General features: G+C 63.0%; 100 protein-coding genes, 1 tRNA gene and 2 pseudogenes (1 of these 103 only partly in view). 61 read left to right on the forward strand and 42 right to left on the reverse strand.

The annotated features are described in order from the left end of the window. Nucleotides 1–1280, forward strand: a 1280-nt coding sequence (locus tag JAB8_RS15615) for an ATP-binding protein (RefSeq protein ID WP_070290531.1), incomplete at its 5' end; no start/stop codon positions are given. A gap of 64 nt (nt 1281–1344) precedes the next feature. On the opposite strand, the gene JAB8_RS15620 is transcribed toward JAB8_RS15615, so the two are convergent. Next, entirely contained in the window at nt 1345–2481 is a 1137-nt protein-coding gene (locus JAB8_RS15620) for a S41 family peptidase (RefSeq protein WP_175445205.1), read from the reverse strand. A 311-nt stretch (nt 2482–2792) separates the two neighbouring features. Between JAB8_RS15620 and leuC the strand changes: the two genes are divergently transcribed. The 16 genes from leuC to JAB8_RS15695 all read left to right on the forward strand — a co-directional run bounded on the left by leuC (nt 2793) and on the right by JAB8_RS15695 (nt 20872). Then, nucleotides 2793–4196 (forward strand): 3-isopropylmalate dehydratase large subunit, encoded by a 1404-nt coding sequence (leuC, locus tag JAB8_RS15625; protein ID WP_070221120.1) that lies wholly within the window; start codon nt 2793–2795, stop codon nt 4194–4196. A 94-nt stretch (nt 4197–4290) separates the two neighbouring features. After that, complete coding sequence (locus JAB8_RS28215; RefSeq protein ID WP_010400408.1) at nt 4291–4413, forward strand: entericidin A/B family lipoprotein; 123 nt, start codon at nt 4291–4293, stop codon at nt 4411–4413. 51 nt (nt 4414–4464) lie between these two features. Next, nucleotides 4465–5112, forward strand: a complete 648-nt coding sequence (gene leuD / locus JAB8_RS15630) for a 3-isopropylmalate dehydratase small subunit (protein ID WP_070290533.1) — start codon at nt 4465–4467, stop codon at nt 5110–5112. An 11-nt stretch (nt 5113–5123) separates the two neighbouring features. After that, complete coding sequence (gene leuB, locus JAB8_RS15635) at nt 5124–6194, forward strand: 3-isopropylmalate dehydrogenase (protein WP_070221124.1); 1071 nt, start codon at nt 5124–5126, stop codon at nt 6192–6194. 45 nt (nt 6195–6239) lie between these two features. After that, a complete protein-coding gene (gene asd, locus JAB8_RS15640; protein WP_071654418.1) occupies nt 6240–7367 on the forward strand; it encodes an aspartate-semialdehyde dehydrogenase in 1128 nt (375 codons plus the stop codon). A 255-nt stretch (nt 7368–7622) separates the two neighbouring features. Beyond that, entirely contained in the window at nt 7623–10100 is a 2478-nt protein-coding gene (locus tag JAB8_RS15645; RefSeq protein WP_275528102.1) for a FimV/HubP family polar landmark protein, read from the forward strand. A 277-nt stretch (nt 10101–10377) separates the two neighbouring features. Continuing rightward, nucleotides 10378–11181 (forward strand): tRNA pseudouridine(38-40) synthase TruA, encoded by an 804-nt coding sequence (gene truA / locus JAB8_RS15650; protein ID WP_070221130.1) that lies wholly within the window; start codon nt 10378–10380, stop codon nt 11179–11181. Between the two features lie 22 nt (nt 11182–11203). Then, the gene (locus JAB8_RS15655; protein ID WP_070290536.1) at nt 11204–11887 is read left to right on the forward strand and encodes a phosphoribosylanthranilate isomerase; all 684 of its coding nucleotides are present in this window, start codon (nt 11204–11206) and stop codon (nt 11885–11887) included. Continuing rightward, nucleotides 11880–13130: a tryptophan synthase subunit beta gene (trpB, locus tag JAB8_RS15660; RefSeq protein ID WP_139143062.1), complete on the forward strand. Its 1251-nt coding sequence runs from the start codon at nt 11880–11882 to the stop codon at nt 13128–13130. The genes JAB8_RS15655 and trpB overlap by 8 nt, the downstream gene beginning before the upstream one ends. A 99-nt stretch (nt 13131–13229) precedes the next feature. Beyond that, nucleotides 13230–14027 (forward strand): tryptophan synthase subunit alpha, encoded by a 798-nt coding sequence (gene trpA, locus JAB8_RS15665; RefSeq protein WP_070221134.1) that lies wholly within the window; start codon nt 13230–13232, stop codon nt 14025–14027. Nucleotides 14028–14225: 198 nt separating this feature from the next. Continuing rightward, entirely contained in the window at nt 14226–15098 is an 873-nt protein-coding gene (gene accD / locus JAB8_RS15670) for an acetyl-CoA carboxylase, carboxyltransferase subunit beta (RefSeq protein ID WP_010400390.1), read from the forward strand. Between the two features lie 108 nt (nt 15099–15206). Then, entirely contained in the window at nt 15207–16505 is a 1299-nt protein-coding gene (gene folC, locus JAB8_RS15675; RefSeq protein ID WP_070290537.1) for a bifunctional tetrahydrofolate synthase/dihydrofolate synthase, read from the forward strand. A 24-nt stretch (nt 16506–16529) separates the two neighbouring features. Continuing rightward, nucleotides 16530–17516 (forward strand): SPOR domain-containing protein, encoded by a 987-nt coding sequence (locus JAB8_RS15680; RefSeq protein WP_070221138.1) that lies wholly within the window; start codon nt 16530–16532, stop codon nt 17514–17516. Between the two features lie 20 nt (nt 17517–17536). Beyond that, nucleotides 17537–18025: a CvpA family protein gene (locus tag JAB8_RS15685; RefSeq protein ID WP_070221159.1), complete on the forward strand. Its 489-nt coding sequence runs from the start codon at nt 17537–17539 to the stop codon at nt 18023–18025. 38 nt (nt 18026–18063) lie between these two features. Continuing rightward, nucleotides 18064–19587: an amidophosphoribosyltransferase gene (gene purF, locus JAB8_RS15690; RefSeq protein WP_034750508.1), complete on the forward strand. Its 1524-nt coding sequence runs from the start codon at nt 18064–18066 to the stop codon at nt 19585–19587. Between the two features lie 43 nt (nt 19588–19630). After that, complete coding sequence (locus tag JAB8_RS15695) at nt 19631–20872, forward strand: cystathionine gamma-synthase family protein (RefSeq protein WP_070290538.1); 1242 nt, start codon at nt 19631–19633, stop codon at nt 20870–20872. Nucleotides 20873–21089: 217 nt separating this feature from the next. On the opposite strand, the gene lexA is transcribed toward JAB8_RS15695, so the two are convergent. Continuing rightward, nucleotides 21090–21725 carry a transcriptional repressor LexA gene (lexA, locus tag JAB8_RS15700; RefSeq protein ID WP_034750502.1) on the reverse strand — a complete coding sequence of 212 codons (636 nt, stop codon included), beginning with the start codon at nt 21723–21725 and terminating at the stop codon, nt 21090–21092. A gap of 32 nt (nt 21726–21757) precedes the next feature. On the opposite strand from lexA, the gene JAB8_RS29105 reads away from it, so the two are divergent. The 8 genes from JAB8_RS29105 (at nt 21758) to JAB8_RS15735 (ending at nt 26803) form a co-directional block, all read left to right on the forward strand. Further along, on the forward strand, nt 21758–21958 hold the full coding sequence (locus JAB8_RS29105) for a hypothetical protein (protein WP_139143063.1): 201 nt from the start codon (nt 21758–21760) through the stop codon (nt 21956–21958). Nucleotides 21959–22000: 42 nt separating this feature from the next. Continuing rightward, nucleotides 22001–22390 (forward strand): 30S ribosomal protein S6, encoded by a 390-nt coding sequence (rpsF, locus tag JAB8_RS15705; protein WP_034750499.1) that lies wholly within the window; start codon nt 22001–22003, stop codon nt 22388–22390. 20 nt (nt 22391–22410) lie between these two features. Beyond that, complete coding sequence (priB, locus tag JAB8_RS15710; protein ID WP_034783455.1) at nt 22411–22710, forward strand: primosomal replication protein N; 300 nt, start codon at nt 22411–22413, stop codon at nt 22708–22710. Nucleotides 22711–22735: 25 nt separating this feature from the next. Then, complete coding sequence (gene rpsR / locus JAB8_RS15715; protein WP_010400024.1) at nt 22736–23026, forward strand: 30S ribosomal protein S18; 291 nt, start codon at nt 22736–22738, stop codon at nt 23024–23026. A gap of 27 nt (nt 23027–23053) precedes the next feature. Further along, complete coding sequence (rplI, locus tag JAB8_RS15720) at nt 23054–23509, forward strand: 50S ribosomal protein L9 (RefSeq protein ID WP_034783456.1); 456 nt, start codon at nt 23054–23056, stop codon at nt 23507–23509. 135 nt (nt 23510–23644) lie between these two features. Then, nucleotides 23645–25030 carry a replicative DNA helicase gene (locus tag JAB8_RS15725; protein ID WP_034750488.1) on the forward strand — a complete coding sequence of 462 codons (1386 nt, stop codon included), beginning with the start codon at nt 23645–23647 and terminating at the stop codon, nt 25028–25030. A gap of 93 nt (nt 25031–25123) precedes the next feature. Then, nucleotides 25124–25750 (forward strand): DUF47 domain-containing protein, encoded by a 627-nt coding sequence (locus JAB8_RS15730; RefSeq protein ID WP_010400015.1) that lies wholly within the window; start codon nt 25124–25126, stop codon nt 25748–25750. A gap of 39 nt (nt 25751–25789) precedes the next feature. Next, nucleotides 25790–26803 carry an inorganic phosphate transporter gene (locus JAB8_RS15735; protein WP_070221141.1) on the forward strand — a complete coding sequence of 338 codons (1014 nt, stop codon included), beginning with the start codon at nt 25790–25792 and terminating at the stop codon, nt 26801–26803. A 46-nt stretch (nt 26804–26849) separates the two neighbouring features. On the opposite strand, the gene JAB8_RS15740 is transcribed toward JAB8_RS15735, so the two are convergent. Then, entirely contained in the window at nt 26850–27746 is an 897-nt protein-coding gene (locus tag JAB8_RS15740; RefSeq protein ID WP_070290539.1) for an MBL fold metallo-hydrolase, read from the reverse strand. Between the two features lie 198 nt (nt 27747–27944). On the opposite strand from JAB8_RS15740, the gene JAB8_RS15745 reads away from it, so the two are divergent. From JAB8_RS15745 to JAB8_RS15780, 8 genes are all read left to right on the forward strand, one after another. Further along, nucleotides 27945–29567: an HD family phosphohydrolase gene (locus JAB8_RS15745; RefSeq protein ID WP_070290540.1), complete on the forward strand. Its 1623-nt coding sequence runs from the start codon at nt 27945–27947 to the stop codon at nt 29565–29567. Nucleotides 29568–29617: 50 nt separating this feature from the next. Then, on the forward strand, nt 29618–31819 hold the full coding sequence (locus tag JAB8_RS15750; RefSeq protein ID WP_070290600.1) for an adenylate/guanylate cyclase domain-containing protein: 2202 nt from the start codon (nt 29618–29620) through the stop codon (nt 31817–31819). Nucleotides 31820–32028: 209 nt separating this feature from the next. Further along, nucleotides 32029–33639: a ShlB/FhaC/HecB family hemolysin secretion/activation protein gene (locus JAB8_RS15755; RefSeq protein WP_070290541.1), complete on the forward strand. Its 1611-nt coding sequence runs from the start codon at nt 32029–32031 to the stop codon at nt 33637–33639. 16 nt (nt 33640–33655) lie between these two features. Next, nucleotides 33656–38755 (forward strand): filamentous hemagglutinin N-terminal domain-containing protein, encoded by a 5100-nt coding sequence (locus tag JAB8_RS15760; protein ID WP_070290542.1) that lies wholly within the window; start codon nt 33656–33658, stop codon nt 38753–38755. Next, nucleotides 38724–39488, forward strand: coding sequence for a FecR domain-containing protein (locus JAB8_RS15765; protein ID WP_070219124.1), 765 nt, complete (start codon nt 38724–38726; stop codon nt 39486–39488). The genes JAB8_RS15760 and JAB8_RS15765 overlap by 32 nt, the downstream gene beginning before the upstream one ends. A gap of 72 nt (nt 39489–39560) precedes the next feature. Beyond that, entirely contained in the window at nt 39561–41966 is a 2406-nt protein-coding gene (locus tag JAB8_RS15770) for a heavy metal translocating P-type ATPase (RefSeq protein ID WP_070290543.1), read from the forward strand. Between the two features lies 1 nt (nt 41967). Beyond that, nucleotides 41968–42387, forward strand: a complete 420-nt coding sequence (cueR, locus tag JAB8_RS15775) for a Cu(I)-responsive transcriptional regulator (RefSeq protein WP_070290544.1) — start codon at nt 41968–41970, stop codon at nt 42385–42387. A gap of 21 nt (nt 42388–42408) precedes the next feature. After that, the gene (locus JAB8_RS15780) at nt 42409–43137 is read left to right on the forward strand and encodes a glutathione S-transferase (RefSeq protein WP_070290545.1); all 729 of its coding nucleotides are present in this window, start codon (nt 42409–42411) and stop codon (nt 43135–43137) included. Nucleotides 43138–43184: 47 nt separating this feature from the next. On the opposite strand, the gene JAB8_RS15785 is transcribed toward JAB8_RS15780, so the two are convergent. From JAB8_RS15785 to yidD, 3 genes are all read right to left on the reverse strand, one after another. Beyond that, nucleotides 43185–43385, reverse strand: coding sequence for a heavy-metal-associated domain-containing protein (locus tag JAB8_RS15785; protein WP_070219128.1), 201 nt, complete (start codon nt 43383–43385; stop codon nt 43185–43187). Between the two features lie 82 nt (nt 43386–43467). Further along, nucleotides 43468–44409 (reverse strand): bestrophin family protein, encoded by a 942-nt coding sequence (locus JAB8_RS15790; RefSeq protein ID WP_070290546.1) that lies wholly within the window; start codon nt 44407–44409, stop codon nt 43468–43470. Nucleotides 44410–44664: 255 nt separating this feature from the next. After that, nucleotides 44665–45333, reverse strand: coding sequence for a membrane protein insertion efficiency factor YidD (yidD, locus tag JAB8_RS15795; RefSeq protein ID WP_083287751.1), 669 nt, complete (start codon nt 45331–45333; stop codon nt 44665–44667). Nucleotides 45334–45384: 51 nt separating this feature from the next. On the opposite strand from yidD, the gene JAB8_RS15800 reads away from it, so the two are divergent. Then, on the forward strand, nt 45385–46752 hold the full coding sequence (locus JAB8_RS15800) for an NAD-dependent succinate-semialdehyde dehydrogenase (protein ID WP_070290548.1): 1368 nt from the start codon (nt 45385–45387) through the stop codon (nt 46750–46752). Nucleotides 46753–46776: 24 nt separating this feature from the next. On the opposite strand, the gene JAB8_RS15805 is transcribed toward JAB8_RS15800, so the two are convergent. Further along, the gene (locus JAB8_RS15805; RefSeq protein ID WP_139143065.1) at nt 46777–47409 is read right to left on the reverse strand and encodes a site-2 protease family protein; all 633 of its coding nucleotides are present in this window, start codon (nt 47407–47409) and stop codon (nt 46777–46779) included. On the opposite strand from JAB8_RS15805, the gene JAB8_RS29535 reads away from it, so the two are divergent. Next, nucleotides 47408–47572: a hypothetical protein gene (locus JAB8_RS29535; RefSeq protein WP_175445206.1), complete on the forward strand. Its 165-nt coding sequence runs from the start codon at nt 47408–47410 to the stop codon at nt 47570–47572. The genes JAB8_RS15805 and JAB8_RS29535 overlap by 2 nt on opposite strands. Nucleotides 47573–47588: 16 nt before the next feature. Here JAB8_RS29535 and JAB8_RS15810 read toward each other — a convergent pair whose 3' ends face one another. From JAB8_RS15810 to JAB8_RS15850, 9 genes are all read right to left on the reverse strand, one after another. Continuing rightward, nucleotides 47589–49400 carry a PhoH family protein gene (locus JAB8_RS15810; RefSeq protein ID WP_070219133.1) on the reverse strand — a complete coding sequence of 604 codons (1812 nt, stop codon included), beginning with the start codon at nt 49398–49400 and terminating at the stop codon, nt 47589–47591. 289 nt (nt 49401–49689) lie between these two features. After that, on the reverse strand, nt 49690–50160 hold the full coding sequence (locus tag JAB8_RS15815) for a peroxiredoxin (protein WP_034750445.1): 471 nt from the start codon (nt 50158–50160) through the stop codon (nt 49690–49692). Between the two features lie 75 nt (nt 50161–50235). After that, nucleotides 50236–51195, reverse strand: a complete 960-nt coding sequence (locus tag JAB8_RS15820) for a polysaccharide deacetylase family protein (RefSeq protein ID WP_070219135.1) — start codon at nt 51193–51195, stop codon at nt 50236–50238. Beyond that, nucleotides 51195–52247 (reverse strand): bifunctional UDP-4-keto-pentose/UDP-xylose synthase, encoded by a 1053-nt coding sequence (locus JAB8_RS28610; protein WP_070290550.1) that lies wholly within the window; start codon nt 52245–52247, stop codon nt 51195–51197. The genes JAB8_RS15820 and JAB8_RS28610 overlap by 1 nt, the downstream gene beginning before the upstream one ends. A gap of 21 nt (nt 52248–52268) precedes the next feature. After that, nucleotides 52269–53186: a formyltransferase gene (locus JAB8_RS28615; RefSeq protein ID WP_070290551.1), complete on the reverse strand. Its 918-nt coding sequence runs from the start codon at nt 53184–53186 to the stop codon at nt 52269–52271. Next, nucleotides 53186–54181 carry a glycosyltransferase gene (locus tag JAB8_RS15835; RefSeq protein ID WP_070290601.1) on the reverse strand — a complete coding sequence of 332 codons (996 nt, stop codon included), beginning with the start codon at nt 54179–54181 and terminating at the stop codon, nt 53186–53188. The genes JAB8_RS28615 and JAB8_RS15835 overlap by 1 nt, the downstream gene beginning before the upstream one ends. 11 nt (nt 54182–54192) lie before the next feature. Beyond that, nucleotides 54193–55329 carry a DegT/DnrJ/EryC1/StrS aminotransferase family protein gene (locus tag JAB8_RS15840; protein ID WP_070290552.1) on the reverse strand — a complete coding sequence of 379 codons (1137 nt, stop codon included), beginning with the start codon at nt 55327–55329 and terminating at the stop codon, nt 54193–54195. Nucleotides 55330–55535: 206 nt separating this feature from the next. Next, nucleotides 55536–57209, reverse strand: coding sequence for a glycosyltransferase family 39 protein (locus JAB8_RS15845; RefSeq protein ID WP_070219139.1), 1674 nt, complete (start codon nt 57207–57209; stop codon nt 55536–55538). Further along, entirely contained in the window at nt 57206–57598 is a 393-nt protein-coding gene (locus JAB8_RS15850; RefSeq protein ID WP_070290553.1) for an Mth938-like domain-containing protein, read from the reverse strand. Before JAB8_RS15850 ends, JAB8_RS15845 begins: the two co-directional genes overlap by 4 nt. A gap of 423 nt (nt 57599–58021) precedes the next feature. Between JAB8_RS15850 and JAB8_RS15855 the strand changes: the two genes are divergently transcribed. Beyond that, nucleotides 58022–59251: a pyridoxal phosphate-dependent aminotransferase gene (locus JAB8_RS15855; RefSeq protein WP_034750427.1), complete on the forward strand. Its 1230-nt coding sequence runs from the start codon at nt 58022–58024 to the stop codon at nt 59249–59251. Nucleotides 59252–59325: 74 nt separating this feature from the next. Next, nucleotides 59326–60648 (forward strand): homoserine dehydrogenase, encoded by a 1323-nt coding sequence (locus JAB8_RS15860; protein ID WP_070219142.1) that lies wholly within the window; start codon nt 59326–59328, stop codon nt 60646–60648. Nucleotides 60649–60714: 66 nt separating this feature from the next. On the opposite strand, the gene JAB8_RS15865 is transcribed toward JAB8_RS15860, so the two are convergent. From JAB8_RS15865 to JAB8_RS15880, 4 genes are all read right to left on the reverse strand, one after another. Next, on the reverse strand, nt 60715–61068 hold the full coding sequence (locus tag JAB8_RS15865; RefSeq protein ID WP_083287753.1) for a ribonuclease E inhibitor RraB: 354 nt from the start codon (nt 61066–61068) through the stop codon (nt 60715–60717). Between the two features lie 143 nt (nt 61069–61211). Further along, nucleotides 61212–61772 (reverse strand): outer membrane beta-barrel protein, encoded by a 561-nt coding sequence (locus JAB8_RS15870; RefSeq protein ID WP_070290554.1) that lies wholly within the window; start codon nt 61770–61772, stop codon nt 61212–61214. Between the two features lie 168 nt (nt 61773–61940). Then, on the reverse strand, nt 61941–63434 hold the full coding sequence (locus JAB8_RS15875) for a sensor histidine kinase (RefSeq protein ID WP_070290555.1): 1494 nt from the start codon (nt 63432–63434) through the stop codon (nt 61941–61943). Next, entirely contained in the window at nt 63431–64153 is a 723-nt protein-coding gene (locus JAB8_RS15880; RefSeq protein WP_070290603.1) for a response regulator, read from the reverse strand. The genes JAB8_RS15875 and JAB8_RS15880 overlap by 4 nt, the downstream gene beginning before the upstream one ends. 214 nt (nt 64154–64367) lie before the next feature. Between JAB8_RS15880 and JAB8_RS15885 the strand changes: the two genes are divergently transcribed. The 6 genes from JAB8_RS15885 (at nt 64368) to JAB8_RS15910 (ending at nt 71581) form a co-directional block, all read left to right on the forward strand. Further along, complete coding sequence (locus tag JAB8_RS15885) at nt 64368–65429, forward strand: porin (protein WP_070290556.1); 1062 nt, start codon at nt 64368–64370, stop codon at nt 65427–65429. A gap of 3 nt (nt 65430–65432) precedes the next feature. Continuing rightward, a complete protein-coding gene (locus JAB8_RS15890) occupies nt 65433–66428 on the forward strand; it encodes a tripartite tricarboxylate transporter substrate-binding protein (RefSeq protein ID WP_070290557.1) in 996 nt (331 codons plus the stop codon). A gap of 43 nt (nt 66429–66471) precedes the next feature. Further along, the gene (locus tag JAB8_RS15895; RefSeq protein WP_070219147.1) at nt 66472–67569 is read left to right on the forward strand and encodes an ABC transporter substrate-binding protein; all 1098 of its coding nucleotides are present in this window, start codon (nt 66472–66474) and stop codon (nt 67567–67569) included. Between the two features lie 78 nt (nt 67570–67647). Beyond that, nucleotides 67648–69438, forward strand: coding sequence for an iron ABC transporter permease (locus tag JAB8_RS15900; RefSeq protein WP_070290558.1), 1791 nt, complete (start codon nt 67648–67650; stop codon nt 69436–69438). 20 nt (nt 69439–69458) lie between these two features. Next, nucleotides 69459–70532: an ABC transporter ATP-binding protein gene (locus tag JAB8_RS15905; RefSeq protein WP_070219149.1), complete on the forward strand. Its 1074-nt coding sequence runs from the start codon at nt 69459–69461 to the stop codon at nt 70530–70532. Between the two features lie 2 nt (nt 70533–70534). Beyond that, the gene (locus tag JAB8_RS15910) at nt 70535–71581 is read left to right on the forward strand and encodes an AbrB family transcriptional regulator (protein WP_070290559.1); all 1047 of its coding nucleotides are present in this window, start codon (nt 70535–70537) and stop codon (nt 71579–71581) included. Here the strand turns inward: JAB8_RS15910 and JAB8_RS15915 are convergent. From JAB8_RS15915 to JAB8_RS15925, 3 genes are read right to left on the reverse strand one after another with little or no spacing between them, the layout of a single operon-like run. Beyond that, nucleotides 71578–72360: a DUF2145 domain-containing protein gene (locus tag JAB8_RS15915; protein ID WP_070290560.1), complete on the reverse strand. Its 783-nt coding sequence runs from the start codon at nt 72358–72360 to the stop codon at nt 71578–71580. The genes JAB8_RS15910 and JAB8_RS15915 overlap by 4 nt on opposite strands. A 5-nt stretch (nt 72361–72365) precedes the next feature. Then, complete coding sequence (locus JAB8_RS15920; RefSeq protein WP_139143066.1) at nt 72366–72779, reverse strand: hypothetical protein; 414 nt, start codon at nt 72777–72779, stop codon at nt 72366–72368. A 19-nt stretch (nt 72780–72798) separates the two neighbouring features. Then, nucleotides 72799–73221, reverse strand: coding sequence for a hypothetical protein (locus tag JAB8_RS15925; RefSeq protein WP_070290562.1), 423 nt, complete (start codon nt 73219–73221; stop codon nt 72799–72801). A gap of 160 nt (nt 73222–73381) precedes the next feature. Between JAB8_RS15925 and JAB8_RS15930 the strand changes: the two genes are divergently transcribed. Next, nucleotides 73382–74125 (forward strand): helix-turn-helix transcriptional regulator, encoded by a 744-nt coding sequence (locus tag JAB8_RS15930; RefSeq protein WP_070219154.1) that lies wholly within the window; start codon nt 73382–73384, stop codon nt 74123–74125. A 24-nt stretch (nt 74126–74149) separates the two neighbouring features. Here the strand turns inward: JAB8_RS15930 and JAB8_RS15935 are convergent, their stop codons facing one another. Further along, nucleotides 74150–75604 carry a DUF3999 family protein gene (locus JAB8_RS15935; RefSeq protein WP_070290563.1) on the reverse strand — a complete coding sequence of 485 codons (1455 nt, stop codon included), beginning with the start codon at nt 75602–75604 and terminating at the stop codon, nt 74150–74152. After that, nucleotides 75601–78783, reverse strand: coding sequence for a DUF2339 domain-containing protein (locus JAB8_RS15940; protein WP_070290564.1), 3183 nt, complete (start codon nt 78781–78783; stop codon nt 75601–75603). Before JAB8_RS15940 ends, JAB8_RS15935 begins: the two co-directional genes overlap by 4 nt. 246 nt (nt 78784–79029) lie before the next feature. On the opposite strand from JAB8_RS15940, the gene JAB8_RS15945 reads away from it, so the two are divergent. Next, nucleotides 79030–80916 carry an MFS transporter gene (locus JAB8_RS15945; protein ID WP_070219157.1) on the forward strand — a complete coding sequence of 629 codons (1887 nt, stop codon included), beginning with the start codon at nt 79030–79032 and terminating at the stop codon, nt 80914–80916. 3 nt (nt 80917–80919) lie between these two features. On the opposite strand, the gene JAB8_RS15950 is transcribed toward JAB8_RS15945, so the two are convergent. Together JAB8_RS15950 and JAB8_RS15955 are read right to left on the reverse strand one after the other, a co-directional pair. After that, nucleotides 80920–82461, reverse strand: coding sequence for an ATP-binding protein (locus tag JAB8_RS15950; RefSeq protein WP_070219158.1), 1542 nt, complete (start codon nt 82459–82461; stop codon nt 80920–80922). 7 nt (nt 82462–82468) lie between these two features. Beyond that, nucleotides 82469–83983 carry an ATPase domain-containing protein gene (locus JAB8_RS15955; RefSeq protein WP_083286944.1) on the reverse strand — a complete coding sequence of 505 codons (1515 nt, stop codon included), beginning with the start codon at nt 83981–83983 and terminating at the stop codon, nt 82469–82471. 421 nt (nt 83984–84404) lie between these two features. Between JAB8_RS15955 and JAB8_RS15960 the strand changes: the two genes are divergently transcribed. From JAB8_RS15960 to JAB8_RS15990, 8 genes are all read left to right on the forward strand, one after another. Then, nucleotides 84405–85625 (forward strand): efflux RND transporter periplasmic adaptor subunit, encoded by a 1221-nt coding sequence (locus JAB8_RS15960; protein ID WP_070290565.1) that lies wholly within the window; start codon nt 84405–84407, stop codon nt 85623–85625. 15 nt (nt 85626–85640) lie between these two features. Then, nucleotides 85641–88805 carry an efflux RND transporter permease subunit gene (locus JAB8_RS15965; protein WP_070219160.1) on the forward strand — a complete coding sequence of 1055 codons (3165 nt, stop codon included), beginning with the start codon at nt 85641–85643 and terminating at the stop codon, nt 88803–88805. 1 nt (nt 88806) lies between these two features. Beyond that, the gene (gene adeC, locus JAB8_RS15970) at nt 88807–90255 is read left to right on the forward strand and encodes an AdeC/AdeK/OprM family multidrug efflux complex outer membrane factor (protein ID WP_070290566.1); all 1449 of its coding nucleotides are present in this window, start codon (nt 88807–88809) and stop codon (nt 90253–90255) included. A 63-nt stretch (nt 90256–90318) separates the two neighbouring features. Continuing rightward, the gene (locus JAB8_RS15975; RefSeq protein ID WP_070219162.1) at nt 90319–90933 is read left to right on the forward strand and encodes a TetR/AcrR family transcriptional regulator; all 615 of its coding nucleotides are present in this window, start codon (nt 90319–90321) and stop codon (nt 90931–90933) included. A gap of 103 nt (nt 90934–91036) precedes the next feature. After that, nucleotides 91037–91113 (forward strand) — tRNA-Pro (locus JAB8_RS15980). 126 nt (nt 91114–91239) lie between these two features. Beyond that, complete coding sequence (locus JAB8_RS15985; protein WP_070290567.1) at nt 91240–91548, forward strand: hypothetical protein; 309 nt, start codon at nt 91240–91242, stop codon at nt 91546–91548. Between the two features lie 259 nt (nt 91549–91807). Beyond that, complete coding sequence (locus tag JAB8_RS29540) at nt 91808–91945, forward strand: hypothetical protein (RefSeq protein WP_162995750.1); 138 nt, start codon at nt 91808–91810, stop codon at nt 91943–91945. A 250-nt stretch (nt 91946–92195) separates the two neighbouring features. After that, a complete protein-coding gene (locus JAB8_RS15990) occupies nt 92196–92636 on the forward strand; it encodes a hypothetical protein (RefSeq protein ID WP_070290568.1) in 441 nt (146 codons plus the stop codon). Between the two features lie 236 nt (nt 92637–92872). Here the strand turns inward: JAB8_RS15990 and JAB8_RS29950 are convergent. Both JAB8_RS29950 and JAB8_RS15995 read right to left on the reverse strand, forming a co-directional pair. Continuing rightward, nucleotides 92873–93061 (reverse strand): annotated as a pseudogene (locus JAB8_RS29950) (integrase core domain-containing protein); the annotation flags it as partial. Between the two features lie 17 nt (nt 93062–93078). Further along, nucleotides 93079–94074 (reverse strand): AraC family transcriptional regulator, encoded by a 996-nt coding sequence (locus JAB8_RS15995; protein ID WP_070290569.1) that lies wholly within the window; start codon nt 94072–94074, stop codon nt 93079–93081. Nucleotides 94075–94133: 59 nt separating this feature from the next. Here JAB8_RS15995 and JAB8_RS16000 point away from each other — a divergent pair, with 59 nt between their 5' ends. The 3 genes from JAB8_RS16000 to JAB8_RS16010 all read left to right on the forward strand — a co-directional run bounded on the left by JAB8_RS16000 (nt 94134) and on the right by JAB8_RS16010 (nt 98697). Beyond that, nucleotides 94134–95384: an MFS transporter gene (locus JAB8_RS16000; RefSeq protein WP_070290570.1), complete on the forward strand. Its 1251-nt coding sequence runs from the start codon at nt 94134–94136 to the stop codon at nt 95382–95384. A gap of 204 nt (nt 95385–95588) precedes the next feature. After that, on the forward strand, nt 95589–97598 hold the full coding sequence (locus JAB8_RS16005; protein WP_070290571.1) for a S9 family peptidase: 2010 nt from the start codon (nt 95589–95591) through the stop codon (nt 97596–97598). A gap of 49 nt (nt 97599–97647) precedes the next feature. Next, entirely contained in the window at nt 97648–98697 is a 1050-nt protein-coding gene (locus JAB8_RS16010; RefSeq protein ID WP_139143067.1) for a hypothetical protein, read from the forward strand. A 4-nt stretch (nt 98698–98701) separates the two neighbouring features. Here the strand turns inward: JAB8_RS16010 and JAB8_RS16015 are convergent, their stop codons facing one another. The 10 genes and pseudogenes from JAB8_RS16015 to JAB8_RS16055 all read right to left on the reverse strand — a co-directional run bounded on the left by JAB8_RS16015 (nt 98702) and on the right by JAB8_RS16055 (nt 107438). Next, on the reverse strand, nt 98702–99442 hold the full coding sequence (locus tag JAB8_RS16015; RefSeq protein WP_070290573.1) for a glycosyltransferase family 2 protein: 741 nt from the start codon (nt 99440–99442) through the stop codon (nt 98702–98704). After that, nucleotides 99439–100083 (reverse strand): class I SAM-dependent methyltransferase, encoded by a 645-nt coding sequence (locus JAB8_RS16020; protein WP_070219170.1) that lies wholly within the window; start codon nt 100081–100083, stop codon nt 99439–99441. Before JAB8_RS16020 ends, JAB8_RS16015 begins: the two co-directional genes overlap by 4 nt. Continuing rightward, a complete protein-coding gene (locus JAB8_RS16025; RefSeq protein ID WP_070290574.1) occupies nt 100080–100850 on the reverse strand; it encodes a PIG-L family deacetylase in 771 nt (256 codons plus the stop codon). Before JAB8_RS16025 ends, JAB8_RS16020 begins: the two co-directional genes overlap by 4 nt. Nucleotide 100851: 1 nt before the next feature. Then, nucleotides 100852–101880 (reverse strand): acyl-CoA dehydrogenase, encoded by a 1029-nt coding sequence (locus JAB8_RS16030; protein WP_070290575.1) that lies wholly within the window; start codon nt 101878–101880, stop codon nt 100852–100854. A 170-nt stretch (nt 101881–102050) separates the two neighbouring features. Next, a pseudogene (locus JAB8_RS29110) lies at nt 102051–102197 on the reverse strand (IS1595 family transposase); the annotation flags it as partial. Between the two features lie 80 nt (nt 102198–102277). Next, complete coding sequence (locus tag JAB8_RS16035) at nt 102278–102892, reverse strand: hypothetical protein (protein ID WP_121670141.1); 615 nt, start codon at nt 102890–102892, stop codon at nt 102278–102280. A gap of 141 nt (nt 102893–103033) precedes the next feature. Beyond that, nucleotides 103034–105124 carry a methyl-accepting chemotaxis protein gene (locus JAB8_RS16040; protein ID WP_070290577.1) on the reverse strand — a complete coding sequence of 697 codons (2091 nt, stop codon included), beginning with the start codon at nt 105122–105124 and terminating at the stop codon, nt 103034–103036. A gap of 57 nt (nt 105125–105181) precedes the next feature. Next, a complete protein-coding gene (locus JAB8_RS16045) occupies nt 105182–105940 on the reverse strand; it encodes a TorF family putative porin (protein WP_083287755.1) in 759 nt (252 codons plus the stop codon). 287 nt (nt 105941–106227) lie between these two features. Continuing rightward, complete coding sequence (locus JAB8_RS16050; RefSeq protein WP_070219176.1) at nt 106228–106641, reverse strand: hypothetical protein; 414 nt, start codon at nt 106639–106641, stop codon at nt 106228–106230. A gap of 83 nt (nt 106642–106724) precedes the next feature. Further along, nucleotides 106725–107438, reverse strand: a complete 714-nt coding sequence (locus tag JAB8_RS16055; RefSeq protein ID WP_070219177.1) for a FadR/GntR family transcriptional regulator — start codon at nt 107436–107438, stop codon at nt 106725–106727. Nucleotides 107439–107577: 139 nt separating this feature from the next. On the opposite strand from JAB8_RS16055, the gene JAB8_RS16060 reads away from it, so the two are divergent. From JAB8_RS16060 to JAB8_RS16075, 4 genes are all read left to right on the forward strand, one after another. Continuing rightward, the gene (locus JAB8_RS16060; RefSeq protein WP_070219178.1) at nt 107578–108375 is read left to right on the forward strand and encodes a (Fe-S)-binding protein; all 798 of its coding nucleotides are present in this window, start codon (nt 107578–107580) and stop codon (nt 108373–108375) included. Continuing rightward, nucleotides 108372–109088, forward strand: coding sequence for an LUD domain-containing protein (locus JAB8_RS16065; protein WP_070290579.1), 717 nt, complete (start codon nt 108372–108374; stop codon nt 109086–109088). The genes JAB8_RS16060 and JAB8_RS16065 overlap by 4 nt, the downstream gene beginning before the upstream one ends. Next, nucleotides 109085–110530, forward strand: coding sequence for a LutB/LldF family L-lactate oxidation iron-sulfur protein (locus JAB8_RS16070; RefSeq protein ID WP_070290580.1), 1446 nt, complete (start codon nt 109085–109087; stop codon nt 110528–110530). The genes JAB8_RS16065 and JAB8_RS16070 overlap by 4 nt, the downstream gene beginning before the upstream one ends. A gap of 92 nt (nt 110531–110622) precedes the next feature. Then, nucleotides 110623–112329: a lactate permease LctP family transporter gene (locus JAB8_RS16075; protein ID WP_070290581.1), complete on the forward strand. Its 1707-nt coding sequence runs from the start codon at nt 110623–110625 to the stop codon at nt 112327–112329. 58 nt (nt 112330–112387) lie between these two features. On the opposite strand, the gene JAB8_RS16080 is transcribed toward JAB8_RS16075, so the two are convergent. The 3 genes from JAB8_RS16080 to JAB8_RS29115 all read right to left on the reverse strand — a co-directional run bounded on the left by JAB8_RS16080 (nt 112388) and on the right by JAB8_RS29115 (nt 113590). Then, nucleotides 112388–112915, reverse strand: a complete 528-nt coding sequence (locus JAB8_RS16080; protein WP_070290604.1) for an NADPH-dependent FMN reductase — start codon at nt 112913–112915, stop codon at nt 112388–112390. A gap of 111 nt (nt 112916–113026) precedes the next feature. Further along, nucleotides 113027–113260: a DUF3563 family protein gene (locus JAB8_RS16085; protein WP_080698581.1), complete on the reverse strand. Its 234-nt coding sequence runs from the start codon at nt 113258–113260 to the stop codon at nt 113027–113029. Nucleotides 113261–113359: 99 nt separating this feature from the next. Beyond that, the gene (locus JAB8_RS29115) at nt 113360–113590 is read right to left on the reverse strand and encodes a hypothetical protein (protein ID WP_139143068.1); all 231 of its coding nucleotides are present in this window, start codon (nt 113588–113590) and stop codon (nt 113360–113362) included. A gap of 105 nt (nt 113591–113695) precedes the next feature. Between JAB8_RS29115 and fucP the strand changes: the two genes are divergently transcribed. Then, on the forward strand, nt 113696–114948 hold the 5' portion of the coding sequence (fucP, locus tag JAB8_RS16090) for an L-fucose:H+ symporter permease (RefSeq protein ID WP_070290605.1). Its footprint extends 49 nt past the window's final position; 1253 of the gene's 1302 nt are visible here — the first part of the coding sequence; it begins with the start codon at nt 113696–113698; its stop codon lies off the right edge, out of view.

A 114948-nucleotide genomic window follows, 5' to 3' on the forward strand; every position in this document is an offset into this window, starting at 1 on the left:
CCGTCGCCGCTGCCGCTGCCGCCAAGCCGGCCGCCAAGGCCTGGGATGGCGCCGAACGACGCGAAGAGCGTCCGGAAGTGCGCCATGCCGCGCCCGTCAAGGAAGACAGCATCCGCGTCGACGCCGTCAAGCTCGACGCGCTGCTGGAAGTGGCGGGCGAATCCGTGCAGGCCGCCAACCAGGCCGCCGTGCTGCTCGAACGCTTGCTGCAATTCAAATTCGAAGGCCAGGCCGCCACCTTGATGGCGACCCTGGCGGAAACCCTGGAGCGCGCCTCGCGTTACTCGACCGAACTGCAGCGGGCCACCCTGGCCACGCGCATGCAGCCTGTCGGCCGCCTGTTCCAGAAATTCCCGCGCCTGGTGCGCGAGCTGGCGAAAGACCTGGGCAAGGATGTCGAGCTGACCATCGAAGGCGCGGAAACGGAAGTCGACCGCGTCGTCGTGGACAGCCTGTACGATCCGCTCGTGCACATGCTGCGCAACTCGCTCGACCATGGCGTCGAATCGCCGGAAGCGCGCCTGGCCGCCGGCAAGCCCGCCAAGTCGTATATTTCGCTGAAAGCCTGGCAAGAGGCCAACAGCGTCATGATCGTGCTGCAGGATGACGGCAAGGGCATGGATCCGGTCTTCCTGCGCAGCAAGGCCCAGCAAAAGGGCTTGATCAGCGAAAACGCGCAGTTGAGCAACGACGAATGCTTCCAGCTGGTGTTCCTGCCGGGCTTCTCGACCAAGGAAGTGGCGTCCAGCGTCTCCGGCCGCGGCGTGGGCATGGACGTGGTGAAAACGGCCGTGGAGAAAAACCGCGGCGCCATCCACATCGAGTCGACGCTGGGCAAGGGCACGAAGTTCGCCATCCGCCTGCCGATCGAACTGTCGATCGTGCCGACCATGCTCGTGTCGACCTCGGGCGCCGCGCTGGCGCTGCCGATGGCGGTGGTGCAGCGCGTCGTCGAATTGCCGGAAACCTTCATGGAAGTGGGCGGCGCGCCCGTGCTGAAAGACCAGGGCCGTCCATTGCCCGTACGGTCGCTGGCCGGTGCCCTGGGCTATGAATCGTGCAGCGAACGCGTCGGCATCGTCGTCGCCGCGCCACAGCCGTACATTCTTGCCGTGGAAGCCGTCGACGGCACGGCCGACCTGGTGATCAAGCCGATGACGGCCATCACCGTGGAAGGCATTACCGGTACGGCCCGCTCGGCCGAAGGCGAGCTGGTGCTGGTCGTGGGCCTGTCGTTCCTGATGGACGGCTGCCGGGGAAGCGTTCGTCTAGCTGCCTGAGTCTTGCTTCAATCGTTAGAAAGCCCGCTAGGCATAGCGGGCTTTTTTTATGGCGCCAGCGGTGTCAGATGTTGTTAGGGCGTAAGGTGCCGCCTTCCAGCCAGCGCTGCACGCGCACGATTTCCTGGGCGCGCTCCGCCTCGTCCTTCGGCGGCGGCAGGTAGATGTCGGGCATGATGCCGTCGAGATCGACCTGCAGATCTGGCAGGCGGGCCGAGCGCGAGGTGGCGTAGGCCAGCTGGCGCCGTCCCGAGGGCAGGGGGTGCATGCGCAGATTCGAATAATCGAGCGCGCCTCCGCTGTTGCGTCCGATTAGCTTGACGCGAAAGCTTTGCCGCGCTTCCAGCAGAAACTGTTCGCAGGAACTGCCGCAATCGCGGTCGACCAGCACCGCCACCCTGGACGGCTGTACTGCCTGGCCAGACACACTCGCATAGCTGACAGGCCCGTTGGTGCTTTGCGCCACGAACTGGCCGGGCTGCACGCTGCGCATGCGGGTGACGGCCAGTGCCATATATTTCGTGCAGGTGGCGTCGCCGGGAGCGTACAGCGCGCAGATGTTTTCCTGGCTGGCGATATTGGCCGGCGTGGACAGCCATTCGCCACCGATATTGACGCTCTCGCCTGAAGCTAGCCATGGCAGCAAGGGCGCATATGTGCTGTCGCTGCCGCCGTTGTTGCGCCGCACATCGATAATCCAGTTTCGACGGCTGGCCAGTTCGTCGCGCTTGCTTTCCAGTAAATCATTGATGAGCCCGGCGTACCCGGGGAAAAAACTCGGTAAGGTCAGCAGCGCCGTGTGCGGCGACAGCAGCTGCAGCGATGGCGCCCTGTCATCGATGGTGGCCGTTGGCGCGGCGGTTGAGGATGGTGCTGCAGCTGGTGTCTCATGTTTCAGCGCACCGGTCGGCATGATCTGCAGGTGGCCTTTGCGCCACTGGCTCAGGTAACCGGACAGTACCGTATTGCAGGCAGCCTCATCGTTCACCCTGGCCGCCGCGGTGCTGGCGCTGGCCAATGCCTGATCGAAATACGCTTGACCTTTTTGTGCCAGATGCTGGCGCGCGCCAGTATCGTTTTCCAGCAAAAAGGCGGGAAGGACGCGCAAGTCCTGCAGGCAGGTCTCGCCCGGCGTGGCCGCTTGCGTATGGCTGACTGTCAAAGTAGTCAGGAGCGTGGCGGCAAAAGAACACAGTCTCATCAATACAGTCTTTCCTGAAATTGTTGTCGAATACAATACACGAAAGATTAAAGAAAAAGTATCGATTTCTGGCCGCGCCGTGGCTCGTTCGGCGGCCTGCCCGCAGATGGGGCCGTCATGTCGCCGATATGCCGATATCGGCAATTTCCAGCTCATATCCAACAATGCGGCCAAACTTTGTATCGCCAATCCCACGCTTTTGCCTGTTTCGGTTCTGTGTCGCGCAATATATGGCATAATCCTTGTGGATCACCGTATGACCTGGTATCACTTGATCACTTACTACAGGCTGTGGCAACGCTGCATAAATCATGATGAAGACGCTTTACGACAAACTCTGGGAATCCCACGTTGTTCGGGCCGAAGATGATGGCACGACAATTTTGTACATCGACCGGCACTTGCTGCACGAAGTCACCAGCCCGCAAGCCTTCGATGGCCTCAGTGTGGCGGGCCGCCAGCCGTGGCGCATTTCCGCCAACCTGGCCGTGGCCGACCATAACGTGCCCACCACCAGCCGGGTCGACGGCATTGCCGATCCCGTCTCGCGCCTGCAGGTGGAAACCTTGGACAAGAACGCCAAGCACTACGGCTTGACCTACTTCAACATGAACGACAAGCGCCAGGGTATCGTGCACGTGATCGGCCCCGAACAGGGCGCGACCCTGCCCGGCATGACGGTGGTCTGCGGCGATTCGCACACGTCCACGCACGGCGCGTTCGGCGCGCTGGCGCACGGGATCGGCACGTCGGAAGTGGAACACGTGCTGGCCACGCAAACCTTGCTGCAAAAGAAATCCAAGTCCATGCTGGTGCAGGTCGACGGCGCTCTGCCGGCCGGCGTGACGGCGAAAGATATCGTGCTGGCCATCATCGGCAAGATCGGCACGGCCGGCGGCACCGGTTACTGTATCGAGTTCGGCGGCTCGGCCATCCGCGCCCTGTCGATGGAAGGCCGCATGACGGTGTGCAACATGGCCATCGAGGCGGGCGCGCGCGCCGGCATCATCGGCGTGGACGATACCACCATCAATTACGTCAAGGGCCGTCCGTTTTCGCCGGCCGGTCCGCACTGGGAACGCGCCGTGGCCTACTGGCGCACGCTGCATTCGGACCCGGGCGCCCGTTTCGACCTCGTCGTCACGCTCAACGCGCAAGAGATCGAACCGCAAGTGACGTGGGGCACCTCGCCCGAGATGGTGGTTGGCATCGATGGCCGCGTACCGGATCCGGACAATGAGAAAGACAGCGTCAAGCGCGACGCCATCGAAAAGGCGCTCGTCTACATGGCGCTGAAGCCGAACACGCCGATCTCGGACATCCGCATCGACAAGGTCTTCATCGGTTCCTGCACCAATTCGCGCATCGAAGATTTGCGCGCGGCCGCCGCCGTGGTACGCGGCAAGTACCGCGCCTCGAACGTCACCCTGGCGCTGGTCGTGCCCGGTTCCGGCCTGGTGAAAGATCAGGCCGAGCGCGAAGGACTCGACCGCATCTTCAAGGATGCCGGCTTCGAGTGGCGCGAGCCGGGCTGTTCCATGTGCCTGGCCATGAATGCGGACCGTCTGGAACCGGGCGAACGCTGCGCCTCGACCTCGAACCGCAACTTCGAGGGCCGGCAAGGGCAGGGCGGTCGTACCCACCTGGTGTCGCCCGCGATGGCGGCGGCGGCGGGCATCGCCGGCCATTTTGTCGACGTGCGGGGATTGCGATGAATTTGGGGTCAGACCCGTTGGGTCTGACCCCAGCATTTGCCGGTGGTTTACACTAACGGGATTTGCAACCATTAGCACATAGACTGAAATCATCATGAAAAAACTCTTCGCCCTCCTTATCGCCACCGTCATCTTGTCCGGCTGCAACACCGTCTCGGGCATCGGCCGCGATGTGCAGAAAGTCGGCCAGGTCGTCACTGGCGCCGGCGGAAAATAAACCGTGACGTGGCGGCGCCCCGCGCCGCGCGTCTTACCGAGTAGAAACAGCATGGATAAATTTACGATTTACGAAGGCCTGGTCGCCCCGCTGGACCGCGCCAACGTCGACACCGACGCGATTATTCCGAAGCAATTTCTGAAATCGATCCACCGCAGCGGCTTCGGCCCCAACCTGTTCGACGAATGGCGCTATCTCGACCATGGCGAACCGGGCCAGGACAACAGCCGCCGCCCGCTGAACCCCGAGTTCGTGCTCAACGAGCCGCGCTACCAGGGCGCCTCGATCTTACTCACGCGCAAGAACTTCGGCTGCGGCTCCTCGCGCGAACACGCGCCGTGGGCGCTCGATCAATATGGCTTCCGCGCCATCATCGCGGCCTCGTTTGCCGACATCTTCTTCAACAACTGCTACAAGAACGGCTTGCTGCCCATCGTGCTGTCGGAAAGCCAGGTCGAGCACCTGTTCAATGAAGTCAAGGCTTTCCCCGGCTTCAAGCTGGTGGTGGACCTGGAGCAGCAATGCGTGCGCACCAGCAACGGTTCCGTCTCGTACCCGTTCGAGATCGATGCCTTCCGCAAATATTGCCTGATGAATGGGCTCGACGATATCGGCCTGACCCTGCGCCACGCCGACGACATCCGCGCCTTCGAAGAACGCCATCTTTCTGCTCAGCCCTGGCTGGCCAACGTCATTTAAACGATTAAAATATGAAAATTGCAATCTTACCCGGCGACGGCATCGGTCCTGAAATCGTCGCGCAAGCCGTCAAGGTCTTGAATGTGCTGGGCGAATCGTTTGAGCTGGAAACGGCGCCCGTGGGCGGCGCCGGCTACGCGGCCCATGGCCACCCTTTGCCGGAAGGCACGCTGGCCCTGGCGAAGGCGGCTGATGCCGTGCTGTTCGGCGCCGTGGGCGACTACCAATACGACAACCTCGAGCGCCAGTTCCGCCCGGAACAGGCGATTCTGGGCTTGCGCAAGAACCTGGGCCTGTTCGCCAACCTGCGTCCGGCCATTTTGTATCCGGAACTGGCGGGCGCCTCGACCCTGAAGCCGGAAGTGGTGTCGGGCTTGGATATCCTGATCATCCGCGAATTGACGGGCGATATTTATTTCGGCCAGCCCCGCGGCGTGCGCGAGTGCCCGGACGGTCCGTTCAAGGGCCAGCGCGAAGGCTTCGACACCATGCGCTATGCGGAAGGCGAAATCCGCCGCATCGCCCACGTGGCATTCCAGGCTGCGCAAAAGCGCGACAAGCGCCTCACCAGCGTGGACAAGGCGAACGTGCTGGAAACCTTCCAGTTCTGGAAAGACATCGTCACCGATGTGCACAAGGAATACCCGGACGTGGCGCTCGACCATATGTATGTCGATAACGCGGCCATGCAGCTGGTGCGGGCGCCGAAGAAATTCGACGTCATGGTGACTGGCAATATGTTCGGCGATATCTTGTCGGACGCGGCCGCCATGCTGACTGGCTCGATCGGCATGTTGCCGTCCGCTTCGCTCGATGCCAACAACAAGGGCTTGTACGAGCCGTCGCATGGTTCGGCGCCCGATATCGCGGGCAAGGGCATCGCCAATCCGCTGGCGACGATCCTGTCGGCCGCCATGATGCTGCGCTATTCGCTGAATCGCGAAGAGCAGGCAAACCGCATCGAAGGCGCCGTCAAGCAGGTGCTGGCGCAGGGGCTGCGCACGGCCGACATCCACGAAGCGGGCACGACTTTGGTCGGTACCGAGGCCATGGGTGATGCCGTAGTGCGTGCATTAGGATAAAATATTTCAATGATGGCAGTCGCCGTCTCATCTTGAGGAATGGTAATGAAATTAGTTGGCTTGGTAGGTTGGCGCGGTATGGTCGGTTCGGTCCTGATGCAGCGCATGCAGGAAGAGGGCGATTTCGCCCACATTGAACCGGTGTTTTTCACCACCTCGAACACGGGCGGCGCGGCGCCGGCCATGGCGAAGAATGAAACCATCCTCAAGGATGCCAACAACATCGCCGAACTGTCCAAGTGCGACATCATCATTTCCTGCCAGGGCGGCGACTACACGAGCTTTGTGTTCCCGCAGCTGCGCGCTAGCGGCTGGAACGGTTACTGGATCGATGCGGCCTCGACCTTGCGCATGGAAAAAGACGCCGTCATCGTGCTCGACCCCGTCAACCTGCACGTCATCAAGGATGCGCTGGGCAAGGGCGTCAAGAACTATATCGGCGGCAATTGCACCGTGTCGTGCATGATGATGGGCCTGGGCGGCCTGTTCCAGCACGACCTGATCGACTGGATGACGTCGATGACGTACCAGGCGGCATCGGGCGGCGGCGCGCAGCACATGCGCGAACTGCTGACGCAATTTGGCACCATCAACAGCTCCGTCAAGGCGCTGCTGGAAAACCCGGCGTCCGCCATCCTGGAAATCGACCGCCAGGTGCTGGCCACCCAGCACGGCTATTCGCCGGATGAAATCAAGCAATTCGGCGCGCCGCTGGCCGGCAACCTGATCCCGTGGATCGACAAGGACCTGGGCAACGGCCAGTCGAAAGAAGAGTGGAAGGCGGGCGCGGAAACGAACAAGATCCTCGGCCGCGGCATCGATTTCGGCACCAAGGAAATTCCCGTCGACGGCCTGTGCGTGCGCATCGGCGCCATGCGCTGCCATTCGCAGGCGCTGACCATCAAGCTGAAGAAAGACGTGCCGCTCGATGAAATCAATGACATCATCGCCAGCAACAATCAATGGGTGAAATTCGTGCCGAACACGCGCGAAGCGTCCGTGCGCGACCTGTCGCCGGCAGCCGTCACGGGCAGCCTGACGATTCCCGTCGGCCGCGTGCGCAAGATGAGCATGGGCGGCGAATACCTGTCCGCATTCACCGTGGGCGACCAGTTGCTGTGGGGCGCGGCCGAGCCGCTGCGCCGCATGCTGCGTATTTTGCTGGATGCGTAACAGCAATAAATCAGCAATTAATTGCTGATGCGGATCAAGCCGGGGCTGTTTTCCCGGCTTTTTTTTCGCCCTGAGCCCGTCAATGCTCAACCATGCGGAGCTTGCATAGCTCTGGGCATGATGATATGTTGATACCTCTGGAAAAGTAACTGTTTTCCCATGTCAACTAAGATGCCGCCAACTATGCCTGTACACACTCGTCCCCGGGTCGCCTCCCTTGCCATTAAAACACTCAGCAGCGCTGTCGCCTGTGCGGTGTTATTGTCACCGGCGGCATCCGCAGCCGAGCTGGGCAAGATCACGGTGCTGTCCGCCGCCGGCCAGCCGCTGCGCGCCGAGGTCGAATTATCGGCCATCAAGCCAGGCGAGGCAGCCAGCCTGCTGGCCAAGCTGGCGCCGCCGGAGGCCTATCGCCAGGCCAACGTGGAATTCAATCCCGCATTGAACGCTTTGACGTTTGCCGTGGAAAACCGCAATGGCAAGCCCTTCATCCGCATCAGCTCGGCGCAACCGGTGGCCGAGCCCATGGTGGATCTCTTGCTGGAACTGAGCGGCAAGAGCGGTCGCCAGGTGCGCGAATATGCGTTCGTGCTCGACACGCCGGAAGCGCGCCAGACGCGCGGCGCGCAAGTGACGGCGCCGGCCGAACCGGGCAAAGGCAAGGCGGCGGCCGATGCTGCGCCAGCTGCGGCGAAAAAGCCGGCCGGGGAATACAAGGTCAAGACGGGCGACACCCTGAGCCGCATCGCCAGCGAACTGAAGCCTTCGGGCGTGTCGCTCGACATGATGCTCGTCGCCCTGTACCGCGCCAATCCCGACGCCTTCAAGGGCGAGAACATGAACCGCATGCAGGCCGGGCGCATCCTGGCCGTGCCTGGCGCGGACGCCGTGCGCGCTACCGGTGCGGCTGAAGCGAAGGGCATCGTGACGGCGCACGCCATCGATTTCGAGGCCTACCGCAACAAGCTGGCAGGTCAGGTGTCGCAAAGTAAGCCGGCCAAGGCCGCGCAAGCGACGCAAAGCACGGCCGGCAAGATCGGTGCGACCAAGGTGCAGGAAAAGCCGACGGCCCTGAGCGAGTCGCAAGACAAGCTGAAACTGTCGAAGGCGGAGCCGGCGGCCAAGTCGGCCGGCAAGAGCGCCGTCGCCAGCGAGGAAGACAAGATCGCCAAGGCGAAACAGGTCGATGAAGCCGCTGCACGCGTCAAGGAGCTGGAAAAGAACGTCAGCGACCTGGAAAAGTTGATGGCGGTCAAGAGCAAGGCCATGGCCGACAAGAGCGCCCCCGCACCCGCCAAACCGGCCGAGGCCGCTGCCAGCGCACCCGCCAGCGCGCCGGCCGAGGCGCAGCCGCCCGCACCTCAGCCTGCCGCACCGAAGGTCAAACCGGTGCCGCTGGTAAAAAAACCATCGCCGCTGGAGCCGACGATTACCGACAAGATCAATGACCACCTGGGCGCCATCGGCATCGGCATCGCCGCGCTGCTGGCGGCCGTGGCCGCACTGGTGGTCGCGCGGCGCCGCAAGGAGACGCCGCCGCCAGCCCAGGGCGATATCGCCCCCGTGGTCGAGCCGGAACCGGAAGCGCCCGTGACGCCGCCGTCCGGCCTGGCGCCGGAAGACCAGCAGTCCGAAGCGAGCAATCACCTGTTCGGTACGGGCGCGGCCGCTGCCGGCGTGGCCGCCGCGGCGGGCGCGAGCATGCTCGATGCGAATGAAACGGACCCCGTCGCCGAAGCGGACGTGTATATCGCTTACGGCCGCGATGGTCAGGCGGAAGACATCCTCAAGGAAGCCTTGCGCATCCACCCGGAACGCCATGCGGCCCGCCTGAAGCTGCTGGAAATCTATTCGGCCCGCAACGACGTGCGCGCGTTTGAAGACCAGGCCAGCGAGCTCTACAGTCTGACTCGTGGCCAGGGCGAGGAGTGGCCGCAGGCGGCCGCGCTGGGACTGGCGCTCGATCCCACCAATCCCCTGTATGGCGATACGGAAGACGACGCCGTGGTCAGCCTGAGCAAGGCAGCCGGCGACGACGTGCATGGCCAGAGCATGGACTTGCCCGACGAGCCGCCCGCGCCGCTGGCCGACCTGGCGCCGGCCGAGCCGGTCTCCTCCGTGACGGCCCGCGATGCGCGCGCCCCCCTCGACTTTGACCTCGACAGCCTCGATTTCGAACCTGTTTCCACCAGCGAGCCGATCGTCATGCCGGGGCCGGACAGCAAGCCGGTCCCTGCCGCGCACGATGCGCAGTATGACGCCAGCATGGATTTCGGCCTGGACCTGGAGCCGCCTGCCGGCCCCGTCAATGGCGTGGGCGCCGGTTTGACGCCATTGCCTGATCCGTTGAAGGATGTCGACCTGGCCCACTTCGACCTCGACGAACCCGTGGCGCCGGCTGCCGCGCCCGTCGCGGCGGCCGAGCCTTCCCTCGACAGCCTGTTCGACGATGCGCAAGCGCCGGCGAGCTTGCCGGAAGCGATACCGCCCGCACAGGAATTCGACCTGTCCGGCATCGACCTGGACCTCAACGATGGCAAGACGGCCAGCGTGGGCGTGGACGACCCGTTGTCGGCTATCCACATGGAAATGGATACCAAGCTGGACCTGGCGATCGCATACCAGGAAATCGGCGACAAGGAAGGCGCGCGCGAGCTGATCGATGAGGTCATCAAGGGTGGCAGCGAAGAGCAGGTCGCCAAGGCGAATACCATGAGAGCTTTGCTGAGCTAAGCACCAGATACGACGTCCATGGCTGCGTTGCACGGTCTCGCCGTACTATTCGTACTGTCTTCGACCATGCGCCTGGCCCTGAACGCCGTCTCGTTCGCTTTCCAGCACCAGATACGACGTCCATGGCTGCGTTGCACGGCCTCGCCGTACTATTCGTACTGTCTTCGACCATGCGCCTGGCCCTGAACGCCGTCTCAGGCGCTGGTGTCGTCGGGAGGCGGGGCCGCCTTTGCGCCGGTATAATGCTTCGATGCAAAATATTACGACAGCAACGCCATTGAAGCGTATCGTCCTCGGCCTGCAGTACGACGGCACGGCCTGGCATGGATACCAGAAACAGGAAGACGGGCAGACGGTGCAGGACCAGCTGGAAAACGCGCTGGAGCAGTTTGCCCGCGTGCGCCTGGCCACCACCTGCGCCGGCCGCACGGATACGGGCGTGCATGCGCTTGAGCAAGTCGTGCATTTCGATACGGAACTGAATCGTGACGTGCACTCGTGGGTGCGCGGCGTCAACGCCTTCCTGCCCAAATCGATCGCCGTGCGCTGGGCCAAGGAACTCGACGGCGATCCGACGGTCAATGACTACTTCCACGCCCGTTTCAGCGCCCGCGCGCGCACCTATCATTATGTGTTGTACAACAACGCCACCCGTTCGCCGCTGGTGGAGGGGCGCGCCGGTTTCTTTTTCCGTCCGCTGGACGTGGAACTGATGCGCCAGGCCGTGCAGCCGCTCTTGGGCTGGCACGATTTCACGGCCTTCCGCGCCGCGCAATGCCAGGCCAAGTCGCCCGTCAAGCTGATGCACGACATCCGCATCGAGCGGCGCGGCGATTGCGTCATTTTTACGATTACGGCCAATGCCTTCCTGCACCACATGGTGCGCAACCTGGTCGGTTCGCTCGTCTACATCGGCACGGGGCGCGAAAAGCCGGAGTGGCTCGGGCATTTGCTGGAAAGCAAGGACCGCCACGCGGCGGCGCCCACCTTCATGCCGGACGGCCTGTACCTGGCACAGATCGATTACGATCCGAAATGGGCCTTGCCGCAAGACAGCAGCAGCGCCTTGCCCTGGTTTTGATCTGCATCAATAAAGGATAGCCATGCCACGCACACGCATCAAGATCTGCGGCCTGACCCGCGTCGAAGACATCCAGGCTGTCGTGGCGGCGGGCGTCGACGCCATCGGTTTCGTGTTTTATCCGAAAAGCCCCCGTTACGTGACGCCCGGGCAGGCAGCGGACCTGATCGCGGCCATGCCCCCCTACGTGACGACGGTGGGCCTGTTCGTCAATGCCACGGTGGACGAGGTGCGGGCCACCAGGGCCGTGGCGCCTTTATCTCTGCTGCAATTTCATGGCGACGAGACGCCCGAACACAGCGCGGTGCTCGCCGGTGCCGTGAATACGCCGTTTACGCAAGTGTTCCGCGTCAAACCCGACACCCGCTTTGAAGATTTGCTAGAATACGAACAGCGCTATCGCGCCGCCAGCCCCTTGTTCTCGAGCCTCTTGCTCGATACCTATGTGGATGCCTACGGCGGTGCAGGAAAGGTATTCGATTGGTCCCTCATTCCAGAAGAACTCGCGCCTCGGGTCGTTTTAAGTGGTGGCTTGAGCGTACAAAACGCGACTGACGCAGTGGTGCGCGTGCGCCCTTACGCCGTCGACATCAGCAGTGGTGTCGAAGCGTCCAAGGGCATCAAGGACGCATCCCGAGTCCGCGCGTTCATCGCCGCGGTGGGGGATGCCGATGCCATCATTGCCAGAGGAAACCACCATGAATGACCACACCAACTCGCCCGGCGCAGCCGCCGCATTGTTCCACGCTACCGATTACCCGTTTCCCGACCTGCGCGGCCACTTCGGCCCGTACGGCGGCTCCTTCGTTGCCGAAACGCTCACGCATGCACTGGCCGAACTGAAAGACGCCTATGCGCGCTACAGCGCGGACCCGGAATTCCTCGAAGAATTCCGCTACGAGCTGAAACACTTCGTCGGCCGTCCCTCGCCCATCTACCACGCCAAGCGCTGGTCCGAGATGGCCGGCGGCGCGCAAATCTATTTCAAGCGCGAAGACTTGAACCACACGGGCGCGCACAAGATCAACAACGTGATCGGCCAGGCCCTGCTGGCCAAGCGCATGGGCAAGCCGCGCATCATCGCCGAGACGGGCGCGGGCCAGCATGGCGTGGCCACGGCCACCATCTGCGCGCGCTTCGGCCTCGAATGCGTGGTCTACATGGGCAGCGAAGACGTCAAGCGCCAGGCGCAGAACGTGTACCGCATGAAATTGCTGGGCGCGACCGTCGTGCCCGTCGAATCCGGTTCGAAGACACTCAAGGATGCGCTGAACGAAGCCATGCGCGACTGGGTCACCAACATTGAAAACACCTTTTATATCATCGGCACCGTGGCCGGCCCCCATCCTTACCCGATGATGGTGCGCGACTTCCAGTCCGTGATCGGCGAGGAATGCCTGGTGCAGATGCCGGAAATGACGGGCCGCCAGCCCGACTACGTGCTGGCCTGCATCGGCGGCGGCTCGAATGCCATGGGCATCTTTTACCCGTACATCGACCAGAAGGATGTCAAACTGATCGGCGTGGAAGCGGCTGGTGAGGGATTGGACACAGGCAAGCATTCGGCTTCGCTGACGGCCGGCTTCCCGGGCGTGCTGCATGGCAACCGCACCTATCTGCTGCAGGATGACAACGGCCAGATCATCGAGACGCATTCCGTCTCGGCCGGCCTCGACTATCCGGGCGTGGGGCCGGAACACGCTTGGCTGAAAGATTCGGGCCGCGCGCAATACGTGTCGATCACCGATGACGAGGCGCTGCAGGCTTTCCACGACTGTTGCCATATCGAAGGCATCATCCCGGCCCTGGAGTCGTCGCACGCGCTGGCCTACGCGGCCAAGCTGGCGGCCACCTTGCCGAAAGACCAGATCGTGCTGGCCAACCTGTCGGGCCGTGGCGACAAGGACATGCATACCGTGGCGGAGCGCATGGGACTCAATTTCTCCTGAGACCCCAATAACGGCTGGGGTCGGACCCTCAGGGGCCGACCCCGGTCTTTGCTCCTGGGTTGAAATTACTTCCTCTATCCATCACCACGAAAGCTCACCATGTCCCGTATCGCCACTACCTTCGCCCAATTAAAATCCAAGAACAAGACCGCCCTGGTCACCTTCATCACCGCCGGCGACCCCGGCCCTGACGCCACCGTGCCGCTGATGCACGCGCTCGTCGAGGGCGGCGCCGACATCCTGGAGCTGGGCGTGCCGTTTTCCGACCCCATGGCCGAAGGCCCCGTCATCCAGCGCGCCTGCGAACGGGCCTTGAAATTCAATGTCGGCATCCACGACGTGTTCGGCTACGTGCGCCAGTTCCGTGAAACGAACCAGACGACGCCCGTGGTGCTGATGGGGTACGCCAATCCCATCGAGCGCATCGGCAGCGCCGCCTTCATTGCAGCAGCGCAAGCGGCCGGCGCCGATGGCGCCATCGTCGTCGACTATCCGCCGGAAGAGTGCGAGGAGTTCGGCGCCGCCATGCGCGCAGCGGGCCTCGACCTGATTTTCCTGCTGGCGCCCACTTCGACCGAAGAGCGCATCGCGCAAGTGGCCAAGGTTGGCGGCGGTTTCAGCTATTACGTGTCGCTCAAGGGCGTCACGGGTGCCGGCAACATTGATACGGAACAGGTGGCGGAACGCCTCGCGGCCATCCGCCAGCATGTAAAATTACCCATCGGCGTGGGCTTCGGCATCCGCGATGGCGCCACGGCCAAGGCCGTGGCCAAGGTGGCCGACGCCGTCGTGATCGGCAGCCGCATCATCCAGGAGATTGAAAATGCCCCGGAAGGGGGCGCCGTCGACGCCGTGCGCAGCTTTACGGCAGGCATCCGCGCCGCACTGGACGCCTGAGCAAGCTTGCCGTTTACGCAAGATGCGTTGGCGGCAAAGTTCGACAGCCCGGCGATAAACGGCTACACTTCGGCCACTGATTTGCCTGTTATTGTGCAATAGATAAAATTTTTGGTGGCGCCCCGCGGGGCGTCACCGTTGACCGTCTGCCGGGGGGCGTCCACCGACGCTACCCCTACAAGGGCCCAAGGAGAAAATATGAGTTGGTTGGAAAAACTGCTGCCACCGCGCATCCAGCGTTCTGATGCGGCCGCGCGCAAGACCATGCCGGAAGGCCTGTGGGTCAAGTGCCCGTCGTGCGAAGCCGTGCTGTACCGTACGGACCTGGAATCGAATTTGCACGTGTGCCCGAAATGCGACCACCACATGCGCATCCGCGCGCGTGAACGCCTCGACAGCCTGCTCGACGCGGGCGGCCGCTATGAAATCGGCCAGGAAATCCTGCCCGTCGATACCCTGAAGTTCAAAGACAGCAAGAAATACCCGGACCGCCTGAAGTCCGCCATGGAAGCGACGGGCGAGACGGATGCGATGGTCGTCATGGGCGGCGCCATCATGAGCCTGCCAGTAGTCGTGGCGTGCTTCGAATTCGAATTCATGGGCGGCTCCATGGGCTCGGTCGTGGGCGAGCGCTTCGTGCGCGGCGCGCAGATCGCGCTGGAGCAGAAAGTGCCGTTCATTTGCATCACCGCCACCGGTGGCGCGCGCATGCAGGAAGGCTTGCTGTCGCTGATGCAGATGGCGAAAACCACGGCCATGCTGACCAAGCTGTCGGAAAAGAAATTGCCATTCATCAGCGTGCTGACCGACCCGACCATGGGCGGCGTGTCCGCCTCGTTCGCCTTCATGGGCGACGTGGTCATTGCCGAACCGAAAGCGCTGATCGGCTTTGCCGGCCCGCGCGTGATTGAAAACACCGTGCGCGAAAAACTACCGGAAGGCTTCCAGCGCGCCGAGTTCCTCGTCACCAAGGGCGCCGTCGACATGATCGTCGACCGCCGCAAGATGCGCGAAGAAATTGCCCGTCTGCTGGCCTTGTTGCAAAACCAGGCTGTTGAAGTGCTGGCTTAATTTACCGCTGGCGTCGGGTTACGGCCTTTGGCCTAACCCGACCTACATCGTCCTGCCTCGTTATATCTCTTCTGCGCCTTGCGCATCGCATCCTTCAAGAAGTCTCCCATGCAAAACCTCCCTACGTCATTGCCGGACTGGCTCGCCATGCTGGAAACCCGCCATTCGGAAACCCAGATCAACATGGGCCTGGACCGCGTGCAAGCCGTCAAGGCGCGCATGCAGCTCGCTTTTACTTGCCCCGTGATCATGGTGGCGGGCACGAATGGCAAGGGCTCCACCTGCGCCATGCTGGAATCCGTGTTGTTGCGTGCCGGCTACAAAGTGGGCTTGTACATCAAGCCGCATTTCCTCGATTTTAACGAGCGCGCGCGCGTGCTGGGCGAGATGGCCAGCGACGAGCAGCTCGTCGCCAGCTTCCAGGCCGTCGAAGCCGTGCGCGGCGATACGCCGCTCACCTATTTCGAATTCACCACCTTGGCGATTTTGCATCTGCTGTCGCAAGCCAACCTGGACGTGGCCATCCTGGAAGTGGGCCTGGGCGGGCGCCTGGATGCCGTCAACGTGATCGACGCGGACGTGGCCATCGTCACCAGCGTCGATATCGACCACACGGATTACCTGGGCGACACGCGCGAAGCGATCGGCTTTGAAAAGGCGGGCATCTTCCGTCCGGGCAAGGCGGCCATCTGCAGCGACCCCGTGCCGCCGCAATCGTTGATCGACCATGCCGAGGCCATCGGCGCCGACCTGTGGCTGATGGGCCGCGATTTCAACTATTCGGGCGACAAGCAGCAGTGGAACTACGGCGGGCGCGAGCAGCGCCGCAATTCGCTGGCCTACCCGAGCTTGCGCGGCGCCAACCAGATCCTCAATGCGACGGCCGTGCTGGCCGCGCTGGAAGTGCTGAAGCTGAAACTGCCCGTGGGCGCGCAGGAAGTGCGCACTGGCCTCGTGACGGTGGAACTGCCGGGCCGCTTCCAGGTCTTGCCTGGTCGCCCCAGCGTGATCCTCGACGTGGCGCACAACCCCCACGCTGCGTCGGCGCTGAACCAGAACCTCGGTAATATGGGTTTCCACCCGTACACCTATGCCGTATTCGGTTCCATGCACGACAAGGATATCGATGGCGTGCTGGCCGCGATGAGTGAACACGTTGACCACTGGTGCCTGACGGGCCTGCCTTCGCCGCGCGCGGCCACGGCTTCCGAGCTGGCCGCCAAGGTGCAGATCATGCTCGAAGATAAGCCCGACAGCAGCGAACATACTGTGTCTATTTTCGATGATCCGGCACAAGCTTTTGCAAATGCAATGAGCCGGGCCGGTGAGAATGATAGAATTGTGGTCTTTGGTTCTTTCCTCACCGTTGCAGGCGTGATGAAGGCCCGAAAATCCTCACTTCACTGAAACGCACTCGACTGAAAATCACGCATGGGCTTGTTCTCGAAACTGTTTAAAAACAAGCAAGAATCCTCTGGCGAAGACAGCGGCTTTTATGTCCCTGGCGAAGCACAGTCGCCGACCCGCAAGCGCGCCGCCAACACCTCGGGTGGCGGCGGATCGCGCCGTGGCGGCAAGGAAGCACCGGATCCGGTCTTGCCTGAAAAAAAGCGCGCACGCCGCCGCCTGGTCGGGGCCGTCGCCCTGGCCCTGGGCGTCGCCGTCGGCTTGCCGATGCTGCTCGATTCGGAGCCGAAAGCACCGTTCAACGATATCGCCATCGACATTCCGTCGAAGGAAAAGGCGGCGCCTGCACCGGCGCCTGTGCCGGCCGTTCCGGTCCAGGCCGCATCGAATGGCCTGGACCAGTCCGAGGAAATCGTCGACGCGCCGCTGCCGCCTGCGGCCAAGCCGACGCCGGCCCCCGTGCTGGCCGCCGCCCAGCCTGTACCGGTCAAGCCGGCCTATGTGGAGCCGAAACCCGAACCCAAGCCCGAACCGAAGCCTGTCAAGGTGGAGCCGAAACCGGAACCGAAGCCCGAGCCGAAGCATGAAGCCAAGCCGGAGCCGAAACATGAGCCCAAGCCTGAACCGAAGCATGAAGTAAAGCCCGAAGCCAAGCCTGAGGCCAAGCCTGCCAAGCCGGCGCAATCGGCCGACGATGCCGCGCGCGCGCTGGCCATCCTGGAAGGCAAGCCGCAAGACAAGCCGCAAGAAAAAGCGCAAGACAAGGCCCACGACGCCGGCAGCGGCAAGTTCGTGGTGCAGGTGGCGGCGCTGGCGACGCAGGACAAGGTCGATGAATTGCAGGACAAGCTGCGCGAAGCGGGCATCAAGTCGTACACGCAGAAAGTCTCCAGTCCGGCGGGCGAGCGCATCCGCGTGCGCGTGGGACCGTTCGGCAGCCGCGAAGACGCGGAAAAGACGCGCGCCAAGTTGCAAAAGCTGGGCCTGGGCGGCTCTCTGGTGCCGGCGTGATGTTGCAAGGCTGAATGCGCGTGACGATCTTCGATTACCTGGTGCTGTTCGTGCTGGTGACTTCCGTGCTGATCAGCATGATGCGCGGCCTGGTCAAGGAAATACTGTCCCTGGTCAGCTGGATCGTGGCGTTCGTCATCGCCAATGCCTATGGCGCCACCCTGGCGAAATTTCTGCCGGAAGCCGTGCCGGGCGAAGCGATCCGTTTATTGCTGGCTTTCGTAGTGCTGTTCATCGGCGTGCGCATTTTGATGGGATTGCTGTCCATGACGGTTGACGCGCTCGTCAAGGTGACAGGCCTGAGTCTGGCCGACCGCACCCTGGGCAGCCTGTTCGGCGTGGCGCGGGGCCTTGTGATCGTGCTGACCGCCGTCATCTTGTGTGGCATGACTTCCATACCGCAGCAGCCATTCTGGAAAAACGCGCTGCTCAGTCCGCTCGCGGAACAGGGCGCGCGCGCCATCAAGCCTTATCTGCCTGCCGCTTACGCGCAGCATGTGAAATTTTGAATTTTTTTAAAATCAGTAGCACAGTTTAGGAGCACACCATGTGTGGCATCGTCGGCGTCGTTTCCCATCAACCTGTCAATCAATTGCTCTATGATGCATTGTTGCTCCTGCAACATCGCGGTCAGGACGCGGCAGGGATTGCGACCAATCACAGCAGTATGTTTTCCATGCACAAGGCCAACGGCCTCGTGCGAGACGTCTTCCGCACGCGCAACATGCGTTCGCTGCAAGGCACGACGGGCATCGGCCATTGCCGCTACCCGACGGCCGGTTCGTCGAGCGAAGAGGAAGCACAGCCGTTCTATGTGAATGCGCCGTTCGGCATCACCCTGGCGCACAATGGCAACCTGACCAACTGGGAACAGTTGAAGCTGGAAATGTTCAAGAACGACCGCCGCCACATCAATACCGATTCCGATTCGGAAGTGCTGCTCAACGTGCTGGCGCATGAAATCCAGGAAGCGACGACGGGCCTGAACCTGGACCCGGAAGCCATCTTCAAGGCCGTGACCGTGCTGAACCGTCGCGTCAAGGGCGGCTATGCCGCCGTCGCGCAAATCGCCGGCGTCGGCTTGCTGGCCTTCCGCGACCCGCACGGCATCCGCCCGCTGTGCCTGGGCATCAATGAAACGGAGCAGGGTCCCGAATACCTGATCGCTTCCGAATCCGTGGCCCTGGAAGGCATGGGCTTCCGCTTCGTGCGCGACATCGGTCCCGGCGAAGCCGTCTTCATCGATGCCGACAAGAAATTGCACAGCGCCCAGTGCGCCGACAATGCCAGCCTGAACCCCTGCGTGTTCGAATTCGTCTACCTGGCCCGTCCCGACTCCGTCATCGACGGCGCCTCCGTGTACGCCACGCGCCTGAAAATGGGCGAATACCTGGCCGAGAAGATCCGCGCCGAATTGCCAGGCGTGCATATCGACGTGGTCATGCCGATTCCCGATTCCTCGCGTCCGGCCGCCATCCAGCTGGCCATGGCGCTGAACATCGAATACCGCGAAGGCTTCATCAAGAACCGCTACATCGGCCGCACCTTTATCATGCCGGGCCAGGCGGCGCGCAAGAAATCCGTGCGCCAGAAGCTCAACGCGATCCCGTCCGAATTCAAGGATAAAGTGGTCTTGCTCGTCGACGATTCCATCGTGCGCGGCACCACCAGCCGTGAAATCGTGCAGATGGCGCGTGAAGCGGGCGCGACGAAAGTCATCTTCGCCTCGGCCGCGCCGCCCGTCATCTATCCGAACGTGTACGGCATCGACATGCCGACGCGCGACGAGCTGATCGCCTACGGCCGCACGACGGAAGAAGTGTGCCGCGAAATCACGGCCGATTACCTGGTCTACCAGGATATCGGCGCGCTCAAGCAGGCGATCGCCGACGTCAACCCGGCCCTGACCAACTTCGAGGCCTCGTGCTTCGACGGCGTCTACGTGACGGGCGACGTGTCGCAGGAATACCTGGACCGCCTGGAATATGCGCGCCACCATCCGAAGGCGGCAGCGCCCGAAGATACGCCGCGTTCCCAGCTGAACCTGAACCTGGCAACGACAGAAGCGTAATTATCTTGCCCGGCTAGCGCCGGGCTTTTTTTGCTCCGCGATCATGAACGATAAAAAAAACTACGGCTTTACCACCACCATCCTGCATAACGACCGCCGCAAGGGCATCGAGCATGGTTCGCTGCACAAGCCCGTGCACACCTCCGTCGCCTTCGGCTACGGCGATGCGCGCCAGCTCGCTTCCGTATTCCAGGGCAAGGAACCCGGTTTCCGCTATGGCCGCCAGGGCAACCCCACCGTGTCCGCGCTGGAAGACAAGGTCAACAAGATGGAAGACGGCGTGGCGACCTTGTGCTTCGCCACCGGCATGGGCGCCATCGGCGCCGTGGTGCAGTCGCTGCTGCGCGCGGGCGACCATGTCGTCTCGTCGGCCTTTTTGTTTGGCAACACCAACAGCCTGTGGCAAACGGTGACGGGGCAGGGCATCGCCGTATCCTTCGTCGACGCCACCGAGGTGGCCAACGTGGCGGCCGCCATCACGCCTGCCACGCGCATCGTGTTCGTGGAAACCATCGCCAATCCGCGCACGCAGATCGCCGACCTGAAAAAAATCGGTGACCTGTGCCGCGAAAAGGGCATCTTGTACATCGTCGACAACACGATGACGACGCCGTATTTGTTCCGCCCGAAAGCCGTGGGCGCGGGCCTCGTGGTCAATGCCTTGACGAAATCCATCGGCGGCCACGGCAATGCGCTGGGCGGCAGCTTGACGGACACGGGCGTGTTCGACTGGACGCAGTATCCGAATATTTTCGAGAATTACAAGAAGGCGGCGCCCGCGCAGTGGGGCATCGCGCAGATCCGTGCCAAGGCCTTGCGCGACTTCGGCGCCTCGCTGGGTCCGGAAGCTGCGCATCATATCGCCGTCGGCGCGGAAACCATGGCCTTGCGCATGGACCGCACCTGCTCGAACGCCCTGGCGCTGGCCACCATGTTGCAGGCCGACCCGAGAGTGGCGGCCGTGCACTACCCGGGCTTGCCGTCGCACCCGCAGCACGCCTTGGCGAGCGACCTGTTCCGCAGCTATGGTTCGCTGTTCAGCTTTGAATTGAAGGATGGCATCGATTGCTTCGATTTCCTCAATCGTTTGAATCTGGCTATTCCCGCGAGCAACCTGGGCGACACGCGTACCCTCGTCATTCCCGTCGCCCACACGATCTTCTATGAGATGGGCGCCGAGCGCCGCGCCAGCATGGGCATCGCCGAATCGCTGATCCGCGTCTCCGTCGGTATCGAGGATGAGGTGGATCTGCTTGAGGATTTCCGCCAAGCACTCGATGTATAAGTCGCCGGACAAATGAAAAGGGCCGCAACAGTCATGCTGTTGCGGCCCTTTGTTTTTCGCCGTTCAATGGTAATGTCTTCGTGCCTTCAGAAACCGTAGCGAGCAAGTCCAATATCGGGTTGAGTAGCGGAGCTGTACATTGTACGGGGGCGCCCAGCTAGCGAGCAACGGATGCCCGAGAGTGGGCTGCGCAGTAGGTTTATGAGGGCGCGCTCAATCAGTGCCAGCTGCGCATCAAGCCGACTGCTAAGCCTTCCAGGGCAAATTCATCTTCCGGCGACACGGTGATGACCTTGAAATCGGGGTTTTCCGGCAGCAATTCGATGACGGAACCCGTCTTCTTGTAGCGCTTGACCGTGACTTCGTCGCCGATGCGGGCCACGACGATCTGGCCATTCTTGGCGCTGTCGACCTTTTTGACGGCCAGTAAATCGCCATCCATGATGCCGGCGTCGCGCATGGACCAGCCGCGTACCTTCAGCAGGAAGTCGGGCTTGGCCGAAAACAGGGCGGGGTCCACGTTGTAGCTCGCTTCCAGGTTTTCCTGGGCAAGGATGGGCGAACCGGCGGCCACCCTGCCGATCAGGGGCAGCGACATCAGCAGTGCCGCCGGCACTTTCGATGGCGGCGCTTCGGCTGCCGCGCCGATCAGGCGGATGCCGCGCGAGGTGCCGGGCGAAATCTCGATCGCGCCCTTGCGGGCCAGGGCCTGCAAATGCTCCTCGGCCGCATTGGCCGATTTGAAACCCAGTTCATTGGCAATTTCGGCACGGGTGGGAGGAAAGCCCGTGTTTTCAATCGCGTCCTTGATCAGGTTCAGGATTTGTTCTTGTCGTGCTGTCAGCTTGATCATGAGCGGTGGGTGCATACTAAAATGCTGTCTATATGAACAGTCTGTATTTTTGTACAGTATCGCCCACTATGCAAGGGGATTTCCGTGTTTTCGGCGAATTTCGCAAGAAATACTTGTTCCCGGTCGAAAAGCACGGTGGTCCGCGGGCTTTTCGGGTGCTGGCGCAAGCAATGATTGAAACGTTTGCAAAAGGCGGTTATAATCTTCGGCTGACCTTCCCACACCCGTCTTGACGCCGGGGTGGGCGATTATCAATCCGACCTGAAGGAGTTTGCATGCGTCATTATGAAATAGTCTTTATCGTCCATCCGGACCAAAGCGAGCAAGTGCCCGCGATGATCGAACGCTACAAAGCCAGCGTAACCACCCGCGGCGGTTCGGTTCACCGCGTGGAAGATTGGGGCCGCCGTCAAATGGCTTACTCGATCCAAAAGCTGCCTAAAGCACACTACATCTGCCTGAACATCGAATGCGACAACGAGACCCTGGTCGAGTTGGAAACAGCATTCAAATTCAATGATGCCGTGTTGCGTCACCTGACCGTTAAAATGAAGAAAGCTGAAACAGCTCCTTCGCCGATGATGAAATCGGTACAACGCGAAGACGCGGCCAAAAGCCACCGCACCGAAGCACCAGCAGCCGCTCCAGCCGCAGCAGCAGCTTAATTCTTGACCAGGATCGTGCGCTGAACCAGCTACAAGTCACCGCCATCATTGCCGAGCGCGAAATATTGCGCTATACCCCGGCAGGGCTGCCGATTGTGAATGCAGTATTGCAACACAGTTCGCAGCAGATGGAAGCAGGGATTGCCCGTTTGACCGAGTTTGATGTTGCCGCGCTAGCCGCTGGCGAAATTTCAGGCCGGTTCAGTCAGGCAAGCTTGGGCGGGGTGTATCAGTTCACGGGTTTCCTGGCCAGGAAGAGCCGCAACAGCAAGAGTTTGGTGTTTCACATCATTGATTTTAGTGCAGTCAATTCTGACTAGCGCATTTTAGATACAGGAGCCTGACATGGCATTCGGTAAAAAGTTCGACAAAAATAAGCTCAAGCTTAAAGAAAAACGCAAACAGCAAAACCCTTTGTTCAAACGTAAGAAGTTCTGCCGCTTCACGGCAGCTCACGTTGAGCAAGTCGACTACAAAGACGTCGACACGCTGAAAGACTTCGTCCAGGAAAACGGCAAGATCATGCCAGCACGCCTGACCGGTACCAAAGCGCACTACCAGCGCCAAGTCGACACCGCAATCAAGCGCGCTCGCTTCCTCGCGCTGCTGCCATACACCGATCTGCACCACGCTTAATCGGTCAGATATTCCTGGAGAAGAACTATGCAAATCATTCTGTTAGAAAAAGTTGTAAACGTCGGTAACCTCGGCGAAGTCGTCAAAGTCAAAGACGGTTACGCACGTAACTTCCTGATCCCGCAACGCCTGGCACGTCGTGCTACGGCAACCGCTGTGGCTGAATTCGAAGTCAAGCGCGCCGAACTGGAAAAAGCTGCTGCCGCCAAACTGGCCGCATCGCAAGCCCAGGGCGAAAAACTGAGCGGCCTGACCGTTCAAGTTGCTCAAAAAGCTGGCGTCGATGGCCGTCTGTTCGGTTCCGTCACCAACTTCGACATCGCTGAAGCGCTGACCAAGCAAGGTTTTGCTGTTGAAAAAGCACAAATCCGCATGCCTACCGGCCCGCTGAAGATCGTTGGCGAGCACAACGTTTCGGTTGCTCTGCACACCGACGTGGTCGTGGAAGTTGTTATCGCTGTCGTTCCAGACGCGAACGCGTAATCGTCTGCGGGCCTGGCCCGCAAGCGCTGCCGCACTATGAAAAGCCGGGTTCGCCCGGCTTTTTTGTGGCCTTTTTTTCGCTCATTTTCAGCCCTTTATTTTTGCCGGCACGCCGAAGCGGGTATAATTCGCGCCATGAACGCCCCCTCTGATCCGCAACTGGATTCCCTCCGTATTCCGCCGCATTCGATCGAAGCAGAACAATCCGTTATCGGTGGTCTGCTGCGCGACAATGCCGCCTATGACCGCATCGCCGACTTCATGCATGCGGAGGATTTCTATCGCTATGACCATCGCATCATCTTCGAGCAAATCGTCAAGATGGTTAACGCTTCCAAGCCAGCCGATGTCATTACTGTTTTTGAAACCCTGACCCAGCTCGGCAAGGCCGATGACGTGGGCGGACTCGCTTACCTGAACGCCATGGCGCAAAACACGCCATCGGCCGCGAACATCCGGCGCTATGCCGAGATCGTGCGCGACCGCGGCGTGCTGCGCAAGCTCATTACCGTCGCCGACGATATCTCCGGCACGGCCTTCAGCCCGCAAGGCAAGGAAGTCAAGCAGATGCTTGACGAGGCCGAATCGAAGATTTTCGCCATCGCCGAAGAAGGCGCGCGCGGCGCCCAGGGCTGGACCGCCATCCAGCCCCTGCTGACGCAGGTGGTCGAGCGCATCGACGAACTGTACAGCCGCGACAACCAGAGTGAAATCACGGGCGTGCCCACCGGTTTCATCGACCTCGACCGCATGACCTCGGGTCTGCAGCCGGGCGACCTGGTGATCGTGGCGGGCCGTCCGTCGATGGGCAAGACGGCGTTTTCCGTCAACATCGGCGAAAACGTGGCCATCGACAGCGGCTTGCCCGTGGCCGTGTTCTCGATGGAGATGGGCGGCGCCCAGCTGGCCATGCGTATGCTCGGCTCCGTCGGACAGCTGGACCAGCACCGCCTGCGCACGGGCCGCCTGAACGACGAAGACTGGCCGCGCCTGACGAATGCAATCCAGAAGATGAACGACGCGCAGTTGTACATCGATGAAACGCCGGCGCTCAACTCGATCGAATTGCGCGCCCGTTCGCGCCGTTTGTCGCGCCAGTGCGGCAAGCTGGGCCTGATCATCGTCGATTACTTGCAGCTGATGTCGGCCAATACGCCGGGCGACAACCGCGCCACGGAGATTTCCGAGATTTCGCGTGGCTTGAAAGGCCTGGCGAAAGAACTCGGTTGCCCCGTGATCGCGCTGTCACAGTTGAACCGCTCGCTGGAACAACGCCCGAACAAGCGTCCCGTGATGTCCGACTTGCGCGAATCGGGCGCTATTGAGCAGGATGCCGACGTGATCCTGTTCATTTACCGCGACGAGGTGTATAACCCCGACTCGCCGGACAAGGGGACGGCCGAAATCATCATCGGCAAACAACGTAACGGTCCAATCGGCAGCATCCGCCTCACCTTCATGGGGCAGTACACCAAATTTGGCAATTACAGTGGTGGCCTGGCGCTTTACCAAGGCGACTAAGACTCAGCAGCACTGATATTCCATTGGCCGCCCCCTCATACGGGGCGGCTTTCTGTAGTAAATAACACGACTCAATGCTTAACGGAGAATGACATGTTTGGACGCTTGATGCCCACTGAGGGCAAGTTTTTTGAATTGTTTAACCAGCACGCGGAATTGTGCGTCAAGGGCGCGAAAGAGATGCTCGGCCTGATGACCAATTTCGACGACCTGGAAAACCGCGTGCATGCGATCGAAAGCATCGAGAAACAGGCGGACAAAGTCACCTACGCCACCGTGGAAATGCTGCACAAGACCTTCATCACGCCGATCGACCGCGACGACATCCATCAGCTGATCACGCGCCAGGACGATATCCTCGACCTGCTGGAAGATGCGGCGCAAACCGTTTCGCTGTACGACCTGAAGGCCGTCACGCCGGAAGCCAAGCGCCTGGCCGAACTGGTGCTGGCCTGTACCGAGAAAGTGCGCGACGCCGTCGCCATGCTGCACAATATGGACAACTCGCGCAAGATCGTCGCCATCTGCGAAGAGATCGACCGCCTGGAATCGGACGCCGACCACGTGATGCGCGCCGCCATGTCCAAGCTGTTCCGCGACGAACCGGATGTGCGCAACCTGATCAAGCTGAAAGCGATCTACGAAATTCTGGAAACCGTGACCGACCGTTGCGAAGATGTGTCCAATATTATCGAAGGCATCATCGTCGAAAACGCGTAAGCGTTGGGCCTGTCCTGAACCAGAATCAGAAAAGAAACTATAATGACCATACAAATCAGCATCTACGTGCTAGGCCTGTTGATCGTCCTCGCGCTGCTGTTTGACTTCATGAACGGCTTCCACGATGCCGCCAACGCGATTGCCACGGTGGTCTCGACGGGCGTATTGAAACCGCAGACCGCGGTTGCCATGGCCGCCACGTTCAACTTCGTCGCCATCTTCGTGTTCCACCAGCTGACCGTGGCCGCCACGGTGGGCAAGGGCACCATCGACCCGGCCGTGATCGACCAGTACGTGATCTTCGGCGCGCTGATGGGCGCCATCTTCTGGAATTTGTTTACCTGGTACTACGGCATTCCCTCGTCGTCCTCGCACGCCCTGATCGGCGGCCTGGTGGGCGCCGCTGTCGCCAAGTCCGGCACGGGCGCGCTGGTCGCGGCCGGCCTGTGGAAAACCGTGGCCTTTATCGTCATCGCCCCCGTGCTGGGCTTCGTGTTCGGCTCCATCATGATGCTGATCGTGTCGTGGATTTTTGTCCGTTCGACGCCGCGCAAGGTCGACAAGTGGTTCCGCCGTTTGCAACTGGCATCGGCAGCCGCCTACAGCCTGGGCCACGGCGGCAACGATGCGCAAAAAACCATCGGCATCATCTGGATGCTGCTGATCGCGGCCGGCTACTCGAACGTGAACGACCAGATGCCGCCGATGTGGGTCATCATCTCGTGCTACACGGCCATCAGCTTCGGCACCCTGTTCGGCGGCTGGCGCATCGTCAAGACCATGGGCCAGAAGATCACCAAGTTGAAACCCGTCGGCGGCTTCTGCGCCGAAACGGGCGGCGCCATCACCCTGTTCGTCTCGACGGCGCTGGGCATTCCCGTGTCGACCACGCACACGATCACGGGCGCCATCGTCGGCGTCGGCTCGGCGCAAAAAATGTCGGCCGTGCGCTGGGGCGTGGCGGGCAATATCGTCTGGGCCTGGATCTTCACGATTCCCGCATCGGCCTTCGTCGCCGCAGTCGCCTGGTGGATTGGCCACCACATCATGTAATGGATAGCCAACGCCAGTAAAAAGGGAGCCTTGCGGCTCCCTTTTTTTATGCGCCGGCCAGTTCCACCGTCAGCCCCTCGCTGGCGAGGAACACCTGCAGGCCGGCCAGGCGGCTCGCATAGCGGCCCATCACGTCGGCAAACACGGCTTCGAGCTGCTCGTCGCTGCGGGTCGGTTCGTGGTGGGTGCAGTACAGGTGCCGCGCGCCGCAGCGCAGGGCCAGGTCGAAGGCGGCGTCGAAGGTGCCGTGGCCCCAGCCCTGCTTGCCCGGGTATTCTTCGCGCGTGTACGAGCAATCCATGATCAGCGCATCGACGCCGGCCACCAGCGCATCGATGCCGGCCTGGCGCTGCGCATTGCGCGCCGCGCAGGCCGCATGCTCGGCGTGGCCGGGCGGATGCAGGTTGTAGAACGGTTCATGGTCGCCGCTGAAAAACAGCGAGGCGCCGCCGCAGTCGATGCGGTAGCCGAGGTTGACCACCGGATGGTTCATTTCCGCGCCGCGCACGCGCGCGCCGCCCACTTCGACGGCTTCGCCGGGCGCCAGGGTGCGGTACTCGATGCAGGCCGCCATGGCCGCTTCGCTGACGGGAAAATAACTGCCCTGCAGCTGCACCGCCATCACGTGCTCGATGCCGCGCCCGCTGTTGCCGTCCAGGGCGCCATGCAGGCGCATGCGGTTGCCGGCCACGAACAGGGGCGAGAACATGGGCAAGCCGTGGATGTGGTCCCAGTGGCTGTGCGTGATGAAGACGTGCGCGTCGACGGGCTGGCCCGGCGGCAGTTGCTGCGCCAGCGCGAAGATGCCGCTGCCGGCATCGAGAATGATCAGGCTGTCGTTGTCCGTGCGCACTTCGATGCACGTGGTGTTGCCGCCATAGCGCGCCGTGCGCGGGCCGGGGGAGGGGATGGAGCCGCGCACGCCCCTGAACGTGAATTTCATTCAGTACCTTGTTACAGTGTAATTATTGTTGATTCTATTCTAATTAATGAGATTGGCGGCAACATTTATGCGTGTTGCGTTACGGAAAGTAATTTCATTTTGTTGTGACTAAGTAATGTACAGTGCGCAGGGTCGCCGTTACACTGGCGCTTGCCGACGTCCCCTTTTTTGCTTGCCCATTACCTGATTGCCACCAATATGCCTCAGCTGCACCCTGAGAAAATCGCCCACAGACTGGAGCAATTGACCGAACTCAGCGTCGCGCTCGGCCACGGCCTGGGCGGTGAGGGGCGCGACATTGGCGCGCTGCTGCAGCGCATCGTGCTGCTGGCGAAAAGCATGAGCGGCGCCGACGGCGCCACCTTGTACCGGCCCGCGCTTGACGGGCGCCAGCTGGCGTTCGACATCAGCGTCAACGACAGCCTGGGCATCGCGCAGGGGGCGGACATGGGTTTGCCGGGCGTACCCCTGTTCGATGGCGCCGGCCAGCCCAACCTGGCGTCGGTGGCCGCGTATGCGGCGAACATGCGCCGCAGCGTGAATATCGCCGACGTCTACCGCGACGAGGTCTTCAATTTTTCCGGCATGCGCGATTTCGATCGCCACCACGGCTACCATACGCAATCGATCCTGACGGTGCCCATGAGCGATCACGAGGGCGACTTGATTGGCGTGCTGCAGCTGGTCAATGCCAAGGATGGCGAGACGGGCCAGGTGCGCGCCTTTTCCTCCACCGACCAGCGCTTCATCGAGGCGCTGGCCGCGCAGGCTGGGGTGGCACTGACCAATCAGCTGCTCATTTCGCAGCTGGAAGAGCTGCTCGAGTCGCTCGTTACCCTGATCAATATCGGCATCGATGAAAAGTCGCCGTACACGGGACGGCATTGCCAGTTCGTGCCCGAGCTGACGATGTTGCTGGCCGACGCCGCGCATGCGACGCAAACGGGGCCGCTGGCCGATTTCCGGCTCAGCGACAACGAGCGCAAGCAGCTGTGGCTGGCCGGCCTGCTGCACGATTGCGGCAAGATCACCACGCCCGTGCACGTGGTCGACAAGGCCACCAAGCTGGAAACGATTTTCGACCGCATCGCCCTGATCGACACGCGCTACGAAGTGCTGCTGCGCGACGCCGAGATCGAGGCCCTGCGTCTGCAAGCCGCGCAGCCGCAACAGAAGGACGCCATTGCCCGCGCGCTGGAGCAGGAGCAGGCGGCGCTGCGCGAAGAGCGCGATTTCATCCGCACGGTCAACATCGGCGGCGAGAGCATGGCGCAGGCCGACCAGGAAAGGGTGCGGCAGATCGCCCGGCGCCGCTGGCGCGCGGCCGACGGCGAACTGCGCGATTTTCTCGACGCCGACGAGACGGAGAACCTGACCATCCGCGCCGGCACCCTGACGGCGGCCGAGCGGGCCATCGTCAACAACCATATCAGCGTGTCGATCCGCATGCTCGAAGCGCTGCCGTGGCCCAAGCACCTGCAAAAGGTGCCCGAATATGCGGGCGGCCACCATGAGCGCATGGATGGCAAGGGTTATCCGCGCGGGCTGACGAAAGAGCAGATGTCGGTGCCGGCGCGGCTGATGGCGATTGCCGACATTTTCGAGGCGCTGACGGCGCGCGACCGGCCCTACAAAAAGGGCAAGTCGCTGTCCGAATCGCTGCGCATCCTCGGTAATTTCAGCCTGAACGGCCATATCGACCCGGAGCTGTTCGACGTTTTCATCCGCAGCAAGGTCTATCTGACCTTCGCTGAAAAGCACATGCATCCGAGCCAGATCGATGCCGTCGACGAGGCGGCCATTCCGGGCTATACCCCTTGAAGCTGCCGCAGTCCTGGCGCAAGCATGGGGCGCGGTCGCTGCTGGGCATAATGCTGACCGTGGCGGCGGCCGTGCTGTGCCTGGCCGGCAACGACACGATCGCGCGGCTTGACGCCATGCTGGGCGACTGGCGCATGCGCTTTGATGCGCCGCAGCTCGACCGCCGCATCGTCATCGTCGACATCGACGAGCAAAGCCTGGCCCGCGTGGGCCGTTTTCCCTGGAGCCGCGACGTGCAGGCGCGCCTGGTGCGCCAGCTCACCGGCCATTACGGGGTGGCCGCGCTGAGTTTCGATATCTCGTTTCCCGAAGCGGACACCAGTTCCGGTTACGCCGTGCTGCAAGGCCTGGCGCGCGGCGAACTGGCCGGCGTGGCCGGCTTGCCGGCGCAGCTGGAAAAGCTGCGCCCGGCCATGGACTACGACGGCCTGTTTGCCGAGGCCATGCGCGGCCAGCCCGTGGTGCTCGGCTACAGCGTCTCGGAGCAGCAAAGGAAGGGCGTGCTGCCCAGGCCCGCCTTTACCGTCGCCGATTTGAACGGGCGCACGGTCACGGCCTACGTGGCGCGCGGCTACGAAGCCAATATCGCACCCCTGCAGGCGGCCGCGCAGGGCGCCGGCATCTTCACGGCGCTGACCGATGCCGACGGCGTCGTGCGTTCCTCGATCCTGTTGCAGCGCATCGGCGACGGCTATTATCCTTCGCTGTCGCTGGCCACCGTCGCCGTCTACCTGCAGGCGCGCGCCATCGCTCCCCGTTTCACGGGCACGGCCGATACCCTGTCGGCGCGCGAACTGGCCAATGGCGGCCTCGAACACATCATGCTGTTCACGCCGCGCGGCGCGATGGCGATTCCTGTCGGCGAAGCCTTGACGACCACGGTGCAGTACCGCGGCGCGGGCGGCCCCGATGGCGGCGCCTTCCGCTACGTGTCGGCCGCCGACGTGCTGGCCGGCACGGTGCCGCCCGCGCTGCTCAAGGGCGCCATCGTGCTGGTGGGCACCACGGCGCCCGGCTTGAACGATATCCGCGCCACGCCCGTGAATGCCGAATATCCGGGGGTGGAGGTGCACGCCAACCTGATCAAGTCCATGCTCGACGGGCGTTTCAAGGCGCGGCCCGACTACGCGCTGGCGTTGGAACTGGTGCAGATCGTGCTGTTTGGCCTGCTGCTGGCGGGCGCCCTGGCCGTGCTGCCGCCGGCTGGCGTGATGCTGGCTACCGTGGCCGCGCTGGCCGCCGCCATCGGCATCAACCTGTACCTGTACGCCGTGCACGACCTGGTGCTGGGCGGTGCCGTGCTGTTGCTGCTGATCCTTGCGCTATTCATCGCCAACCTGGCGTGGGGTTATTTTTTCGAGGTGCGCAAGGGACGCGCGCTGGTGGCCCGTTTCGGCGAGTACGTGGCGCCCGAGCTGGTGGCCGAGATGGCCGACGATCCGCGCCGCTACACGATGGAGGGCGAGAACCGCGAACTGACGGTACTGTTTGCCGACGTGCGCGGTTTCACGGCCATTTCCGAGCAGCTGGCCCCGGCCGCGCTGCGCGAATACATCAACGCATACCTGACGGCCATGTCGGAAGATATCCGCGACAGCCATGGCGGCACCTTGGACAAATACATCGGCGACGCCGTGATGGCGTTCTGGGGCGCGCCCGTCGCCTTTGGCGATCACGCCAGCCGGGCCGTGGCCAGCGCCCTGCTGATGCAGGCAAGCGCGGCGCGGCTGAACCAGCAATTTTGCGCGCGCGGCTGGCCGGCGCTGCGCATCGGCATCGGCATCAATACGGGGCCCATGCATGTGGGCGACATGGGCTCGCGCATCCGCCGCGCCTATACCGTGATGGGCGACAGCGTCAACCTGGCCGCGCGCCTGGAAGGCGCCAGCAAGCTGTATGGCGTGGGCATCGTGGTGGGCGAGGCCACGCGCGCGGCCGCCCCGGATTTCCTGTACCGCGAGCTCGACCGGATCAGGGTGCTGGGCAAGCAGGAAGCGGTGGCCATCTTCGAGCCGCGCTGCCTGCTGGCCGGCGCCGCGACGGCCGAACTGGCGCAGCTCGAGCGCTGGCACGCGGTGCTGGACCGGCTGCGCGCGCGCGACTGGGCGCAGGCAGGTGCGCAGCTGGCCCATTTGCAGGCGGACTTTCCCGACGATGGCCTGTACCGGCTGTACGCGGCGCGCCTGGAGCAGTACCGCAACGCGCCACCGCCATGGGACTGGGATGGCGTGACAGCATTGCACAGCAAATAGCCCGCCATTCGCCGGAAAAGGCAAGCGATTGCGGCATTTTTTACCATGGCGTGCGCATTGTTTGTTGCATTGCGATAAAAAACAGGGGGAAATGTTAGAAATTTCTGACTGGAAACTAAAAGCCGTCTAAAATTTGTCTTCAATCCATTGCCGGACATGCTGGCGCCTGCGGGCCGCGCGCTTGTCCGGTTACACAAGAAATCCTTCACATGACATATCGTTTGGTGCACCTGCTTGCGGGTTCCGCGCTGCTGTTCGCCGTCGGCGCCGCCGGCGCCGCTGTTTCCATGGATGACGCCGCGCCTGCCACGCAGGGCGACGGCGTGCCGCGCTTCGAGATCCGCCGCTTCGACGTCCAGGGCAATACCCTGCTCACGCCCGCGCAAGTGCAGGCCCTGCTGGCGCCTTACACGGGAGCGCAGCGCGATTTTTCCGACATCGCGCGCGCCGTCGAGGCACTGGAGGGGGCTTACCGCGAGCGCGGTTACAGCGCCGTGCAGGTGCAATTGCCCGAGCAGGAACTGGAGCGCGGCGTGGTGCGCCTGAGCGTGCTGCAAACGCCGCTGGGCAAGCTTGCCATCGGCGGCAATACGCATGTGGACGAGGCCAACGTGCGACGCGCCTTGCCGTCTCTTCGCGAAGGCGAGACGCCGAACTTGCCGGCGCTGTCGCAAAGCCTGAGGCTGGCCAATGAAAACCCGGCGCGCAAGATCGAAGTGCGCCTGCAAGCCGATGAACCGGCGGGCGCCATCGACGCCATCGTCACGGTGGCCGACGAAAAGCCCTGGAAAGCCATGCTCAACGTGGACAATACGGGCAACGCGCAAACGGGCAAGACGCACGTGGGTGTGGTGCTGCAGCATGCGAATCTGTTCGGCCTCGATCATGTCGCCAGCCTGCAATACACGAGCAGCCTGGAAAAGCCGGACAAGGTGGGCGTGTATGGCGCCGGCTACCACTTGCCGCTGTATGCGCTGGGCGACTCGATGGATTTTTTTGCCAGCTATTCGAACGTCGATTCGGGCAGCGTCTCGGCCGGCATTTTCGACCTGGCCGTCAGCGGCCAGGGCAGCATGGCCGGCATCCGCTACAACCAGAACTTTGCCCGCAGCGGCGATTTCGAACCCAAGCTCGTGTACGGCATCGACTACAAGGCTTACCGCAACAGCGTGCAGCTGTTCGGCATGGAACTGGGCGCCGACGTCACCGTGCATCCGCTCAGCGTCAGCTATATCGGCAACTGGACCTTGCCCACGGGCGAGACCAGCGTGGCGGTCACCTTCGCGCACAATATCCCTGGCGGCAAGCACGGCGCGCAAGCCGATTTCGACCGCGTGCGCGCGCACGCCAAGGCGGCCTACAACACGGTGCGCCTGAGCGCCAGTGCGGGACGCGTGCTGGCCGGCGACTGGCAATGGCGCGCGCTCGCCAACGCGCAGATCACGCCCGATGCGCTGGTGCCGGGCGAGCAGTTCGGCGCCGGCGGCGCCGCGTCCGTGCGCGGCTTTGCCGAGCGCGAGGTATCGAACGATTCGGGCGTCAACCTGAACCTGGAACTGTACACGCCGAACTGGTGCGGCCAGGCGCTCGGCTACCAGTGCCGCGCGCTGGCGTTCTATGACACGGCCTGGCTGCGCCGCAACCATGCGCTGCCCGGCGAAAGCGCGTCGCAAGGCATCAGCAGCGGCGGCCTCGGCCTGCGTTTGCTGCTGAGCCGCTACGCCAATCTGCAACTCGATTACGCCCATGTCGTCAATGGCGGCGACACGGGACAGCGGGGCGCCAACCGCCTGCATTTCCGCCTCGCCTTGGCCTACTAGCATCAGGATGAACACCATGCACAACCACGTCCAGCACGCCTCCGCTTTCATCCTGACGCCCGCCTTTTCATTCCCGCTTGCGCCGCCCCTGCGCCGCACGGCGCTGGCACTGCTGCTGGCCGGCTGTTTCGGCGCCGCGCAGGCCAACCCCGCCTTGCCGCAGGTGGTCAACGGACAGGCCACGTTCAGCCAGCAGGGCAACATCTTTTCGATCACGAACACGCCCAACACCATCATCAACTGGCAGAGTTTTTCCATCCATGCGGGCGAAATCACGCGCTTCATCCAGCAAAGCGGCAATAGCGCCGTACTGAACCGCATTACGGGACAAGACCCCAGCAAGATCCTGGGCGCGCTCGAATCGAACGGCAAGGTCTTCCTGATCAACCCGAACGGCATCGTTTTCGGCCAGGGGGCGAAAGTGGACGTGAACGGGCTGGTCGCCTCCAGCCTGGGCATGACGAATGAGGATTTCCTGGCCGGCAAGCGCCAGTTCACGGCCGGCGGCGTGGCCGGCGGCGTCAGCAATGCGGGCATGATTAACGCGGACAAGGGCGGGCAAGTGCTGCTGATCGCGCCGAACGTGGAAAACACGGGCATCATCACGGCGCCCAATGGCGAAGTGATCCTGGCGGCCGGGCGCAGCGTGCAGCTGGCCGACCCCGGCAATCCGCAATTGCGCGTACTGGTCTCTGCGCCGGCCGACCAGGCGCTGAACCTGGGCCAGATCATCGCACAGGGCGGCAGCATCGGCATGGCCGGCGCGCTGGTCAGCCAGCGCGGCGTGCTCAACGCCAACAGCGCCGTCGTCGGCGAGAACGGCAGGATCGTGCTCAAGGCCAGCGGCAAGGCGCTGCTCGAAGCGGGTAGCGTCACCAGCGCCGCGGGGTCGGCCGGCACGGGCGGCCAGATTCAAGTGCTGGGCGAGCAAGTGGGTTTGCTGGGCAATGCAAAGGTCGACGCCAGCGGCGCGACGGGCGGCGGCACGGTCTTGCTGGGCGGTGATTACCAGGGCAAGAACGCGGCCGTGCACAATGCGCGGCAAGTACTCGTCGGCAAGGATGCCAGCGTCAATGCCGATGCGATTGTCAGCGGCAACGGCGGCAAGGTCATCGCCTGGGGCAATGAATCGGCCCAGGTGCACGGCAGCATTTCCGCGCGCGGCGGCGCGCAAGGCGGCGACGGCGGCTTCGTGGAAACGTCCGGCCATTACCTGGCCGTCGACGGCATCCGCGTCAATACCAGCGCGGCGCGCGGCAAGCGCGGCAACTGGCTGCTCGATCCGTATGATATCGACGTGGTGCAGGGACCGGGCGGCAACCTTGCCAATGTCGATCAGTTCAGCGACATGCCGTCGACCGGCAGCACCAGCATCGGCGCCGATACGATCTCCGGCGCCACCAGCGACGTCACCTTGCAAGCCCTGCATCGCATCAATTTCAGCAGTTCGGTGAACATGCTCAATTCCGGCGTCAGCCTGACCGCGCAGGCGGGCGAAACCATCAATGTCTACGCCGCCATCACCACCAACGGCGGCAATGTGACCCTGTCGGCGAATGACCCTGCTAGCACCAGCGGCAACTATGGCCCGGGATCGAACGTCAATCTGAACGCGGCCATTACCAGCAACGGCGGCAACATTTCGCTATCGGGCGCCAGCATCGAGGGCGCCGCCGCGGTCCATGTCGGCAACGGCAATCTGAGCTTGCGCGCGAATGACGCGCTGGGCGGCATCAATCTGTCGGGCGGCGCCGGCCAGCTTGCTGGCAACGGCATCGCCGGCCAGACGGTGACCCTGCAGGCCGACAATATCACCGTTGCCGGCGGCATCGACGTCGGCGGCACGGCGGGCGGCGCAAATGTCATCATCAAACCCCTGAGCAGTGCGCGCAGCATCGACCTGGGCACCAAATCGGGTACGGCCCTCAGTTTGAACGCGGTTGAGCTGGCCGGCATCTCTGCCGCGTCGCTGACCATCGGCGACGGCACGAACACGGGCGGCTTGCGGATATCGGATGCGCTTGCCAGGAGCGGCGATCTGCACCTCAATTCCGGTTCCGCCATCACGGCCACGGGCGCCGTGACGGTGGGTGGCAGCTTTGTGCTCGACGGCGGCGCCTGGGTGCAAAGCGCGGCGGCCCTGCCAGGATTTAGCGCCAGAAACTTCACCATCGGCAGCGGTGCCAGTTTCCTGCGCGTGGCCGGCGGCGACGGTGCCGCCACACCTTATCTGCTCGCCGATATCTATGGCTTGCAAGGCATCGCCAGCCTCGGTCTGGGCAACAGCTATCGCCTGGCCGGCAATATCGACGCCAGCGGCACGGCGAACTGGAACGATGGCCAGGGCTTTGTGCCGATCGCCGGCAGCGGCAGCGGTTTTTCCGGCGTGTTCGATGGCGGCGGATTTACGCTCAGCAATTTGAAAATCGACCGCAGCCTGGTGCCTGGTCAGGCGGCAGGCCTGTTTGGCACCGTGCAGGGCGGCACCTTGCGCAACCTGACCCTGAGCGGCGGCAGCGTCACCGGCAGGGCGAACGTGGGCGCGCTGGCGGGCGAGGTCGTCAGCGGCACTATATCCGGCGTGAACAGCAGCGTCGCCGTCAGCGGCCAGCGCAATGTCGGCGGCCTGGTGGGCAGCAACGGCGGCGCCATCACGCTGTCGGCCAGCAGCGGCGCCGTCACCGGCGTCAATGCCGACAACGGCGGCGCCATCGGCGGCCTGGCGGGATCGAATGCGTCCGGCGCCAGCATCGCGACTTCGTACGCCACCGGCGTGGTGACGGGCGCGCGCGAAATGATCGGCGGCCTGGTCGGCAACAACCAGGGCGCGCTGAGCCAGTCTTATGCCACTGGCAATGTCACTGGCGCGCGCAGCATCGGCGGCCTCGTGGGATTGAACGGCGGCAGCATCAACGATGCATATGCCAGCGGCGCCGTGGGCCGGGCCGTTACCGCCGATCCCATCCTGTCCATGGAAAACATGGGCGGGCTGGTCGGTGAAAGCACGGGCAGCGTCAGCCATGTCTTCAGCAGCGGCGCCGTGAGCGGCGACGGCTACGCGTCCGTGGGCGCGGTGGCCGGCCGCGTGTCCGCCGGTTCCCCGTTCAGCTATGGCTTTTTCAATTATGAAACATCGCTTGTGCAGACCGGTGGCGGCGGCTCCAGCGGCCGCAGCACGGCGCAGATGCGGCAGCAGGGCAGCTTCAGCGACTACAATTTCAGCAGCGTGTGGCGCATTTACGAAGGCTACACGACGCCGATGCTGAAGGCTTTCCTCAAGCCGCTGCAAGTGAACCTCGCGGGCAATGCCACGGGCAAGGTCTACGATGGCCAGCTGGCCGCCTTCCTCGGTTCGATCGCCTATGTGGGATTGATCGACGGCGACACGGGCGTGAATGGCAGCCTCGGCTACGGCAGCAACGCGCGCAACGTGGGCAGCTATGCGGCGACGGGCCTGTGGTCAACCAAGTACGACATCACCATGGGCGGCACGACGACCTTCGCCATCACGCCGCGCACCCTCAACGTGCAATTTAACGGCGTCAACAAGGTCTATGACGGCACGACGGGCGCCGCGCTGGGTTTCGGCGATGACCGGGTTGCCGGTGACCGCCTGGACCTGTCGGCCCTGGCCAGCTTCAGCGACAAGAATGCGGGCGCGGGCAAGACGGTATTCGTGACGAACCTGAGCCTGGGCGGCGCCGATGCGGGTAATTACCTGCTGACCTCGACGGGCGGCACGACGCAGGCGACGATTGCGCAAAAACAATTGTCGACCTGGGTAGGCAGCGGCAGCGGCTTATGGAGCGATGCGGCCAACTGGGACGGCGGCGTGGTGCCGGAAGGCGCGAACGTGCTGGCTGTCGACTTTAGCAACAGCAAGGGCATCGTGACCTACAGCGCGGCGGCCGGCAACACCATCCTGAAAAACCTGACGGCGTCCGCAGGCTTACTGCTGACGGGCGGCAGCCTGACCCTCGGTGACAAGGCGCCGGATAGTTCCCTGCTGGCCAGCCTGGAAGTCAACGGCGGCAACCTGTTGCTGAACGGCAGCCTGTCGGCGGATCGTTACGTGCAAGGCGGTGGCGTGTTGAGCGGCAATGGCAACTTGCTCGTCGCCAACAGCTTTAATCAGACTGCCGGCGCCATCCGGCTGGCGGGCCAGCTGGCCATCACGCAAGCGGCTGGCGACTTGCGCTTCGCCAGCCTGGCGGCCAACGATGTGCAGCTGAGCGCCTTGAACGGCGCCATCGGCCAGGACGGTGCGGTGCTCGCCAGCAGCCTGACCGCGCAGGCGCGCGACGGCATCGTGCTGAGTAATGCGGGCAATCAGGTCAGCAGTTTTAGCGCCAGCAATAGTGCGGGGGGCGGCATTGCGCTGAACAATACCTCGGCGCCGGGCATCTTGACCCTGGGAACACTGACCACTGGCGCGGGCAATATCGCCATCGACAACACGGGCGGCGTCATGGCTGGCAATATCGATGCGAATGGCGGCAACGTCAGCGTGACGGCGCACAGCCCCGTCACCGTCAACGGCAGGATCGCGGGCAATGACATCGCGCTCAATGCCAGCACCGACGTGGTGCTGGGCGATGGCGCGCAGCTGGCGGCGGCGCGTGACATCAGCCTGATGGCGGGACGCGACATCAGTATCAATGGCAACTCCCGCGTAGCCAGCGGCGGCAATTTTACCGCCAGCGCGGAAGGCAATGTGCTGTTTGCGGACACGGCAAGTTTCACTTTGCCGGCCGCTGCCAGCATGAGCGTGCTGGCGAAAACGGGCAGCATCTCGGGCACGCAGGGCGTGCGTATCAATCGCCAGCGCACCAGCGTCGGCTTGCAGGCGCCGAATGGCACGGTAAGCATGGCGGATGCCATCTTCCTGCCCGTCACGACCGTCGAACAGCCCGTGATCGACGCCGCCACGAGCGCGGCCATCAATGACGCCTTGCGCATTATTAAGCAGGCCGACTATTCCAACGTCCCGCTCGCTTCCAAACTGCCGGCCAAGCCTGCTGACAAGGTGCCGGACGACAAGGATGTTGCCGCCTCCGCAGGTAACTCAACAGGACCTACAAAAAATGAATCTGTTAAAAAAATGTACTGCAATTAAGGCCTTCTTGTGGCTGGCCCTGATGTGCGTGGGCGCGCATGCCTGGGCCGGCCAGGTGGCCGGCACCGTCATGCAATTGAGCGGTCCGCTGATGGCGAAAAAGGCCGATGGCAAGGTGAAATTACTGGCCATCAAGTCGGAAGTCGAGCAGGGCGACACCTTGCTGACGGAAAAGGAGACCTATGCCTTGATCAAGCTGATCGACAATAGCGAAATCACCTTGAAACCGAATACCAGTTTCGTGATCGAGCAATTCAGCTACACGGCCGAGCAGCCCGATGGCGACCACGCCGTCTTCAGCCTGCTCAAGGGGGGCTTGCGTTCCGTCACGGGGCTGCTGGGCAAGCGCAACAAGGAGCGCTTCGAGATGAAGACGCCGGCCGCTACCATCGGCATTCGCGGCACGACATTTATTGCCGAGTATATTGGCCCGTCGACGCCTGCACTGTTGACGCCTGTGCTGTCGGCGCCTGCATCGTCGATGCCTCGGGCTCCCGGCCTGTATGTGCAAGTGCTCGATGGCCTGATCAATTTGACCAATCCTGCCGACACACTCAATTTCAGCGCCGGCCAGTTCGGCTATACGCCGAATTTCCGGCAGCCGCCGGTGGTGCTGCCGGCCAATCCGGGCATAAAGTTTGCGCCGCCGCCCGTGTTCAATTCCAGCATGCCCCCGACCGCCAGCAGTACCACGCCCGGCAAGTCGAACAACGTCGACTGCGAAGTACGCTAAGTTTCGCTTGACCTTCCCATCATGGTAGGGACGATCCTGTAGACATCACCTCTTATCTACAGGATCAGCGCCATGCAGCCAGCTTCCCCTTATTTGCAATCGTTCACGGTCGAAGGCATGACCTGCGCCTCGTGCGTGGCCCGCGTTGAAAAGGCGCTGGCGGCCGTGCCGGGCGTGACCAGCGCCAGCATCAACCTGGCCACCGATACGGCCAGGGTGGCGTCCAGCCAGAACGTTCCGCTGGCCACCTTGCAGGCGGCCGTGGACAAGGCCGGCTATGCGGTGGCGCAGCGCGAGATCGACCTGAGCATCGCCGGCATGACGTGCGCCTCGTGCGTGGGCCGGGTGGAAAAAGCCCTGCTGAAAGTGCCCGGCGTGCTGGCCGCCAGCGTCAACCTGGCCACGGAAAGCGCGCGCGTCAAGGTGACGGGCGACGCCGATGCGGGCGTCCTGATCGCCGCCATCGACCAGGCCGGCTATGCCGCCACGGTGCCCGCCGCCAGCCACGCCAGCGCGCCCGCGGCGGCGCCCAACCGCGACGGCATGAAAGTGGCGTTCGCGGCCGTTCTGGCCTTGCCATTGATGCTGCCCATGCTGTTCGAGTGGGCCGGCATCCATTTGATGCTGCCCGGCTGGCTGCAATTCGCGCTGGCCACGCCCGTGCAGTTTTACTTTGGTGCGCGTTTCTACAAGGCGGGCTGGAAGGCGGCGCGCGCCGGCAGCGGCAATATGGATTTGCTGGTGGCGCTGGGCACGAGCGCCGCGTATGGCTTGTCCGTCTATCAATGGCTGACGGCGGGCGAGATGCTGCCGCACCTGTACTTTGAAGCGTCGGCCGTCGTCATCACGCTGGTGTTGCTGGGCAAATGGCTGGAAAGCCGCGCCAAGCGCCAGACGGCTTCGGCCATCCGCGCGCTGCAAGTCTTGCGCCCGGAGGCGGCCCGCGTGCGCCGCGACGGCGTCGAGCTCGATTTGCCCGTGGAACAGGTGAAAGTGGGCGACCTGGTGGTTATCCGCCCCGGTGAACGGGTGGCCGTCGATGGCGTGGTGGTGGAAGGCGCCAGCCAGGTCAACGAGTCGCTGATCACGGGCGAAAGCTTGCCGGTCGATAAGCATCCGGGCGACAAGGTGACGGGCGGCGCCATCAATGCCGATGGTTTGTTGCTGGTACGTACCCAGGCCGTGGGCGGCGAGACGACCTTGTCGCGCATCATCCGCCTGGTGGAAGACGCGCAGGCCGCCAAGGCGCCCATCCAGCATCTGGTCGACAAGGTCAGCGCGATTTTTGTTCCCGTGGTGCTGGTGCTGGCGCTGCTGACCATGCTGGGCTGGTGGTTCGCCACCGGCGAGCTGGAGAACGCCATCATCAATGCAGTGGCCGTGCTGGTCATCGCCTGCCCATGCGCGCTGGGCCTGGCCACGCCGACGGCCATCATGGCCGGCACGGGCGTGGCCGCCCGCTACGGCATCCTGATCAAGGATGCGGAAGCGCTGGAAGTGGCGCACGCCGTCAATACCGTCGTGTTCGACAAGACGGGCACCCTGACCATCGGTAAACCAGCGCTGGCGGCCCTGCATGCGCACGGCATCGACGATGCCCGGCTGTTGCAGCTGGCGGCCAGCATCCAGCGTGGCAGCGAACACAGCCTGGCTACTGCCGTGCTGGATGCGGCCAGCGCGCGCCACATCGAACCCTTGCCGGCCACGGCTCTGGCGGCCTTGCCGGGCCGCGGCCTGGCGGCGCATGTCGACGGCCTGGACCTGAAACTGGGCAGCACGCGCCTGATGCAGGAGTTAAACGTGGACATGGAACCGCTGGCGGCACAAGCCTTGTCCCTGGAAAACACGGGTAATACGATCTCGTGGCTGGCTTCGGGATCGGAGCTGCTGGGCCTGTTCGCCTTCAGCGACCAGGTCAAGCCGAATGCGCAGGCGGCTATTGCCCATTTGCACAGCCTGGGCATCCGCACGGTGATGTTGACCGGGGATAACCAGGGCAGCGCCGACGCCGTCGGCAAGCTGCTGGGCATCGACACGGTGGCGGCGAAAATGCTGCCGGCCGATAAAACCGCTAAAATTGTTGCGCTGAAAGGCGAGGGCGCGAAGGTGGCCATGGTGGGCGACGGCATCAACGATGCGCCCGCGCTGGCCGCTGCCGACGTGGGCATCGCCATGTCGACGGGCACGGACGTGGCCATGCATGCGGCCGGCATCACGCTGATGCGCGGCGATCCGGCCCTGGTGGCGGACGCCATCGATATCTCGCGCCGCACCTACAGCAAGATACGGCAGAATCTGTTCTGGGCCTTCATTTACAACCTGATCGGCATTCCGCTGGCCGCCTTCGGCTTGCTCAACCCCATGGTGGCGGGCGCGGCGATGGCCTTCAGTTCCGTCAGCGTGATCAGCAATGCCCTGTTGCTGCGCCGCTGGAAAGCCCGCAGTCATGCAGGCAGCGCGCATACCAAGGAGTCATAGGATGAATATCGGCCAGGCAGCCAGTGAAACGGGCGTATCGGCAAAAATGATACGCTACTACGAGAGTATTTCATTGTTAAAACCCAGCGCGCGCAGCGACGCCGGCTACCGCATCTACACGCCGAACGACTTGCACGCCTTGCGCTTCATCAAGCGCGGGCGGGGACTGGGTTTTTCGCTGGAACAGATCCGCGAACTGCTGTCGTTGTGGCAAAACGACCAGCGCGCCAGCGCGGACGTGAAAGGCATCGCCCTGGCCCACGTCGCCGAGCTCGACAAGCGCATCGCCGAACTGACGGAAATGCGCGACACGCTGGCTCACCTGGCGCAGTCGTGCCATGGCGATGACAAGCCCGATTGCCCCATCCTGCAAAGCCTGGGGCTGGCCGGTGAAACGGAAGCGAAGGCTTGCTGCCATTGAGTTAAATCAACGGAGGTGCGTATGGCGTATGAACTGTATTACTGGCCCACGATACAGGGACGCGGCGAATTCATCCGCCTGGCCCTGGAAGAGGCGGGCGCCGACTACCGCGACATCGCCCGTTTGCCTGAACGCAAGGGGCAAGGCGTTCCCGCCATGCTGGCCTGCCTCGATGGCGGTGCTACGCCACAGGCCGCCTACGCACCGCCCGTGCTGCGCGACGGCGACATGCTGATCGGCCAGACGACGAATATCCTCTTGTATCTGGGCCGGCGCCTGGCCCTGGCGCCGCGCGCGGAAAGCGGCCGTTTATGGCTGAACCAGCTGCAACTGACCATGGCCGACTGGCTGACGGAAGTGCACGACACGCACCATCCGCTGTCGATGAATCAATATTATGAGGAACAGAAACAGGCGGCCATGCTGCGCAGCGCGGATTTCCGCGAAACACGGCTGCCGAAATTCCTCGATTATTTTACCCAGGTCCTGCTGAATAATCGCAGCCGGGGCCAGTATCTGGTGGGCGCAAAGCTCACGTATGGCGACCTGTCGCTGTTCCAGATGCTGGCCGGCTTGCGTTATGCGTTTCCGCAAGCCATGGCGCGCCTGGCGCCCGAATATCCGTTCCTGTCCGAGCTGCACGATACGGTGGCGGCGCGGCCGAACATCGCCCGCTACCTGAAGTCGAAGCGCAGAATTGCATTCAATGAGGAAGGCATCTTCCGCCACTATCCCGAGCTGGACGGATAAAAAAACAGCCGGCGCAAAGGCCGGCTGTCGTAATGCTGTTGTGGCTGTTACTGCGCGCTGGTAACGGGGTAGCCCGCCTCCACGATGGCGGCGCTGATGGCGCCCAGTTCGGCGGGTGATTCCACCGTGACGCGCTTGCTGGCCAGGTCGATCTGCACCTGGGCTTGCGGATCGATGGCCTGCACCGCTTTCGTGACCGAGCCGACGCAATGGCCGCAGCTCATGTTTTCAACTTGTAACTGATACATGGCAAGCACTCCTTGAATGATTAGGTGAATCCACTGTAAGCCTTGCCCCGGTGGGAAGGTCAAGGGGAAGCTGGCGTGCGCATCAATTCAGCAGGAAATCGTCCGCTTGCATGGGCGGCGGCACGTTCTCGTCCTGCACGGATTCACGCAAGCTGATTTCGATGGCGCGGCACATGGCCGACAGCGGCAGGTCGTTGGCGTCTTCGCCGAACGGCTCCTCGATCTCGTCGCCCAGGGCATCGAGGCCAAAGAAAGTGTAGGCAACGATGGCGACGACGAACGGCGTCATGAAACCGAGCGAGTCGACGAGGCCGAACGGCAGCAGGAAGCAGTACAGATAGGCTGTGCGGTGCAGCAACAGCGAATACGAAAACGGAATCGGCGTGCTGCGGATGCGTTCGCATGAAGCGCCCGCCGCTACCATGGCCGAGACCGTGTTATCGATCTGTGCGGTGAGGATGCTGTCGATGCGGCCTTGCCGGACGCAGTCGGCCAGGTCGTGGCCCATCTGCAGCATCAGGTAGTCCGATGGATTCGATGCCTGGCAAGCCGCTTCCCATTCGGCCGGGCGCAGCAGCGGCTGCAAGTCGGCCGGTCCGCGCGTGTCGCGCAGCTGGTGGCGCAGGGCGTGGCAAAAGGCGATGGTGCGGTAAATCATGCGCACGCGCACATCTTCCAGGCCCAGCCTCGCGTGGGCCGGCGTGTTGCCGCGTATCATGGTCTGGCACTGGCGCGAGAAATTACGGCTGCGCAAGACCAGTTCGCCCCACAGCTTGCGCGCTTCCCAGTAGCGGTCATAGGCGGCCGTGTTGCGAAAGCCCAGGAAGATGGCCAGCGGCAAGCCGATCAGCGTAAACGGGATGGTGGTCAAGATCACCTTGTGGTCGAACAAGGTGCCGTGGCACCAGGTGACGAGGGTGGCGATCAGGGTATTGACGATGAGCGTGGTGCGGATGCGCGGCAGGACGGAGCCGCGCACGACGAGGAATAGCCGTAGGGCCGATGGGCGCTCGCGCACGATCATGCTGCGCTCCTTGCTGGGGGCTGGGCTGGCGGGGAACGGCGGGCCCGGTGATCGGTAAAAGAGGAAAGATGCAGTGGCAATGGCCGGGAACAAAAAGCCCGCGATGTATGCGGGCTGAGCAGGGTGTGCATGGGAAGCAGTGTAGGGGAGACGGTTTAAGTATAGGCCGCCGATCCGTTTCCAGCCAATTCACAGTGATAATGGGTATTATTCATTTCATGAATGAATATTTCATTTGTAATTTATTGTGTGAATTTAGCTATCCGATTCCTGTCGCTGCCTGATCTTCTTGCGGTGTTCTTCCTGCTGCCGTTTCAGTGCGGCACTGGCTGTATAGTCGTTGCGGAACCATGTCGTGTTCTTGCCGCGGCCCGGCCGGGAGCAATCAGCCAGGCTGGCCACGTCGGCGCAGTCGCAAGCGCAGTCCAGCAGAGGCACGTCGCAGTCGCAAAATCCCGCCTGCGCCTGGCGGCGCGCACTGCGCCGCGTCTGCGGATGCAGCGCCAGGTATCGGCGATGGCGTTCGCCGCAGGCGCGCAGGCGCCGTTGCAGCAGCGCCAGTCCGGCGCGCAAGCCGTGACGCGCGATGACCTTGTAGCCATAGGCGGAGCAGCTGTCGCGTCCCGTCAGCACGCGGTAGGCGCAGCGAAATCCTTTCCAGGGAGATAGATGGCGCTGGTAGACGCGGATCGCCCACAGGACCAGGTGCTTGCCGCAGGTGTCGAAGGTGAAAATATTGCTTCCTTTGCCGTTTGCCTTGCGGCACTGACTCGAGCATACGACAGGTCTGCAAAAAAGAATAGCGGCAAGCCCGCATGCATGGGACACGTGGCAAAGAGAGATAGGCCGGTGCTCGCCATGCCGCCTGCGGCCATTCGCCGCTATGTTCGCGTGCGTACTGTCGCGCGGCGCGTCCGCCAGCATACTGCCCAGCTACCCCACGCAGTCCCGGGGTGCCAAGACCAAGGAAACCAGATGAGCTATCAGACCACGAATCCCTACAGCGAACAGATCGAGCAGACCTTCACACCGCATAGCGATGCGCAAATGGAGAATATACTGGCCCAGGCAGCCACTGCTTTCGAGAGCGACTGGCGCCAGCGCAGCTTTGCCGAGCGCAAGGCAGTCGTCAAGAAAGCGGCCATGCTGCTGAAGGAACAAGGCGATGCCTTCGCCAAGCTGATCACCGTGGAAATGGGCAAGCTGTTCAAGGAAGCGCAGCAGGAAGTGTCGCTGTGCGTGAAAATCCTCGACTACTACGCGGATAATGCTGAGCAATTTCTCGCTCCCAAACAACTAGACGTCAAGCGCGGCGAGGCCAGCGTGGAAATCGCGCCGCTGGGCGTGATCTTCTGCGTCGAGCCGTGGAATTTCCCGTATTACCAGCTGGCCAGGGTCGCGGGTCCGAATTTGATGGCGGGCAATACCCTGGTAGTGAAACACGCGTCCAACGTGCCCCAGTGCGCACTGGCCTTTGAAAAACTGTTCCTTGACGCGGGCGCGCCGGCAGGCGCCTACAGCAACGCATTCTTGTCCAGCGAGCAAGTGGCCACCGCCATTGCCGACCCGCGCGTGCAGGGCGTGGCGCTGACGGGCAGCGAGCGTGCCGGCGCCTCCGTGGCGGCCACGGCCGGCAAGGCCCTGAAGAAAACCACGATGGAACTGGGCGGCAGCGACGCCTTCATCGTCCTGGACGACGCCGACATGGACCTGGCCGTCAAGCTGGCCGTCATCGGCCGCATCCAGAATGCGGGCCAGGTGTGCGACGGCTCGAAACGCTTTATCCTGCTCGACAGCATTGCCGATACCTTTGTCGAGCGCTTCCAGGCCGAACTGGCCAAGCTGCAGCCAGGCGACCCGATGGATCCCGCCACGACCCTGGCGCCGCTGTCGAGCAAATCGGCGCTGGAGCTGGCCGTCAAGCAAGTCGGCCAGGCCGTGGAAGGCGGCGCGAAAGTGCTGCTGGGCGGCAAGCGCATCGAGCGTGCCGGCTACTTCATGGCGCCGACCATTCTCACCGAAGTCACGCCTGGCAATCCCGTCTACTACCAGGAATTCTTTGCCCCCGTCGCCATGATTTTCCGCGTCAAGGATGACGACGCGGCGATCGCCCTGGCCAACGATTCTCCCTTCGGCCTCGGTGGCACCATCATCACGGCAGACGTCGCGCGCGGGAAACGCCTGGCCAGCCGCATCGACACGGGCATGGTATTCATCAACTCGCCCGCCGTCACGGCGCCTGAACTGCCATTTGGCGGCGTGAAACATTCGGGTTACGGCCGCGAATTGTCCGACCTGGGCATCATGGAATTCGTCAACCGCAAGCTGGTGCTGGTCGGCTGACCGGGCGACCTTGGGGGCGTTTCCTTACGCCCCCAGCGCCTGCCAGCCATAGCAGCCGAACGCCGCTGCCCACGCCAGCAAGATCGCCAGCCCCGGCAGCAACAGCCATTTTGCTGCCGTCTCTTCCCACGTCACATACGGCTTGCCGCCGCGCGCGATGGACAGCAGCGCCTGGCCCCCATTCAGACCGGCAAACGGCAGCAGATTAAAGGCGCACAGTTTCAGCGAGAACAGGGCGAACACCGGCGCAAAGCCATGCGTACGGGCAAATAGCTCCCCTGCACCCAGCAATTCCTGCGCCCTCGACAACGGCGCCAGCGCGCCAGCGACGATTTGCCCGAAGGCGGCGATAAAGCGCTCCCAGCCCGAGGCTCCCATGATCCCCAGCGACAAGGCCAGCAGCACGGCCACGCCACTCAAGGGCAGCAGGACCTGCTTCCACAGCGGCTGGAAGTTGTAGGCGTCAAGGCAGGGATCGTCGTCATACAAGGTTTCCTCACGCGTATCTTTCAGCACCAGATTGCCGGCCAGCGGCAGCAGCTTGACGCGCACTTTGCCCCAGGTCAGCAGGGTGGGACCGACGCCATAGCTGATGCTGCGCACCGTGATGCCGAACAGCCTGGCGCAGGCCGCCATGACGGAAATGTGGAGGAGCATGAAAACGATGAAGCAGAGCAGCAACTGCAGGGCGGGAGGCATCGGCAAGGTGTCCAGAAAGAAAGGAGCGGTATTAGAACATGCCGCAGGAAAAAGTTGCGCACATGAAAAAAGCCCCGCCTGCATCGCTGCAGCCGGGGCTTCGAATGACTGGGGCAGCTGACGCCGCCCGCTATAACTTACAGCACTTCGCTGGCGTGGTCGGCCAGGCGCGAACGCTCGCCGCGCGCCAGGGTGACGTGGCCGCTGTGGGTCCAGCCCTTGAAGCGGTCGACCACGTAGGTCAGGCCGCTCGAGCCTTCCGTCAGGTACGGTGTGTCGATCTGGGCGATGTTGCCCAGACACAGGATCTTCGTGCCGGGACCGGCGCGCGTGACCAGGGTCTTGACCTGTTTCGGCGTCAAGTTTTGCGCTTCATCGATGATGAGGAACTTGTTGACGAAGGTGCGGCCGCGCATGAAGTTGAGCGACTTGATCTTGATGCGCGAGCGGATCAGGTCTTGCGTTGCCGCACGGCCCCATTCGCCGCCATCGGAGTCGGACTTGTTCAGCACTTCCAAGTTGTCGTCGAAGGCGCCCATCCATGGCGACATCTTTTCTTCTTCCGTGCCTGGCAGGAAACCGATGTCTTCGCCGACGGGCACCGTCACGCGGGTGACGATGATTTCATTGTAGAGCTTGGTTTCCAGCACTTGCGCCAGGCCGGCGGCCAGGGCCAGCAGGGTCTTGCCGGTACCGGCCTGACCCAGCAGGGTGACGAAATCGCATTCCGGATTCATCAGCAGGTTCAGCGCGAAGTTCTGCTCGCGGTTGCGCGCCGTGACGCCCCACACATTGTTCTTCGTGTGGCTGAAGTCGCGCAGGGTTTGCAGCACGGCCGTCTTGCCGTTGATCTGCTTCACCTGGCCGTAGAACGGCGTTTCGCCGTTTTTCGGTTCCAGGTAGATGAACTGGTTGACCAGCAGCGATGGAATGAACGGGCCCGTCACGCGGTAGAAGGTGGAGCTGTAGCCGTTCTTGCTTTCCTGCCACGACTCCATGTCCTTGCCGTGCTTGTTCCAGAAGTCGTCCGGCAATTGCACGATGCCCGAGTACAGCAAGTCCGTGTCTTCCAGCACATGGTCGTTGAAGTAATCTTCGGCCGGCAAGCCCAGGGCGCGCGCCTTGATGCGCATGTTGATGTCTTTCGACACCAGCACGACGGGGCGGCCTTCCTGTTCCGACTCGAGCGAACGCACGACGGCCAGGATCTGGTTGTCGGCCTTGCCCACTGGTAAGCCTGCCGGCAGGTCGGCGCTTTGCAAACGTGTCTGGAAGAACAGACGGCCCTTGGCGTCCTTGTTGCCCAGCTTGGACAGCAGGATGCCGTGTTCGATGGCGTCGTCATCCGTGTTGCTGATCAGGGCATCGAGCGTGCGCGACACCTGGCGTGCATTGCGCGCCACTTCCGTCATGCCCTTTTTGTGGTTGTCCAGCTCTTCCAGGGTCATCATCGGCAGGTACACATCGTGTTCCTCGAAGCGGAACAGCGACGATGGATCGTGCATCAGCACGTTCGTGTCGAGCACGAACAGCTTGCTGATGCCGCGCTGATCGGCGGCGCGGCTGGCGGACGACTTGAGCTGCACTTCCACAGGCTTGTGCTTGGCCGGATGCGGCTGCTCTGCCTGCTTGACGGGCTTGATCGGCGTGACCTTGCCTTTGGCCGCCGGCTTGGCTTTCGCTGCAGGCGCGGCAACGGCGGCAGGCGCGGCCGCAACCGGCGCCGGGGCTGGCACTGGCTTGGCGACCATCAGGGCCGCCACTTGCTTGATCTTCGTGGCCGCATTGCGGACCGGCTTGGCAACTTCGGCGATCGCCGCTTCAATGATCGGTGCAGCCACTTTCTTGGCTGCTGGGGTTTTGGTGGCCGGGCGCGCTGCGCCTGCGGTTGGGTAATCTTGGGTGGCCAGGATGGTGGCTGGCTTGCTCGGTAATTTTGGCAGTGGCATCAGGATCTCAATCAAAAAATTTCTGGAATGAATCGCCCATGGGCAGCCAGCTTCTGGCGGCACTTCTCATGGGGTGGATGCGGGGGAACAACAATGCTACAGGACGAATAACTGCCGGGAGGCCGGCAGCATGGCCGGTCATGGACGCCATCGGCGGGCTGCAGGCCCGTCTGGCGGAGTGGATGGAGGCGCTTCGTTGACTCAAAATGGCGATAGGTACCGTGAACTGAACTGCGGTTGAACCAGGCTTGCTGGAAGCCGACAACGCGCATTGGATCAAAATGAACGATCAATTCAGATGCGCTACGAATTCCAGCACTTCTTCCACGTGAGTTGCGACCTTCACGCCTCTCCATTCTTTCACCAATCGGCCCTGGGCGTCAATCACAAACGTACTGCGCTCGACGCCGCGTACGGTCTTGCCGTACATCTGTTTCATCTTCATGACGTTAAACAGCAGGCAAACGGCTTCGTCCGGGTCGGAAATGAGCTCGAACGGCAGCTCCAGCTTGGCTTTGAAGCTTTCGTGCGAGCGCAGGGAATCGCGGCTGATGCCGTAGATTTCCACGCCGGCGGCGACAAATTGCGGATACGCGTCACGGAAGGCGATGTTTTCAGTGGTGCAGCCAGGGGTGTTGTCCTTCGGATAGAAAAACAGTACCGTGGCCTTGGCCGGGCGGCCCAGCAACTGAAAGGTCTTGCCGCTGGTCATGGCGGCACTAAAGTCGGGTATGCTAACGAGGGATTGGCTATCAGCCACAGGTTCTCTCCTGAACGGTGATCATCAGCGCTGGTTTTTAATCTGGCAACGCATCCAGGTGCAACAATACAGCATTCAGGCCGCTTTGCCCTGCACAATCAGGCGTCCCGAACGCCCGGGCAACTCATCCCAGGTGATGGGGCAAATTGGCAAGTCCGCATCTTTTATCTTTTCATAATAATCGCCCATCGCCGCAAACTGGTAGCCCTGGGCTTTCCAGCCAGTCAGCAGTTGTTCGAAAATGGGGGCGAGTTTCTGTCCTTCAAGTTCCGCATGCAAGGTATACACATGATCGCGCGGGTTGTCCGCCGTCAGTGACAGGATATGCGCGGCAACATTGCCGGTGGTGATCAGCTTGCCGTCGATTTCGCAGCCCAGCAGTTCGTCCAGGGTGGGCAGGGTGGTGGGCAATTGCACGCAGCGCAGGATGGTGTTGCCATTGCGCACGCGGTGCGGGCCATTGCCCGGATGCACCATTGCGCCGCGCGCGTCGAGCATGGCGCGGCCATCGGAGGCAAAGCGGTAGCCGGCCGTGTCGTGCTCGACAAAGGCGCTGACATTCATTTGCCAGCCGGCCGCGCCGTGCGTGTGCGGCTTGCTGCCGAACACCTGTTCGTAGCGGTTGGCGGCCTTGCGCATCATGGTAATGGTCCAGGCGGCGTTGCGCTTGGCCACATTGTCTTGCCACAGGGTGTGATCCCAGGTGTGGATGCCGCACTCGAAACCGGCATCGCGCACGGCGCGCAATTGCGCCGCGCACTGCTTGCCGATATCGGGTCCCGGCAGCAAGGTGCCGTACATCAATGTTTTCAAGCCGTAGTGCTCGACCACCGACGTGCGCGACACCTTGCTGAAAAAGCCGGGCCGCAAGGCGCGCCGCAGGGCCCAGCCCGTGTGGTCGGGGCCCAGCGAGAACAGAAAGGTGGCCTTGGCCTGGTGCGCGGCCAGCATGCGCACCAGATTGCCCATGCCTTCACGGGTGCCGCGATAGGTATCGACGTCGATTTTCAGGGTCAGGAACGGCTTGCTCAACATTAATCCATCAAGGCTTTGGCTTGGGCTACCTGGCTGCGGTAGGCGTCGAAAATATTGCGCAGGGAATCGGCCATGGTGGTGGTCGGCGCCCAGCCCAGCTCTTCGCAGGTATTCGTGATTTTCGGCACGCGGTTCTGCACGTCCTGGTAGCCGGCGCCGTAGTAGGCGCCCGAAGTCGTTTCCACGATTTTCACGTGTTTCGCGCCTTCGGCGTATTCCGGGTACTCGGCGGCCAGGGTCAGCATCATGCCGGCCAGGTCGCGGATCGAATAGTTATTGGTCGGATTGCCAATGTTGTAGATCTTGCCGCTGGCGATGCCGTTCTTGTTGGCGATGATGCGGATCAGCGCATCGATGCCGTCGTCGATATAGGTGAACGCGCGTTTCTGCGCGCCGCCGTCGACCAGCGAGATGTTTTCGCCGCGCACGATGTGGCCGAAGAATTGCGTCACCACGCGCGAGGAACCTTCTTTCGGCGTGTGGATCGAGTCCAGGCCCGCGCCGATCCAGTTGAATGGACGGAACAGGGTGAAGTTCAAGCCTTCCATGCCGTAGCCCCAGATCACGCGGTCCATCAGCTGCTTGGCGTTCGAATAGATCCAGCGCGGCTTGTTGATCGGGCCGCAGATCAGTTCCGAGTTTTCCGGGTCGAATTCCTCGTCATGGCACATGCCGTACACTTCCGACGTCGACGGGAAGACCAGGTGCTTGCCGTACTTGGCGGCCGAGCGCACGATAGGCAGGTTGGCTTCGAAGTCCAGTTCGAAGACGCGCAGCGGCTGCTTGACGTAGGTCGATGGCGTGGCGATGGCTACCAGCGGCAGGATCACGTCGCATTTCTTGACGTGGTACTCGACCCATTCCTTGTTGATCGTGATGTCGCCTTCGAAGAAGTGCATGCGCGACTTGTAGTTGTCATCTTCCAGCAATTCTGTGATGCGGTCCGTGTTCATGTCCATGCCGTAGACATGCCAGTCGGTGGTTTCCAGGATGCGCTTGGACAGGTGGTGGCCGATGAAGCCGTTGACGCCTAAGATGAGGACTTTTTTCATGTGAGATTCTCTTGAGTGATATCAGTGTGTGCTGACGCGGGCGGTCAGACTTGCTTGCAATTGCTGAGCCGAAATCGGCTCCCCGGCAGCCCTCAGCGCGGAAATGGCCAGCATGCGGCCGTCTCCGCAGGCGCCAAAGATGCAATTATCCACTACCGCCAAGCCCGGTGGCAAACTTCCTGCTGAATGCTTGCTTAAACGGGCTTTTTCGATGGTGTAAATGACATTGTTGACTTCGGTGAATGCGCCGGGATAGGGCGGCGCGACGGCCCGGTGCAGGTTGTACACCTGCTGCGCGGGTAACTTCCAGTCGATGCGGCCGTCTTCCGGCGTGCGGCCGCCAAAATAGCCGCCCTGGCGCAGATCGTTGAGCTGGCGCGGCGCCGTGCCGTCCAGCAAGGCTGGCAGCACGCCCCACAGCGTTTGCTCAGCAGCAACAGTTACCTTGCCAAACACTTCGAAGGCCGTGTCGTCGGGCAGGATGGGCACGGCCGTTTGCGCCACGATGGCGCCGGCGTCCGGCTTGACCGTCATTTCATGCAGGGTGGCGCCCGTCTGCGTGGCGCCGTGCAGCACGGCCCAGTTGACAGGTGCGCGGCCGCGGAACTGCGGCAGCAGCGAACCATGCATATTGTAGGCGGGAGCGACTTCCAAGATACTAGTGGGCAACATGTGGCGGTAGTAAAAGCTGAACAGCATGTCCGGCCTGGCCGCCTGCACCTGCGCCAGCAGCTCGGGCGCGCGCGCGTCCGCAGGCGTGATGTACGGGATGCCTTCGGCCTGGCACAGGCTGGCGACGGATTCGAACCACAGGTTTTCCGTGGGGCTGTCTTCGTGCGTGACGACGAGGGCGATATCGACGCCGCCGGCCAGCAGCACCTTGATGCAGCGCACGCCCACATTGTGGTAGCCGAAGACGACGGCGCGCGGGGCGCCCATCAGCGGCCCACCTGACGTTTTTCCAGGCGCACATACGATGGCGCCTCGGCTTCCGCCTGGGTCATGCCGTCCTGCAAGATGGTTTGCACCACGTAGCGGGGACGGGCGCGCACTTGCTGGAAGATGCGTCCCACGTATTCGCCCACCAGGCCGATGCCGAACAGGATCACGCCCATGAAGAAGAAGGCGATGGCAAACAGGGTAAACACGCCTTCGGCTTCAGCGCCCAGCAGGAAGCGGCGTATCAGCAGGAAGATGACCAGCAATGCCGAACCCAGCGACATTGCCATGCCCAGCATGGAAAAGATTTGCAGGGGAATCAGCGAAAAGCCCGTGACCAGGTCGAAATTGAGGCGGATCAGGCTGTACAGCGAATATTTCGACTCGCCGGCGGCCCGTTCCTCGTGCTCGACGGTGATTTCCGTCGGCTTGCGAGCAAACGTGTAGGCGAGCGCCGGCACGAAGGTGTTGACTTCGGCGCACTGATTGACCAGGTCGATCACATTGCGGCCGTAGGCGCGCAGCATGTTGCCCTGGTCCGTGATCTTGATGTTGGTGATGCGCTCGCGCAGGCGGTTCATCATCTTCGAGGCGAGGGTGCGCCAGGCGGAATCTTGCCGCTTGCGCCGGATCGAACCCACGTAATCGTAGCCTTCGCGCATCTTCGCCACCAGGTTGCCGATTTCTTCGGGCGGGTTCTGCAGGTCGGCGTCGAGCGTGACCATGATCTGCCCACGCGAGGCTTCGAAGCCGGCCAGGATGGCCATGTGCTGACCATAATTGCCGTTGAATAAGACGACGCGCGTGACGTCGGGGCGCTGGCGGAACTGTTCCGCCAGGATGGCCACCGAATTGTCGCGGCTGCCATCATTGATGAAGATGATCTCGTAGCTCGTCTGCAAGGCGTCGAGTGCCGGATACAGGCGTGCGAACAGGCTGGCCAGGCCATCCTGCTCGTTGTAGATCGGAATGATAATGGACAGTTCAGGTTTCATCGGCGCGCTGCTCACTTGATGAGAATGGATTTGACGGTGGCGACGGCGCGTTCCACGTCCTGTGTCGTCATGGCGTAGAACATCGGCAAGGTCACGGTCAGGCGGCCGATCTGTTCCGAGACGGGGAACATGCCCTCGGTAAAGCCGCGTTCGCGGTACATGGTAAACAGGTGGATCGGTGCGTAATGATAGCCCGTTCCCACGTTTTGCTGCGCCATGGCCTGCATGAACGCGGCGCGCGTGCCGGGGCCGTTGTCGGGCAGGATGATCTGGAACAGATGCCAGTTGCTGTTTTCAAAGTCCTGCACGGGCAGCCGGGCGCCGCTCTGCGCTTCGAAGTCGCTGCCGAACTGCGCGAAATAGTGGCGTGCCAGCACGCGGCGGTGGGCCGTGATGGCGTCGATATTGGCGAACTGGCCCAGGCCGATGGCGGCCATGATGTCGCTCATGTTGTATTTGCCGCCCAGCACGTCGACGTCGATGCCGTCCACGCCGCTGCGGGTGACACCCTGCAGCCGGTATTTCTCGGCCAGCTTCGCTTCTTCCAGGTTGTTCAGGACGAGGCAGCCGCCTTCGCCCGTGGTGATGTTCTTGTTGGCCTGGAAGCTGAACGAGACGAAGTCGCCAAACGCGCCGATGCGCTTGCCTTTCCAGGTGGAGCCGAAGGCCTGCGCCGCGTCTTCCACGACCCTTAAATTGTATTTTTCAGCAATCGCGTACAGGCGGTCCATGTCGACGGGCAGGCCGGACAGGTAAACGGGGATGATGGCTTTCGTACGCGGGGTGATGGCCGCTTCCAGCTTGTCGAGGTCGATATTCCGGGTGACGGGATCGATATCGGCGAACACGGGCGTGGCGCCCACTTCGATGATGACGTTGGCCGTCGCGACCCACGACACGGGCGTGGTGATGACTTCGTCGCCGGGGCCAATGCCGGCGATGCGCAGCGCGATTTCCATGGTGCACGTGCCCGAATTGAAGGTGCGCACGGGACGCCCGCCGAAATACTCGGACAGCTGGGCTTCGAATGCCTGCACTTTCGGGCCGCTGGTGATCCAGCCCGAGCGCAGCACCTCGCCGACGGCGGCGATGGTCGCCTCATCGATGGTGGGTTTGGAAAAAGGCAAAAAGGGCAGGGTAGAGGTCATGGGGCACGGTTCTTGAGTCGGTATGGTGTCAGGGTATCTGTGTTGCCGAGGCTGCCGTACGGTGAAAAGCGGCCGGCAGGCATGGCTATTTTATATCGTCAGTATGGCGGCGCAGCCGGTTCAGCGGTGAAAAAATCATGCCGATGCGGGGGCGGGGCAAGCTGGCCGGGGGCGCGATCCGTGCTGCCTCGCGCCCCAGTTAAACATTATTTGTTGGCAATGACCATGCGGCGCGCGTCCTCGGCAATGACACGCATGGGTACGCCACGTTGTTGCAATTCCTTGTAGCGGCCCAGGCTGATAATGGCCATGTCGCGCACGCCGGCGTTGGCATCGTTCGTCCATTGCGTGATGAAAGGCTCGATGTTCGGGATCGACAGTTCCGGCTGCTGTTTCAGGCCAAACGTGAATTCATCCCAGTAATCGACGAGGATCACGGGCCGCTGCAGATAATAGGTCAGCGACTGTTCGTAGATGCCGACCGAATAGAGCTTGGTATCGGCCGTCAGTTCGGCCTGGATCTGCGGCAGCATGTCGGTGCCTGCGCGGTTCTGGCCATACAGTTCGGAGCCGGCCAGGATGCAGTGCGTGGCCAGGAAGCCGGCGCCGGCGATCGTCAGCACCGTCATGTCGCGGCGCAGCTGGCGCGCATGCAGCAAGGCCAGGGCGCCGCCGGCCAGGGCGAAGAAGCCGGCCGCCATCAGCCATGGCTGGTAGCCTTTCAATGCGATCAATGCTGCCGGATCGCGCGCGCTGGCCTTGCTGAACGCGATCGGTCCGCCGATCAGGATGGCCGCGCCCAGCACGCACAGCAGGCCGGCGGCGAACAGGCGCTGGCGGCGCGACGCCGATTCCAGGTACAGCGCCACCAGCAATGCCAGCGCCGGGAAGATGGGCACGATATAGCCGGGCAGCTTCGAGGTCGAATAGCTGAAGAAGAAGAAAATGAAGACGGCCCAGACCAGCAGCATCAAACGGGGCTGGAAGGCGCCTTGCTGGCGCTGGAAGGCGGCGGCCAGGCTTTGCGGCAGCAGGCCTATCCATGGCAGGATGCCGGGAATGAGCAGCACGAGGAAGTAATACCAGGCGCCTTCGCGCTTGTGGCCCTTCATCAGGAAGCGCTGGAAATGCTCGTGGATGAAGAAGAAATGCGGCTGCTCCGGATTGCGCAGGGCGACCAGCACGAACCACGGCGTGGCGATGGCAAAGAACACCAGCAAGCCCTTGACCAGGTGCAGACGCGTCCAGATGCGCCAGTCGCGCGCACACAGCGAATACAGCACCAGCACGGCGCCCGGCAGGACGATGCCGATCAGGCCCTTGGCCAGCACGGCCAGCGCCATGGCGGCCCAGCAGGCCAGCATCCAGTTGCGCCGCTCCGTCGCCGTGGCGTCGTCGCGCTGGGCGATCAGCAGGCTGCCCAGGGTCAGGGTCATCATGCCCGACAGGCCCATGTCCAGCGAATTGATCTGGCCGGAAGCGAGCCAGAACAGGCTCGACGCCAGCACCAGGCCCGCATACAGGCCCACGCGCGGGCCGAAGACCTTCTTGCCCGCGTACGCCGTCATGCACACGCCGATGATGCCGCACAGGCCGGTCCACAGGCGCGCCTGCCACTCGCCCAGGCCGAAGGCGGCGAAGGTCAGCGCATTCATCCACGTTTGCAGCGGCGGTTTTTCAAAGTACTTGATGCCGTTCAGGCGCGTGGTGATCCAGTCGCCCGTGACGAACATTTCGCGCGCCATCTCGGCGTAGCGGCCCTCGTCGGGCGGTACCAGGGTGCGCACGCCCAGCGCATACAGGGTGACGACGATGAAGATGCCCAGCAGGGACCACATCAGCACCCGCGACGAGTGCAGTTCGTTGACATTGATTTTCATGCAGGCTTGCCTGCGGCCGGGGCCAGGATCAGTGCCAGGGTGACTTTGCGGCCCTCGCCCATGAGGATGTTGTAGGTGCGGCAGGCAGCCTGGCTATCCATGCATTCGACGCCGATGCGGCGCATGGTCAGCGCGGCCGTCAGCTTCGGGTGCACGAAGCGCTGGCGCTCGCCCGTGCCGAGGATGACCACGTCGGGCGCATCGGCCAGGATTTGCGCGAAATGCGCCTCGTTCAATTGTTCGAAACTGTCCACTGCCCACGCGCGCGGCGGCGTTTCCGGCATGACGATCAGGCTGTAGTTGTACGGCTGGGCATTGATCTCGACGCCGTTTTCGTCATAGCCGGTGACAGTCTGGTATTGTTGGGTGCTGCTGGCGTGGAGTTTCATGGCGATATCGGGGCTGGTCGTGTCGGTTGATCGGTACGCGCGCGGCCAAACTGGGTGCCGCGGCCAAGGGCGTAAGCATGCCATAAATGACAGAAAAGAGCGACTGAAAAGCAACATCCTTTCCAATTTGCAATGTTCGGCGCCACAGTGGCGCTGCATGCTGGCGCCATGGTAATGCTGCAAGATTAAGGGAAGATGAAGATGGCGCCCGCCCGATAGTTGTCCGGCTGCGCCGGCGTGGCAGAATCGGCGTCAAATGCTGCAGTTCGCCATGTTTAATTTGATAAAATGGCCTGTTTTCGGCGAGAATGGTTGTTTTCGCCTTGCAGTCTTTCGCATCGCAGTTTCACGGGTTCATAGTTCTGGCGCGGCGGCCACGCTGCAAGCTCAAGTCTCCGCGCCGCATCACGACAGGGATTTATTTTGCGACCGATTCAGAAATCGAATAAATTGGCGGACGTCTGCTACGACATCCGCGGCCCGGTCCTGGAAAAATCCAGGCAAATGGAAGAAGAAGGCCACAAGATCACCAAGCTCAATATCGGCAATCTGGCCGTATTCGGCTTCGATCCGCCCGACGAGATCGTGCGCGACATGATGCTCAATCTGCAGAACGCGGCCGGCTATACGGATTCGAAAGGCATGTTCGCGCCGCGCAAGGCCGTCATGCACTACACGCAGGGCAAGAATATCGCCGGCGTGACCATCGATGACATTTACCTGGGCAATGGCGCTTCCGAACTGATCGTCATGTCGATGAACGCCCTGCTCAACAGTGGCGACGAAGTGCTGGTGCCGGCGCCCGATTATCCGCTGTGGACGGCCGCCGTCAGCCTGTCGGGCGGCAATCCCGTGCATTATGTGTGCGACGAGCAGAACGAGTGGTATCCCGACATCGAGGACATGCGCCGCAAGATCACGCCGCAGACCAAGGCGATCGTCGTCATCAACCCGAACAATCCGACGGGCGCGCTGTACCCGGTTTCCGTGCTGCTGCAGATCGTCGAACTGGCGCGCCAGCACCAACTGATCATTTTCGCCGACGAGATCTACGACAAGGTGCTGTACGACGAAGCCGAGCACGTGTCGATCGCCTCGCTGGCCGACGACGTGCTGTTCATTACCATGAACGGCCTGTCGAAGAATTACCGCTCCTGCGGCTACCGTTCCGGCTGGATGGTAGTCTCGGGCGAAAAGCGCCACGCCAAAGATTACATCGAGGGCCTCAACATGCTGGCCTCGATGCGGCTATGCGCCAATGCGCCGGGGCAGTTTGCCATCCAGACGGCGCTAGGCGGCTACCAGAGCATACAAGACCTGGTGGGGCCCGGCGGGCGCCTGTTGAAACAGCGCGACCTGGCGCACAAGCTGCTGACCGATATCCCCGGCGTCACCTGTGTCAAGCCGAAGGCCGCGCTGTACATGTTCCCGCGCCTGGACCCGGAGATCTACCCGATCGCCGACGACCAGCAGTTTGCCTATGAATTACTGGCCGAAGCCAAGGTCCTGATCGTGCAGGGCACGGGGTTCAACTGGATCGCGCCCGACCATTTCCGCGTCGTCTTCCTGCCCAACTCCGATGACCTGACCGAGGCGATGGGGCGCATTGCGCGCTTCCTCGAAGGCTATCGCAAGCGTCACGGCCGGGGCTGAAAGCCAGCAGCAGCAATCTCGATCAACCTGGCGCCGCCGAAGGGGGCGCCACTTATGAGCAGTCAAGCACAACTATGAAATCCATCAAGATCGGCCTGCTGGGCCTGGGCAACGTCGGTTACGGCACGTTCAGCGTCCTGAAACGCAACCAGGAAGAAATCAAGCGCCGCGCGGGCCGCGGCATTGACGTCGTCGCCGTCGCCGTGCGCGACGTGGCGCGCGCCGAAGCGCTCGTCGCCGGCGGCTGCAAGGTCGTCAATGACCCTTACCTGATCGTCAACGATCCCGAGATCGACATCGTCGTCGAACTGATCGGCGGCTACGACCTGTCGAAAACCCTGGTGATGCAGGCCATCGCCAACGGCAAGCACGTGGTGACGGCCAACAAGGCACTGCTGGCCGTGCACGGCAACGAAATCTTCGCCGCCGCTCAGGACAAGGGCGTGATGGTGGCCTTCGAGGCGGCCGTCGCCGGCGGCATCCCCATCATCAAGGCGCTGCGCGAAGGCTTGACGGCCAACCGCATCGAATGGATCGCCGGCATCATCAACGGCACCACCAATTTCATCCTGTCCGAGATGCGCGACAAGGGCCTCGATTTCGCCACCGTGCTGAAACAGGCGCAGGAACTCGGTTACGCGGAAGCCGACCCCACCTTCGACATCGAAGGCGTCGACGCCGCGCACAAGGCCACCATCATGTCGGCCATCGCTTTCGGCATTCCGGTGCAGTTCGACAAGGCCTACGTGGAAGGCATCAGCAACCTCAATGCCGTCGACATCCGCTATGCCGAGCAGCTGGGCTACCGCATCAAGCTGCTGGGCATCACCAAGCGCGCCACCGTCAATGGCGTGGAAGGCATCGAGCTGCGCGTGCATCCGACCCTGATCCCGGCCAAGCGCCTGATCGCCAACGTGGAAGGCGCCATGAACGCGGTGCTGGTGCATGGCGACGCCGTCGGCGCCAGCCTGTATTCGGGCCGCGGCGCGGGCGCCGAGCCGACCGCTTCGTCGGTGATCGCCGACCTGGTCGACATCACGCGCCTGGCCACGGCCGATCCGGAACACCGCGTGCCGCACCTGGCGTTCCAGCCGAACGCGATGACCGATATCGCGATCTTGCCGATGTCGGAAATCACCACCAGCTACTACCTGCGCATGCACGTGGCCGACCAGCCGGGCGTGCTGGCCGACCTGACGCGCATCCTGGCCGAACGCGGCATCTCGATCGACGCCATGCTGCAAAAAGAGCCGGCCGAGGGCGAGACGCATACGGACATCATCATGCTGACGCACCAGACGCAGGAAAAGAACGTCACGGCCGCCATCGAGAAGATGGAAGCGTTGAACAGCGTGGTGGGCACGGTCACCAAGATCCGCCTGGAAAACCTCAGCTGATCGTTGTCAGCGATCCATGCAAAACGGCGCCCGCGGGCGCCGTTTTTTATGCGTAATGTCGTCGGATTACGCCGCCGTACCGACGGGCCCCACGTCCATGCCGTCATAGCTGGCCAGCTGGTTGTCCTGCGCAAATGCCATCAGTTCGCCATTGCGCGCATGCAGGCTGTCGACGCCGTGCACTTCGGCCTTTTCCACGTGCAGCACCCACACGGGCGGTGCCGCCGGATCGTCGAGTTCCGGCTGGTACAGTTCCACGGGGCGGTAGCCCTGCAGCGCCAGCAAGGTGGCGGCCTGTTCCAGCGGCTCGGACGTCGGGTTGGTGAAGTAATAGCCCCACAACAGCGGCTGGGACAAATCCCACGGCGCGTTTTCCCTGATATTGTCAAACAGTTCGCTTACATCGTCTTTGGTCATCATGGCGGGGTGCCTCATTAAAATCTCAGGGCGTGATCTTAGCACCCATGCCGTCCACATGCCATTCGCGCATAAAAAAACCGGCTGTGCAGCCGGTTTCTTATCCGCCATTACATCGGCAGGAGATTCATTCGCGCAAGTGCGAATTAGAACTTGTAGCGCAGGCCGATCGACAGCAGGTCGGCTTTCACTTTGGAGCCATCTTCGTTTGCTACTTTGCCGAAGTTTTCGTATTCCGCAACAGCCGACAGGTTTTTATTGATGTTGTAAGCAGCACCGATGCCAAACAGGGCGGAAGTTTTGTTTTTCGACACGCTCTCGCTGAAATTGAGTTCGCTGACGGTGGCTTTGGTGCGGTTCTGCGATACGCCAGCCTTGGCGAACAGCGAGAACTGTTCGTTCAGTGGCAGGGTGCCGGTGGCGGCGACGTAGAATGCATGGCTTTTCACTTCCATTTTTCCGCCGTCAAATTTCTCTGTCAGTTTGCCGAAGTCGACATAGCCAGCTTCCGCGCCGAAGTTTTGCGTAAAGTCATAGCCAGCGTAAGCTTTGTAGCCGGTGTCGCTTTTTTTGATCGAATCAAATTCGTCCGATGCTTTCAATTCGGAACGGCCGACGTTAACGCCGACGTAAGCGCCTTCAGCTTGGGCGAACAATGGGAATGCCAGGGCGGCGCCAACAACTACTGCAAACAATTGCTTTTTCATATTAATCCTAGATAATTAATGCGGGGAGACTGCCTCGCCGCTTAATGGGAACCGAATTGTATAGGGATGAATATGTTTATGTAAGGCAATTATTTAAAAAATATTACAAATAATGTACTTGTTGTTTTGATGCAACATTCAATATCGAAGACATATCTGTCTGGCGCCTCATGCGGCGCCGCTGAAATGCACGCTGACTTTCAAGCCGTGCCCATTGGTCGCCGTCGCCAGTTCCAGCCTGGCGCCATGCAGGGCGGCGATGTCGCGCACGATGGCCAGGCCCAGTCCCGCGCCGCCGGGGTTGCTCTCGAGCGCCGTGCCGACGCGGTAGAACGGCGTAAACACGCGCTCGCGTTCGGCTGGCGGGATGCCGGCGCCGCTGTCTTCCACTTCCAGCACCGTTTCGTTTCCATGACCGCCCGCGCGCACGCGCAGGATCACGCTGCCGCCCTGTGGCGTGTAGCGCAGGGCGTTGTCGACCAGGTTGGCGACCAGTTCGTGCAGCAGCAGCGCCTGGCCATGCACGGGCGCTTCGTCGGGCGCTTCCAGCGACAGGTCGATATTTTTGGCGACGGCGGCCATGGCCATTTCCAGTCCCACCTGCTGCGCCACGTCGCGCAGCGCGACGGTGTCCATCGCCAGGTTTTCGCCGCCATGCTCGATGCGCGCCAGGGTCAGGAGGCGGTTGGCCAGCAGCACGGTCGAATCGGTGGTGACGGCGATCGAGCGCACGATGTCGCGCAGGGCGGCGATGTCCGGCGGCGCACCCGCCTGGCGGTCGCACTCGCGCATGGCCAGTTCGGCCTGGGTTTTCAGCACCGTCAACGGCGTGCGCAGCTGGTGCGAGGCGTCGGCGATGAAGCGGCGCTGACTGGCGATCAGCTGCTGCAGGCGCGACATGGAACCGTTCATGGCGCTCACCAGCGGACGCATTTCCTTGTGCACCAGCGCGGGATCGACGTCGGACAGGTCGGACAGGGTGCGCGTCTCGACTTCCATTTTCAAGCGCATCAGCGGGCGCAGCACCAGGCGCACGGCAAACCACACGAGGGCGCCCATCACCAGCACCATCGCCGCCTGCCAGATCAGGGTGTCGAACAGGATCTGGTTCGACAGGCCGCGCCGCGCATCTAGCGTTTCGGCCACCTGGATCAGGGCGATGCCGCGCATCGAGTCGTCGTACACGGGCTGCAGCAGGGCGGCGATGCGGATCGGCTTGCCGTGGTAGTCGGCGTGGTAGAAGCGCACCAGTGCCGGATAATTCTGCGAACGGGGCACGTTTTTCGGCACGGGCGGCAAGTCGCCGTAGCCCGACACCAGTTCGCCGTTGATGCCCGTGACCTTGTAGTAGATGCGGCCCAGGGTATCGGTCTCGAAGCTGTCGAGCGCCACATAGGGCACTTCGGCCACGACCTTGCCGTTGACGATGGAGACGCGCTCGGCGAGCGCCCGCGTCGACGCCAGCAAGGAGCGGTCGTAGGCCATGTCGGCCGCGTCGAGCGCGTTGCGGTAGACAAAAACGGCATCGAGCAGTACCAGCATGACCAGCGGAATGAGCAGCCAGCGCAGCAGCTGGCTGCGCAGGCTGCCCAGCGGCCGGCCCTGCGCCCAGCGCCGGCGCAGGCGCTCGAACAGGGGCCGGCTGGGGGCGCGCACGGTCATTTTGAGGCGGCGGGCGCCATCGCGCTGCGCGGCTGCAGCAGGTAGCCGATGCCGCGCAGGGTGGTGATGACGGCGCCGTCGGGCGAACCGCTTTCCACGCCGTTTTCCAGTTTCTTGCGCACGCGGTGGATATACAGTTCGATGGCGTCCAGGTTGGCGTCGTCGGCCAGCGCGAAGACTTCGTCGAACAGCTTTTCCTTCGAGACGGCGCGTCCCGAGCGCGTGATCAGCGCTTCGAGTACGGCGTGTTCGCGCGGCGTCAGGGGAAAAGGGGCGCCGGCATAGCTGAACATGCGCGTGACGGTGTCGAAACCGAGGGCGCCGCAGGTGTGCACGAGCGCTTCGTTGCCCTGACTGCGGCGCAGCAGGGCTTTTACGCGCGCTTCCAGTTCGGCCAGTTCGAACGGCTTGGCCATGTAGTCGTCCGCGCCCAGGTTCAGGCCCTGCACCTTGTCATCGAGGCCGCCGCGCGCCGTGAGTATCATGACGGGAGTCTTGCCGCGCGTGCCGCCGCGCGCGCGCAGGCGGCGCAGCACGTCCAGGCCATCCATCTTCGGCAGGGAAAGGTCGAGCAGCACCAGGGAATATTCCTGCGTATGCAGCAGGGCGTCGGCATCGGCGCCGTTGTGGGCGGTCTCCACCGTCAGGTGCGCGTCGCGCAGGGCCTTTGCCAGCCAGTGCGACAGCTCCAGATGGTCTTCCACTAATAATATGCGCATGGTCTCCGCCATTCGTTTGAATTGGTGCAGTGTAAGCCTCTCGGCACGCCGCCGACAGGGGCCGCAATGAATTTGTTGGTATTGCCTGTGGCTGGCCGGCGACACCTGTCAGTCTGAAAGCGAATTGAAAGGATCACGATCATATAGTGTGATCCTGATTCATGAAATTGATCAGGCATATCACTAATAACTATATCTAAGGGAGACACTCTACATGAAGAAAACTGCATTCTCGCTGGCCGCCATGGCGGTACTCGCCGCCGCAGGCAGCGCCCACGCCCAGTCGAACGTCACCCTCTACGGCCGCCTGGACGCCGGCATCAGCAACACCAGCAACGCCGGTCCGAACAAAAGCTCGATGACGCAAGTCAGTTCGGGTGGCATGAACACCTCGCGCTGGGGCATCCTGGGCAGCGAAGATCTGGGCGGCGGCCTGAAAGCCGTCTTCAATCTGGAAGGCGGCATCCTGGTCGACACGGGCGCGGCCGACGGCGCGCTGTTCAAGCGCCAGGCCAACGTGGGCCTGGAAGGCGCGTTTGGCCGCGTCGTGCTGGGACGCTCGTTCACCACCGTGTACGACTTCGTGCTGCCATTCGATCCGATGGCCTATGCGCCGTTCTATTCGTGGGCCACTTCGGCCAACGCGTCGGGTCCGAGCAAGTATGGCATGACGACGGCCTTCGACAACATGGTCAAGTACTCGGGCAAGACGGGCGACTTCAGCTACGGCGCATCGTACGGCTTCGGCGAACAGTCGACGGGCAGCTCGGACAGCGCCAAGCTGTCGACGGCCGTTACCTACAAGACGGGTCCCGTCAGCCTGCTGGCCACGTATGAACAGGTGAACGGCAATGCCATCGCCGGCGGCGCGCGCGACAAGACCACCGTGTACCACCTGGGCGCCATGTACGACGACGGCCCGTGGAAAGTGCAGGCGGCGGCGCGCGACTACAAGCTCGATCCGGCAGCAGCCGGCAAGGCCGACGTGCGCGGCACTCTGTACTGGGGCGGCGTCAGCTACAAGACCACGCCGGTCATCACCCTGACGGGCGTGGTCTACTACCAGGACGTGAAAAACGTGGCGGCGAGCCTCAATGCCGATCCGATCATGTACGTGGCGCGCGTGCGTTATGCCCTGTCCAAGCGCACGGACCTGTACGTGGCCGGCGCCTATGCCAAGGCCAAGCACAACCAGCTGGTCAGCCTGTCGCGTGACGATGCCGGTTTCGGCGACACGCAGCGCGGCCTGATCGCCGGCATCCAGCACCGCTTCTAAAGCATGACGATGCCGCGCACCGCGTTCCTGTCGCTGCTGCTGTTGTCGGCGCTGCTGCCCGCGCTGGCAACAGCCGCCGCGCCTGAAGTCGATTGCGTGGTGCCGTCCAAGCCGGGCGGCGCCATGGACCTGACCTGCAAGCTGGCGCAGAAAGGGCTGCTGCAGCCCGATCCGGCGGCGGCAGCGCCGTTCGCGTCCTCGGTGCGCATCAGCTATCTGCCCGGCGGCATCGGCGCGGTGGCGTGGCGTTCGATGGGCTCGCAGCGCCGGCGTGCCGAAGCCAACACCCTGGTGGTGTTTTCGGGCGGCTCGCTGCTGAACCTGGCGCAAGGCAAGTTCGGCAACGCCAAGACGGGCGACGTGCGCTGGGTGGCGGCACTGGGCGCCGACTACGGCATGATCGCCGTGCGTAGCGACTCGCCCTACAAGACCCTGGCCGACCTGATCGCCGCGCTCAAGCGCCACCCCGACAAGGTGCTGATCGGCGTGTCCGGCACCATCGGCAGCCAGGACTGGCTGAAGATGGCGCTGGTGGCGCGCAAGGCCGGCATCGACCCGAAAGTGCTGCGCTTCGTGGCACTGGAAGGCGGCGGCGAGATATTCACGGCGATGCAGGCCGATTACGTGCAGGTGATGTCGGGCGACACCTCGGAAGCGACCCTGAATGCGGGCGACAGCCATGCGCGCGTGCTGGCGGTGCTGTCGGAAAAGCGCCTGCCCGGCGTGCTGTCCGGCGTACCGACGGCGCGCGAGCAGGGCATCGACGTGGTGTGGCCCATCATTCGCGGCGTGTGGATGGGGCCACAGGTGCCGGAAGCGGATTACCAGCGCTGGGTGGCCAGTTTTGAACGCGCCATGGCCACGCCGCAGTTTGCCCAGTGGCGCACGCAGGCGGGCATGTATCCGTTCGCGCTGACGGGCGACAAATTGACGCAGTACGTGAACCAGGCGGTCGAACGCTATGCCAGGCAGGCCGCCGAACTGGGCCTGATGCGCTGAAGCCAATAGCAAACCATACAACAATCACAGACGGAGACAAACCATGCAAACCAAGACCATACTCGCCATCGCCCTGGCAGCCGCTTTTGCGGGTACCACCGGCGCCGCCTTCGCCCAGGTGCCGGCAGGTTATCCGGCCGACTACCAGAAGATCATCGACGCGGCCAAGAAGGAAGGCAAGGTGGTGATCTACAGCGCCACCGACAGCAAGGCCGCCGCGCCCCTGATCAAGGATTTCAGCGCGCTGTATCCGGGCATCTCGGTTGAATACAACGACATGAATTCGACGGAAGTGTATAACCGCTTCATTTCCGAAGTGGCCGCCGGCGGCAATACGGCCGACGTGATGTGGTCGTCGGCGATGGACTTGCAGATGCGCCTGGCCTCCGACGGCTACGCCCTGAAATACAAGTCGGTCGAAGCGGCGAAGATCCCCGGCTGGGCCATGTGGGACGACCAGGCCTACGGCACCACGTTCGAGCCGGCCGCCATCGTCTACAACAAGCGCCTGCTCGATCCGAAGGAAGTGCCGAAGAATCACGACGACTTCGTCAAGCTGATCGCAACGCCGAAATTCAAGGACAAGGTCACCACCTACGACATCGAAAAGTCGGGTGTCGGCTTCATGTTCATGGCGCAGGATGCGAAGGAATATCCGCAGTTCCTGGCGCTGCAAAACGCGTTCGGCACGGCCAAGGTGCGCGTGCAGTCGTCGACGGGCACCATGATGGAGCGCATCTCGTCCGGTGAAAACCTGATCGGCTACAACGTGCTCGGCTCCTACGCCCTGGTGCGCGCCAAGACCGATCCGTCGATCGGCGTGGTGCTGCCCAAGGATTACACCTTGATCCTGTCGCGCGTGCAGTTCATCAACAAGAATGCGAAGAACGTCAACGCCAGCAAGCTGTGGCTCGATTACATCCTGTCGCACCGCGGCCAGACCATCATCGCCAACGGCGCCAAGCTGTTCGCCATCCGCGCCGACGTCACGGGCGAAACGACATCGGCGGAACTGATCAAGGAAATCGGCGCGGCCAACGTCAAGCCGATTCCCGTGCATCCGATCATCCTGCAATTTCTGGGACCTGCCAAGCGCATGGCCTTCCTGAAGCAGTGGAAAGAGACCGCCGGCAAGAAGTAAAAATAGCCAATGCCGTCTTGGCCGCCCGCGAGCCTGGCTTGCGGGCGCACGCCGCACCCTTCATTCATTGGATTCATCATGCAAACTGCTATCTTGCCGCTGCCTGCACGGTCGCGCTCTCCCTTGTCGCGCCTGAACTGGCCGCGCGGCGTGGTCGTGGCGATCACGCTGGTCGCCATCTTCCTGCCGCTGTTCCTGATTTTTTACCAGAGCTTTTTGAACGCGCCGTTTTTCATGCCCGTGCGCGAATTTGGCTTTGATTCCTACCGTTTCATCTTCGATGATCCCGATTTCGCCATGGCCTTCAAGAATGGCCTGATGCTGGCCTTCGGCCTGACCGTCATCGCCGTGCCGCTGGGCGGCATGCTGGCCTTTTTGATGGTGCGCACGGACCTGCCTGGCCGCGGCTGGGTGGCGCCCATGCTGCTGGTACCCATTTTTGTCTCGCCGATGGTGATGGGCTTCGGCTACGTCGTCTCGATGGGACCCGTGGGCTTCTACTCGATCTGGGCCAAGGAGCTGCTCGGCTTCGTGCCCTGGAATATTTACTCCTTCACCAGCATCGTCATCATCGCCGGCCTGACGCACGTGCCGCACGTCTACCTGTACGCTTCGTCGGCCCTGAAAAGCCTGGGTTCGGACGTCGAGGAAGCGGCCCGCGTGGCCGGCGCCTCGCCGATCCAGGTGATGCTCAACGTGTCGCTGCCGATGATCATGCCGGCGCTGGCGTATGCGGGCGTGCTGGTATTTTTCCTCGGCTTCGAGGTGTTCGGCCTGGTGCTGGTGCTCGGCGATCCGGAAGGCCACCTGGTGCTGCCGACCTATCTGTACAAACTGACGAACAAGCTCGGTACGCCGTCGTATCACCTGATGGCCGCCGTCGCCGTCTGCCTGGTGATGGTGACCATGCCGCTGGTGATGATACAGCGCTGGCTGCTCAAATCCGCCAACAAATATGTGTCGATCAAGGGCAAGGGCGCGCGCAGCAAGGCCATGCCGCTGGGCCGCTGGAAGTGGCTGGCGTTTGCCCTGCTGGCGGGCTGGCTGATCTTCACCATCATCCTGCCGTTGACGGGCATCGTGCTGCGCTCCTTCGTGCAGTACTGGGGCGAGGGCGTGCACCTGGCCGACGTATTGACCTTGCAGCATTTCCGCGACATTTTCGACCAGCCTTCGCTGGTGCGCGGCATCGTCAACACCATCCTGATCGGCGTCGTCGGCGGCGCGCTGGCCGTGGGCTGCTACAGCTTCATCGCGCTGGCCATGCACCGCAAGCAGGACGGCATCACGCGCCTGCTCGATTACAGCGTGCTGGTGCCGCGCGCCGTGCCGGGCCTGCTGGCCGGCCTGTCGTTCCTGTGGGTGTTCCTGTTCGTGCCGGCCTGGCTCGACGGCATATTGAAAGGCATGGACAACGGCGTAGCCCTGTGGCTCAGTGGCCATGTGATCCCCGTGCTGCGCGAACTGCGCTCGACGATTTTCGCCCTGTGGCTCGCGTATTCGGTGGTGTGGATGGCCTACGGCATGCGCCTCATTTCCACGGCGCTGCTGCAGGTGGGGCCGGAACTGGAAGAGGCGGCGCGCGCCGTCGGCGCCAGCCGCGGCCAGGTGACGCGCGACGTGACCCTGCCGCTGATCAAATACGGCTTGCTGGGCGCCTGGCTGATGGTGTTCCTGATCTTCGAGCGCGAATATTCGACGGGCGTGTACCTGCTCTCGCCGGGCACGGAAGTGATCGGCGCCATGCTGGTATCGCTGTGGGCAGGCGGCTCCACCGACCTGGTGGCGGCGCTGTCCTTCATCAATATCACCCTGGTGGCCATCGGCCTGGGCATCGCGCTGCGCTTCGGCGTGAAGTTGCATAACTAATTAGAAAATGAGACCACATCATGAATGAACTGACCGTCAATGAATTGCACCTGGACTACGGCACGGGCGCTGCCGCCAACCAGATACTGAAGGGTGTCTCGATGCACCTGCAAAAAGGCGAAGTGGTCGCCCTGCTGGGGCCTTCGGGCAGCGGCAAGACCACCTTGCTGCGCGCTGTGGCGGGGCTGGAAAGCCCGAAGGCGGGCACGATCCAGATCGGCGAGCGCAATGTCTTCGACGGCGCGCAGCACTTCGAGATGCCGGCCGAGCATCGCAACCTGGGACTGGTGTTCCAGTCGTATGCGCTGTGGCCGCACAAGACCGTGTTCGACAACGTCGCCTATGGCCTCAAATTGCGCAAGATGGGCAGCACGGAGATCGCCGCGCGCATCAAGGAAGTGCTGACGCAGCTGGGCCTGGGGCACTTGGGCGAACGCTATCCGCATCAGCTGTCCGGCGGCCAGCAGCAGCGCGTGGCGATCGCCCGTGCGCTGGTGTACAACCCGCCCGTGATCCTGCTCGACGAACCGCTGTCGAACCTGGACGCCAAGCTGCGCGAAGAAGCGCGCGCCTTCCTGCGTGAGCTGATCGTGCGCCTGGGCTTGTCCGCACTGATGGTGACGCATGACCAGGGCGAGGCGATGGCCATTTCCGACCGCATCCTGCTGCTCAATAACGGCAAGATCGAGCAGCAGGGCACGCCGCAAAGCATGTATGAAACGCCCGACACCCTGTTTACGGCCGAGTTCATGGGCAGTAACAACCGCCTGCCGGGCAAGGTGGTGCAGCGCGATGGCAGCGCCGTGCGCCTGCTGGTCGACGGCGCCTCCATGCAGGGCGTGGCGCGCGGCGCCAACGTGGGCACGGAAGTGACGACCATGATACGCGTCGAGGAAGTGAAGATCAGCGCCACGCAGGTGGACAACGCCATCGAGCTGCCGCTGCTGACCTGCATGTACCTGGGCGACCGCTGGGAATGCCTGTTCGAGCGCGGCGGCGCCGAGAACATCAGCCTGCGCGCGTATTCGCGCCACAAGCTCGACGCGGGCAAGTACTGGCTGCACATGCCGGCCGATAAGCTCTGGGTGTTTTAACGGTGCCGTGGTGGCCGCGCTGGCGCGCCTTTGCTGCCGCGCTGGCCGCCGGGCTGGCGGGCGCCGCCATCTGCCTGTGGCTGCACACGCCGCTGCCGTGGATGATCGGCCCCCTGTTTGCCACGGCCGCACTGCGCCTGGCAGGGCGCGAACTGGCCTGCCCCGTGCGCGTGCGCGAGGCGGGCCAGTGGGCCATCGGCACGGCCCTGGGCCTGTATTTCACGGCGCCCGTGCTGGCCGTCCTCATTCTCTATATGCCGTGGATCGCCGGCGCCGTGCTGTTCGCGCTGGCGCTGGGGGCGTCTGGCGCCATGCTGCTGCGGCGCCTTTCCGGCGTCGACCAGGCCACCGCCTTTTTTGCCATGGCTGTCGGCGGCGCGTCCGAGATGGCGGTGCAGAGCGAGCGCCATGGCGCCGATGTGGGCAAGGTCGCCGCCGCGCACAGCTTGCGCATGATGCTGGTGGTGGCGACCATTCCCTTCGGCGTGCGCTACTGGGGCAGCCATGGTTTGGCCGCGGGGCATGAAAGCTTCGTGCCGGGCGCCGCACTGGTCGACTATGGCGGGCTGACGCTGCTGGTCGGCATCACGGTGCTGGCGGCCCTTGCCTTCAAACGGGGCCAGTTGCCCAATGCCTGGGTCATCGGCCCGCTGCTGGCCGCGCTGCTGCTGACGGCGTGCGGCATCCATCTGTCGCGCCTGCCAGAATGGATGATACGCGCGGGCCAGCTGTTCATCGGCATCGCCCTGGGCACGCGCTTGAGTCCCGCCTTCCTGCATGCCGCTCCCCGCTACCTGGCCGGCGTTGCCCTGTGCAGTGTCCTGATGCTGCTGCTGGCGGCCGCTTTCGGGCTGGGCTTGGCGCACTGGCTGGGCATCCACCCGGGCACGGCCATCCTGGCCACTTCGCCCGGCGGTATCGCGGAAATGTCGCTGACGGCCAAGACCCTGCAGTTGGGCGTGCCCATCGTCACGGCGTTTCACGTGGCGCGCATGGTGGTGCTGGTATTGCTGACGGGGCCGCTGTTCCGCCTGCTGCAGCGTCCTTAGTTCCGCACGACGATTTCCTGCACCTGCGGTTCGCGCTGGCGCATGAAGCGCACGATGGAGTCGACGGTGACGACATCGATCTGGCGCGTCATGCGGCGCTCGAACGGGTGATCGTCGAAGGCGATATTCGCGCGGAACATGCGCGCGCCCAGGCGCGTGGCGGCGGGGATGCTCAGCGTTTGCGGCGCGTAGCTGGCGCTGCGCAGCCAGCCTTGCGCTTCGGCGCGCGTTTCGATCTTGCCAGGCTCGTTGCTGGCGGCGGCCAGGGTTTCCAGCACCCACTGGTTCGAGTTCTGGTACTTGGTGGAAAACGGGTAGGCCAGCATATTGTAGTGCGGCTCATGCAGGCGCTTGGGCGTGTTGCTGGTCAGCAGGCGCACCAGTTGCTGCTGCGTATCCTGGCCGGGAATCAGGATCAGCGTTTCGTACATGAACACGTCATCCATGAAGAAATTACCCAAGCCTTCGTTGTACAGCGACGACTGCGCCGTGCCGCATTCATTGAGTTCATGCACCACCAGCCAGCGGCCTTTCGGGTGGTCGCGCCAGGCCAGCGCCATGTGCGAATAGCGCAAATGGTACTTCGACAGGTCCTGGCCGGCGCGCGCCACCAGCGCCACCTGCGCGCCCGAGGCGTCGAGCGCCTGCAGGGTCTTTTGCGCCAGGTCCATCGATTTGACGAGGGTAGTCGCATCCGTTTGCTTTTCCTCGCACGAGCGCCCCGCATGGGCGGTGCCGGCCAGGGCCAGGCTGAGAACAATGACGGTCAGGCGTTTCATGGGGTTCACGCTTTCGAATGGTGGAGGATGGCGTTGCCGGCCGCGTTCGGCACATAGGCGATGGCCTTGCCCGACAGCATCAGCATGTGGCCCGTCGAGACGGCCACTACCTTGACGGCCGTGCCGGCCGCCAGCGACAGGCCTTGCATGGCTTTCTGGCTCAGCTTGACGGAAGCCGTGGCGGCGGACGATGCGCCCGTGGCCGCGCTTTTGAGCACGAGCACGCTGCCGTCGGCCACGTCTTCCACCTTGTCGATGACGATTTCACCGGCGGCGGCCAGCACCGACATGGAGCCGACCAGCACGATGGCCGAGGCCATGCTGGCGTTGTCGGACGCGTTGGTGGTGTCGGAGTTGGCCTGGGCCAGCGGCGCCAAGCTGGCGGCGCACAGCAGGGTCATGGCGAATATGTGTTTCATGGAGGTCCTGTTGTCTGTATTACGCTTTGGAGTGGTGCAGCAGCGCCTTGCCCAATTCGTTCGGGATGAAGGCGATGGCCTTGCCGGACAGGACCAGCATATGGCCGGTGGACAGCGCCACCACATTGACCACGGTGCCGGCCGCCAGCGACAGGCCCTTGGCCGCTTGCGTGCTCATCTGGATGGACGCGCCGCCCGCTTCGGAAGCGCCTTTCAGCACGATGACGATGCCTTCGCCCACTGTTTCCACGCTGGCAACGACGACCTGGCCGGAGGCGACCAGCATCGACATGGACCCGGCGACGACGATGGCGGAACCGTCGCTGAGGTTTTGCGAGCCTTTCGACAGGTTCTCCGAGGCGGCGGCGTGGACCAGGCCAGGGGTGGCCACGGAAAGCGTCAGCAGCGACAGGGACAGGCAGAGGGGCAGCAGGCGTTTCATGTGTTTCTCCTTCAAGTGTGCCAAGTGGCAACGCCATCATTGTAGACTGTGGGCAATTGGTCAATGAAAACGCTACTCGTAGCGGGAAGGCATACCGCAGGTAGCGTATTGCGCTACTTTTTTGCTGCTGGAACCGATGCTATTTTTATAAAGGAAGTGCATGCCGCAAACCCACGCCCTGATCGAGGCCTTGAAACGCTTGTTGAAAGCGCGTTCCGTCACGTATGCCGAGCTGGCCCAGCGCATCGGCGTGTCCGAAGCCAGCGTCAAGCGGATGTTTTCGCAGAAGCAATTTACCCTGCAGCGGCTCGACCAGATCCTGGTGGCCATCGGCAGCGATTTCCAGCAGTTGGCGCTGGCCGTGCAGTCAGCCCAGGCCGCGCCCACCCTGATCACGGGCCTGACGTATGCGCAGGAAAAGGAAATCATCGAAGACACCCGGCTGTTCGTGGTGGCCGTCTCCGCCCTGAACCTGCTGCCGCTGGAACAGATCGTCGCCATCTACGACATCAGCGAAGCGCAAGCCGTGAAATACCTGCTGCGCCTCGACAAGATCGGTTTTCTGGAACTGCTGCCGAATAACCGGGTCAAACTGCTGGTGGCGCGCACGTTTGCGTGGATACCGAACGGCCCGATTCATACCTACTTCAAAAAGGAAGCCTATGGCGACTATTTGAATTCGCAATTCGATGGCGAAACGGAACTGCTGCGCCTGGTGAACGTGATGCTGTCGAAGAAATCCACGGCGGCCTTGCTGGAGCGCTTGAAGCAAGTGGCGGTGGAATTTTCGCAGCAGCACCAGGAAGACGCGCGTCTGCCTGGTGACGAGCGCCTGGCCATCAGCTTCATGCTGGCGGCACGTCCCTGGATGCCGCAGACGTTCAAGGCGCTGCTGCGGCAGTGAGCCGGCGAGTACCGCGCTCAGCGGCTAATGTTCCTGCTTGTCCGTACTGCCTTGTTCCTCTTTCATTTGCGTCAGCAGGCGCCACGCAAAAAAGCCCAGTACGGCCACGCCCAGCAGAAGCGCGGCCCACAGTGCGGCCAGGCGCCACGGTGCCCCGTCCTTGGTGACGCGTGGAGGGGCTTCAGCGCCGGCGTTGGTCTGGAGCGGGCCGGCGCTGGCCGTCTTGAGCGCCAGCAATTCGTCTGCCTTGAAGCCGGGCGCCACCTGCGACAGCGGCTGCGCGACGGCGGCGGCGTTGCTGTTGCCGAATGCCAGCTGGTAGGACGGCTTGCCGCTGGCCAGGAAGACGACAGTGGCTGGTGTCCAGCCCAGGCGCAAGGCGGGCGCATTGCCGGTGGCGAGCGGGTGTTCCGTGGATGTCTGCAGCACCCATTCGCTGGTCTGCGTCACGGGCATGGCCAAGTCGCCCGAAATCCGTTCCTTGCCATCGAGGCCGATGCGGTAAAACGTCGTGCTCAGCAGGGGATCGAAATACGCGCCTTGCGCGGGACGCGCCTGCTGGCGCAAGTGCAGCCGGTGTCGGGGAACATAGCTGTTCTGACGATACACCCCCAGGGTCACGGGCAGCACCGTATTGGTCTGCGTCAATTGCAGGGCGATGCTGTCGGCGGGAATGGCGAGGGGTGTGGCATAGCGCCATTCATTCGCCTGCTTGCCGGGCGCACCTTGCAGCACGACGCTGGCGCGCGGCGCGGCGATGTCCGTTTCGCTGACGGCTTGCGCCGTGATCGCGGCAAAGGCCAGCGGTTCGCCCGCTTGCCAGCTCAGGCGCGCATAACGAAACGCGCGCGGCGCAAAGGCGATGCTGTCGTTGGCCAGGGTTTGCGTGTCGCTGTTGCTGAGCCAATTCAGGGTGGTGGTACCGATGGCGTCCCATTGCTTCAGGTCGTCGCTTACTTCCAGCAGCACTTGTGCACTGTAATTGTCCGTGCGGGCCGGCGGCGTGAAGCGCAGGGCGGCGATGCGCTTGTCTTGCCCTTGCTTGCCCAGGTCGAGGATCAGCGCCTGCAGCGCCGTCGTCGCCGCTGCCGTGCCGGCGCGCGTGCTGACTGACAGCAGCCGGCCATCGTCGGCCGTGCGGATGTCGATGGCTTGCAAGCCATCGCCAGTTGCAGGCGTGCCCGTCACGGGGAAAATGCGGGCTGGAATGTTCGTGCGCTGCGTGGCCGATTGCGCGGGCGGCGCGCCGATGGCATAGGCCAGGCGCTTGCCGTCGGCGTCGAACAGGCGCAGGTCGGCCAGGCTGGCCGAGCTGGCGTGCAGGTAGACTTCCCTGGGCAACGATAGCTGGACGATGCCCGCGCCCGCCGGCGACTGGATGGGCATGCTCCAGCGATAGTCCTGCGGCCGGTCTTGGCCGGGCGCGGCCAGCGCGGCGCCTGCCACCAGCAGGCTGCAACAGATCAATATGGGTTTCATGCGGCTCCCGGGTGCGGTTCGGCCGGCGCTGTCGCGGCAGCCTTGGGGAAAGGCGCGAGGTAGCCGATCAAGACCATCAGCAAGCCGACACCCACGAAAGAGATGATGCGTTCGATGCCGCCCACGTTCGACAGGTCGATCAGGAACAGTTTCAAGACAACCAGTCCCAGCAGCACGGCGCCCATACTCCATTGCTGGCGCCGCTGCTGGCGGGCCGCATGGCGCATCAGCAGCAGGGCCGTGACACTCCACACGAGCGACAGCATCGCTTGCACGAACTGCGAGGCCAGCATGGCGTCAAAGGTGTAGGGCACGCCGAGGTAGTGCGAGACCGTGCGCAGCAGCATCAGGTTGAACCAGCCATACAGCAAGCACGCGGCCACGACGGGCAAGCGCGCCTGCCACAGGGGCGGCAGCGGGATCTGTCCGGCCGGGAATAAACGGTAGCTGGCAATGGCCAGCAGCACGGCAAAGCCCGTGCTCAGGTCCAGCGGATTGAGCAGCGGCAAGTAGGGCAGCGGTGCCATGGCGCCGTCGTCAAAGACGTTCCATGCGGCGATCAGCAGCAGCGACCACAGCGCGCCCAGCGGTATCAGGGTGCGCTGGTACCACGCGGCAATCGGCGCCACCGGCCAGGCGTTTGCTCGGCAGCGGCGGATCAGCCAGGCCAGTACCAGCATCATGGCCCAGGCCGGCAAGTAGCGGGCCCAGGCGGGGCTGACGCTGTCTTCGTGCTGTGCCAGCCAGGTGCTGACGTGCATGGCGCCCACGGGCCACAGCATCAGCCATGGCGCGGCCGTGCGCAGCGTGTGCAGCAGGCGCAGCGCCCGCACGTCGAGTGGCCAGCCCGCTTGCGGCCAGGCCCGCAGCAGGTATTCGCCGGCCGCCAGCGCGCAGGCCAGCGCCAGCCAGCTCAAGCCTGTCGGCAGGTAGTCGCGCACATACAGCGCCAGCAGCAGGTTGGCGCTCCACAGGCCCAGGCCGAGCCAGGCGGCCACGGTCAACCAGCGCAGTTGCGGCCAGTCCAGGCGCCGGGCCAGGATGGCGAACACGGGCGTCGTGACGGATACGGCGATCAGATACAGCGCCAGCCAGTGTTCGCCCGCGTGCGGCTGCATGGTCAGGTCGCCGTCGATCAGGCGCAGCAGCCAGCTGACGAGCGGCACGAGGATGGCGGCAAACCACAGCAAGCCGCTCCAGACCAGCAGGGGGCGCGCTACCAGGGCCAGCAGTTCGTCGCCGCCGCGCGCGCGCAGCGCAAGGAAACGGGCGCTGGCAAAGGCGCCGGCGCCCAGCAGCAGGGCGCTGAGGAAGGAACCGCCGAACAGGCTGGCCGGATGCTGGTCCCAGGCCCAGCTGGCGCGGCTGAGCATGACCATGCCGGCCAGTACCTGCACGGCCAGCAGCAGCGCGCGCGGCGCATGCCATTGTTCGCGCCGCGCTACCCAGGCCAGCAGGGCCGCCACGGCCAGCGCGCTGATCGTCAGCAGGTTCAGTTGCGTGGCTGCGTCCGTGCGCAGCAGGATCTCGCTCCAGATACCGCCCAGCAGCCAGACCGTGGCGGCTGTCAGGAACAGCACGGACATGCTGCTCATGAACTCCGGATGCAAGGGGCTGCCATGGCGGCGGAAATTGTAGGCCATCACCAGCGCGGCGGCGGCCAGCAGCGCGCAGCCGAGCCAGATGTTGGCCTGCAGGGCCAATGCCGTATTGAGTTGCTGCATGGCGATGAGGAAGGCAAGCCACGCGGCCCCCTGCACCAGCAGGCCGAAGGCCCAAGCCAGGGTCTGGCGCTGGCGCAAGCCGACCCAGACGATGCCCGCGCCTTCCAGCGCCCAGGCGGCCGACGTCCATCGGCCATCGAGGGCGAACGGGATGGCCAGCGTGCCGAAGACGATGCCCAGCGCGAGGAAGGCTTCGGCCAGCAGTTTGAAGCCGTTCCTGCGCCACAGGGCCACGGCCAGCCCCGTGTACGTCAAACCGGCGACCAGGGCGGAAAACGCCAGGCCAAATTTAAAATTCCAGACCAGGCTGTATTGCAGGCCCATGGCGGCCAGCGGCGTGCCGAACACGAGCGTGCCATCCACGTAGTGCTTGAGGCGCGGCGCCTGGCGTGCGCAGTAGGCGATCGCGATGCCGATATAGAACAGCACGAACAGGATCAAAAACAGTTGCGTCGACAGGTAGTCGTCCGAGGTGTAGCGCAGCAGGCCCCAGGTGGTGGCGACGACGAAGGTGAAGCCAAAGCTCAGCACATTCAGGACGCGCCAGGCGCGTTTCAGGGCGATGGCGAAGACGCCCGCATTGAGCAGCGCGTAATAGCTGAACAGGCCGATATGGTTGCCGCTGCCCGTCGACACGAGCAAGGGCACGGCAAAGCCGCCGACGATGCCGAAGACGGCCAGCCAGACGGCGTTTTGCAGCACGGCCAGCAAACACGTGAACGCCGTCAGCACGAACAGCACGGCAAACGCCAGGCCGGCCGGGATCAGTTCATACAGGCGGAAGGCGCCGAACGTCACCAGCATCAATATCGCCAGCGCCGTTCCCTGCAGCGGCAAGCTGATGCCGGGACGCTTGACGCGGATGCGCCAGGCCCAGGCCAGCAGGGCGATGTCGGCCAGCGCGATGCCGGCCAGGCGCAGTTCGATGGGCAGCGTGACCTGCGCCGACACATACTTGAGCAGGAAGCTGACGCCGAGGAAGAGGATCAGCAAGCCCAGCTTGGCGACCAGGTTGCCGGCAAACAGCCAGTTCTTCGCCTTGGCAAACAGGCCATCCGGGCGCGCGATCCAGGACGGGGTATTCGGGGCGGCGGGGACAGGTTTGGCGGGAGCCGGCGCGGCGGGCGGCGCAGGCTTGGGCGGGGCTGGCGCCGGCACTGCCGGCGCCGCCTTTGCCAGTTCGACCGGCTCGGTCATGGCCGCTTGGGGCACCGGCGTCGGCACGGAAACAGGCACAGGCACAGGCACAGGCACAACACTCTCTACGGCGCGCGGGGCAACTGGCGCGTCGGCCTGGCCTTCCAGCGCTTGCAGGCGCTGCTGGATGCCGTTGACTTCCTTGCGCAGGCGCGCCGTCAGCAGCTCCAGATCGGCCACCTTTCTGCGGTATTGCAATGCCAGCACGAAGGCGGTAATCAGCAAGCCTAGGATGAACAGCGTGATCAATCCAAACATGGAGTAGCTTTCCTGGAAGGGCAGGGCGAAGGCGCCCGAAGTATGCGCACATTACCTTATTATCAAGAGACTGGCGATTTCTGTTGCGTCAGGGCAAGTGCCAGGGGCGGCATCAGGAAGACATGGCCAGCATGGCGTGGCAGGCTGTTTCCCGTATTGACGCCAAGCAATATGACGACATTCAGATTGTCGCGCGCAAGATAGTGCTGTATTTTAGCAATTCCTTAATTGCCGGTTCCCCATGCCATGAGTCAAAGCAGCCAGTTTTCCTTATTGTCGCAGCGCCGTTTCGGGCCCTTCTTCTGGACCCAGTTCTTTGGCGCCTTCAACGACAATCTGTTCAAGACGGCCCTGATGGTGATCCTCGCCTACGATGCGCTGAGCTGGACCACGCTCGACCCGTCCACCATCACGAATCTGATTCCCGGCCTGTTCATCCTGCCCTACGTCGTGTTTTCGGCCACGGCCGGCCAGCTGGCCGACAAGTTTGAAAAGGCGGGCCTGGCGCGTCTCGTCAAATGGATGGAGCTGGCCATCATGGCCGTGGCCGCCGCCGGCTGGATGACGCACACGCTGTGGCTGCTGGTGGCGGCCGTCGTGGGCATGGGCGTGCATTCGACCCTGTTCGGTCCCGTCAAGTATGCGTATCTGCCGCAGCAGCTCAAACCCGAGGAATTGGTGGGTGGCAATGGCCTGATCGAGATGGGCACCTTTGTCGGCATCTTATTGGGTGAAATCCTCGGCGCCGTGCTGATCGTGCACAAGCCGCTGGGCGTGGAACTGGTGGCCGGCGCGACCATCGCCGTGGCTGTCTTCGGTCTGATCGCCAGCTACCGCGTGCCGCGCACGCCCGCGCCCGAGCCGGACTTGAAGGTGAGTCTGAATTTTGTCGCCGAATCGTTGCGCAACCTGAATTTTTCGCGCAAGAACCGTCCCGTCTTCCTGGCCATGCTGGGCAACTCCTGGTTCTGGTTTTACGGCGCCCTGATCCTGGCCCAGTTTCCCGTGTATTCGAAGGATTTCCTGCATGGCGACCACAGCGTGTTCGTGCTGCTGCTGACGGTGTTTTCCGTCGGCATCGGCACGGGTTCCCTGCTGTGCGAGCGGCTGTCGGGCCACAAGATCGAGATCGGCCTGGTGCCGTTCGGCTCCATCGGCCTGTCGCTGTTCGGCATCGACCTGTATTTCGCCAGCAATGCGTATGTCAACACGCAGGTGGTCGACGCGCTGGCGTTTGTGGGCCAGGCGGGCGTGCCGCGCATCCTGATCGACATCGTCATGATCGGCGTGTTCGGCGGCTTTTTCATCGTGCCCCTGTTCGCGCTGATCCAGACCCGCTGCGACCCGAAACACATTTCGCGCACGATCGCCGGCATGAATATCCTGAACGCCCTGTTCATGGTGGCGGCCGCCGGCGTGGCCATCGTGCTGCTGGGACGAGGCTTCACCATACCCCAGCTGTTCCTCGTCACGGCGATTCTGAATGCGCTGGTGGCCGCCTACATCTTCTCGCTGGTGCCGGAATTCCTCATGCGCTTCCTGGCGTGGATACTCATCCAGACCGTGCACCGGGTCAAAGTCGTCGATGGCGAGCGCATCCCCGCGGAAGGCGCGGCCGTGCTGGTTTGCAACCACGTCAGCTATGTGGACGCCATCGTCATCATGGCGGCCAGCCCCCGTCCGATCCGCTTCGTCATGGACCACCGCATCTTCAAGATGCCGCTGATGGGCTGGATTTTCCGCACGGCCAAGGCGATTCCCATCGCGCCGGCCAAGGAAGATCCTTTCCTGATGGAAAAAGCCTTCATCGATATCGCGCAAGCGCTGCATCAAGGCGAACTCGTCTGCATTTTCCCCGAAGGCAAGTTGACCCGCACGGGCCAGATCAGCGAATTCAAGGGCGGCATCGCCAAGATCGTCGAGCGCAGCAAGGTGCCCGTGATTCCGCTGGCGCTGCGCGGCTTGTGGGGTCATCTGTTGAGCCATCGCAACGGCCATTTGTTCGAACGCGCCTTCAAGGCGGGCTTGCGCTCGCGTCTGTCGCTGGCCGTGGGCATGCCCGTGGCGCCCGAGGCCGCCACGCCGGAACTGCTGCAGCAAAAGGTGCAGGAACTGCGCGGCAAGTGGAAATAAGCGCTATGGCGTTTGCGTAGCCGTCCCTTCCTGCCGCGCCAGGTGCGCGCGCAGCAGGGCGGTGATGGCGTCGAAATCCACGGGTTTCGTCAGGTGATGGTCGAAACCGGCTTGCTCGGTGCGCGCGCGCGCCTCGCCCTGGCCCCAGCCAGTCAAGGCGATCATCAGCACGTCGCGCCCCTGCGCGCGCTGGCGGATCTGGCCCGCCGCCTCGTAGCCATCCATGTCCGGCATGCCCAGATCCATCACCACCAGTTGCGGCCATATCCTGTCGACGGCCGCCAGCGCCTGCGCGCCGCCATACGCGACCTGGGCCGCATAGCCCTCGAGCTGGAACAGGCTTTGCAGGGAATCGGCCGCGTCGCGGTTGTCGTCCACCACCAGCACTGGCACGGGCTGGCCCGCGCCGGCGGGCGTGCCGCCTCCGGCGGCGGACGGCGTGGCGGGCGCGGGACCGCCGGCGCTGGCCGGCAGGGTGACGATGAAGCGGCTGCCACGTCCGGGGCCGTCGCTGTAGGCCTCGATGCTGCCGCCATGCATTTCGGCAAATTGGCGCGCCAGGCTCAGGCCGATGCCCAGGCCGCTGGTCATCTGGCCCGCCACCGTGCGTCCCTGTTCAAACATGGAAAAGATGCGCGCGATGGCGTCCGGGTCGATGCCGATGCCATTGTCTTCGATCATCACGTGCAACTGGCCCTGCGCCAGGCGTGCCGTAATGTGGATGAGCCCGCCGTCCGGCGTGAATTTCACGGCATTCGAGACGATATTGGCAAAGACCTGCACCACCCGGGCATAGTCGGCGTGCAATGTCACGGCATGCGGCGGTAGATCGACGGTGATGCGGATGTGCCGGCTGCTGGCCGCAGGCAGGCATAGTTCGATGACATGCTCGAGCACTTGCTGTAACTCAAACTCCTTGCGCTGCAGCAGGACCTTGCCGCTGCTGATGCGCGCCACGTCGAGCAAGTCGTCCACCAGCCGTGTCAGGTGCGTCACCTGGCGCTCGATCACGGCGCTCACCTTGCCGACCTGTGCCGATGCCGGAAACAGGTGCTTGAGCAGGGTCACCGACGACTTGATGGGCGCCAGCGGATTGCGCAGTTCATGGCCGAGGCTGGCAATGAATTCGTCCTTGCGCCGCTGCGTCTCGCGCAACTGGTACTGGCGCTGGCGCGCGCGCAGCATGGCGTGCGCCGAGGTGATCAGGGTCAGGATGTGCACGGGGCGTTCCAGCAGGGTCAGGTTGCCCAGGGTGGAAATAGCTTGCCGCACGGGCAGGGAATCGAGTCCCGCGTGCGTCAGCAGGATGATGGGCAAGTCGGACCAGTCCGGCTGCTGCCGGGCATAGGCGTCGAGCACGGTGTACACGCCAGCATGCAGCGCCTCTTCCACCGTCAGCACGCCGCCGGCGCCCAGCGCCAGCTGCTCGGCCAGTTCGCCGGGCGAGCGGCAGGCGTGGCTGGCGATGGCGCTGCCCGCCAATACCGTGCCGGCCAGGGCGGCATCCTGGCCGGCAGGCGCGTAGATCAGGATGCGCTGCTCCATGGTAGTCCTAAGGGAAAGGCGTGCCGCCGATGGTGGGCAAGCCCGACAGGATGCCGTGAAAGCCAGCCAGGGCCGGGCCGATGCGGATGCCCTGCGGGCTGATCTCGAAGCGGCGGATGGTGCGCTCGTGCGCGCTGTCGCGTTTCTTGAAGACGGAAATGGCTTGCCGCACCTCGCCTTCCGTTTCGTAGTAGCGCAGCATGATGACGCTGTCGGCCAGGTAGCTGGCGTCGGCCGCCGTCGTCATCGAGGTGCCCAGCATGTTTTGCTGCACGCCGACGAGCAGGGTGGCCACGCCGTGCTGGCTCAGGTAATTGAGCAGTTCATGCAGGTAGGTGCTCTGGAAGCGTTCATCGGGCACCGCATGCATGTAGCCGTTCAGGCTATCGATGACGATCACCCTGGCGCCCCGCTGCGCTGCGTCGACCACGGCCTGGGCGAATTCGCCCGGTGTCATCTCGGCCGGATCGATCTGCTGTGCGCTCAGCAAACCCGTGTCGAGCGCCTCCTGCAGGCGCATGCCCACGCTGTCGGCCCGGGTCAGGAGCTTGCTGCGCGCTTCCTCGAACAGGAACATGGCGCACGGTTCGCCGCGCGCGGTGGCCGCGTGCACGAATTGCGCCGCCAGGGTGGACTTGCCGCTGCCGGCGGGGCCGGAAAGGAGCGTGCTCATGCCTTCTTCCAGGCCGCCGCCTATCATGGCGTCGAGTTCGGGCACGCCGCTCGACAGGCGCCGATGGCCGCCATCGCGGCGTGTGTCGGCCGCCACCAGACGGGGATAGACGACCAGGCCGTCACGGGCGATCTTGTAGTCGTGCGTGCCGCTGCGAAACGCCACGCCCCGGTATTTCACCACCCGCACGCGGCGCCGGTCATTGCCATAGTCCTGGTTTTGCAGCTCCAGCGAGATCACGCAATGGGCCACGCTACGCACTTGCAAGCCGTCGTCCAGCGCGGAGCGGTCGTCGATCAGCACGGTGGTGCAGTGCCGGCTGGCCAGGTATTGTTTCAACGCCACGACCTGGCGCCGGTAGCGCAAGGGGTTTTCCGCCAGCAGCTGCAGTTCGGACAGCGAATCGAGCACGAGGCGGGCCGGACGGTGCTTTTCGATGGCGGCCAGGATGCGCTGGTTGGTCGAGGCCAGTTCGATTTCCGACGGGTGGAAGATCGTGTACTGGCGCTCGGGGTCGAGTATATCGTCGCTGGGCGCCACTTCTTCGATGGCGATGCCGGCCAGGTCCCAGCCGTGCGACAGGGCCGCGGCGCGCAGCTCGATTTCCGATTCGGCCAGGGCGATATACAGCACGGGCGTGCCCTTGCGCGCCCCTTCGGCCAGAAACTGCAGCGCCAGCGTGGTCTTGCCTGTGCCTGGCACGCCTTCGAGCAGGTACAGGCGCTCGGGCAGCAGGCCGCCCGTCAATATGGTGTCGAGGCCAGGGATGCCCGTCGACAGCAGTGGCGGCGCGTCCAGGCCGCCCGCGCCATCGTCTTGCGCCGTTCCTTGCGCCTGTGCTGTCGTCATCGCGTCCTCGCTTCGCCACGCTGTGGTCAATATATTAGCGCGTCCGCTGCGGCATGTCTTTTCGATACCATTGGTAAATAATCACGGGCGCCATGCAAGCCGGGGCCGGCAGTGTTGCACACTTGTCGTCAGGCTCAGCAAAGAAATCTTGACCCTGCTAAAGTATTGATTCAATCCAACTCTCCCGCTTTGCCGTTTTGCCGCCGCCGGCCTGAATTTCCGATGGATCCTGCTGGTGCGCACCTGCTGTTGTTGTCGCCATTTAATTGCATCATTAGCAACAAAAAACGCTTAAAGGTTACTTTGTTTCAATTGTAACGCTGCTTGACGATTTTAGAATGATCGTTCATTCTTTGATCTGCGTTAATAAATTTAGTCATTTCTAACGACACTAGCCAGCTTCTTTTTCAGAAAGTCCAAGATGCAACCAACCTTTTCCCTGACGTCGCCGCGTACGAGCGGCGCTATTGCCGTTCTGTGCGCCACTGTAATCATGGCCGGCTGCAGTAAAAAACAGGAAGCACCTCACGCGCAGCAAGCGCCGCAGGTGGTCGTGTTTACTGTTAATCCGGCCGCGTTGCCGATGAGCGCCGAATTGCCCGGCCGCACGAATGCCTACCAGGTCGCCGATGTGCGCCCGCAAGTGGGCGGTTTGATCCAGAAGCGCCTGTTCGTCGAGGGTAGCGATGTGAAAGCGGGCACGGCCCTGTATCAGATCGATTCCGCTACTTACCAAGCCGCCGCCAATTCGGCCAAGGCCGCCCTGTCGAAAGCCAAGGCCAACCTGCTGACGGCCGGTCCGAAAGCGTCGCGCTACAAGGAACTGGTGGCCATCGAAGGCGTCAGCCGTCAAGAGTACGATGATGCCGTCGCCGCGTTCGAGCAAGCGAAGGCAGACGTCGAGTCCGCCACTGCGGCGCTGGAATCGGCGAACATCAACCTGCGCTACAGCACCGTGACGGCGCCGATCAGCGGCCGCACCAGCCGTTCGAGCGTGACGGCCGGCGCGCTGGTCACGGCGGGCCAGGCCGAAGCGCTGACCACCGTGCAGCAACTCGATCCGATCTATGTCGACGTGACCCAGTCGAGCACCGACCTGCTGCGCCTGAAGCGCCAGATGGCCGACGGCTCGCTGAAGAAAGTGGGCGAAGGCCAGGCCAAGGTCGACTTGATTCTGCCGGACGGCAGCAAGTACGGCGCATCGGGCAAGCTGCAGTTTGCCGGCGTGACGGTCGATCCGACCACCGGCAACGTGATCTTGCGCGCGCTGTTCCCGAACCCGAAAGGCGAATTGCTGCCAGGTATGTACGTGCGTGCGCAGCTGGAAACGGGCGTCGATGAGAAAGCCATTACCGTGCCGCAAGTGGGCGTGACGCGCAACCAGAAGGGCCAGGCCACGGCCCTGATCCTGAACAAGGAAAACAAGGTCGAGCAGCGCGTGCTGACCACCAGCGGCACCGTCGGCACCAACTGGCTGGTGACGTCCGGCCTGGCCGCAGGCGACCGCGTGATCGTGGAAGGCTTGCAAAAAGTCAAGCCAGGCGCGCCAGCCGTTGCCGTGCCGGCCAAGGCCGAAGCTGCTCCTGCGCCAGCGCCCGCCGCTGCCGCTTCTGCCGCCGCATCGGCTGCCAGCGCCCACTAATTCAGGAGAATATTAATGGCCCGTTTTTTCATTGACCGCCCGATTTTTGCCTGGGTGGTCGCGATCGTCATCATGCTTGCCGGCGTGATTTCGATCCTCAGCCTGCCGATCGCGCAGTACCCGAGCATCGCTCCGCCGTCGATTTCGATCAGCGGCTCCTACCCTGGCGCCTCCGCCAAGACCGTGGAAGATGCGGTCACCCAGGTCATCGAACAAAAGATGAAGGGTATCGACGGCTTGCGCTACATGTCCTCGTCGAGCGATGCGACTGGCGGCATCAGCATCACCTTGACGTTTACCAGCGGCACCAATCCCGACATCGCCCAGGTGCAGGTACAGAACAAGCTGCAGCTGGCCACGCCACTGCTGCCGACGGCTGTCACGCAACAGGGTCTTGTCGTGTCGAAAGCGACGAAGAACTTCCTGATGGTGTTCGGCTTCATTTCCGAAAACGGCAAGATGGACCAGACCGACTTGAGCGACTATGTGGCCGCCAACGTCGTCGATCCGCTCAGCCGTGTTGCCGGCGTGGGCGACGTGACCCTGTTCGGTTCGCAGTACGCCATGCGTATCTGGCTCGACCCGGCCAAGCTGCAAAGTTTTAACCTGACCCCGGCGGACGTGATCACGGCCGTGCAGGCGCAGAATGCGGAAGTGTCGGCCGGTGAACTGGGCGGCACGCCGTCCGTCAAGGGTCAGCAGCTGAACGCCACCGTGTCGGCGCAAAGCCGTTTGCAAACGGTGGAGCAGTTCGGCGCCATCTTGCTGAAAACCACGACCAACGGTGCCATGGTGTACCTGAAGGACGTGGCCAGCATGGAACTGGGCCGCGAGAACTACAACACCGTGGCCCGCTACAACGGCCATGCGGCCACCGGCGTGGCGATCAAGCTGGCGACGGGCGCCAACGCGCTCGATACGGCCAATGCGGCGAAAGCCATGCTGGGCAACCTGAGCAAGCAATTCCCTGAAGGCATGAGCTACCAGGTGGCGTTCGACACCACTCCGTTCGTGAAACTGTCCATCGAAGAAGTGGTGAAAACCCTGGTCGAAGCCGTCATCCTGGTATTCCTCGTGATGTATTTGTTCCTGCAAAACTTCCGCGCCACCCTGATCCCGACCATGGCCGTGCCGGTCGTGCTGCTCGGCACCTTCGGCATCCTGAATGCCTTCGGTTATTCGATCAACACCCTGACCATGTTCGCCATGGTGCTGGCCATTGGTCTCTTGGTCGATGATGCGATCGTGGTGGTGGAAAACGTCGAGCGCGTGATGAGCGAAGAGGGCTTGTCGCCGCTGGAAGCGACGCGCAAGTCCATGACGCAGATCACGGGCGCGCTGGTCGGTATCGCCATGGTGCTGTCCGCCGTGTTCGTGCCGATGGCCTTCTTCGGCGGTTCGACGGGCGTGATTTACCGCCAGTTCTCGATCACGATCGTGTCGTCGATGGTGCTGTCCGTCGTCGTCGCGCTGGTGTTTACGCCAGCCTTGTGCGCCACCCTGTTGAAACCGGTCGAGAAGGGCCATCACGCGACGAACAAGGGTTTCTTCGGCTGGTTCAACCGCAGCTTCGACCGCAGCAGCAATAAATACCAGGGCTGGGTCGGCGCCATGATCACGCACCGTTTCCGCTCGATGCTGCTGTACGTGCTGCTGCTGGCTGGCCTGGTGTTCATCTTCATGCGCCTGCCGACCTCCTTCCTGCCGGAAGAAGACCAGGGCATCCTGTTTACGCAGATTCAATTGCCGACGGGCGCCACGCAAGAGCGCACCCTGAAAGTGATCGAACAGGTCGAAGACCACTTCATGAACAGCGAGAAAGACAACGTCGCTTCCGTGTTTGCCGTCGCCGGTTTCAGCTTCGGCGGTAACGGCCAGAATACGGGTATCGCCTTCGTGCGCCTGAAAGACTGGTCGCTGCGCAAGGACGTGGCGCAAAAAGCGCCGGCCGTGGCCGGTCGCGCCATGGGCAAGTTGTTGCAGATCAAGGATGCGATGGTGTTTACGTTCGCCCCGCCTGCCGTGCTGGAACTGGGTAACGCCACCGGTTTCGACATGCAGCTGCAGGATATCGGCGGTGTCGGCCATGACGCCCTGATGGCGGCGCGTAACCAGTTGCTGGGCATGGCGTCGCAGAATCCGGCCATGGTGGGCGTGCGCCCGAACGGCCAGGAAGATACGCCGCAGTACAAGATCGACATCGACCAGCAGAAAGCCACCGCGCTGGGCTTGCAGATCTCGGAAATCAACCGCGTGCTGAGCGTGGGCTGGGGTAGTTCGTATGTGAACGACTTCCTCGACCGTGGCCGCGTGAAGAAAGTGTTCATGCAAGGCAATGCCGAATCGCGCATGCTGCCGGAAGACTTGAACAAGTGGTTCGTGCGCAACACGGCTGGCCAGATGGTGCCGTTCTCCGCCTTTGCCACCGGCAAGTGGATTTACGCGTCGCCACGCCTGGAACGCTACAACGGCTTGCCGTCGGTCGAGATCCTCGGTACGCCGGCGCCGGGCCAGAGCACGGGTGCCGCCATGAACGCGATGGAAGAGATGGTGGCGAAGTTGCCGCCTGGCATCGGCTTCAGCTGGACCGGCGTGTCGCTGGAAGAGCGCGAATCCGGTTCGCAGACGCCGCAGCTGTACGCGCTGTCGCTGCTGATCGTCTTCCTGTGTCTGGCTGCGCTGTATGAAAGCTGGTCGATTCCATTCTCCGTGCTGCTGGTCGTGCCGCTGGGCGTGATCGGCGCCGTGCTCGGCACGTGGCTGTTCGGCCTGTCGAACGACGTGTACTTCCAGGTGGGCTTGCTCACGGTGGTGGGCCTGTCGGCGAAGAACGCCATTCTGATCGTGGAATTTGCCAAGGAAATGCAGGAATCGGGCATGTCGCTGCTGGACGCGACCTTGCACGCGGTGCGTCTGCGTCTGCGTCCGATTCTGATGACCTCGATTGCCTTCGGCCTGGGCGTGTTGCCGCTGGCCATTTCCAGCGGCGCCGGTTCCGGCAGCCAGAACGCCATCGGTATCGGCGTGCTGGGCGGTATGTTGACGGCCACGTTCCTCGGTATCTTCTTCGTGCCGGTGTTCTTCGTGCTGGTGCGCGGCTTCTTCTCGAAGCCGGATGCGCCCGCCACGCCGGCGACGCCTGGTTCGCCAGCCGTCACGCTTTCCAAGGATGCACATTAATATGAAAAAATCACTACTCTCCATGGCGGCGCTGGCCTTGCTGGCCGGTTGCAGCCTGGCTCCCACGTACGAGCGTCCGGCAGCGCCGGCGCCGACGGCGTGGCCGACGGGCCCTTCCTACAAGGCCGACACGGCCGCCGCCGACGCCAGGCCAGTGGCGGACATCGCCTGGCGCGAGTTCTTTGCCGATGCGCGCCTGCGCCAGGTACTGGAACTGGCGCTGGCCAACAACCGCGACCTGCGCGTCTCGATCCTGAACATCGAGAAGGCGCGCGCCACCTACGGCATCGAACGCGCCGCCCTGATCCCGACCCTGTCGGCCTCGGGCGGCCAGTCGGCCACGCGCATTTCGAAAAATGCCAGCCCGACGGGCGAAGCGTCCATCAACCGCCAGTACACGGCGAACCTGGGCGTATCGGCCTACGAGCTGGACTTCTTCGGCCGCGTGCGCAGCCTGTCCGACAGCGCGCTGGAGCAATACCTGGGCACGGAAGAAGCACGCCGTGCGCAGCAGATCAGCCTGGTGGCCGAAGTGGCCAGCACCTATCTGAACCTGGTGGCCGACCAGCAGCGCCTGCGCGTGGCGCAGGACACCCTGAAGAGCCAGCAGTCGTCGTATGACCTGGCCGTGCGCCGCTTCAGCGCGGGCGCCACCTCGGGCCTGGACAAGTACGATGCCCAGACCAGCGTCGAGTCGGCCCGTTCCGACGTGGCTGTCTACACGAGCCAGGTGGCGCTGGACCAGAACGCGCTGGTCTTGCTGGTGGGCGGCCCCGTGCCGGCTGACTTGCTGCCGCCAGCCGAGTTCGGCACCGTGACGGCGCTGACGGACATTCCGTCCGGCGTGCCGTCGGACGTGCTGCAACGCCGTCCCGACGTGCTGGCGGCGGAGCGCACCTTGCGCGCCGCCAATGCCAACATCGGCGCGGCGCGCGCGGCTTTCTTCCCGCGCATTTCGCTGACGGCCACGGCCGGTTCGGTCAGCGACAACCTGTCGGGCCTGTTCAAGGCGGGCAGCGGCACGTGGAGTTTCCTGCCGCAGATCAGCTTGCCGATCTTCGATGGCGGCGTGAACCGCGCCAACCTCGATATCGCCAAGGTGCAGCGTGAAATCTCCGTGGCGCAATACGAAAAGGCGATCCAGGTCGCCTTCCGCGAAGTGTCCGATGCGCTGGCCCAGCGCGGCACCATCGACGAGCGCCTGCAGTCGCAGGTCTCGCTGGTCGAGGCGTCGACGAAGAGCTACACCATCCACGATGCGCGCTACAAGCAGGGCGCCGAGTCCTACCTGAACGCCCTGGTGGCCCAGCGCGCGCTGTACACGGCGCAGCAAAGCCTGATCACGGCGCGCCTGGCCAAATCGACCAACCTGGTCACCTTGTACAAGGTGCTGGGCGGCGGTTGGCAGCCTGAGCAGACAGCCGTCGCGGCGGCTGGCGGCGCCCAATAATCACGGGGACGCCGACGCCGGCCTTGCCCGCAAGGGCAGGGCCGGCGCGCTACTGGAAAAGTCATGAACCAAGTTGAAAAGAAGCATCCGGATCCCGAGCGCGCCAACACGCGGCGCAAGCAGGTGCTCGATGCGGCCGAAAGCTGCTTCAGCCGCCGCGGTTTCCACGGCGCCAGCATGGCCGAGATATCGAAGGCGGCCGGCATGAGCGCGGGCCACATCTATAATTATTTTGACAGCAAGGATGCGATCATCGCCGCCTTCGTCATGCAGAATACGGAGCGCGTCTCCAATTTGATGCAGGACCTGGCGCAGCGCGAAGACCCGCTGCAGGCCGTGATCGACAATGCGGGCGAGCATGTGCTCGAAGCGCTGGACCCGACCACGTGGATGATGCCGCTGGAAATCTTTGCCGAAGCGTCGCGCAATCCGGCGATCGCGGAAATGCTGCAATGCTCGGACCGGCGTTCGCGCCAGTTATTTCTCTCCATCATCCGGGATGCGCGCATCAAGCGCGGCTTGCCGGCCGACGAGGAAATGTTGCAGGGGCGCCTCGACGCCCTGGTGGCGCTATATCAGGGCTTGCCCGTGCGCTTCATTCACCATCCGGACGTGAAGGTCGAACCGCTGATCGCGGGCTTTCGCATCGTCCTGACGGCGCTGCTGCTGAGCGAATAGGGCGCTTGAGCGGGACATGCAAAAAAGTTTGCGCAGATCGACATGAATCGCGCGCAAAAGCATGGCAAAAACCTAAAAGCGTCTGCTATAATTCCCACCTCGTCGGGGCGTAGCGCAGCCTGGTAGCGTACATGCATGGGGTGCATGGGGTCGGAAGTTCGAATCTTCTCGCCCCGACCATTAGATTCAAGGAGTTACAGCGCAAGCTGTATAGAAACCCAGTACTGTTTATTATACGTTTGTATAATATCGGTGCTGGGTTTTTCCGTTTACAGAAGCGGACGCTGCGTTAGAGCTGCACCCGCCATGATTGACTCGACAGATATGTGCACCAAGCAAGTAACGATAGATCTTACCTACGCCAAGAATGCTTTGTTCGTTCGTCAATCCGTTGCGGTCGCTTTTGGCGTGCCAATCGATACGGAAATAACTTGGGTCTTTCTTCAAGATATGCTCTGTAATGCCAGCGAGTGTGCATTACCTGCGCGGGTGTTAGTCTGTGGCCTGCCAAGTGCTAGCGGCGCGATTGGCGATGAGATTCGAATGCTCCGCACCTTTCTCCGCGCGCTTGCGACAACGCGAAGCATCGAAGTTCAGATTGTTTTGCACGATTAAACATGTGGCGCTCTGCCTCTGCTCTGGGGCGACAGTTGCCGTACGCCGTAGGGCTGACATCGGCCAGGAACAGTCATTCGCGTTGACGTGACAATACGTGACTTTTCTCGCTTGCTAAGTCGTTATGCTCATGGGCCGCTAGCGGCCAAAGACGGACGCCGATGAGCATATTTTTCGATTCACGGAGAGTCATATCAAAACACTTGCACGCGCCATAATTTTCGCCACACAATATATAAATAGTCGAGCCGGCGACACCTTGGACGACGATGTCGCGGTACTTGAAGAGATTTCAGCGGAGTTGAAAAAAACTTCCGTCGAGGAAAAGAAATGCCTTATCCAAACCGCAAAAGAGCTCGGACTTGAATCTTGGCTGGATGAAATGGGCATTGATTAAGTGCGCAGAAAAAGATATTGGAAAGCTGCTGTTGGCCGGGAGCGGACGTTGAACAGGCATGCGCTGCTGCTTGCCTGCCTTTACGGGCAAGAACACAAGCGTCTTCAACGATTCTGAACGCAAGTCGATTTTGCGTCGAATTTTCCCCGGCTACTTTCAGCGACGCTAACGACTGCAAGAGCAGCCGCCCGATAGAATAGAGCTTGTTTAATTCAGGACATGCAGTTGCCCATTTCTAAGTATGGAATCAATGACGGTGATGGCAACAAAGTGGAAGAACCAGGAGGTGCGAAGCTGCAATGGCCTTCTGTGCAGCAATGGTGATCTCTACGACGTGCACGCAACCAGAATGGCCAGGGTACGTGAAAAACAGGAACTTGGCGGTTGGCTCAATGTCGCGATTCTGGCGCAAGAAGAGTTGTATGGTGGACAGTACATAGTTAAGTGCGGAGAGGCTGCGGAACACGGCTCAATCGGCGTAGTCGTTTTGGAATCGCTGCAAAATCATGAACCTGTTTGGACGTTTGTTTCTGATCAATCCAATCCATTTGATCAAATAACAATCAAGGGCGGCTTGGTGTTGGTGCTGTCAACGTCAGGCGCCGTGTTACGGTTTGGTGCGCCAATGAGGGAGGCAAGGCTTCTGCTCCCGAGTACTTCGATCCATGGTTCTAACGACGAGCGCTTGTAAAGTGAGACGCTGCGCGTCCGCTATGCTTAGGTGATGCCTTTTAAGCAGCCTCCGGCCACAAGCGGTCAGTCGTGAACAGGGAGACAGATGGGCTTCATCAACAGATGTGAAGCGTCGCTACGATTATTTGGCGACGACCTCATTCCCGAAGAGGTGTGCCGTCTATTCGGCCATTTCCCTTCGCAGGCATGGATGGTCATCCCCCCATTTTTAGAGCGCGTTAAAAGTAGAGCTTGAGCGGCCATGGCAAGCTTTTGTTTTGGCGTGATGGCGTCAAGTGCCGTGTTCGGCCGGTCGTGATTGCAAGTCCACAGCCAGCGGGTTGCCAAATCCTCGATATCCTCGAGCGTTTCAAACAAATAATGGGCCAACCAGTCGTAACGCACCGTGCGGTTATGTCGCTGAAAAATGGATTGATCAGCGCTTCCCTCCGCTATCCTCCTCAAAGCATTTGCCGACAGGCACCCGGCGGCTTGCCGATGACGCGCTTAAAAGCACGACTGAACGCGGCTTGCGATGTATAGCCAAGGCGTCGGGCGACGACGTCGATGGACACGCTTTCGTGAGTGAGCAATTGTCTGGCAAGGCGCATTCTCAATTCCGTGGCATAGCGCAGGGGCGGCACTCCGATGGTGGTTTCAAAGCGTTGGGCGAAAACAGAGCGAGAGATATGACACTCCGCAGCCAACTGCGCAACTGTCCATTCACGACCAGGCTGGCGGTGCAGCGCCAATATGGCGCGAGCAAGGCGCGGATCACGCAAGGCGGCGAGGAGACCGGAAGCGGTTTCACAACCGCATTCAATCCAGCCGCGCACGATCATTGCTGCCGCGACCTCCGCCAGGCGAGCCAGAATGCCTGCAAAGCCAATACGGCCGGCACAGATTTCACGCTTCATTGAATCAAGAACAGGCAGCAACCCGGGATAGCCTTGCGCTTGCGTGTCAGCCACCATGACAGTTGGCATCAGCTTGCCGATCCCTTGCATCCCGCCGAGATCGAATTCCATGCAGCCGTAAAAAATAACTGCACTGGGCACGGGGTGCGTACTGGGACATGTGTCTACTCCGCTAACGGATTCACCCAGGGGCGCGACATCGAACTTTTCGATGTCCTGAAACGCAATACCCGCATCCGATAGAAGCTGATGTCTCCTGCCGTGAGGCATGAACACCGCGCTACCGGCGGACAGCTTATGCAACTCACCATCATCGGTACACAGGAAGGCAGTGCCAACAGCGAGGAAGTGGAAGTAGGCGTGGCCTGGCTTGTCTTCAAAGCCTATGCCGAAAGCTGGACCGGTCTGAATACGGCGGTACTGGACTCCACGCAGGCGCATGCCTGTCAATAGTTCATTGACGAGATTAGATAATGGAAAAATTTGATTTTGCTTGCTCATTTTAGGTGTTTCGATCAAAACATCCGGACTTGCCATCATAGATCATCCTGCATTTTACCTCTAGACTTTCGACTCCGATTGTTTTAGGGATTTCAGAGATGAACAACGATGTTTTTGCTACCGAGCAAACGCCCAACGCGAACGATGTGTCTGTTCCAGAGCCAGCGACAGCGGCATGGATGGCAGTGTTTTCACTGGCCATGGGCGTTTTCGGTTTACTGACGGCGGAGTACCTGCCAGCCAGTCTACTGACCCCGATGGCCTTCGATCTTGGCGTATCGGAGGCACTAGCTGGTCAGGCAGTGACGGTGACGGCCGTAGTGGCCATGTTCGCCGGGCTGTCGGTGCCAGTTCTCACGCGTAATTTTGACCGGCGTATCGTCTTGTTGGCTTTCACGGTGCTGATGATCGCCTCCAACTTGCTGGTGGCGTTGTCCTCAAGCTTGACAGTATTATTGGTGATGCGCATTCTTCTGGGCGTCGCGTTAGGAGGTTTCTGGAGCATGGCGGCAGCCGTGGCCATGCGTCTGGTGCCGGCAAAGCTGGTGCCGCGAGCGCTATCCATCATATTCAGTGGCATCGCCGTCGGGACGGTCGTTTCCGTACCGCTGGGCAGTTACTTAGGGGGGATATATGGCTGGCGCAGTGCATTTATAGCAGCCGCGGCTGTCGGAGGGCTGACACTTTTGTTTCAATTGTTCACGCTGCCCCGTATGGCGCCGCGCACGATGACGCGTACCACATCGGTGCTGCGATTGCTCCGTCGCCCGGGGATTGGGATCGGGATGTTGGGCTGCGTACTGGCCCATACCGGGCAATATGCATTGTTCACCTATATTCGCCCCGCTCTTGAAAGCGTTGTCCATATAGATGTAAATGGTTTGTCTCTGATGCTCCTGGGTTTTGGTGTCGCCAACTTCGTTGGCACGCTGCTGGCCGGCTGGCTAATGGAGCGTAGCCTGCGTGCCACTTTAGTGCTCATGCCTGCGCTGGTGGGCTTGGCGGCATTCGGCATGATCCTGCTGCCAGTCCAAGGAACAGGCCTGATGTTTTTGGTCGCTCTGTGGGGCCTGGCGTTCGGCGGCGTACCTGTCGCCTGGTCCAACTGGGTAGCCCGTGCTGTCCCGGATCAAGCGGAGACAGCAGGCGGCATGGTCGTCGCTGCGGTGCAATCTTCAATAGCTGCCGGCGCTGCATTGGGTGGCATTATGTTCGGCTTTGGTGGAGTGACAGGCGTTTTCATGATTGCTGGCGTTGTGATGCTGTTCGCCGCTCTCGTTATCGCTTTAAAAGTTCGCGTGGAACTGCCGCAGCACGGTGCGACCGCTGCCCCGGTGCTGCACGGTTGAACGCAAGCCACATCCGAACTGTCCGCCGTCGCCATGCGGGCATGCATCATCTGCTATGCAGTTCATCCCTCCTTTCCACCTTCCTGTGCCCCGATTTTCGTCCCCTGTCGCTGTCATCAACCTGGCAGCACGGCTTTGACCTATGATTTGCTGGCACATGCACCATGATTATGTTTTCCTTCATCCCACAACCATGAGGTGTCCATGATTCGCTATGTCCTGCCTGCCCTGTTGTTCGCCAGCGCCCTGCCGGCGCATGCCCAAGCCCCTGTCAAGGAAACGCCGCTGATCGAGCGCACCAAGCTGTTCGGCAATCCCAGCAAGTCCGGCGGCAAGCTCAGCCCCGATGGACGTTGGCTGTCGTGGATCGCGCCGCGCGATGGCGTGCTCAATGTGTGGGTGGCGCCGGCCGGCGACCTGGCGCAGGCGCGGCCGTTGACGGAAGAAAAGGTGCGTCCCATCCGCGGCAGCTTCTGGTCGCCCGATTCGACAACCCTGCTGTTCATCCAGGACAAGGGCGGCGACGAGAATTTCCTGCTGTACGGCGTGAACGTGGCGACCGGCAAGCAGGTCAATTACACGCCGTTCGAGAAGACGCGCGTGCGCATCGTCCAGATCAGCAGCAAGGTCAAGGACCGGATTCTCGTCGGCATCAATAACCGCGATGCGCGCTGGCACGACGTGTACAGCCTGGACCTGGCCAGCGGCAAGCTGACCCTGGTGCAGCAGAACGATGGCTATGGCGGCTACCTGGCCGATGAATTGCTCAATCTGCGTATGGCCAGCAAGGCGCGCGCCGATGGCGGCATGCAGTATTTTCGCCTGACGGACGGCAAGGTCGAGAGCACGCCGCTGACCGAAGTCGGTCTGGAAGACTCGCAGACGACGGCGCCGCTGGCGTTTACGGTCGACGGCAAGACCTTGTACTGGACCGATTCGCGCGGCCGCAATACCTCGGCGCTGCTGGCGCAGGACGTGGCCAGCGGCAAGACCACGGTCATGGCGCAAGACCCGCGCGCCGACATCGCCGATGCGCTGTACGACACGCGCACGGGCCGGGTGCAGGCCTATACGGTCAATTATCTGCAGCAGGAATATCTGCCGTTGGCGGACGACCTGAAAGCCGACCTGGACTTCCTGAAGAAAAATACCCAGGGCCAGTTCACGGTGACCTCGCGCACGGATGCCGACGATAAATGGCTGGTGAATGTCGATGCCGTCACGGCGCCCCCATCGAGCTGGCTATACGAGCGCAAGACCAAAAAGCTCACGCGGCTGTACGTGACGCGTCCGGAACTGGAAGGCGCGCCGCTGGTGCCCATGTATCCGCAGCAAATCAAGGCGCGCGACGGCCTGAACCTCGTGTCTTACCTGACCCTGCCGCAGGCGTCGAAGGCGGGCGCCGGCGGCAAGGCCATGCAGGCGGTGCCGATGGTGCTGCTGGTGCACGGCGGCCCGTGGGCGCGCGACACCTATGGCTATAACGGTTACCATCAGTGGCTGGCCAACCGCGGCTATGCCGTGCTGTCGGTGAACTTCCGCGGGTCGACGGGCTTCGGCAAGCAATTCATCTCGGCCGGCGACCTGCAGTGGGGCCGCAAGATGCATGACGATTTGCTCGACGCGGTGCAATGGGCGGTGAAAAGCGGCGTGACGAGCGCCGACAAGGTCGCCATCATGGGCGGCTCCTACGGCGGCTACGCCACCCTGGCCGGCATGGCGTTCACGCCGACGACGTTTGCCTGCGGCGTCGACATCGTCGGCCCGTCGAACCTGTTTACCTTGCTGCAAACCATCCCGCCGTACTGGGAAGCGGGCAAGCAGCAGTTCTACAAACGCATGGGCGACCCGACTACGGAAGAGGGCAGGGCGCTGCTCAAGGAACGCTCGCCGCTGAACTTTGCGCAGAACATCCAGCGCCCGCTGCTGATCGGCCAGGGCGCCAACGACCCGAGAGTCAACGTGGCTGAGTCGGACCAGATCGTGGCGGCCATGGCGGCGAAGAATATTCCCGTCACCTATGTGCTGTTCCCCGATGAGGGCCATGGCTTTGCCCGGCCCGTCAACAACATCGCCTTCAATGCCGTGACGGAAAACTTCCTGGGGCAATGCCTGGCGGGCCGCGCCGAGCCGATCGGCGCCACCCTGAAGGCATCCACCGCGCAGGTCAAGCATGGCGCGGAGTTTGCGCCGGGGCTGAAGGAAGCGATGTAGCAAGCGCTAGTCAAGTAGCAAAGGCGGCGCGCAGGGACAGACGAACGGTTTGGTTCCTCGTGCCGCCGGCATAGCGCGTGCTGCTTGCTTCGACGATGCTGTGCGGGTGATATTTTTTGCTGCAGCCGCTCAATTTTTAGTTAATAGCGATTTTCGCTTGACATCAAATTTGCCTCAATATAATTTCTATTTGGCAATAGTTCTCATCAATTGCGCCGGTGCTCCGGCATATCCCGTATCTTGGTCTTGTCTTTGTAAAGTGAAAATGTACAAACAAATTAATTGGAACCGCGCTCTGATTGTCGTAGGGCTCGTGGTGGTCATTCCAGGCGTGGTTTTTCTTCTATTTTCCTTGGCTGCCAAAGTGATCTGGCTCAGGTATTTCTACGTTGTAGCGTGCCTGCTAGTGGTCGCGGGGACAATTATTCATTCATTTCGCAAGCGTGACGAGGTGCTTGCCAAGCAGGGCACGGAACGCAATGTGTTTGTCGCCAGAATGAAATTTCGCGCCGAGGTCATGGCCGCGTTTGCCCTCATCGTATTCATCGGACCCTACTATCAGATCGGCTTGAGCCTGGATAAATTGGAAAGAAATGAGCGGAGCCATTATCTCAACGCCGCCTCGGCTATTTTCAAGGAGCATCTTCCCCCTGAGTATTGCTTGTCACGCCCGCAGTTGAAAAAGAGTTGTGACACCATCACTCAAGAAATAGCTGCGCTGTATGTAAATGTAATGCTGGATACGGGGGAAGAAGTCACGAAAAATATCGATGGAATTATCTTGCAGATAAAATTACTCGATTTACCCGCCGCAAGTGCGAAGGCCAATGCGCTGGATGAGGGCGTTTCCAAACTGAAAGTGATTGATTTGAAGGATGGGCTGCTGACATATGCCTTTAGCCTCTTGCCGTTGGTGATCCTGCTATTTGCCAGTTTAGCGGTGTCGTCCAAGGTCGCAGTGGCCTGGGCAGAGCTAAGGGTACGTCTGGATGAACAGCTCGTGGAGAAGGAGAAGACGGAGAAGGATGAGGCGGAGCAGGAGGCGCGGCGGCAAAAGCTGGAGGACGAGGCGGGCCGCGCAGAGCAGGCAAGCGCATGATCCCTTATCCTTGATGCTCTGGCAGCATGGCGAGAGTGCACGTTGCCGTCTGCCCTGCCATCTCCGCCACCACCTGCTGCAGGGTATCGCCAAAGCCGCCCCGTGCCCTGGCATGGCGGCGGGCGCTTGTGGTGACGCGCGGCGCGGCGCTCCAGGCGATGTGCGCGCCGCATTCTTGCAGCGCGGCCACCATGGCCACGTCTTCGCTGCAAGCCAGTGGCGCGAAGCCGCCGGCGCGCAGGTAGGCGCTGGCGCACACGCCGAAGTTGGCGCCATGGATGTGGCGGTGGCCGTCGGCATCGGTATAGGTGCGGCTGAAGTGGGCAAGCAGCGCCCCGGCGTTGTCGCCGTGCGGCGACCAGTCGTCCACGGCCACCGTGCCGCAGACGGCATCGGCATTCAGGCCCAGCTGTGTACTCAGCCACGATGGCGAGACGCGCGTATCCGCATCCGTGAAGGCCAGCCAGCGGGCACCGCGTTGCAGCAGTTCCTGCGCGCCCGCGGCGCGCGCGCTGCCCACGTTACGCACATTGACGGCGATACAGTCGAGGCGCCAGCGCAGGTCCGTCTGCATGGCGTGCGTCAGCACGATGCGTTGCGACTGGTCGCTGCAGGCGTCGAGCACGATGACGATGCACACCGCTTCTCCGGACAGTCGGGGGCAGGTGACGGCAAGGCGCAATGCCTCCAGGCAGGCATCCAGGCACGCTTCCTCGTCATGTACGGGCACCACGACGCCGATCATGCAAAGCCCTCGCGCTGCGCCACCGAGCGCGCATCGTTCGACCAGATCCCCAGCAGGAAGTCGGTCTCTTCGTGGCGCAGCACGCGGTGCAGGCCGGGCGCATCCTCGAACGCCGCATGCACGCGCACGGTCGAGATGATGCGTTGCGCGAATGGCGCGCGCCAGTGGCACAGGGCGATGCTGCCGCCCGGCGCCAGGCTGGCGATGCAGTGTTCGACCACGCGCGCCAGCTCTTCCGGCGACAGGTAATAGGCGATCTCGCTGAGGACGATCAAGTCAAACTTGTCGGCGCCGGGCAGGATGCGCGGCCAGTCCTGCGGCAGCCGGTGCTGCGCGAGGCTGACGTTGCCGCCGCCTCCGGCGTCGAGCAGCCGCTGCTGCGTGAGCCCCAGCGCTTCGGCCGAAAGGTCGGCCGCCAGCAGGCGCTCGCAGCGCCGTGCCAGCGCCAGTGTCAGCTCGCCATTGCCGCATCCCGGTTCATATGCGTGGCGGTAGCGTTGCTGCGGCAGGCTGGCCAGCAACAGGGCGCGCTTGCGCTCCTCGTACCAGCGCTGGCGCACCAGCCACGGGTCGGCATCCTGGCGATACAGTTGTTCGAAATAGCTGCGGCGCTGGTCGTCGGGCGTGGAAATGGCGCTCATAGAAAATACACCTCCCACGCGTGCAACAGGCGCTGCAAGGCGTCGCCTGCCACGATGGCGGGGCTGCCCGTCGACGGGTCATCCTGCATCTGGCTGGCGAAGCAACGCAGGGCGGCGCGTTTGCGCTGCAGGAGGGGGGCCGGCAATGGCAGCCGGCGCGCGCGGTGCCAGGGTACGCGCGCGTCGCCCGGCACGGCCCAGTGCCAGCCCCAGACGGGCATTTCCACCAGGGTGGCGCCGCTGGCCGAGCAGGCCGAAGCGCAGGCCCAGCCGCACGCTTCATGGTCCGGGTGGCCATCCAGGCGCCAGGTGGTGAAGACGATGTCGCCGGGCCGCAGCTGCGCTGCCAATGTGGCGCTCAGCTGCGGCGTCCTGCCGGCCACGCCGCCATCGGGCAGGTGCAGGCGCAGCCACGCGGGCAGCGCCAATCCCAGTGCCTGCAGCGCTAGCGCCGATTCCTGCGGACGCACCTGGCGCAGGCGTTCCTGCGGCCAGAGTGGCGAGCCCGGGTGGCTGGCGTCGCCGTCGGTGACGGCGACGAACAGCAGTTCGCTGCCCTGCGCCGCCAGCAGTTGCAGCAAGCCGCCACAGGCGAGGATTTCATCGTCGGGATGGGGCGCGACGATGACGGCACGCGCCGCCGGCGGCACCAGGGCGTGGGCGCTGATTGCGGGTAGCTCGTTGAGCCCCGCCCAGGATTGCCACACCTGGTCCGGCGTGCCGCAACCTTCGATGCGGCGCGTATGCGTATCGGCAAGAGTCAGCATGTCATAGCGCCCACGGATGGTCTTCGGCGCCGGCGACGATACCGCCGAGCACGGCCTGATCGCGCTCGGCATGGCTCTGGCGCAGGAACACGGGCAGGTCGGCCGCCAATCGCGCGAAACGGGCGTCGCGGCACAGGGGCCCGGCGCCCAGCGCGCGCGTGGTCAGCAGCAGGGCCAGCGTGGCGGCATCTTCCACGGCCAGGCGCAGGCGCAGGGCCAGTCCCATGGCGTCGCGCTGCGGATGGGCGTCGATTTCCGCCGCGCCTTCGCGCAGCAGGGCGCCAGCGGCGCGCAGCGCACAGTCGATCTGGCCCAGCTGCGCCAGGCGCACGGCATCGGGGGCGGCGTGCTGCGCGCGTGCGTGCAGGTGGCTGGCGATGGCGCAGGCGGCGCCGTACCAGGCGGCCGCGATGCCGGCGCCGCCATGCCAGAAGCCAGGACGGGCCAGATATGCGCCCGGCGCGCCCACGGGAAAGGCGCGCGCGGCGGAAAAGCTCACATCGACGCTGGCGCAGGCGGCCATGCCGACGGCTTGCCAGCCCTGGTCCGTGACGTGCACGCCCGGCTGCGACAGGGCTACCGAGGCCAGGCAAGCCTGGCCGTCCTCATTCCAGCAGCTGACCAAGGCATGGCTGAGGCCATGTGCACCGGAGCACCAGGCCTTGCGTCCATCGAGCACATAGCGGCCATCGGCCGCCTGCTGCAACTGCACGCGCGCGCCCGGCATTTCCGCGCACCATACGCCCCAGCTGCTGCCGGCCGGCACGCCGGGACCGTCGATTTCCGCCAGGATGGCCAGCGCATCGGTATGGCCCTCATACAGCTTGAGCAGGGACAGGTCGATGGCGGCGATGGCGGCCAGCATTTGCCAGCGCAGCAGGGTGGCGCCGTGGCCGGGCTGGGGCAGCTGGTCCAAGCCCGCATCGCGCAGGCGCCGCAAGCCTTCGATGGGGAGAAAGGCGCTGTCCTGCTGCAGCAGCAGGGCGCTCAGTGCAGCGTGGGACGGCAGGGGGAAAGCGTGGGACGACATGGCAAGCTCCTGTTTTTCAACAGAATAGCTTTCTATTTACGCAAAGTATGTTCGATTCTACACATACGCTCGCTAACGGACTCGAGTCTACGACGCGGTGGGTGAGATGGCGCCGCCGCGCCAAGCTGCGGGGCCGGGCGGCCCACGGCTACTCGTGCGTTTATTTTTGGCTATGTCACCGTCAAGTGTGGGAATGCTCCCAGCGCCGCCTTCAATAACGTTGCCGGTGAACGGATGCGCCTGGCGTCGGGTATCCAGCGCCAGCCCAGGTAGTTCGGCAGGTAGCGCGTGGCCACGCCGTGAAACGGCCGCAGCCAGTTGCATGGTGAATATGCAGAGTCAGACAGCACCGCCAAGGGAAGATTCCGTCATTTCCCCTACTTGCCGATGACTGAGCCTATTTTTTTACATACAGCATGTCGGGCACGTAACTGCTGCCGTTGTGCGAGAAGGTGTAGAGAGTGTTGTCGCGCAAGACGATGCCGCCTTTGATGGTTTGCGCGGGGAGCGTGCCTTCGTCGAGCAGGCAAGTGGAGCCGCCTTCATATTCGATGCACCATTGCTGTTTGCCATCTTTCTTCACGTATTGCACGCCGGGCCCCGTGACGTTGAAGCTATAGGCGGGGATGGACAGGTTCAGCTTGTCGATGCGCACGTTGCTCGCGGCCCCATTCTCCGTCAGTTTGACGAGAACGTCAGCCACGCCATCCGGTGTCGCCGTGATTTTCGCGGTCATGGTTTCCGTGCCCAGCAAGGTGCCGCTGCAGCCGGTCTTGAGATAGGTTTCGGTGGTGGAGGTCAGTTCCATCGCGCCGCTGCCGTCGGCTTTGGCTGCGACGACCATGGTCTGGCGTTCATGCTCGTCGCATGGCGCTTGCCAGGTGCCGACGTAGGGCGCCAGCGTCGAGCCGGCATTGACATTGCCTGCATCACTGCTGCCGCCGCCGCCACCGCCGCAGCCAGCCAGCAGTGCGGTGCTTGATGTCAGGAGTACTGCTACGATTTTTTTCATGCCCATCCTTTTATTCCGGCAAACATGCGTGCCGTAGACGCGGCAACAGTATAAAAGGATGGCTCAGGGGCAATTCTCACCGAATGTATTTGCCACTTGATTTACATCAAGGATAGCGTGCAATGACCAGGCAAGGCAGGCTTAAAACTCTTCCCAGTCATCTCCTGCCGGTGCCTTGGCCGGCGCGTGCTGTGCCGCTGGCGGCTTGGCAACGGCCAGGCGCTTGGCCGGTGATGCTGTCTTTGGCGGCGCGGCGCGTGGTGTTGCCACGGCTGCCGCCGGTGTTGCTGCCGGCGCCGTCTGGCGCACCTGCTCGCCCAGCTTGAACACGCTGACCACCTCGGCCAGATGGCTGGCCTGGTCTTGCAGGCTTTCGGCGGCCGCCGCCGCTTCCTCGACCAGGGCCGCGTTCTGCTGCGTCACGCCATCCATCTGCGCCAGCGCCTGGTTGACCTGGGCGATGCCGTCGCTTTGCTCGTTGGTGGCGACGCTGATGTCGGCCATGATGGCGGTCACCTTGCGCACGCTGTCGACCACCTGTTCCATGGTGGCGCCCGCTTCATCGACGAGCTTGCTGCCGGCCGCGACCTTGCCGACGGAGTCGTCGATCAGCAGCTTGATTTCCTTGGCCGCCGCCGCCGAGCGTTGCGCCAGGTTGCGCACTTCCGTGGCGACGACGGCGAAACCGCGGCCCTGTTCGCCCGCGCGCGCCGCTTCCACGGCCGCATTCAGGGCCAGGATATTCGTCTGGAAGGCGATGCCGTCGATCACGCTGATGATGTCGACGATCTTGTTCGACGAGTCGTTGATCGAGGTCATCGTTTCGATGACCTTGCCGACCACTTCGCCGCTCTTCTGCGCCACGCTCGATGCGGAAGCGGCCAGCTGATTGGCCTGGCGCGCATGGTCGGCGTTTTCCTTGACGGTGCCCGTCAGTTCTTCCACCGAAGCGGCCGTTTCCTCGAGCGAACTTGCTTGCTGCTCCGTGCGGGCCGACAGGTCGTTATTGCCTTGCGCAATTTCCGCGCTGGCGCGGGCCACGTTGTCGGCGCTGGCTTGCACTTGCAGCAGCACGGCGTGGATCTTTTCCACGAAGGCGTTGAAACCCTTGCCGATGACGGCCAGCTCGTCGGTCCCCTTGACTTCCAGCTTGACGCGCAGGTCGGCGTCGCCGCTCGACAGGTCCGTCATGGTGCGGCCCAGGGTGCGCAGGGGGCGCGTCAGCTGGTTGACGACGAGGATCAAAATACCGGCCGTGGCCGCCGCGCACAGCAGGGCGACGATCAGTGTGTAGATCATCAGGTCGCGCGCCGAGGCGATGGCCACGCTTTTCGGGAAGTTCAGTTCCACGCTCCAGGGCGCGATATCGGGGTGGATCTGCAGCGGCTGCAGCAAATGGATGTAGCCCTGGCCGTCTTCATATTCGTACGGCTGGCCCTGGCGCACTTTTTCCAGGCCGGCAGCAGGCACGTCGTCGGCCTTCTTGCCCAGCCGCTCGGGCACGGGATGGCTCGCGTACAGGCCGCCGTTCGAGATCAGGGCCAGCTTGCCGCCCTCGATCACTTTCAGGTCGGCCAGGATTTTCGCCAAGCGCGTGAGCATGAAGTCGGCGCTGGCCACGCCCTTGAAGCCGCCGTCGATCATGATGGGGGCCACCAGCGAGGCCATCAGCACATTCTTGCCGTCGACGGGGTAGATGTACGGTTCCGTAAAGTAAGTCTTGCCCGTGCGCTTGGGCACGTCATACCAGTCGTTGGCGCCCGGTTTCGGGTCGAAGACGATGGGTTCGACTTGCAGCTTGCCGCCGGCGCCCCGCGTCCAGTAGGGCATGAAGCGGCCGCTGGCGTCGTAGTACGGCTTCTGGTTGGCGAAATCCGCATCCTTGCCGTCGAGCGCGTTCGGCTCCCACGTCACGGCCGCGCCCAGCAAGTCTTCCGAGCTGGTCAGGGTGGCCTTGGTCATTTCATTGATCTGCTCGCGCTGCAGGGGCAGGCTGGCGCTCTTGGTGCCGCGCATGGCGCCGGCCAGGCTGGAAACGCTGGACAGGTTGCTGGCGATGCGCGCCTGCAGCGCGCCGGCCACTTCGCGCGCCGACGTGCGCGCCAGGTCCAGCGCGGCCGCTTCCGCGCTGGCGCTGCTCTTGTAGCCGATCACCGCCGCCGTGACGCCGAGGCTGAGGACGGCGAGCGCGGTGGCGGCGACGCAGATTTTACTGTTCAGTGAGAGTTGCATGATGCTGTTCCTTGATGGGGAGGGGTATCGGTGCCATGGGCGTCGCGGGTGGCGCGCCTAGAACGTCTTGCTGATGGCCACGACCAGCGTGGCCGCGGCCGGGTTCGACGTGTCGAACTGGCCGGCCGCATTCGGGATGCCCAAGGTGTAATGGTCGTAGGCGTCGGTGGCGCCCCAGGCGCGCGTCACGGCCGCGCTGGCGCTCCAGCCGCCGTCGAAGGCCCTGGTGACGCCCACCTTGGCGTCACGCCAGTTCCAGATGGCATTGCCCGTGCCCGCCACCCGCCCATTGCCGGCGTGCAGGTTCAAGGTCCAGGCATTGCCCAGGTCGACATTCGCGCCCACGTCCAGGTAGCCCGTGCCGCGCGCATGCGTGATGCCGAAGAAGTCCGGCGTGACCGTATGGTTGTACTTGGCGTACAGCATCTTGTAGCTGAGGCCCAGCGACAGTTCGCCATAGTCATACTTGACGCCTGTGGCGCGGTAGACGGCGCCCGGATACTTGTAGTAATACGCGAGCACGCTGTAGCCCAGTTCAGCCACCGTGCCGCTGTAGCCGCCGTACAGATCCCATTCGACGGTCGCATCCTGAATGTAGCGGTCGCTGACGGTGGAAGCCCAGGTGCCGAGCGACCAGCCGCTCGGATGCGCGTAGTCGGCCCCCGCCTGCAGCGCCGGCTTGCCCCAGGTCTGGCGAAAGCCGCGCGAAATGTACTGGGAAGTGAGGCTGGCATTGGCGCTGAAGGTGGCGGCAGGGCTGTCCGTGCTTTGCGCCTGCACGGGCAGGGCGGCCAGCAGGAAGAGGCAGCCGAGCAAGGATGTTCCAGGAAAATAGTGGTGCGATGGCATGGCAGTCAGCTCCGTATTTGCTGGCAGCGGCCGTCCAGGCACGTTGCCCTGATGGTTGCAATAAAAATGCGGAATGGACTTTTGTGGAGGCAAGGCGGACCCTGCCTGCAGGCTCGCATGAACGGGCAGATATTCTCGCTAAACTTAACTGAAAGGATAGGGGTTGGGACTAGTGGAAGTCAACAAAGTTGCGCTACGGAAAACGTAAGTTGTTGTTTCCCGGCACTTTTTCATGTGCCTGTCACATGCGCTTGTTACATTCGCGGCCCGCTACGGCTGGCTGCCTCCTGCAGGCTGGCCAGCAAGCCGGGCAGGGCCGCGTGCAAGGCAGGCAGGTCGCCCGCCGACAGTTCGGCCTGCGTTTCCACCCGGCCCGAAGGCTGGCCCCAGACGACCTGTGCGCTGAGCCGGGCGCCCGACTCGAGTCCCGTGACGCTGACCAGCAGGGCGACTTCTTCCGGGGCATTGTCGGGCACGTCCTCGAGCAGGCAGGAAATGCCGAAATGATAATCGTGGAAGGCGCTGGCCGTGCCGCTGGAAAAGGCGAATACGGAGGCGAGCGCCCGTGGGGCCGCCGCCGCGAGTGCGGGCAGGGCGGCGCGGAACAGGGGCAGCAAGTCGTTTTCCAGCTGGAGCACCAGCGGGTGGGTGTGGACGAGGACGGTCATGGCAGGAGGAAGTCAATGGCGGCGCGCGATGTTAGCAGCTTTCGCCGCCGCTGTGGCCATGGACTGTGGTCCTACCAGTGGCGTCAGTCGTCATCGCTGGTGACGCGCGTGCGCACGAAATCGATGTGGCTTTGCATGGCCGTGCGCGCTTCCTCGGGCTGGCTGGCGCAGATGGCCTCGCACAGCGTGCGGTGCTGCGACAGCAGCTGCAGCGAGGTCGCGTCGTCCTGCTGGCGCAAGCCCGTGCCATTGATGGTGATGTGTTCGCGCAGCATGCCGATGATGCTGGTGTGCAAGTGCAGGAACATGGTGTTGTGCGACGCCTGCGCGATGACTTCATGCAGGCGCGCGTCGGCCTGCGCCTCGCCGTGCTTGTCGTCGCTGGCGCGTGCCTGCTCCAGTTCGGCCAGCAGCGCCATGATCTGCGCGCGCTCGTCGCCGTTGGCCCGCTGCGCCGCGAAATAGGCCGTCGCCCCTTCCAGCACGCGGCGAAATTCCAGGATGTCGTCGCGCAGGGCGGGGTGGTCGGCCACCAGCTGGCTCCACGGTGACGCCATGCCGGTGCGCAATTGATCGGTCACGAACACGCCGGCCCCGCGCCGGCTGCGCACGAGGCCGCGCGCCGCCAGCCGCTGCACCGCTTCGCGCACGGTGTTGCGCGAGACCCCATATTGCAGCGCCAGCAGGCGCTCGGCCGGCAATTGCGCGCCCGCCGGCAAGCTGCCGTCCAGCAGGGCCGTCTCCAGCCTGCGCATCACCATCTCGACCCTGCCCCGCGTTTGCATGCCTGTCGCCATCGATGTCTTCCGGTGTTGTTTTAAAGTGGTCCGAGCAATTTGAAGTGGCTTGCGGAAGCTGGAATTATGCGTGAACCGGTCATTCTTAACAACATACAGCGGCGCCGCAGCAACACACAGAGCGCCTGGAGACACACTCATGCAGCCAGACCCGCGCCAGCCGCGCCACTATCCGCCATCACCACACGAGGTGTACCTGTTCGCCACCTGCCTGGTCGACCTGTTCGTGCCGCAGGCGGGGCTCGACGCGGTGCGCCTGCTGGAACGGGAAGGCTTGCTGGTGCATTATCCGCGCGGCCAGAGCTGTTGCGGCCAGCCCGCCTACAGCAGCGGCAACCCGGAACAGGCGCGTGCCGTGGCGCGCGCCCAGCTCGACCTGTTTGCGCAGCCCTGGCCCGTGATCGTGCCGTCCGGTTCCTGTGCCGGCATGATGCGTCACCACTGGCCGCAGCTGTTCCAGGACGACCCGGTGGCCGGTCCCAAGGCGCTGGAACTGGCCGAGCGCGTGTACGAACTGAGCGAGTTTCTCGTCTGCGTGCTGCAGCTTGACCTGGCGGGCCCGGCCCTGGCCGGCGCCGGGCAGGCCGATGAAAACGTGGTGCTGCATACCTCCTGCGGGGCGCGCCGCGAAATGGGCACGCGCACCCACGGCGTGGCCCTGGTCGACGCCTTGCCCGGCGTGACGCGAATCGAACACCAGCGCGAATCGGAATGCTGCGGCTTCGGCGGCACGTTTTCACTAAAACATCCGGACATTTCCGGCGCCATGGTCAGCGACAAGATCGCTTCGGCCTGCGCCACGGGCTGCGACCGGCTGGTCTCGGCCGACTGCGGCTGCCTGCTCAATATCGGCCACGCCGCCCAGCACCAGGGCGCACCGCTGCCCGTCGAGCACCTGGCCAGCTTTTTGTGGCGCCGCACGGGAGGCGCGCCATGAGTACGGCATTGACTGCCCGCGAACGCATGCTGGGGCGTTTGCGCGCCGCCGCGCCCTCGGCGCCCGAAGCGGTGAATGCCATCGATACGGCCATCGACAATCATTACCAGGCCCGTCGCGCTGCCGCGCCGCTGCCGGCACGGCACAGGATAGCCGCCATGCAGGCAGCCTTGCGCGCTGCGCACGCGGAAGTTGACTGCGTGAGCGCGGACGCCTGGCCGGCCCTGCTGGCGCAGCGCCTCGGTGAACACGGCGTGCGCCGTTTGCTGCTCGATACCGGCAGCGCCGAAGGGCAGGCCTTGCGCGCCGCCTTGCCGCAGGGCGTGGTAGCGCTGTCTTTTGACCGTCCGCTGGCGCAGTGGAAGGGCGAATTGTTCGACACCGTCGACGCGGGGTTGACCGTCGCCCGTTCCGGCATCGCCGCCACGGGCACCCTGGTCATTGCGCCCGATGCGGCCACGCCGCGCACGGTGTCCTTGGCGCCGCCCTTGCACATCTGCCTCGTGTATGCGAGCAGCCTGCACGTGGACTTGCACGCGGCGGCGCGCGCCGAACGCTGGGCGGACGGCATGCCGGCCAACCTGGTGCTGGTGTCGGGGCCCTCGAAAACGTCGGATATCCAGCAAACCCTCGCGTATGGCGCGCATGGCCCGCGCTGGCTGTGGGTATTGATCATCGACGACTTGCCAGCCCACGAAGGAGGCCAGCCATGAACGCCAAGCCCCTGCAATTCGTCAAGCCGGCGGACTTTCATGCGCGCGCCCGCGCCGCGCTGGACGACCCGAAACTGCGCCAGAGCTTTCGCGGCGCCATGGATTTTTTACAGGACAAGCGCAGCGCTCAATTTCCCGACGGCGACGAGCTGGAACGTCTGCGCGACATCGGCGAAGCCGTGCGCCGGCACGCGCTGGCGCGTCTGCCCGATTTGCTGGTGCAGCTGGAGGAGCGGCTGACAGCGGCCGGCGTGCAGGTGCACTGGGCCGAGGATGGCGAGCAGGCCAACGCCATCATCCACGCCATCGCACAGCGCAATCAGGCGACGCGCTTCATCAAGGGCAAGTCGATGGCCAGCGAGGAAATCGAGCTCAATCACTACCTGGAAGCGCGCGGCATGCGCTGCCTGGAGTCTGACATGGGCGAGTACATCGTCCAGCTGGCAGGCGAAAAGCCGTCGCACATCGTCATGCCGGCCATCCACAAGACCAAGGCCGACATCGCCGGCCTGTTCGCCGAGCACATTCCCGATGCGCCCTACACGGAAGACGTCGACAGCCTGATCCAGACGGGGCGGCGCGCCCTGCGCCAGGCTTTCGTCGAGGCGGACATCGGCCTGTCGGGCGTGAACTTTGCGGCGGCCGACACGGGCACTCTGTGGCTGGTGGAAAACGAGGGCAATGGCCGGCTGACGACGTCCGTGCCGGAGGTCCACATCGCCATCATGGGCATGGAAAAAGTGGTGGCCAAGCTCGAACACATCGTGCCGCTGGCCAGCCTGCTGACGCGTTCGGCGACGGGCCAGGCCATCACCACGTATTTCAACCTGATTTCCGGCCCGCGCCGCGCCGGTGAACTAGATGGCCCGCGCGAAGTGCATCTGGTCTTGCTCGACAACGGCCGCAGCCAGGCCTATGCCGACGAGCAGCTGCGCGCCACCCTGCAATGCATACGCTGCGGCGCCTGCATGAACCACTGCCCCGTCTATACGCGCATCGGCGGCCACGCCTACGGCACCACGTATCCGGGACCGATCGGCAAGATCATTTCGCCCCACTTGCTGGGCCTCGCTGCGACGGCGGACCTGGCCACCGCATCGAGCCTGTGCGGCGCCTGCGGCGAAGTGTGCCCCGTGCGCATCCCGATTCCACAGCTGCTGGTGCGCCTGCGCACGGAAGCGAACCGCAATCCTGACGAACAGGTGGCGCATCCGCTGCGCGGGCAGGGGGCCAAGTTCAGCCGCGGCGAAAGCCTGATCTGGCGCTTCTGGAGCGGCGCCTTCGCGCGCCCCGCCAGCTACCGTTTGTTCCGCTGGGTCGCCACGCGGCTGCGGCTGCTGACGCCGCGCGCGCAACTGGGCTGGACGCAGCACCGCAAGCCTTTACAACCGGCGCCGCGCAGCCTGGCCGACCTGCTCAACGCACGGGGGCAGGAAGAATAGCGACGCCCCCCATACCGCAAAAAACACGCTGCACACAATTACATCAAAAGCCGTTTTTTCATTCAACCCGCATCCACCGGAGGAGACCCGACATGCAAACCTGGACCCAACTTTATACACCGCTCGGCAGCCTGTGGCTGTCGTCGCTGGTGGCAGCCGTTCCCATCATTTTCTTCTTCATCGCCCTGGCGGCGCTGCGCATCAAGGGCCATGTGGCGGCCGCCGTCACCCTGGCGCTGGCGCTGGCCGTGGCCATCTTCGCGTATGGCATGCCCGTGCCGCAGGCGCTGGCGGCGGCCGGTTACGGTTTTGCGTATGGCTTGTGGCCCATCGCCTGGATCATCGTCACGGCCGTCTTCCTGTATAAAATCGTCGTCAAGACAGGGCAGATCGAGATCATCCGCGCCTCCGTGCTGTCGGTGACGGACGACCAGCGCCTGCAGGTGCTGCTGATCGGCTTTGCCTTCGGCGCCTTCCTGGAAGGGGCCGCCGGTTTCGGCGCGCCCGTCGCCATCACGTCGGCGCTGCTGGTGGGCCTGGGCTTCAACCCGCTGTACGCGGCGGGCCTGTGCCTGATCGCCAACACGGCGCCCGTGGCCTTCGGCGCCATGGGCATCCCCATCATCGTGGCGGGCCAGGTGACGGGCATCGACCCCTTCCTGATCGGCGCCATGGCGGGCCGCCAGTTGCCGTTGCTGTCGCTGCTGGTGCCGTTCTGGCTGGTCTTCATGATGGATGGTTTGCGCGGCGTGCGCGAAGTGTGGCCGGCCGCCCTGGTGACGGGTTTCAGTTTTGCCGTGACCCAGTACTTCACGTCGAACCATATCGGCCCCGAGCTGCCGGACATCACCTCGGCCCTCGTCAGCCTGGTGTCGCTGACCCTGTTCCTGAAGGTGTGGCAGCCGAAGAATGCGAAAGTGGCCCACGCCGTCGGCGGCGGCACGGCCGCGCTGTCCGGTTTTGGCGGCGCGGGCGGCGCTGCGGACCTGCGCGGCGGCGGCAACCGCGCCGCTTCGCCTTACACGACGGCGCAGACCATGCGCGCCTGGGCGCCGTTCGGCCTGTTGACGGCCATCGTCACCGTGTGGAGCCTGCCCGGCTTCAAGGCCCTGTTTGCCGCCGGCGGCGCGCTGTCTGGCCTGGTCATCAAGATCCACGTGCCCTATCTCGATAAACTGGTGATGAAGACCATGCCCATCGTGGCGGAACCGAAAGCGTATGACGCCGTGTTCAAGCTCGATCTGCTGTCGGCCGTGGGCACGGCGATCTTGCTGACGGCCGTGCTGTCGATGCTGATGCTGCGCATGAAGCCGCGCGATGGCTGGAAGGCGTTTGTGGAAACCGTGGTGGAATTGCGCCGTCCCGTGCTCTCGATCGGCCTGGTGCTGGCGTTTGCCTTCGTTGCCAATTACTCAGGCATGTCGTCCACGCTGGCCCTGCTGCTGGCCGGCAGCGGCGCCGCCTTCCCGTTCTTTTCGCCGTTCCTGGGCTGGCTGGGCGTCTTCCTGACGGGCTCCGACACCTCGTCGAACGCCCTGTTCTGCTCACTGCAAAACACGACGGCGCACCAGATCGGCGTGTCCGACACCTTGATGGTGGCGGCCAATACGACGGGCGGCGTGACGGCGAAGATGATCTCGCCCCAGTCGATCGCCGTCGCCTGCGCGGCAACGGGCCTGGTGGGCAAGGAATCGGACCTGTTCCGCTTTACCTTGAAGCACAGCCTGTTGTTTGCCGTGATCATCGGCATCATCACCATGCTGCAAGCCTACGTGTTTACCGGCATGATCCCGCATTGAGCGGTCCGTAGAAGTACGTAGTAAAACTAGATGAATTGATAGTAAAACGTGCAGACGGTCATGAAAATGACCTGATGCGCTGCAACATGTCGAGGATGGTCCGGCGCAATGCCGGGTCTGCGGCGATGCCGTCCGCATCGAGTCCCGACCCCAGCAGGGGCAGGCTGATGCAGGCCTCGTCGATCACGCGCGCCGACATGGTGCGCACCGTTTCGCGCAGTGCCGCCTGCGCGTGCGTGGCGCGCGGCGAGGCGTTCAGCAGCACCAGCGGCTTGTCGATGAACGATTCATTTCCCACCATCCAATCCAGCGCATTCTTCATGGGCCCGCTCACGCCGTGCGCATACTCGGGGCTGGCCAGCATCAGCACGTCGGCCGCCAGGATGGCGTCGCGCAGACCCGTCACGGCGGGCAGGCTGTCGGCGTCGAGGTCAGGATTGAACAGCGGCAGTTCACCGAGTCCCGGATGGATGCGGATGTCGAATGACGGCGGGGCAAGCCGGGCAATGGCGCGCAGCAGGGCGGTGTTCAGCGAGGCGGCGCGCAGGCTGCCGGCGATGGCGAGGATGGTAATGGGCGTTTGCATCCCGCCTGTATAGCCCATCCTGTGCTCAAGCGCAAGGCGAGCAGGATGGCGCTATCGATGTTGCAACAGCCGATGACGGGCTGTGACGAGTGGCTGGGTATTACGGCACTCTTAACGGCTCAGACCGCTCATCCAGCTTGGCTGCGGGTTGGCACGGGCCAGTTCGCGCATGCGGTATTCCAGATCGTAACGGTCGGTCGATTCGGCCAGGTAGGCTTCTTCGTAAGCGCGCTCGCGGCGGTCGCTGCTTTGGTTCAGCCAGGCACCGACGCGTTTTGCGGCGTGGACCAGGGTGGCGACGATATTGCTGTTTTGCGTGGTGTGGTAAGTAAATGCGGTAGACATGGCAGACTCCTTATGTGGCGTGCCGCGTTGTGCTGCACTGCAATATAAGTATAGCGACTCCAAGTTATAAGGCTACTTTTGATTTCAAATGTCAGCTATTCAATTTTGAAATAACAGTCGGGAAAGCTGCGCAATACGGGGCTTTAAGGCATAATGCGGGCGCAGTATCGTAGTTTTACTACAAGACTGTTTTGCCCCGAATGTTGTTTTCAGACGCAGCCCGCAGGCGTGCCGCGCCCACAAGACATCATTCTGGCGAGAAACGGTCGGCCGTGCGCCTGCCGCGCGCAAGAAGCGCCAAGCCTGCCCCATTTCGTTGATGGCAGTCATGGCCCACGCTGATATCTGCGTGGCGCTTGCGCGTCCTGGTGCTGCCCGGGTGGAAACGCTTCCATGCCTGGCAAGATCAACTTGGAATTGAAAAATGGAGAAGGTATGGAATACGTAAAGCAAGGCCAGGGCGTCCAGTCCGCGCAGGCCGGCACGCAAAACAATACAGGCGCCCTGATCATTGTCACGGTCCTGTTTTTCATGTGGGGACTGCTGACCTCGCTTAATGATGTGCTGATTCCCCATCTGCGCTCGATCTACACCTTGACCTATGTCCAGGCGATGCTGGTGCAGTTCTGCTTCTTTGGCGCCTACGCCATCGTTTCGCTGCCCGCCGGCATGCTGATCAAGAAAATCGGCTACCAGCGCGGCGTCGTCGCCGGCCTGCTGATCGCCGCCGCCGGCTGCGCCATGTTCTACCCGGCCTCGACCGGCAGCTATGCGCTGTTCCTGTTGTCCTTCTTCATCCTGGCGGCCGGCATCACCGTGCTGCAGGTGGCCGCCAACCCGTACGTGACGGAACTGGGCGACCCGCAGACGGCGTCGAGCCGATTGACCCTGACGCAGGCGTTCAATGCGCTGGGCACCACCGTGGCGCCTGCGCTGGGCGGCATGCTGATTTTGTCCGGCACCGTGCTGACGGTGCAGCAGTTCGACCTGCTGCCGGCGGCCGAGCAACTGGCCTACCGCGCCAAGGAAGCCGCTTCCGTGCAAGGCCCGTACCTGGTACTGGCTGCCACCCTGGTGATCCTGGCCGTGCTGTTCGCGCTGGCCAAACTGCCGAAGATTTCGCATGCCGACGATGCGGCCGCCCTGGCGCAGGACGGCAACAAGGTCTCGATCTGGTCGCACCGCCACCTGGTGCTGGGCGCGCTGGCCATCTTCCTGTACGTGGGCGGTGAAGTGAGCATCGGCAGCTTCCTGATCAACTTCCTGGGCGAGAGCCACATCGCGGGCCTCAGCCACGCCGACGCCGCCTATTTCGTCAGCTATTACTGGGGCGGCGCCATGCTGGGCCGCTTCGTCGGCTTTGCCGTGATGCGCTATGTCAGCCCGGGCAAGACCCTGGCCTTCAACGCCGCCGTCGTCATCGCGCTGATCCTCGTCGCCGTGTTCTCCAGCGGTCACACGGCCATGTGGGCATTGATCGCCGTCGGCCTGTTCAACTCCATCATGTTCCCGACCATCTTCAGCATGGCCTTGAACAAGCTGGGCGCGCAAACGGGGCAAGGTTCGGGCATCCTGTGCATGGCCATCGTCGGCGGCGCCATCGTGCCGTTCATCCAGGGCTTCCTGGCCGACCACATCAACCTGCAACTGTCGTTCCTCGTGCCGGCCCTGTGCTACACGTTTATTTT

The sequence above is a fragment of the Janthinobacterium sp. HH106 genome (assembly GCF_001758725.1).
Lineage (GTDB): Bacteria > Pseudomonadota > Gammaproteobacteria > Burkholderiales > Burkholderiaceae_D > Janthinobacterium.

What these genes read in the sequence shown, in the direction of transcription:
- JAB8_RS15850 (WP_070290553.1), bottom strand. Translation starts at nt 57,598, where the DNA reads ATGAAACTCCACGCCAGCAGCACCCAACAATACCAGACTGTCACCGGC.
- JAB8_RS15950 (WP_070219158.1), bottom strand. Translation starts at nt 82,461, where the DNA reads ATGGAGCAGCGCATCCTGATCTACGCGCCTGCCGGCCAGGATGCCGCC.
- JAB8_RS15995 (WP_070290569.1), bottom strand. Translation starts at nt 94,074, where the DNA reads ATGATGGCAAGTCCGGATGTTTTGATCGAAACACCTAAAATGAGCAAG.
- JAB8_RS15885 (WP_070290556.1), top strand. Translation starts at nt 64,368, where the DNA reads ATGAAGAAAACTGCATTCTCGCTGGCCGCCATGGCGGTACTCGCCGCC.
- JAB8_RS29535 (WP_175445206.1), top strand. Translation starts at nt 47,408, where the DNA reads ATGAAAACGATGAAGCAGAGCAGCAACTGCAGGGCGGGAGGCATCGGC.
- JAB8_RS15780 (WP_070290545.1), top strand. Translation starts at nt 42,409, where the DNA reads ATGGCGTATGAACTGTATTACTGGCCCACGATACAGGGACGCGGCGAA.
- leuD (WP_070290533.1), top strand. Translation starts at nt 4,465, where the DNA reads ATGGATAAATTTACGATTTACGAAGGCCTGGTCGCCCCGCTGGACCGC.
- adeC (WP_070290566.1), top strand. Translation starts at nt 88,807, where the DNA reads ATGAAAAAATCACTACTCTCCATGGCGGCGCTGGCCTTGCTGGCCGGT.
- JAB8_RS16060 (WP_070219178.1), top strand. Translation starts at nt 107,578, where the DNA reads ATGCAGCCAGACCCGCGCCAGCCGCGCCACTATCCGCCATCACCACAC.
- JAB8_RS15800 (WP_070290548.1), top strand. Translation starts at nt 45,385, where the DNA reads ATGAGCTATCAGACCACGAATCCCTACAGCGAACAGATCGAGCAGACC.
- JAB8_RS15925 (WP_070290562.1), bottom strand. Translation starts at nt 73,221, where the DNA reads ATGAAACGCCTGCTGCCCCTCTGCCTGTCCCTGTCGCTGCTGACGCTT.
- JAB8_RS15840 (WP_070290552.1), bottom strand. Translation starts at nt 55,329, where the DNA reads ATGACCTCTACCCTGCCCTTTTTGCCTTTTTCCAAACCCACCATCGAT.
- JAB8_RS15945 (WP_070219157.1), top strand. Translation starts at nt 79,030, where the DNA reads ATGAGTCAAAGCAGCCAGTTTTCCTTATTGTCGCAGCGCCGTTTCGGG.
- JAB8_RS16000 (WP_070290570.1), top strand. Translation starts at nt 94,134, where the DNA reads ATGAACAACGATGTTTTTGCTACCGAGCAAACGCCCAACGCGAACGAT.
- JAB8_RS15620 (WP_175445205.1), bottom strand. Translation starts at nt 2,481, where the DNA reads ATGAGACTGTGTTCTTTTGCCGCCACGCTCCTGACTACTTTGACAGTC.
- JAB8_RS29105 (WP_139143063.1), top strand. Translation starts at nt 21,758, where the DNA reads ATGAACAGTCTGTATTTTTGTACAGTATCGCCCACTATGCAAGGGGAT.
- JAB8_RS15785 (WP_070219128.1), bottom strand. Translation starts at nt 43,385, where the DNA reads ATGTATCAGTTACAAGTTGAAAACATGAGCTGCGGCCATTGCGTCGGC.
- JAB8_RS15810 (WP_070219133.1), bottom strand. Translation starts at nt 49,400, where the DNA reads ATGCCACTGCCAAAATTACCGAGCAAGCCAGCCACCATCCTGGCCACC.
- JAB8_RS15870 (WP_070290554.1), bottom strand. Translation starts at nt 61,772, where the DNA reads ATGAAAAAGCAATTGTTTGCAGTAGTTGTTGGCGCCGCCCTGGCATTC.
- JAB8_RS15755 (WP_070290541.1), top strand. Translation starts at nt 32,029, where the DNA reads ATGACATATCGTTTGGTGCACCTGCTTGCGGGTTCCGCGCTGCTGTTC.
- JAB8_RS15895 (WP_070219147.1), top strand. Translation starts at nt 66,472, where the DNA reads ATGCAAACCAAGACCATACTCGCCATCGCCCTGGCAGCCGCTTTTGCG.
- JAB8_RS15790 (WP_070290546.1), bottom strand. Translation starts at nt 44,409, where the DNA reads ATGATCGTGCGCGAGCGCCCATCGGCCCTACGGCTATTCCTCGTCGTG.
- JAB8_RS15730 (WP_010400015.1), top strand. Translation starts at nt 25,124, where the DNA reads ATGTTTGGACGCTTGATGCCCACTGAGGGCAAGTTTTTTGAATTGTTT.
- JAB8_RS15880 (WP_070290603.1), bottom strand. Translation starts at nt 64,153, where the DNA reads ATGCGCATATTATTAGTGGAAGACCATCTGGAGCTGTCGCACTGGCTG.
- JAB8_RS28610 (WP_070290550.1), bottom strand. Translation starts at nt 52,247, where the DNA reads ATGAAAAAAGTCCTCATCTTAGGCGTCAACGGCTTCATCGGCCACCAC.
- JAB8_RS15860 (WP_070219142.1), top strand. Translation starts at nt 59,326, where the DNA reads ATGAAATCCATCAAGATCGGCCTGCTGGGCCTGGGCAACGTCGGTTAC.
- JAB8_RS15920 (WP_139143066.1), bottom strand. Translation starts at nt 72,779, where the DNA reads ATGAAACACATATTCGCCATGACCCTGCTGTGCGCCGCCAGCTTGGCG.
- JAB8_RS15890 (WP_070290557.1), top strand. Translation starts at nt 65,433, where the DNA reads ATGACGATGCCGCGCACCGCGTTCCTGTCGCTGCTGCTGTTGTCGGCG.
- JAB8_RS15935 (WP_070290563.1), bottom strand. Translation starts at nt 75,604, where the DNA reads ATGAAACCCATATTGATCTGTTGCAGCCTGCTGGTGGCAGGCGCCGCG.
- JAB8_RS15915 (WP_070290560.1), bottom strand. Translation starts at nt 72,360, where the DNA reads ATGAAACGCCTGACCGTCATTGTTCTCAGCCTGGCCCTGGCCGGCACC.
- JAB8_RS15955 (WP_083286944.1), bottom strand. Translation starts at nt 83,983, where the DNA reads ATGACGACAGCACAGGCGCAAGGAACGGCGCAAGACGATGGCGCGGGC.
- JAB8_RS15770 (WP_070290543.1), top strand. Translation starts at nt 39,561, where the DNA reads ATGCAGCCAGCTTCCCCTTATTTGCAATCGTTCACGGTCGAAGGCATG.
- JAB8_RS15975 (WP_070219162.1), top strand. Translation starts at nt 90,319, where the DNA reads ATGAACCAAGTTGAAAAGAAGCATCCGGATCCCGAGCGCGCCAACACG.
- JAB8_RS16020 (WP_070219170.1), bottom strand. Translation starts at nt 100,083, where the DNA reads ATGAGCGCCATTTCCACGCCCGACGACCAGCGCCGCAGCTATTTCGAA.
- JAB8_RS15745 (WP_070290540.1), top strand. Translation starts at nt 27,945, where the DNA reads ATGCCTCAGCTGCACCCTGAGAAAATCGCCCACAGACTGGAGCAATTG.
- rplI (WP_034783456.1), top strand. Translation starts at nt 23,054, where the DNA reads ATGCAAATCATTCTGTTAGAAAAAGTTGTAAACGTCGGTAACCTCGGC.
- leuC (WP_070221120.1), top strand. Translation starts at nt 2,793, where the DNA reads ATGATGAAGACGCTTTACGACAAACTCTGGGAATCCCACGTTGTTCGG.
- JAB8_RS16040 (WP_070290577.1), bottom strand. Translation starts at nt 105,124, where the DNA reads ATGCAACTCTCACTGAACAGTAAAATCTGCGTCGCCGCCACCGCGCTC.
- JAB8_RS28615 (WP_070290551.1), bottom strand. Translation starts at nt 53,186, where the DNA reads ATGGGCGCCCCGCGCGCCGTCGTCTTCGGCTACCACAATGTGGGCGTG.
- JAB8_RS15820 (WP_070219135.1), bottom strand. Translation starts at nt 51,195, where the DNA reads ATGTTGAGCAAGCCGTTCCTGACCCTGAAAATCGACGTCGATACCTAT.
- JAB8_RS15740 (WP_070290539.1), bottom strand. Translation starts at nt 27,746, where the DNA reads ATGAAATTCACGTTCAGGGGCGTGCGCGGCTCCATCCCCTCCCCCGGC.
- JAB8_RS15845 (WP_070219139.1), bottom strand. Translation starts at nt 57,209, where the DNA reads ATGAAAATCAATGTCAACGAACTGCACTCGTCGCGGGTGCTGATGTGG.
- leuB (WP_070221124.1), top strand. Translation starts at nt 5,124, where the DNA reads ATGAAAATTGCAATCTTACCCGGCGACGGCATCGGTCCTGAAATCGTC.
- JAB8_RS15960 (WP_070290565.1), top strand. Translation starts at nt 84,405, where the DNA reads ATGCAACCAACCTTTTCCCTGACGTCGCCGCGTACGAGCGGCGCTATT.
- yidD (WP_083287751.1), bottom strand. Translation starts at nt 45,333, where the DNA reads ATGCTGGCGGACGCGCCGCGCGACAGTACGCACGCGAACATAGCGGCG.
- JAB8_RS15985 (WP_070290567.1), top strand. Translation starts at nt 91,240, where the DNA reads ATGATTGACTCGACAGATATGTGCACCAAGCAAGTAACGATAGATCTT.
- JAB8_RS16075 (WP_070290581.1), top strand. Translation starts at nt 110,623, where the DNA reads ATGCAAACCTGGACCCAACTTTATACACCGCTCGGCAGCCTGTGGCTG.
- lexA (WP_034750502.1), bottom strand. Translation starts at nt 21,725, where the DNA reads ATGATCAAGCTGACAGCACGACAAGAACAAATCCTGAACCTGATCAAG.
- JAB8_RS15930 (WP_070219154.1), top strand. Translation starts at nt 73,382, where the DNA reads ATGCCGCAAACCCACGCCCTGATCGAGGCCTTGAAACGCTTGTTGAAA.
- accD (WP_010400390.1), top strand. Translation starts at nt 14,226, where the DNA reads ATGAGTTGGTTGGAAAAACTGCTGCCACCGCGCATCCAGCGTTCTGAT.
- JAB8_RS15875 (WP_070290555.1), bottom strand. Translation starts at nt 63,434, where the DNA reads ATGACCGTGCGCGCCCCCAGCCGGCCCCTGTTCGAGCGCCTGCGCCGG.
- trpB (WP_139143062.1), top strand. Translation starts at nt 11,880, where the DNA reads ATGAATGACCACACCAACTCGCCCGGCGCAGCCGCCGCATTGTTCCAC.
- JAB8_RS16005 (WP_070290571.1), top strand. Translation starts at nt 95,589, where the DNA reads ATGATTCGCTATGTCCTGCCTGCCCTGTTGTTCGCCAGCGCCCTGCCG.
- JAB8_RS15765 (WP_070219124.1), top strand. Translation starts at nt 38,724, where the DNA reads ATGAATCTGTTAAAAAAATGTACTGCAATTAAGGCCTTCTTGTGGCTG.
- JAB8_RS15865 (WP_083287753.1), bottom strand. Translation starts at nt 61,068, where the DNA reads ATGATGACCAAAGACGATGTAAGCGAACTGTTTGACAATATCAGGGAA.
- rpsR (WP_010400024.1), top strand. Translation starts at nt 22,736, where the DNA reads ATGGCATTCGGTAAAAAGTTCGACAAAAATAAGCTCAAGCTTAAAGAA.
- JAB8_RS16065 (WP_070290579.1), top strand. Translation starts at nt 108,372, where the DNA reads ATGAGTACGGCATTGACTGCCCGCGAACGCATGCTGGGGCGTTTGCGC.
- JAB8_RS15835 (WP_070290601.1), bottom strand. Translation starts at nt 54,181, where the DNA reads ATGAAACCTGAACTGTCCATTATCATTCCGATCTACAACGAGCAGGAT.
- JAB8_RS15725 (WP_034750488.1), top strand. Translation starts at nt 23,645, where the DNA reads ATGAACGCCCCCTCTGATCCGCAACTGGATTCCCTCCGTATTCCGCCG.
- rpsF (WP_034750499.1), top strand. Translation starts at nt 22,001, where the DNA reads ATGCGTCATTATGAAATAGTCTTTATCGTCCATCCGGACCAAAGCGAG.
- JAB8_RS16030 (WP_070290575.1), bottom strand. Translation starts at nt 101,880, where the DNA reads ATGTCGTCCCACGCTTTCCCCCTGCCGTCCCACGCTGCACTGAGCGCC.
- JAB8_RS16015 (WP_070290573.1), bottom strand. Translation starts at nt 99,442, where the DNA reads ATGATCGGCGTCGTGGTGCCCGTACATGACGAGGAAGCGTGCCTGGAT.
- JAB8_RS15905 (WP_070219149.1), top strand. Translation starts at nt 69,459, where the DNA reads ATGAATGAACTGACCGTCAATGAATTGCACCTGGACTACGGCACGGGC.
- JAB8_RS29115 (WP_139143068.1), bottom strand. Translation starts at nt 113,590, where the DNA reads ATGACTGCCATCAACGAAATGGGGCAGGCTTGGCGCTTCTTGCGCGCG.
- JAB8_RS15805 (WP_139143065.1), bottom strand. Translation starts at nt 47,409, where the DNA reads ATGCTCCTCCACATTTCCGTCATGGCGGCCTGCGCCAGGCTGTTCGGC.
- JAB8_RS28215 (WP_010400408.1), top strand. Translation starts at nt 4,291, where the DNA reads ATGAAAAAACTCTTCGCCCTCCTTATCGCCACCGTCATCTTGTCCGGC.
- JAB8_RS16050 (WP_070219176.1), bottom strand. Translation starts at nt 106,641, where the DNA reads ATGACCGTCCTCGTCCACACCCACCCGCTGGTGCTCCAGCTGGAAAAC.
- JAB8_RS15940 (WP_070290564.1), bottom strand. Translation starts at nt 78,783, where the DNA reads ATGTTTGGATTGATCACGCTGTTCATCCTAGGCTTGCTGATTACCGCC.
- cueR (WP_070290544.1), top strand. Translation starts at nt 41,968, where the DNA reads ATGAATATCGGCCAGGCAGCCAGTGAAACGGGCGTATCGGCAAAAATG.
- asd (WP_071654418.1), top strand. Translation starts at nt 6,240, where the DNA reads ATGAAATTAGTTGGCTTGGTAGGTTGGCGCGGTATGGTCGGTTCGGTC.
- JAB8_RS16070 (WP_070290580.1), top strand. Translation starts at nt 109,085, where the DNA reads ATGAACGCCAAGCCCCTGCAATTCGTCAAGCCGGCGGACTTTCATGCG.
- folC (WP_070290537.1), top strand. Translation starts at nt 15,207, where the DNA reads ATGCAAAACCTCCCTACGTCATTGCCGGACTGGCTCGCCATGCTGGAA.
- JAB8_RS15680 (WP_070221138.1), top strand. Translation starts at nt 16,530, where the DNA reads ATGGGCTTGTTCTCGAAACTGTTTAAAAACAAGCAAGAATCCTCTGGC.
- JAB8_RS15990 (WP_070290568.1), top strand. Translation starts at nt 92,196, where the DNA reads ATGACGGTGATGGCAACAAAGTGGAAGAACCAGGAGGTGCGAAGCTGC.
- JAB8_RS15655 (WP_070290536.1), top strand. Translation starts at nt 11,204, where the DNA reads ATGCCACGCACACGCATCAAGATCTGCGGCCTGACCCGCGTCGAAGAC.
- trpA (WP_070221134.1), top strand. Translation starts at nt 13,230, where the DNA reads ATGTCCCGTATCGCCACTACCTTCGCCCAATTAAAATCCAAGAACAAG.
- JAB8_RS16080 (WP_070290604.1), bottom strand. Translation starts at nt 112,915, where the DNA reads ATGCAAACGCCCATTACCATCCTCGCCATCGCCGGCAGCCTGCGCGCC.
- JAB8_RS15695 (WP_070290538.1), top strand. Translation starts at nt 19,631, where the DNA reads ATGAACGATAAAAAAAACTACGGCTTTACCACCACCATCCTGCATAAC.
- JAB8_RS16055 (WP_070219177.1), bottom strand. Translation starts at nt 107,438, where the DNA reads ATGGCGACAGGCATGCAAACGCGGGGCAGGGTCGAGATGGTGATGCGC.
- JAB8_RS16035 (WP_121670141.1), bottom strand. Translation starts at nt 102,892, where the DNA reads ATGAAAAAAATCGTAGCAGTACTCCTGACATCAAGCACCGCACTGCTG.
- JAB8_RS15750 (WP_070290600.1), top strand. Translation starts at nt 29,618, where the DNA reads ATGCTGACCGTGGCGGCGGCCGTGCTGTGCCTGGCCGGCAACGACACG.
- JAB8_RS15965 (WP_070219160.1), top strand. Translation starts at nt 85,641, where the DNA reads ATGGCCCGTTTTTTCATTGACCGCCCGATTTTTGCCTGGGTGGTCGCG.
- JAB8_RS16085 (WP_080698581.1), bottom strand. Translation starts at nt 113,260, where the DNA reads ATGTCTACCGCATTTACTTACCACACCACGCAAAACAGCAATATCGTC.
- JAB8_RS15760 (WP_070290542.1), top strand. Translation starts at nt 33,656, where the DNA reads ATGCACAACCACGTCCAGCACGCCTCCGCTTTCATCCTGACGCCCGCC.
- purF (WP_034750508.1), top strand. Translation starts at nt 18,064, where the DNA reads ATGTGTGGCATCGTCGGCGTCGTTTCCCATCAACCTGTCAATCAATTG.
- JAB8_RS16025 (WP_070290574.1), bottom strand. Translation starts at nt 100,850, where the DNA reads ATGCTGACTCTTGCCGATACGCATACGCGCCGCATCGAAGGTTGCGGC.
- JAB8_RS15900 (WP_070290558.1), top strand. Translation starts at nt 67,648, where the DNA reads ATGCAAACTGCTATCTTGCCGCTGCCTGCACGGTCGCGCTCTCCCTTG.